Consider the following 115343-nt stretch of genomic DNA (forward strand, 5'->3'; position numbering starts at 1 on the left):
GTTTGCATTTTGGCCGCTTTCCGCGAATACGCCAGATACAAGCGCAAGTTTTCTGGAAACAGAATCATTCACAGTAACCGCAACAATCGGCGCCTGAGGACGGTATTTTGCGATCATGCGCGCTGTATGGCCGCTTTCAGTCGGTGTTACGATCGCAGCAGCGTTCAGGTTAATCGCAGTGTGCGCGACAGATTGTCCAATGGCGTCTGTAATCGTCATGCCTACTTGCCCTCTGCGTTTAGAAAGAATTTCTTTATGATTTAAAGCTTCTTCAGAACGGGACGCGATGTTGTGCATGGTTTGAACCGCCTCAACCGGATAACTTCCGGCAGCTGTTTCACCAGAAAGCATGATGGCGTCTGTGCCGTCGAAGATCGCGTTTGCAACGTCACTTGCTTCCGCACGAGTCGGACGCGGGTTGCGCTGCATGCTATCGAGCATTTGCGTCGCTGTAATAACAGGTTTTCCTAACGCGTTGCATTTTTTGATCAGTTCTTTTTGCACGAGCGGCACTTCTTCAGCTGGGATTTCCACGCCTAAGTCTCCACGTGCAACCATTAGGCCGTCAGACACTTCGAGAATAGCATCGATGTTGTCAACGCCCTCTTGGTTTTCGATTTTAGGGATGATTTGAATATCCTGTGCTTTGTGCTCTTCAAGAAGCTCACGGATTTCAAGCACGTCCGTGGAACGCCGTATGAAAGATGGGGCGATGAAGTCTACTCCCTGCTCAATACCGAAAACGATATCTCGTGCATCTTTTTCAGTGATACCCGGAAGATTGACGCTTACGCCTGGTACGTTAACACCTTTTTTGTTTTTGAGTGTTCCGTTGTTTAATACTTTTGTTTTGATTTCGCGTTTAGCGGCATCAACATCAAGCACTTCAAGGCCGATAAGTCCGTCATCTAACAGAATCGTTGAACCCTGTTCAACATCATCGACTAAACCTTCATAAGTCACTGAAATTTTATCTGTTGTTCCTACTACCTCGTCCATTGAAACGATAAGCTCTTTGCCTGTTTCAAGCTCAATGCCGCCGTTTTCCATTGTATGTGTGCGGATTTCAGGACCTTTTGTATCAAGCAGGATACCAACGTTTTTGCCTAGCTTTTTGCTTGCTTCACGGATATTTTTAATTCTTGCGCCATGCTCCTCAAAATCTCCGTGAGAAAAATTCAAACGAGCCACGTTCATTCCAGACTCCATTAATTTCGTAAGCATTTCAATGCTTTCACTTGCCGGACCAATGGTACATACAATTTTAGTTTTTCTCATTTGGTTCACTTCCTTCTGAAATCTTCAGCCTTCAGCTCCGCGTTAGATAGACAGTTCTTTTGAAAGCTTATACATGTTTTGCTCAACTGTGTGTTTTGTCTCCAATATTTCTATAATATCATGGTCTACAAGCTTATTGTTTTGTATACCTACACAGCGTCCGCCTTTTCCTTCAAGCAGCAGTTCAACCGCATAGGCCCCTAGACGGCTTGCCAGCACACGATCAGCAGCGCTTGGAGAACCTCCGCGCTGGATATAGCCCAATACAGATACCCTAGTTTCAAGATTTGTTTCTTCTTCAATGCGTTTCCCGAATTCAACTCCGCTGCCTACACCTTCGGCCACAATAATAATACTGTGCTTCTTGCCGCGATCGTGGCCGCGTTTTAAGCGGGCAATGATTTCGTGCATGTCATAGTCTGCCTCAGGGATGAGGATTGATTCCGCGCCCCCTGCAAGGCCGGCCCACAATGCGATGTCGCCCGCATGGCGGCCCATTACTTCGATCACATATGTACGTTCATGAGAAGTCGCTGTATCGCGGATCTTATCAATTGCGTCAATTACTGTATTTAAAGCCGTATCAAAACCGATTGTAAAATCAGTGCCCGGAATGTCATTATCAATTGTACCCGGTACACCCACACATGGAAACCCGTGTTCCGTTAATTTTTTCGCACCCATATAGGAGCCGTCTCCGCCGATGACAACAAGGCCTTCAATACCAAGCTTCTTCAAGTTTTCTATCCCTTTTTCACGGCCTTCAACCGTTTTGAATTCAGGACATCTTGCCGTATATAGCTTTGTTCCTCCGCGATGTATAATATCGCCTACAGATCCGAGTTCAAGCTTTTCAATCTTTCCGCTGATCAATCCTGCGTATCCGTTGTAAATGCCGTAAACTTCAACATCATGATAAATCGCTTTTCTGACTACTGCGCGAACTGCTGCGTTCATTCCCGGGGAATCCCCGCCGCTCGTTAATACCCCTATACGTTTCATTCTCCATTCACCTCAGCAACATATATGATTAAAGATAACATGATCATTGCCCTAAAAACAATGAAAAGGGATCTCCATCCTCCCTATGAAACCTTACCTATTATACAATTAAATAAATTGTTTTTAAATAAAATTTAAAGAATGTCACAAAAAAGAAACGTGAGCCAAAGGCTTCACGTTTATTTAGTTTACCCCGATAAATTGTTCTTCATTCGAGACTTTGCCAATTGCTTTATATTTTTCATACCGCTGCTGGACTAATTCTTCTTCGCCCAGCTTCAGCAACGTTTTTAGCGATTGCTTAAGGGTTTCGTCCATATAGCTTGCCTGCAGCTTAACATCGTGGTGCGCTCCGCCTTTTACTTCTTTTATCATATGATCTATAATACCTAATTCTTTTAAATCGGGCGCAGTGATTCTCATTGTTTCTGCTGCTTTTTTAGCAAGACTGGAGTCCTTCCATAACAGTGCCGCGGCACCTTCCGGAGAAATAACTGAATAAGTAGAGTTTTCCAGCATATGCAAGTGGTTTCCCACACCGAGACCAAGGGCTCCGCCGCTTCCGCCTTCACCGATGACGATGCAGATAACAGGCACTCGAAGGCCAGCCATCTCAAAGAGATTTTTGGCAATGGCTTCGCTTTGTCCTCTTTCTTCCGCTGCTCGTCCCGGGTATGCTCCCTTCGTATCGATAAAACAAATAATCGGCCTGTTGAATTTGTCAGCCTGCTTCATGAGACGAAGCGCTTTTCGATAGCCTTCAGGATGCGGCATTCCAAAATTGCGGACAAGGTTTTCCTTCGTATCTTTGCCGCGCTGATGCCCGATTACTGTTACAGGAAGGCCATGGAACTTCGCAATGCCGCCGACAATAGCTTCATCGTCACCGTATGCTCTATCTCCGTGACATTCAAAAAAGTCGGTAAACAGATGTTCAATATAATCAAGCGTTGTCGGACGGTCCGGCAGACGAGCGATTTGAACCCGGTCCCAAGGCTTCAGATTTTTGTAGATTTCATCCTGAAGCTTAGCGAGACGGTCTTCGAGCCGTTCAATTTCCGCACTCAGATCCATATCCGAGTCTTGGGTGAATTTTTTCAATTCGGCGATTTTCGTTTGCAGTTCAATTACCGGTTTTTCAAATTCTAATCTTGCAGCCACTCAATGTCACCTCCCGTTTGATGCATATCCAGCAGATTTTCTAATGTTTGTTTCATGTCTTCGCGATGGATAACCGCATCAAGCTGTCCATGTTTTAATAAAAACTCGGCCGTTTGGAAGTCCTCAGGCAATTTTTCACCTATTGTCTGTTCAATAATCCGTCTTCCTGCAAAACCGATCAGCGCTCCAGGCTCAGCAAAATTATAATCTCCGAGTGAAGCAAAGCTGGCCGATACGCCACCGGTTGTCGGATGCGTCATTACTGAGATGATGAGGCCCTGTTCTTCACTGAACAGTTTTAAGGCAGAGCTTGTCTTAGCCATTTGCATCAAGCTTAATATGCCTTCCTGCATTCTCGCGCCGCCTGAAGCTGTAAAAATAATAAACGGAACTTTATCAGCTTTTGCTTTTTCAATCGCAAGCGTGATTTTTTCACCGACGACTGAGCCCATGCTGCCCATTCTGAATGAAGAATCCATGACGGCGACCACAGCCGGGTGTCCGCCGATGGTGCCCTTGCCTGTCACAATAGCCTCGTTTAAGGATGTTTTCTCGCGATCTTTTTCAAGCTTTTCGATATATCCCGGGAAACCAAGCGGGTTTTCTGATAACATTCCTTGGTTAAATTCCTCAAAGGATTCATCGTCCATCAAACTTTCGATACGCTGTTTTGCGTTCATCGGGAAATGATAATTGCAGTTCATGCATACCCGCATATTTTTATCCAACTCTTTAGTGAGCATGATTTTTTTACACTTGGGACATTTTGTCATAATGCCTTCCGGAACATCGTGCTTCGCTTGCTCAGACGGTACGGAAGCATACTTTTTCTTTTTCGTGAATATATCCTTTAACACATGATTACCTCCCTTTTGTGAAGGGTTCTCTTCACCGCATGTCATCAACCGATAGACTTGCTAATAACTTTACCGAAACTATTGTACTTTTTTTGTCAAACGCTGTCATCCTCAATTCGACAACTTTTTATTCAATCACGCCGTCAAAAAAGCCCGTATGAGATTAGATAAGGTGTTGAACTAACAAGGTTGACAGCGCATTCAAACGTAACGTTAAACTCGGCTGAAATTTTTTTAAAGCCCAACCCCTAAAAAAATTTCAGCCGCCAGTTTAACTTGTAAACAGCGCGCCGGTTTCGGGCCAACGCGCTGCCATTTATGGAATGAATGAAAATTATTCACCAATAATCGTAAGTTTTCTCGTTTTTTCAGCAACTTCCTCAGGGTCAACAGTAATTCTTGCGACACCTGTTTCCATCGCCGCTTTTGCCACAGCTTTCGCAACAGCAGGCGCAACACGTTTATCAAACGGTGCAGGGATGACGTAGTCTGCGCTAAGCTCATCTTCTGAAACCAATGAAGCGATAGCTTCAACCGCTGCGATTTTCATTTCTTCGTTAATGTGAGTGGCGCGAACGTCAAGCGCTCCGCGGAAAATACCAGGGAATGCAAGAACATTGTTGACTTGGTTCGGGAAGTCAGAACGGCCCGTTCCAATTACGCTTGCGCCAGCTTCACGCGCATCTTCAGGCATAATTTCTGGATTTGGATTTGCCATCGCAAAGATAATCGGATCTTTCGCCATGCTTTGCACCATTTCTTTTGTTAACGCTCCTGCTACAGATACGCCGATAAATACGTCAGCGTCCACGATGACATCTTTCAGGGAACCGTCTTTGCGGTCTTGGTTTGTGAATTTCGCCACTTCGTTTTTGACATCGTTCATGCCTTCTGGACGCCCTTCATAAATCGCTCCTTTTGAATCGCACATCACGATGTCGCGTACGCCGTAATGGTGAAGAAGCTTGATAATCGCGATACCAGCCGCTCCCGCGCCATTTGCGACAACTTTAATGGACGACATGGATTTTCCTGACAGTTTCAGCGCGTTTACAAGGCCTGCTACCGTTACAATGGCAGTACCGTGCTGATCGTCATGGAAGACTGGAATGTTTGTTTCTTTTTTGAGGCGCTCTTCAATGATAAAGCAGTTTGGCGCAGCAATATCTTCAAGGTTGACGCCGCCAAATGTCGGTTCAAGCAATTTAACAGTTTCAACGATCTTATCAACATCGTTTGTGTTTAAAGCAATCGGGAACGCGTCTACGCCCGCAAAGCTTTTGAATAGAACAGCTTTCCCTTCCATAACAGGAAGCGCGGCTTCAGGGCCGATATTTCCAAGGCCAAGCACAGCTGTACCGTCAGTTACAACTGCTACCATGTTCCCCTTCATTGTATATTCATATACTTTGTTAATGTCTTCATGAATATCCTTACACGGTTCTGCAACACCAGGGGAATACGCTAGGCTTAAATCTTTCGCGTTTCTGACTTCTACTTTCGATTTAGATTCCAGTTTCCCCTGATTGACTTTATGCAGGTGTAATGCTTCTTCTCTTAATGACATTCTCCTAAACACTCCTTATGGATATTTTTGATTCGTATACTGGTGCGTTGATTGCTGCATTCTGCGGAGTTAATAATCTATCTGAATATTTAAACAGGATGACATAATTGCTCCAATTGTATAACAAAAAGTTCATCGTTACCACTGTTTTAAAACGACGTTTTTTTGACCCAACAGCTCTTTTAAGCGATATAACACCTGGTGATCTGCATTGATATGAAACGACTCAGGAAGCTTAATCGTCTGTTTTTGCTTTTCATAATAGAGATAAACGCCTGTTTCCCCCTTATGCTCCAGCAAAATGCGCTTTATCTTTGCCAGGATCTCCTGGCTGTGCTGACTGCTTTCTATTTTTATATAAACCGATGGCGCTTTTTCCGCATTCATATTTTCTAATAATTCTGCCCGGGACATGATGAACTGGACCTTATCCTGCCTTACTTCACATTTGCCTGCTGTGAACAATAGAGCCCCTTCTCTTAAAACGGGAGAAAGCTGTCTGAATTGTTCAGGGAAGACAACGGCCTCCATTTCGCCTGTTTCATCACTGAGCGTTAAAAACGCCATGTTTTGACCTGTTTTCGTCCGAATCGTTTTGATCTTCGACAGCAGGCCCCCGAGAGATAGCGGCCTTTTGACAGTCTGCTGGGCCTGCAGAATGGACGCTGCCCCATACGCAGCCAGCTGTTTTCGGAAGGCAGAAAGCGGATGATTTGAAAAATAAATGCCAAGTGTTTCTTTTTCAAACGCAAGTAAATCCACAAGCGGAAGTTCCTCCGTCTCCACATACTTCGGCTTAATCGAAAACGATTCATCTAAAAACAATCCCATTTGGTCATCGTCCGCCGCGAATAGCTCAGCATGTTCCAAAGCAACGTCAATGGATGCGAGCAGCGTCGCCCGGTTTTTGCCGAATTCGTCCATCGCACCAGAAAAAATAAGTGCTTCAAGCATTTTGCGATTGACGTTTTTTAACGGCACGCGAAAGCAGAAATCGAAAAGATCTTCAAATGGTTTTTCTTTTCTCGCTTTATATATATCTTTAACTGCTGAGACGCCTACGCTTTTTATCGCGCGGAGGCTGTATCTGACAGATCCGTCTTCAACTGTAAACGGAAAACTGCTTTTGTTCACTGACGGAGGAAGGATACGAATCCCGCTCCCCTTTGCTTCGTGAAGATATTGAGATATTTTATCCTCATTGCCAATGACGCTTGTCAGCAATCCGCACATAAAATATAACGGATAATGAGCTTTCAAATACGCAAGCTGGCAGCCGATCATGCTGTATGCCACCGCATGGCTTCGGTTAAAGCCATAGTTTGCGAATTTGACGATTAAATCGTAGACTTCATTTGCAGTGTCTACAGAATACTCCTTTTTTAAGCACCCTTCAACAAAATGGCTCCGCTCTCTATCTAGGATTTCTTTTTTCTTTTTGCTGACTGCCCGTCTCAGCAGGTCCGCTTCTCCTAGTGAAAACCCCGCCATACGGGAAGCTATCATCATAATCTGTTCCTGATACACAATGACGCCATATGTATCTTCCAAGATGTCTCTTACATCTTCATGTGGATAGTGAACAGGCGCCCGGCCGTGTTTACGGTCAATAAATAACGGAATATTTTCCATCGGACCAGGCCGGTACAGCGCATTAACCGCCACAATATCCTCCAGGCCTGAAGGTTTAAGCCGCTTCAGAACGCTTCTCATCCCTGTAGATTCAAGTTGAAAAATCCCTGTCGTATCCCCTTTTGACAGCAAGGAGAACGTTTTGTCATCCCTGTAGGAAATATTCGAGAGATCTAGTTTGATGTTTTCTTCTTTTTCAATCATTGAAGTGATGGACTCGATGAGCGTCAGGTTGCGCAAGCCTAAGAAATCCATTTTTAAAAGGCCTAAGTCTTCAAGATGGTCCATCGCGTATTGCGTCAAATAGATCCCTTCATGCCCTTCCTGAAGCGGAACAACATCGGTTAACGGTTCTTCACTCAGGACCACGCCGGCTGCATGGGTAGAGGTATGCCTTGGCAGCCCTTCTATTTTTCGGGCAATGGTGTAGACTTGCTGAAGCAGACTTGACTCCCGAAGCCGCTTATTCAGTTCAGGCGATTGCTGTCTTGCTTCATCCAGCGTCATGCCGGGCCTTGAAGGAATAAGTTTTGCAAGCTGATCTGCTTCCTTCGGGCTGACGCCGAATACTCTGCCGACGTCCCGAAGCGCCGCTTTTGCCGCCAGTGTTCCAAAGGTAATAATCTGCGCAACATGCATCGCACCGTATTTCTGCTGTACGTATTGAATGACTTCATCTCTTCTTGTATCCGGAAAGTCAATATCAATATCAGGCATACTGACACGTTCTGGGTTTAAAAACCGTTCAAACAGCAGGTGATGTTTCAGCGGGTCAACATCTGTGATATACAGCACATAAGCCACAAGAGAGCCTGCCGCAGAACCCCGTCCCGGTCCTGTAACGATTCCTTTCTCATGGGCGTGCTTCATAAAATCCCATACGATCAGAAAGTAATCGCTGAACTTCATCCGTTTGATGACATCAAGCTCATATTGAAGACGGCGAAGGTATCGTTCATCAGGCGTGCCAAAGCGGCTGCGGAGACCCGCCATACAGATGTCCGTTAAATAATCATCAGCTGATGTTCCGTCTGGGGTCGGAAAAGACGGAAGACGGGCCTGCCCGAGGCTGACGTCAACCTGGCATTGTTTCGCGATCTCAACAGAAGCTTGCAGTGCTTCAGGATGCTCTTGATAAATGTTTTGCATTTCTTCGAGCGGTTTCAAATCGAGATCAGGAAGGTCTTCGGCGGGTGCGTCCGCCAGTTTTTCGCCTGCTTTAATCGCTTTCAGACAGCGGTAGGCAGCCTTATCTTCTTTCCTTATGTAATGCACGTCTCCTGTCGCTGTAACAGGGATGCCTGTTTCTTCTGAAAGCTTCAGAATCTGCTCGGACAAGGCTTGATTCCCTTTATAAGGCTGGTAGGAGAAATAAAAAGCTCCCTTTCCGAAAATAGATTGAAATTCAAGAGCGGCTTGAGCGGCCTGTTCAAACAGCCCTCCTTCAAGCAGCATTTCAATATACCCTTTTTCACCGGGCGTCAGTGCGATAATGCCTTCCCGATAACTTTGAAGCCATTTCTGTTTTAGCCCGCCTTTTGATTTCGATTGCAGAACGCTGCTGATTTTCAGCAGGTTTTGATAGCCGCTATTTGATTTGGCCAGCAGGACAATCGGATAGGCTTCAAGCTCGCTGTCATCTGTGAAAACAGAAGCTGTCAAGCCGATTATCGGGTTGATCCCTCTCGCCTTGCATGCTTTATAAAATGGTATAGCTCCGTACATGACATGATCATCTGTCAGCGCCAAAGACGCATATCCGAGCCTGTCAGCTTCACTGACGAGCTCTTCCACCGCCGCGGCGCTGTTTAGCAGGCTGTACCCGCTATGCACTTGCAGGTGAACAAAAGACATGCTATCACCTCTTTCTCCTTACGATCCATTTCTTTCTTCATTATAAGTCCGGTATCCAAAAGAAACAAATGTTCTTTTTCGACTACTCATCATACTTGTCCTGAAAGCTCAATATGATATAAAAGGTGAGGTGATAAAGATGGATCAGGAAGCAGGATTTATGGTGAATTTTATCAATAGTTACTTCATTGCGTTAGGGGTGCTGATCGGAGGCGCGCTCATCGGAGGGCTGGGAGCATATTTGGCAGGCGAAGCGCCGCTTACGGCCATTACAAAGCTAGCAAACAGGTTGAAAATATGGGCGCTTGTCGCAGCAATCGGGGGCACCTTTGATGCGGTATACAGCTTTGAACGGGGCATTCTAGAAGGCAATACGAGAGATATTTTCAAACAGCTTCTTTTGATTATCTCGGCTATGGGCGGCGCGCAAAGCGGCTGGCTCATTATTTCATGGCTGACCCAGGAGCATCTTTCTTCATGAGAGTGCCCCAGCATTACAAAAAACCGGGGTGGCAGCGTTTTTTCGCGGGAATGATGTGCGGAGCCGTGATCAGCTGGTTCTTTTTCCTGTTTACTTACGGTACATTCCAAGAGGAGCAGGTCAGCCTCATCGAAAAACAAAAAGAGCATGTGAAAGATTTAAACAATCAAATTTCAATCTATCAGGAAGACCTCCATAAACTGAACGAAGACAATAAAAGAAAGCTCTTGATCCAAAACGTCAGCGTGAAATTACAAAATGGGGATAAATATAAAATATCACAGCCGGATAAAACGAAATTCGAGGAGCATGTAAAGGATAATATTTCAGAGGTGATTACAAAGGACATAGAGAGCGTCTATCAAACAAAGGATCTATTGATACGGACAATTGAAAATAAAGTCTATATGATCAACGAAAAAAAATACAAGGCAACCGTCAAAGAATTAATTATTTATACGAGACTGACAGTAGAACTTGACATATCATTTGCCGCGTAATTATGGATTTTTTTTTAATTCTCCAAACTTTTGTCGCTTTTTCCCATTCTTTTTTATAAACTATATGTGAGAGGCTTAATGGCGAAAGGAAGGAGGAAGGGAAATGGAGGTTTACAGTGACCGTCAGTTAGCAAAAGATCAAGCAGCCCGGCTCAGACAAGGTTTTTCTGCATATGCCGAAACAAACTCACTCGCTTCCCTCATTAAAAAAGAACTTCAATCTCACAATCTCCAAGTCTACGAGGACCTTACTGATTTCGGCTGCTGGTTCATCCCCGTCACAGATGAACACTAAGAGAGAGGGTCTCCCCTCTACTCGTGTTCTTTACATAATGCTTCCAGGTCAGCCAATATCCGATCAGCTTCATCCCAGCTGTAAATAGAGGCGCCTGAAGCTAGCGGATGCCCTCCGCCGTTATATTTACGGGCAAGTCCGTTAATGACAGGACCCTTCGAACGGAATCTGACTCTGATTTGATCATCTTCTTCTACGAAAAACACCCAAGCGCGAATACCCGAGATATTGCCAAGCGTCCCGACTAGCTGTGACGCTTCTGAAGCCGTGGTGCCGAACTTTTCAAGCGTATCCTTTTTGATGAAAACAGAAGCGGCGCCGTTTTCGGACAATGACACATTTTGGAAGATGAAGCCGTTAAGCTTCACCACATTCAGTTTTGTTTCATATAATTGATTAAACAACTCTGAGGAAGAGAAAGGATATTGAATGAGCTCGCCTGCATATTTTAATGTTTTTTCCGTTGTATTCGGAAATAAGAAGCGCCCGGTATCTCCGACAATGCCGGCATAGATCAGCTCTGCCGCTTTCGTATTCAGCTTCCAGCCGTGCTCTTTTCCTTCTAAATACAGCTCATAAATCATTTCACTTACTGAGCTGGCGTTTGTATCGACCCAGAGAAGGTCACCGTATGGATCTTCGTTCGGATGGTGGTCGATTTTTATCAGTTTTGCGCCTGAAGGATAACGCTGATCGTCGATTCTTTCCTGATTTGCCGTATCGCAGACAATGACAAGTGCGCCTTCATATGTTTCATTGTCCACCACATCAAGGGAATATAGGAAAGAGAGGGACGGTTCAGGCGTGCCGACCGCGAAAATATTTTTTTCTGGATACGTTTCACGCAGGATTTCCGTAAGTCCGCACTGGGATCCGTAGGCATCTGGATCAGGACGCACATGTCTATGTAAGATAATCGTGTCATATAATGATATGGTTCTGATTATTTCTGTTTTCATTTGATACTCCTTTATTGTTTTTATTCATTAAATCACATTCTTTGCCGACGGAAAAGAAAAATAACGTCAAAACCAAGCCCGTTTTTGTATAGAATGGGTTTGTAAACTTTTACGATGGAGGATTTCATTTATGCTGGTTCTTGTTTTTTTGATTGGGCTTTCAGCCTGCTTTTATGTGTACTATAAAGTAAAAGGCGTACGGGCAAAGCAAGCTTTGGAAAAAGAAATCTGTTCGGCAAAAGCAAGCATGGCCTTAGGGTCACTGGTTCTGTTCTACGGGCTCAACCAAATGATATTATTCCATTCAGTCTTAACGTTCGTAATCGGCGGTGTCTTTATCCTCATAGGAGCAGGAAGCGCTTGGGCAGGTTATAAAGCTTACAGGCATTACAATCCCCTTCACGCCAAAGAAGCTGAAAGAGACCACGCGTAAGGGGCGCCTGAACGTCCCTTAGCTTCTTTCCATCAGCTGAACCATCAACATCGCTTTAGACACGATATGGCCTTGGCTGTGCACTTCAACTTCCATTTTTCCGAACTTTCTCCCGGCCTCTAAAATACGGGGTTTGACTTCGATGACCGATTCCATCTGCACAGGCTTCAAAAAGAAAATGGTGATGCTTTCAATTACGAGCTCGCCGCGTTTTTTCGAGCGCAAAAACCGGTTTGCCGCTTGCGTCAAAATGGTCGTAAACACGCCATAAGAAATCGTTCCGAGCTGGTTGGTCATCTGCGGCGTGACTTCATACTCGTAAACCGTTTGCTCCTCTTTATCATCACCCTCATCTTTAAATCCCCTTGAAACGATATCATCAAGCTTCTCTCCGACCTGCGGCTGCTTTTGAATCATTTGGAGGGCTTTTAACACGTCTTGGCGGCTGATCATGCCGATCAGTTTTTGGTGGCCGTCAGTGACGGGAAGCACTTCGATTCCTTCCCATACCATCATTTGCGCCGCCGAGGCGACAGATGTTTTCCCAATAACTGTAACGGGATTTTTGGTCATGACCTTTTCGATGGAAGCGTTTCGGTCGTGGCCGGCAATATCTTTTGATGTCAGAATCCCATGGATCTTCATCTGATCGTCGACAACCGGGAACCGGCCGTGCCCCGTCTCAAAGTTTTTCTCATACCATTTTTCAAGTTTATCCTTAGGCGACAGATATACCGTACGGTTAGCGGGCGTTAGGATGTCCTCAACCAGGACGATTTCTTTTTTGATCAGCTGGTCATAAATCGCCCTGTTAATCATCGCGGCGACTGTGAAGGTGTCATAGCTCGTGGATAAAATCGGCAGCTCAAGCTCATCCGCAAGCTGTACAATGCTGTCATCCGTGTTAAATCCGCCTGTCACCAGTACAGCCGCACCCGCTTCAAGCGCCTGCCTGTGTGCGTTGATTCTGTTTCCGACAATCAGAAGATTTCCCGCTGCGGTGTAACGCATCATCGCGTCCAGCTCCATCGCGCCGATAACGAATTTATTTAAAGTTTTATGGAGACCGGCCCGGCCCCCGAGCACCTGTCCGTCTATGACATTTACAACCTCTGCATAGGTAAGCTTTTCAATATTCTCTTTTTTCTTTTGCTCAATCCGTATTGTGCCCACACGTTCAATCGTGCTGACAAATCCTTTATTCTCTGCTTCCTTGATCGCTCTGTACGCGGTCCCTTCGCTTACTTTCATTTCCTTTGCAATTCTTCGCACAGAAATTTTTTCACCGACAGGCAGTGAATCAATATACGTTAAAATTTGTTCATGCTTCGTTGCCAAGCCTTTCACCTCTAAGGACAGTCTTCTGCTTTTATTATAAGGGCTCGGAGGATTCGTGCGCAATGAGCGGGAAAAATAAAAAAACACCCCCTGGTGAACCAGGAGATGTGATCAGCCGGTTATAGCTCGATCGTCTCACCAACCGCCATGACTTTACCGACTCCGCCAGGCAGGCTGTCAGCAAATGCCTCAGGGTCTTGTTCGATAACCGGGAATGTATTGTAATGAACCGGCACGACCTGTTTTGCCCGGAGCCATTCAGCGGCAAGCTTGGCGTCTTCAGGCCCCATCGTAAAGTTATCGCCAATCGGCAGGAAGGCAAGATCAATATGATTCAATTCGCCAATCAGCTTCATATCGGAGAAAAGAGCCGTATCGCCTGCGTGGAAAATCGTTTTATCTTCTACCGTCAGCAAAATACCAGCTGGCATGCCTGTATAAGTGATCGTTTTGTTTTCTTCATCTGTGATCGCTGATCCGTGAAAGGCCTGTGTGAGCTTCACTTTACCAAAATCGAACTGGCGGGAGCCGCCGATGTGCATTGGATGAACATTCAAGCCTTTCCAGCCTAAGTACACAGCGAGCTCGTTCGGAGCTACAACCAGCGCGTTGTTTTGCTTGGCAATTTGTTCTGTGTCGCCGACATGGTCATTGTGGCCATGCGTCAATAAGATGACATCTGCTTTTACATCCTCCGGCTTTAGATCCGTTAACGAATTCCCTGTCAAAAACGGGTCAAATATTATATGATGGCCCTTTGTTTCCACTGTGATAACAGAATGTCCGTGATATGTCACTTTCATTTCCTTCACCTCGTCACATTATTTTGATATTTTCATTTTCCTTTTTTCAGAAACTGAAAAACTATGTGGATTGATTCTTATTAATGACATTGAGACCCCCTGTAGCTTCAATGACAGTCCCTGTCACTAGGTCTGAGTCCTCTTCACATAAGAAAGCGATAATCCGGGCGATATCCTCGCCTGTGCCAGATCTTCCTATCGGCGTTTTTTCTTTGCCGATTCGCTGTCTGGCTTCCTCTATTGACGCTTCCTTCATGTCGCCGACAATGTCTCCCGGGCAAACCATGTTGGCTGTTATGCCGAATTCAGCTTCTTCAATGGCAATGGTCTTCGTCAAAGAAGCCAACCCCACTTTCGCAGCGCCAAAAGCCGATCGGTGAAGCCAGCCGGGCGCGTGCGCCGCACCTTGAAATCCGTACGTGATAATGCGTCCGAACTGCTGTTGTCTCATGGCCGGAATAACCGCTTTGAATAAATGAAAGACGGCGCTTAAATTCCCTTCCAGCATCCCGTACCATTCATCATCAGTATAATCGGCTAACTTTTTACGTTCAAATATGTATGGGCCCGCGTTGTTAATCAAAAAGTCGATCCTTCCAAAGCGGTTTAAGGCAGCCTCTGCAATACGGAGCAGATCTTCTTTTTTGGTGACATCACCTTTTACAAATTGCAGCCGATCAAGACAATCAGGACAGGATTCCTCCAGGCGGCTGACAGCCTCCTCATCGTGCCTGTAATTGACTGTTACTGAATACCCCTTTGCAAGCAACGTCTCAGTCACTTTGCGGCCTAACCCCTTCGAACCGGCAGTAATTAAAGCATGTCGCACATGAATACCTCCCAAAGCAACGTCGCCGCTTTCAATAAAGTGTTTCTTCTTCTACTTTACTATAAAAGGCTTCCAATATCACTTTTTACACTTTGACATACAAAAAAAGCTGCCTGTACAGACAGCTTATTCCGCAGAAGATGGAGGCTCCTGATCAGGCATATCGACATAACCGCTTTGATAGGCTTCTGAAATGAGTCTTGTTGTCTCCTGGCTTTCTTGTTCATCATAAATATAGCGTTCCGGTTCTTTTTTCATTCTTCTGCCTCCCATCATTATAGAGATAGGTTGGCTATAATGACGGGATTTTATGAAGGAAATTTTAACAAACTCCGGCTGCCACGCAAGCTTTCGCTTTTTTTAGCGCCTGCTCCACCTGTTTGAACCCGGTGCCTCCGGCGCTCATTCTTTTTTCAACTGCGTGGTAAGGGTCTAACACAGTGTAAATATCTTCTTCGAAGAGCGGGCTCGCCTGCTGAAATTCAGCAAACGGCATATCGCTTAAATAGATCCCTTTTTCGATGCATGTGTACACAAGTTTTCCGACTACTTCATGCGCTTCTCTGAACGGCATTCCTTTTTTCGCTAAATAATCGGCCAGTTCCGTCGCATTTGAGAAGTCTTGTTTTGTCGCTTGCTTCATGACCTCTTTGTTTACAGTCATTGTTTGGATCATGCCTGTGAAGATTTGCAGGCTGCCCTCGACCGTTTTCACCGTGTCAAACATGCCTTCTTTGTCTTCTTGAAGGTCTTTGTTGTAAGCGAGCGGAAGGCCTTTCATGATCGTAAACAGCCCTATCATATCACCGTATACGCGTCCTGTTTTCCCGCGGATCAGTTCTGCCATATCAGGGTTTTTCTTTTGCGGCATCATGCTGCTTCCCGTTGCGTACGTATCGTCAAGCTCAATGAATTTAAACTCCTGAGAGCACCATAGAATGATCTCTTCAGAGAAACGGGATAGGTGCATCATCAGCATACTGCTGTTGCTTAAAAACTCTAAAATGAAATCTCTGTCGCTGACGCCGTCCAGGCTGTTTTCATAGATAGAATCAAAACCGAGCAGTTCTGCTGAATAGTCACGGTCGATAGGAAAGGTTGTTCCCGCGAGCGCTCCGCAGCCGAGCGGAGATTTGTTAATCCGTTTTATTGAATCCTGAAAGCGCTCCTTGTCGCGCTCCATCATCCAGAAATACGCAAGCAAATGGTGGGCGAATGAAATCGGCTGGGCGCGCTGCAGATGTGTGTAACCCGGCAGAATCGTTTCAACATTCGCTTCCGCCTTTTCAATCAATACGCTTTGGAACGCCTCAATCAGCTCAATAATGTGGCTGACATGATCTTTTAAGTATAAATGCATGTCAGTCGCCACCTGATCATTTCGGCTTCTTCCGGTATGCAGCTTGCCGCCGAGAGGGCCGATTTCGTCAATAAGCATTTTCTCAATGTTCAAATGAATATCCTCATAATCAACTGAGAATTCCAATGCCCCTTTCTCAGCTTTTTGCAGAAGGGTATTCAGTCCCTCACGGATTTTCAGCTCTTCTTCCGCTGTCAGGATACCGCATTTTTTCAGCATGGCAGCATGTGCGAGAGACCCTGTAATGTCTTCGGTCACTAAATTTCGGTCAAATGATATAGACGCGCCGAACTCGTCGACCCATTTTTCCGGCGTTTTTTGAAATCGGCCTCCCCAAAGCTTCTTCATGCTTTCATCTGCTCCTTCTTTTTCACGATGCTGTTCACTTTTGTAGGAAGTCCCCAAAGCTCGATAAACCCGATTGCCGCATGGTGATCAAACGCATCGTCTTTTGTATATGTTGCGAGTTTTTCGTCATATAGAGAGTATTCTGATTTGCGTCCCTCTACAATTGCATGGCCTTTAAACAGCTTCACGCGGACAATGCCTGTGACATGCTGTTGTGTTTCTTTTAAGAAAGCGTGCAGCGCGTCTTTTAACGGTGAGAACCATAAGCCGTTGTAAATGATTTCTGACATTTTTTGCTCGATGATCGGTTTAAAGTGGGCTACTTCTTTTACCAGTGTTAAATCTTCCAGTTCTTTATGCGCTTTGATGAGTGTCATCGCACCAGGGCATTCGTATACTTCCCGGGATTTGATGCCGACAAGGCGGTTTTCCACATGGTCGATACGTCCGACGCCGTGCGCGCCTGCCATTTCATTCAGCTTCAAAATCAATTCAGAAAGCGAGTAGGCTACGCCGTCAATGGATACAGGCACACCTTGCTCAAACGCAATTTCAATCACTTCCGGTGTGTCCGGGGTTTTTTCCAGCGGAGCTGTTAAATCGTATGCGCCTTCAGGCGGCGCCGCCCATGGATCTTCTAAAATGCCGCACTCATTCGCGCGGCCCCAGAGGTTTTGATCAATAGAATATGGGCTGTCAAGATTGATCGGAATCGGAATGCCGCGGCTTGCCGCATATTCAATTTCTTCTTCACGTGACCACTGCCATTCCCGAACCGGCGCGATCACTTCAAGATCAGGGTTTAATGACTTAATGGAGACTTCGAAACGAACCTGGTCATTTCCTTTCCCTGTGCATCCGTGCGCAATCGCCTGTGCATCTTCCTTTTCCGCGATTTCAACCAGTTTTTTTGCAATCAGCGGCCGAGATAATGCCGAAACGAGCGGATATTTCCCTTCATACATTGTATGGGCCTGCAAAGAGATAAGCGCGTAGTCCTGTGCGAATTCTTCTTTTGCATCGATCACGTAGGAATTTGTCGCGCCGACTTCCAGCGCTTTCTGTTGAACAAACGCCAAATCCTTGCCTTCACCGACGTCCAGACAGCAGGCAATCACATTATATCCTTGCTCTTGAAGCCATTTTATTGCGACGGAGGTATCAAGTCCTCCCGAGTATGCTAATACGACTTTTTTCTGTTCTGACATGATAAAAATCCCCTCTCAACCGTGTATCATTTTTGTATAAAAATAAATTATATTTAATAAAAATACATTTTGTATGTATACACTTTAACAAGTACGTTTCGTTTTTTCAAGCCTTTTATAAAAAAAACTTCACCTAATTTTCAGGTGAAGTTTCTTATTATTTATTCATTTACTTGTCTTTTCTGATTTCTCTGACGACATGTGCCAGTTCGGGAATAATCAGCTTATTCATGGCCAGCCTTACCGCGCCGCTTGAGCCCGGGGTTGAGAAAACAGCTGTATGCTGGATAACGCCAGCAGTGGCTCTCGACATGATCGCGGCAGAGCCGATATCCTCTGTATAACTCAGCATCCTGAATATTTCTCCAAAGCCAGGCAGCTCTTTTGAAAACAGCGGCGTAATGGCTTCAATTGTGACGTCCCGATTTGCTATGCCTGTCCCTCCGTTTAAGAGAACCGCGTCTATTTGTTCATCCATACAGCCCGCAAGCACAGCCCGCTGCAAAGCGTCCTTTTCGTCTTTCACAATTTCATATGCAGCAATGTGGTGACCGGCTTCTTCTAAAAACGAAATCATCGACTTGCCGCTTTTATCGGTTTCCTCCGTTCTCGTGTCACTGACTGTGATCACTTTGCACCGAACGATATCCGGAGCTTCTTGTTTATGCGTTTGAACACTCATTGGCCCACCTCTTTTATGTTTTTATGATTATGATGCATCAACAAAAAAGCACATTCAAGAGAATGTGCTTTCATGCGATTTATTTTGCTAAACGAACAACGTCGCGTGCAATCATGACTTCTTCATCAGTCGGAATGATCATGACTTTTACTGGAGAATGCGGATAGCTGATGAAAGCTTCCTCGCCGCGTACGTTATTAAGCGCAGTATCCCAGTATACACCCATGAATTCTAAGCCGCGAAGAACGCGTTCTCTGACTTCCACGCTGTTTTCACCGATGCCGGCAGTAAAGATGATCGCATCCACACCGCTCATTCTTGCAGCGTAAGAACCGATGTACTTGTGGATTCTGCTTGCGAAGACTTCAAGAGCCGTTTCCGCGCGCTCATTTCCTTCTTTTGTTGCTTCAACGATGTCACGAAGATCGCTTGAGAAACCGGAAATGCCGAGCAGGCCGCTTTTTTTGTTTAGTGTATTCAGTACTTCGTCAGCCGTTTGGCCTGTTTTCTCCATGATATATGGAATCAGGGCAGGGTCGATGTTTCCAGAGCGTGTACCCATTGCAACACCGGCAAGCGGCGTAAAGCCCATAGATGTATCAATTGATTTTCCGCCTTCAACAGCAGCGATACTTGCGCCGTTTCCAAGGTGGCAGGAAATCAGGCGTAAATCTTTTAACGGACGGCCGAGAAGCTCTGCCGCGCGCTCAGTCACATATTTATGTGAAGTGCCGTGGAAGCCGTATTTACGGATGCCGAATTTTTCATAGTAGTCATACGGCAGGCTGTACAGGTAAGACTGCTCAGGCATTGTTTGGTGGAATGCCGTATCAAAAACAGCAACCGCAGGAACATTTGGAAGCACTTCTTTGAACGCTTTAATTCCAACGATATTTGCCGGGTTGTGAAGCGGTGCCAATTCAGAAATATCTTCAATTTCCTGAATGGTTTCATCCGTTAATAAAACAGAATCGCTGAATTTTTCTCCGCCGTGAACGACACGGTGGCCAATTCCGTCAATTTCATTTAAATCTTTAATAATGCCGAATTCCGTTAGCTTACTCAGCAGCATTTTAACCGCTACAGCATGATCCGGAATATCAGTTACTTCTGTATTTTTTTCGCCGTTTACAGAAATCGTGAATACGCTATCGGCGATACCAATTCGTTCAACTAAACCCTTCGTTAAAACAGTTTCTGAAGGCATTTCGAAAAGCTGAAATTTCAAAGACGAGCTTCCTGCGTTAATTGCAATAATTTTGGACATGATTGACGCTCCTTTATACTCTGTATCAACAACTTCGTTTTCGTACTTTTTTCCCGGTGAATATCTTTATCTTCTCCGAAAAATATCTGACTTTTCCATTTAAACATTGTCATGTCGGCATTTCAAGTCAACTTGTATATTGATAGCGCTTACACTTAGAAGTCGTTATTTTCTGATATATTATCTGCAGATTTCGTATTGATGAACGCTTACATGTTGCGGTTTTTCCCTTCTGTATTTTGTGTTGTAAAGCTTGATTCAATTCGTCTGTTCGGTCATCAAGCGCCATAATAAAAACAGCTTAGGCATCCATCGTATGACGGCTGCCTAAGCTGCTACTTGACATCTATTTTTCTTTTGTAACCCACGCATCTATTTGAGCCATCATATCAAGCGTCGCCTTCTGATTGGAGAAAGACGGAAGATTCGCAAGCAGAATTTGCCCCGGCGCTTTTGTCTCCTCTCCTTTTTTCTGAAGCACAAGAATGCTTTTGGCATGAGCCTCGTCTTTAAATATCGATTTTGGGAGCTGCAAAAGGGCGTTGATATGAACCTTATCTTTGAAAAACTGTTTCAGCTTGTCGCTTTGAGAGCTCTCAAACAAATGATTCGGGATCATAAAAAATAAATATCCGCCCGGTTTGGTATGTTTGACGCTCTGTTCAATAAACAGATGATGTGCGAAGGAATGGCCTTCGTCCGCTTTGAGGTCAAACGCTTCTGCTCCTTCGTCATTCGGATAATAGCCGACCGGCAGATCGCATATGACCGTGTCAACAGGATCGATAAACAGCGGTTCAAGGCTGTCCTGATGGAAAAGCTCAATCTCTTTTTTCAAAAGGTTCGCTTGGGCATACGCGATCTTTAAGAGCACGTCATCAATCTCAATTCCATAGCTATTGGCCGTTTTTTCAGACAGCTGGTTCAGCACGGTGAACAGAAGATTCCCCGTTCCCACAGCAGGATCAAGGATTGACAGTTCCTTTTTGTCCGCCATAAACTTATTCACCAAATAACTGATGAATAGTCCAATCGTGTCAGGCGTCATCTGTCTGTTCGGATGGGAGATATCTTTCAGCCCTTTCAGGACGGATAGCTGAAAAGCTTTGCGCACCCATTCGTGCTCATAGGTGCCGAACTCCGCTTTCCCGAGCAAAGCCTGAAGCTGTTCGTTTTTCTTATCAGACAGTTTCAGCTGGTCGGTTTTTTCAAGAAAATACATTTCTCCCGCCTCAGCCAGCGCCTCTATATATGAAATTTGCCATTCATTCTTTATGATGATCGCGGCTTCGTCTAACAGCTCGTACACCGCGCCTACATTGTCTTTTTGCATATGTGTTCCTCCTTGCCATAAAAAAAGCTCCGGCGGCAGCCAGGAGCTTTTTCCCTGCTTACTTCACTAATGCCTTGGCAGCCTCAATAGGCTCCTCATAGTTCGGATGGTTTGTTGCTTCACTTACATATTCTGCGTAAACGACTTTTCCGCTCTCATCAAGGACGAATACGGAACGCGCAAGCAGACGAAGTTCTTTAATATACACACCGAACGCTTCGCCAAATGACATCTCTCTGTGGTCAGACAGCGTTTCCACTCTATCAATTCCGTTTGCGCCGCACCAGCGGGCTTGTGCAAATGGAAGGTCTGCACTGATTGTGTAGACGTTGACATCTCCAAGCTTAGCTGCTTCTTCGTTAAAACGGCGTGTTTGCGCATCACAAACACCTGTGTCAATTGAAGGGATAACAGAAATAATCGTTACCTTTCCTTTCATATCAGCTAACGATTTTTCTTCAAGGCTGTTAGTCAGCACTGTGAAGTCAGGAGCTTGCTCTCCTACTTTCACTTCTTGTCCGATAAGTGTAACCGGACCGCCTTTAAATGTAATTTCAGCCATTATAATTCCTCCCTTTTGTATGTATGTCTCTATCATAGTAAAGTTTCCTGTAAACTGCAAAGTTTATGCCAAAAAAAAGTTAACTGCGGCCGCCGCAGTTAACCTTCTTTAATAATTCATATTGTTCATTTGGTTTTGATTTTGGCCCTGGCCTTGGTTCTTGTTATTTTTCTTGAACATTTGCTGGATGCGTTCAAGGGTTTGAGGGGCTGCGTCTAAGATTTTCTCAATCAAATGGGTATTTTCATCTAAATGAAGCATTCTGATTCCTGTCGATCCGACAATTAAAAACGCGATCGGCGTAATGGACACACCGCCCCCGCTTCCGCCTCCGAAAGGAAGTTTTTGTTCCCTTGTCTCATCGTCTTCCGATTTCTTTTCAGCCGGCTTTCCGCCAAACTCGCTTCCGCCTGCGGCGAAGCCGAATCCAACTTTAGAAACGGTTAAAATCACGCTTCCATCCGGCGTTTCAACCGGATCTCCGATGATGGTGTTAACATCAATCATTTCCTTCAAGTTTTCCATTGCGGTTTTCATTAAACCTTGGATGGGATGGTCTGCCATATACGCTTCCTCCTTAAACTGATGAATCATTCTTTGAAGTCATTCGGGACGACGGATTCTTCTTAAATACGGATAGCTCCCTTCCGTATTTGACGAATTTGAAAGCTGCAAGCATAGCATGTCCAAAGCGAAAAAAGAATATACACTGAAAGTGGGTTCTGGAGACAGGGACTTGAAATGACGGAATCACTTCATAGACGGGCTTATTGACAAAGTTCAGATGGTCATACAGCATTGCAGCGATGCCGCCTTTCACACTCCAAACAGCACCTGTTAACACACCTGTCACTGCCGCGTCTTGAATTCCGACGATTGTAATCCATTCGAGTTTTGTAATATGTAAATGCGCCAGAAAAGACGCGCTGATTTTCCGCAAATTTTTGACCTGTTGCAAAATCATTTCGATTTTATGAATGCTTTGCTGCACATCATCAAACGTAATTTTTTTCTCGCTGCTGCTTTTTTTCACTTTGGATTTTGTTTTTTGTTTGATATCAACTGATCCGTCAGCTTTGTTCACCTTAATGGCTGGGATCGATTTTTTGATCCGGATCAGGCCAAACAGCGCTGTGATCTTCAAGGTCAGTTTGTCGTTATCATCAGCATGAAGATACTCAACAGCAACATACATTTTCATTCTGAGAAGCAGCACGATACCTATAAGAATAAGAATGGCTGTCAGCACATATACCATATTCTCTCACTTCCTCTAGGAGCATTATCGCCAATTCAGAAAAAAATAAACCCGGACGAGGTCCGGGTTTCAGGCTGTCGAGAAAATCTCGACAGCCTTTATTTTTCCTTAAAATAACCATTCTCGTGTAATAAAATAAAAGAAAGACTAAAAAGGATGGTGTCTTTCTCATGTTCCACACAAGAAATTCTTCTCAAAACGCAGCCGAATTTGTTCTGCTTGACCAACTCGTCGAAGAGGATCATTTGCTTCGAAAAATTGATAAACGCATAGACTTCTCTTTTATCATTGAAAAGGTTAAGCCTTACTATAGCGAAAACAAACCGGAGGGTTTCTTTTACTTAGATCACCGAACAACGGATATGAAACATAACATTATCACCGACGCCTATGTTACGCCTGGAAATGTCCATGATTCTGTGCCTTATCTTGACCGATTAGATCACCAAATTGCACGATTTCATTTTGAAGTAGAAGCCGTCGCTCTTGATTCTGGTTATTTAACGACTCCGATCTGTAAAGGGTTAGCCGACCGCCATATTTTTGGCGTTATTGCGCATAGACGATATCACCCTACTAGAGGTTTGTTTCCAAAATGGAAGTTTCATTATGACAGTGAACAAGACAGTTACATTTGCCCGAACCAGCAGGTACTTACATACTCAACAACTGACCGAAAAGGCTACCGGTCATATAAATCAAATCCTGAAACCTGTTCCGCATGCCCATTGCTTGCGCAATGCACAAGATCAAAGAACCGCCAGAAGGTCATCACCCGTCATGTATGGGAGGACCATAAAGAAAAGATCAGACAAAATCGTTTGTCTGTTTCAGGGAAAACCCTCTATAAAAAAAGAAAAGAAAAAATAGAGCGAAGCTTTGCAGATTCAAAACAGCTGCATGGGCTTCGCTATTGCAGGTTGAGGGGAAAACGGAATGTGAGTGAACAAGTTCTCCTCACAGCCGCATGCCAGAACATGAAGAAGATTGCCACATACCTAGCCAAGCAGGGCTAGGTATGTGGGAGCTCTTTTTCAGTTTTTGAAATCCGCTGAACAACTAAAGAAACAGTAGAAAACAAAAAAGGCTTGTAGAAAAAACGTCGTTTTCTCTACAAGCTGAAACCCGGACGAGGTCCGGGTTTATCGGTTATTTACGATATAGTTTTTCATGCACCACAGTCGTATCCGCAATGTAATCATGAATCCCCTGTTTTGTAGGCGAAAAAGCAACAACGATATATAAAATCCAAATCTTATCAATATACCGTCCGACTACTTCACGAAAAATCACTGTACTCCATGTCAGCTGATGATCATGCTTCACGGAAACCACTTTGAGGCCGAATACCATTTTTCCAAGCGTCTGCCCAAAGAACTTTGTCATCAGCGCAAAATAGGCAAGATACACAACAAGCGTAGTCACACTGTAGGCCGAGAAGGTAAACATGCCGGATGTTTTCGGCAGATCCAATACGGTAAAGAGGGGAGAAACAAGTAAATGGTTTAATCCCCATACAACGAGCCAATCAAGCAGAAAAGCCCAGAAACGAACCCAAAAGCCCGCATAAGCATGTGTAAGCTGTTCCGCTTCTAGCGGGCCTTTGAGGTCATTGCGCTCTAACTCTTCATATGTCACATCCATTATAGACCCCTCCTACTTCGCATAGAGATACATCATTCTCGGCGAACCGGATTGTGAAAGTACTTCTCTCATATTCAGAAAATCGATTTCACTCTTAAACATTTTGTTGGCGCCCATGGAAAACAGCGAGCCTAACCCGAAACTTTCCTCGTAAGAAATGACAGAGGCGTTTTTCAAATCTTTATGATCCTTTTTCATCGCTGAAATGGTATCGTCATAAAAACCAAGCTTATCAACAAGATTCAGTTTTTTCGCCTGCCGACCGTCATAGACGCGTCCGTCCGCAATTTTCTTTACCTCTGCTTTCGGCATGCCGCGGCCTTCAGAAATGACATCAACAAAACCTTCATAAGAATTATCAACCATTGATTGCATGATGTTCTTTTCTTCTTTCGTCATCTCACGGGAAGGAGACATAATATCCTTATGGGCCCCGCTCTTAATTGTTTCAAAAGAAATACCGAGCTTATCAGCGAGCTTTGCATAATTGACGCTTTCCATAATGACGCCGAGTGACCCGGTCAAGGTTTCCGGGGTGGCAAAAATCTTATCAGCCGCCGTTGAGATGTAATAGCCGCCGGATGCTGCCATCGATCCCATCGACACGTAAATCGGTTTTTTTGTTTCTTTCTTAATTTCTTCCAGCTTCTTATGTATTTCAGCACTTTCATAGACTCCGCCGCCCGGAGAATTCACCTTCAGAACGATTCCTTTAACTGCCTTGTCATCTTTTGCACGCTCAAGGTTTTTCAAAAACGTTCTGTGGTTATATCCCCCTGAACCGAGCAGACTGCTTGAATCCCCATTATCCTGAATGGTGCCGCTGACTTCCAATACAGCAATTTTACTTGTGAGACTGCCGTTTTCCAGGGTCTTTTCCTGCGATTCATCCGTCAGTGATGTGAGATCCGTTTGAGCGCCTTTGACGCTTTCAAAGAAACTCATTGAGATGCTGACGATGATGGAGACGCCGAAAATCCCCAAGGCAATCACTAATGCAATCCATCTTTTTGCATTCATTTTTTTCTCCTCCTTTTTCCCAGACTCTCTCATTATACGGTTCAATATGAAAAATGTTTCATGTGATGAGAAAGCTCCTGCTTAACTGACTGCCGGCAAACATGGTACACTTATGGCCAAAGGTATTTTATCACAAATACTGGATGACAGAAAAACTTAAATATGACAGCTAAAGGGGAAATGGGATATGACCGATCAACGCCGTAATGTTTATTTTTTTCACAAACAAGACCAGAAAACAAACGAACAAGCCAGCTCGTTAACACAATTGGCTGAGGAGCATAGATTTACAGTTGTGAATCAGCCCTCAGACGCCAATATTATCGCAAGTATTGGCGGGGACGGCACATTTTTGCAAGCAGTCAGAAAGACGAATTTCCGTGACGATTGCTTGTACGTCGGCATTACCAAAAAAAGGAAAGCTCATTTATATTGTGACTTTCATAGTGATGATCACGGAAAAATGGTCGATGCAATGACGTTTGAACAAATAGAAGTCAGAAAGTATCCGCTGATTGAAGTGACAGTGGATAACGCCAGCCCTTTTCACTGCTTAAACGAGGTTTCCATCCGTTCAAGCATTATTAAGACCTTTGTGATGGATGTGCTGATTGATGATCTGCACTTCGAAACGTTTAGAGGAGACGGCATGATTATCTCAACACCGACAGGCAGCACCGCATATAACAAGTCCGTTGCAGGAGCAGTTGTTGATCCGCTGCTTCCATGCATTCAGGTGTCTGAGCTTGCATCTCTTAACAATAACACCTATCGGACACTCGGCTCGCCATTTGTCCTCAGTTCTGACCGAAAGCTGACCCTTCGCGTGATGCAAGACGGCAATGAACACCCAATCATCGGCTTGGACAATGAAGCACTCAGCACGAGAAACGTGAAAACGATCGAAATCAAACTGTCTGACAAAAAAATCAAAACAGTCAAACTAAAAGACAATTCATTTTGGGAGAAAGTGAAGCGCACTTTTTTATAGAAAATGAAAAGGACAGGCTGCCGCCTGTCCTTTCAGATTGTTGACAAAGTCATAAAACGGTTTTTGTTTTATGACTTTGTCATCTATTCAGCGTGATTGAAAACCCTTGAAGTCTAGGAAGGACGAGCATCGGAGCACAGCGAATGTAGGAATTCGTGAGCACCGACGCGCAGGCCAGACAACGAATGCGAGGGTTTGTCGATACGCTGAAAGGACAGGCTGCCGCCTGTCCTTTTATGATTTCTCATATACAATTTGGCCGTTGATTACCGTCTTGTTAATGTCCAAAAGATGAAGCTGTGCAGGGTCAATTGTTAATGGGTCATCGCTGAGAACCGTAAAATCCGCATCATAGCCCTCTGCAATTTTCCCTCGTGACTTCTCTTTATAAATGATCCCGGCGCTTCCTTTTGTGTAGAGCTCAATCGCTTCATACACCGTTAAACATTCGCTTTCATGATAGCTCGGCCCGTTCTTCTCATGGCTGCTTTTCCGGAGTACCGCCGATTGAATGCCAAGAAGCGGGTCAACAGGCTCAATCGGGGCGTCTGAGCCTCCCGCGCATAACATGCCTTTAGACAGCAGCGTTTTCCACGCAAAGGCTGTGTTCATTCGGTCTTTTCCAAGACGGTCAATGACCCACGGAAAATCACTGGCGACGAAATGGGGCTGAAGGTCAAGCGCGATCGGCATGCGTGCCGCTTTTTCGATTAATTCATCATTGAGCACCTGAGCGTGAATGAGCCGATCATGCCGGCCGCTTTTGGGCGGATGCTTTTCAATTGCGTTCAGCACTTTTTCAAACGCAAGATCGCCGATTACATGAACGGCAACCTCCATGCCTTTTTCTCTCGCTTTTCGAATGAGCCGGCCAAGGGTTTCGTCATCATGAACTTGAACACCATTAGTGGATGGATCGTCGTGATATGGTTCTTTCAATAAAGCCGTTCTTCCGCCAAGCGCCCCGTCAGCAAAAATTTTCATCGCACCGAATTCCACATACGGGCCCGACGGCTGCTCCAGACGCTCCCAGCGATCGACCGCTTCATGATGAACGAGCAAATGACAGCGAAACGGATACCTTCCGCTTGCGGCAGCTTTCTCATAAGCTTTTATCGGCACCGACACATCACCATAATAGGACAAGTCTTCCGAATGTCCCCCCGTCAGGCCTTTTGTCCAGCAGTCTTTTATTGCAGCTGTAAGCGCCTCATCAACATATTGCTGGGAGACTGGCGGGACAGCCTTCAGAATGAGATCCTGCGCCTTGTCAAACAGAAGCCCGGTCGGCACACCATTTGCATCTTTTACGATGACCCCTCCGTCAGGGTCAGGAGTGTGTCTTGTAATCCCTGCCGCTTGAAGAGCCGCAGAATTAACAGTCAGCGCATGCCGGCATATTCGCTTAAGCAAGACGGGCCTCTCTGGAAATAAACGGTCAAGATCATGCTTTGTCAAATAGTCCGGTGTCTCAAATTGATTTTCATTCCATCCTTCTCCAATGAGCCAATCGCCTTCAGGACACTGCCGTTCTCTTTCCTTCACTGCCTGTACAATAGCTTCTTTAGACGTCAGCGCAGACAGATCAAGCTGAAGCTGTTTCTCACCGTGACCGATTAAATGTAAATGGCTGTCGACAAACCCGGGAAACATCACTGCCCCGTTCAGACTGATTTCTTCTGTTTCCGGAGACCCGTACTTTTTCTTCAGATGCTCATAGCTCCCAGTGCCTTTTATGACACCATCCTCAACATAAACCGCCTCTGTACGATCGCCTTCTTCGAGCATCGTATAAATGAAACCGCCGTGCCATATCGCCTTCACTTCACGTTCACTCTCTTTCTTCTACGCCTTTTTATTGGCTTTGAGCTGTTCTTCACGTTTTCTTAATTCCACGCGTCTGATTTTTGCAGAAGCCGTTTTCGGCAGGCTCTCCACAAATTCAATTTCTCTAGGATATTTGTATGGAGCGGTGATGGTCTTCACATGGTTTTGCAGCTTTTTGACAAGCTCATCACTGCGTTTTTCATGATCTTGCAGGACAACGTACGCCTTAACGATCGAGCCTCTGATTTCGTCAGGGCTTGCAACAACAGCACATTCTTTTACTTCAGGGTGCTTAACGAGCGCGTCTTCCACTTCGAATGGCCCGATCGTGTAGCCGGAGCTGATGATGATATCGTCATTTCGGCTTTCAAACCAGAAATAACCTTCCTCGTCTTTTTTTGCTCTGTCTCCTGTTAGGAAATAATCACCGCGAATTTGTGTCTTCATTCTGTCCGGATCTTTGTAATATTCTTTAAAGAGTGCCGGCGTGCTAAGGTGGACAGCGATATCGCCAACTTCGCCAGTTTTACAGATTTCACCGTCTCCATCAATGATCTCCACCTGATTTCCCGGTGTCGGTTTTCCCATGCTTCCCGGTTTAATATCCATGTCTTTTAAGACACCGACTAAAAGCGTGCTTTCTGTTTGGCCGTATCCGTCCCGAACTTTAATGCCGAAGTGCTTTTGGAACACATCAATGACTTCACGGTTGAGCGGCTCGCCTGCAGAAACGGCGCTGTGCAGGGCAGAAAGGTCATAGCGGTCCAAGCCTTCGACCTTCGCCATTAAGCGGTATTCCGTCGGCGTACAGCAGAAGACATTGACTTTGTAGCGGTTTAGAAGTTCTAAATATTTTTCTGCTTTGAATCTGCCTTGGTACACAAAACCCGTTGCTCCGCTGCCGAGCACCGCTAAAAATGGGCTCCACACCCACTTTTGCCAGCCTGGGGCAGCAGTCGCCCAGACGATATCCTTTTCAGAAATATCAAGCCAAGCGCCGGCAGATGTTTTTAAATGAGCAAATGCCCAACCGTGCGTATGTACAACACCTTTAGGCTGACCTGTTGTTCCGGAGGTGTAAGATAAGAATGCCATATCTTCTCTAGTTGTGTCAGCCGTTTGAAATTGGCTTCCGTCCGCTTCAATCGATAAGAGATTTTTCCAGCCGGCCTCGTTTTCGCCAATAGACAGCTTAATCAGTTTGTCAGCCGTACTGACATCACGGAAAGCGCCAATAAACGCAGAATAGACAATAGCGCCTTTCACTTCCGCGTGTTCTATCCGGTATTCAAGATCTTTCGCACGAAGCATTTCAGAGCACGGGATGACAACCATTCCTGATTTCAGGATAGCCAGATAAACAGCATAGGCTTCGAGCACCCGCGGAACCATTACAATCACCTTGTCGCCCTTTTTAAATCCAAGGTCAGCCAAAGCCGCTCCGATTTTATTTGTTTCTTCCATCAGCTTTTCATATGACCAGGATTCTTGCTTGCCAGTCTCATCCTCCCATAGAAGAGCGGTTTTTTGTCCAGCCGCACTGAACTTTTCCATTTCATTGACTAAATTATATTGCATAGGGGCAATTAAATCTTCTCGTTTTAACACGAACAACTCCTCACTTTCTCCACCCATTATACATAAATACAGGCTCTTTCCGTAAGGATTTGCCTAAAAACAAGCTCGATAAACATGTGTTTTTATAGGTCGCTGGTCCTTTTATGTATATAAAAACAAAAAAGAGTGGGGAAAAACCCCACTCCTAAGCCATTATGTGAAATTGTAAATTAGAATTGTCCTCCGCCCATGTTTTGTTGAGCAAAAGATACAAGACGTTTTGTGATCTCTCCTCCAACAGAACCGTTAGCGCGAGAAGTTGTGTCCGCTCCAAGGTTTACACCGAATTCAGAAGCGATTTCTAATTTCATTTGGTCGATCGCTTGAGCAGCTCCTGGTACTAGAAGTTGGTTACTGCTGTTACCGTTTTGACTGTTTTGTGCCATGTGTCTCACCTCCTTGTGAGTATAGATTGTGTTAAAACACATGGCTTCATTCAGAAAAACTTTGGTAATTGTAGACAGGAGCTGGGCTGACCTAAAAGAGTTCCGCGAATTTATCGTTTGCTTCTTGTTCGCTGTACAGCGTCATGGTCTCAATGTTTTCAACCGCTTCTTGGATATACGGTTCAAAATCAACAAAGCTTTCATAGTGTTCGATTTTTTCTTTTTTAGGACGTGTTTTCGGGCTTGGCGGCGTAAAGATCGTGCAGCAGTCTTCAAACGGCTGAATGCTTGTCTCGTATGTGCCGATTTCCCGTGACTTTTCGATGATGTCTGTTTTATCCATGCCGATTAACGGACGCAAAATCGGGGTTGACGTCACCGCATTTATCGCATACATGCTTTCAAGCGTTTGGCTCGCTACCTGGCCGAGGCTCTCTCCTGTAATGATGGCAAGCCCGTTTCTCTTTTCTCGGATTCTGTCAGCAATTTGAAGCATAAGGCGGCGGGTTGCCGTCATTGTGTAGTTCTCAGGGATTTGTTTTTGGATGAGCTCCTGCGTTTTTGTAAACGGAACGATATGAAGCGTCATGCTTCCCCCAAAGCGGGACAAACATTTTGCCAGATCCATTACCTTTTGCTTTGCGCGCTCGCTTGTGTATGGCGGGCTGAAGAAATGTACAGCTTCTACCGACAGTCCCCGTTTCATCGCATAAAAACCTGCCACAGGGCTGTCAAAACCGCCGGAAAGCATGAGCATCGCTTTGCCTGCTGAACCAACTGGCAGTCCGCCTGCACCTTTTTCATCGCGAATCGTCAAAAAGGTCGCTTCCTCCCTGATTTCGATTCTGAGCGGAATGTCAGGGTTGCGGACATCGACTGTCAGTCCTTCTGTATGTCTCAAAATGTGGCCGCCGATTTCAGCGTTCATTTCGTTTGTATCTAATTCAAATTGTTTATACGCTCTCTTTGTCGCCACTTTAAACGTATCACCGGGCTGATACTGATCCTCAATAGCCTGCAGAGCAGTTGCCTTAATCTCATCTAAACGGCTGTCACATTTAATCGCCAGGCTGAAGCTTTGAATGCCAAACACCTGCTTTAAATGAGGAAAAAGAGCCTCCGGATCTTCTCCATTTAATGTAATCGTCATCCGGTCCCGATTGGAAAAGTATTTTAAGTTCGGATAGTCTTTCAAAACGAGTCTGACGTTTTGCTTTAAGCGCTCAATAAAGCTTTTTCTGTTTTTGCCTTTGGTTGAAATTTCCCCAAAACGAATTAATATATGATCGTAATTCATGTTCTACCTCATCATTTTCTTTAATTTTTTGATGCCAGGACGGAGCGCGCTCATAAACGGTTCTGCCACATCGCTTGTCTGGCTGTAGTTTAAGCTGATTCTGATGCTGCTTCCGGCAATTTGCTCTCCCTTGCCCATCTGCAGGAGAACCTTGCTGGGCTTATGCTCTTTTGCCGAGCAGGCCGAAGTGGTTGAGACGAATATATCCTGTTCTTCAAGCATGTGCAAAAGCACCTCTGCTTTAATCCCCGGAACAGAGAAATTAATAATGTGCGGCGCACTATTTATTTGTGGCGTGTTGACCACAACGCCTTCGGTTTCACTCAGCTTTATCATAAACAATTCCTTTGCGGCTGCCATCGTGTCAAGGCGTGTTTCAAAATCAGCAGCGGCAAGATTAATGGCTTTGGCAAGCGAAACCGCGCCCGCAATATGCTCCGTTCCGGCCCGTATGCCTTTTTGCTGGGAGCCCCCTGTGATCAACGGAATCAAGCGTGTTCCTTCTTTTACGATAAGCGCGCCTGTCCCTTTTAGGCCGTGAAATTTATGCCCGGAAATCGAACAAAGATCAATGCCGGCCTTTTCAATGGCCAATGGCACTTTATAAATGCCCTGCACAAAATCGACGTGAAACAAAATGTTCGGGTGCTCTTTCAGCACTTCACCCGCTTCTTCAATCGGCTGTACGGAACCGACTTCATTGTTCACATGCATCATGCTGACAAGCACTGTATCGGGGCGTATGGCTTGTTTCAGTTCTTCAATTGAGACAAATCCGTCTTCGTTCACTGAAAGATAAGTGACGTCAAATCCGAATAACTCTGTCAGCTGTTCTAATGATTCCGTAACAGATGGATGCTCGATCGAAGTGGCAATGATATGCTTGCCTGCTTTTATTTTTGACAAAGCGGCTCCTTTTAAAGCCAAGTTATTAGCTTCTGTAGCGCCTGACGCAAAGACAATATCATAATTCTTTAGGCCTAAGGCTCTTTTTATCTGATGTTTAGCTGCCTGAAGCAGCTGTTCCGTTTCAGCTCCATACCGGTGCAAAGATGAAGGATTCCCAAAGTATCGTCTGCTTGTTTGTTCATATGTGTCCAAGACTTCATCGTAAGGTTTAGTCGTTGAACTATTGTCTAAATATAACATCTTTTTACTCCTTTAATATGAAAGCGATACAAAACTAATTTTATATGTTACCATAACAAATTAGTGCTGAAAAAGTAAATAAAATTACTATTGACTTCTTCATACATTCACCTATAATTAGATTTGTTACTTTCGTCATATTATCTGACAATTAATTGACAGAATATTCTACCATAGGGAAATTAGGAGGATTTATACGTTATGAAATCATCACTCTCAGCCAAGGAAACGATCGCCATCGGGCTTATGCTTTTCGCTTTGTTCTTTGGCGCAGGAAATATGATATTTCCGCCGGAACTTGGACAAGCGGCCGGTGAACATGTTTGGAAAGCGATGACAGGGTTTCTCGTGACGGGTGTCGGCCTGCCGCTTTTAGGCGTTGTGGCTGTAGCATTAACAGGTACGGATGCCAAGGGCCTTGCTGATAAAGCACACCCCGTCTTTGGAACTATTTTTACAGTCGTTCTTTATTTAACAATCGGACCGCTGTTTGCGATTCCGCGAACAGGCACTGTCTCTTATGAAATTGCGGCTGTACCTTTTGTAGACGGCATGCCGGCATGGCTCACACTTCTGCTGTTTACGCTCGCTTTCTTTGCTGTTACGTACTACCTGGCTTTAAATCCTACAAAGCTTGTTGACCGGATCGGTAAGGTGTTAACACCTATTTTGCTTGCTGTTATTGCTATTTTAGTCATTAAAAGCATCGTGACACCAATGGGAGACATTCAGTCGCCTCATGAAGCGTATGCTTCCGGATCAGTGTTTAAAGGATTTTTAGAAGGCTATAAAACAATGGATGCACTTGCTTCTATTGTGTTCGGAATTGTCGTTGTCAATGCCGTTAAGGACAGAGGCATCACCAATCGCAAATCAGTTGCTTCCGTATGTATTAAAGCGGGACTTGTTGCAGCAGCAGGACTCGGCCTTGTTTACGTTTCACTCGCCTATTTAGGAGCAACAAGCACAGAATCTATCGGACTGCTTGGTGCGGGCAGCAAAATTTTATCCGCATCATCACAGCATCTGTTCGGGTCTTTGGGAAATATCATTTTAGGTGTCGCAATCCTATTCGCGTGTTTGACAACAAGTATCGGCCTTGTCTCTTCATGCGGAAATTACTTCTCAAAGCTGGTTCCTTCTTTATCTTATAAAGCTGTTGTAACGATTGTCACTGTGTTCAGTTTTATTATTTCTAACTTTGGGCTGTCAAATATCATTTTATTCTCAGTTCCTATTTTATCAGCTATTTATCCATTAGCAATTGTTATCATTTTGCTTTCGTTTATTGAAAAATCATTTAATGGCAGACGTGAAGTATATATTCTTTGCTTAATCGCCACTGGTATTTTTAGTATTATCGACGGCCTGAATGCCGCGAGCATTCCGCTCGGTTCTCTAAATAAAGTTCTCGGTAAATCGCTGCCGCTTTACAGTCTAGGATTCGGCTGGGTCCTTCCTGCTATCATTGGAGGCATTGCCGGTTATCTGATTTCACTTATTGGTTCAAATAAAAAACCAGCCGATAACAACTAGTAAAGAAAAGCCTTTTTGGATGCACATCCAAAAAGGCTTTTTTTATATTGTATACATATCAAAGGCCGAGCACTTCTGCTTCGGCCTTTGATATACACTTTATTGATATTGATGCTCTTTTTTCTTTTGTGATTCTATTTTTTGAACAGCACCGGGAGAAGCTTTTTCAACTGCGGCTGCTGCAATTTCATACGCTTCATTGTAATCAAATTCATAAAAACGTCTTTCCGCTTCTTTCAGCTGTTCAGATAAAATATGATTCTGGCTTCTGAACCGGTTTCCGAACTGAATGATCTTTTCAATGAGGATCACCTGCTCGACAAGTTCCTCCGATTCCCGGCTTGCCCTGTTGACCATATCTTCCGCTTGCTTCAAATGGGCTCCGGCTTCTTCCATATTTAATGGAAGTTCGTTTAGTTGGCTGACTGTTTCTTGAATGTGATGATACGCGTTTTCCAGCATCTCTTGAAGATGACTCGGAATGCCTGGAATATTGCTTGTCTTCAGCAATCTTGCTGTCTCAGAAATTGTTTTCTTCAAATTGCTGAGCGTCTCTCTCGCCTGAAGCTCCTCTTTTCTCAGCGCTTGCAGCTTTTCACGGTATTCAGCATGCTCTTTTTTCACTTCTTCAATCTGCTTCTCTATTGAAGCAACTTCTTCTACTATAAGCGAGTAGGCGACATGCTCTGCATCGAGCTTATCTTTAACGGATGAGAGCAGCTTGCCAATTTCCTCAAGGCGTTTTTCAAAAGCCTGCTGTTTGCCGAGCTCGCCAGCTGTCAGTCTGTAGCTTTCCTTCACCAGCTCAGTTTCCGCCTTGGTCTGCCCTTCCTCTTCTTTCAGCTTGTCATAAGCAATGATCAATTCAGGCATTTTGCTTAGCACAGATTGGCCGGCTTCAACTTCACCCTCCAGCTGCTGATAAACAGATTGAATATTTTCGTCAATGAGCTGCAGAATTGCGGACGCTTCATCAATATCCAGCTCAGTCAACAAGACATGTTCCGCCCGTTTCAACTGATTTGACAGACTTTCTAACTCCTTATCAAGCTGGATATGCTCAAGCTTATAGCCTTTCTCCTTCATTTCGCGATAACCGTCCTTGAGCTTTGCAATCTGGCCGGGCACCGTCTGCTTGCAGTCAGCCAGCAGCTTAGGCACGTCATCTATATATGACTGAAGCCGTTCAAGATTGCGGTCCTGCTCAAGCAGAACTTTTCGTGCAGTAATATAGTTTCCGCCTTCTGTTTCTTCTTCATATTGTTTGATTCCGCTCCAAATCTCGTCAAGATCCTTTTCAAGGCTGTCATAAAGCTCCCCGTAAAGATGGCTGTATGCCAGCAGGTTTTTCCGCGATTTTGAATAACGCTCTCTCACCTGTTCAATCTCTTCGCGGCTCTTTTCCTCACTTGTGACAAGGTCGCTGATTTCCCGCAGAATCTTTTCAATATTCGATTCCGCCGCCGTCAGCAAGTCGTCGATATGAACGAGCACTTGATTGGCCTTTTTAAACCGGTATTTGTCTGCATTTTCCTCGGCATCATAAAGGAGCTCTTCCACTTTCGGCATGTGGGCTGTGACAATCTCATCCCATTCTTCACGCCACTTTTCAAAGAACTCTTCTGTCTGACCCGTCATTTTTAAATGTTTAATTTTGGACATTTCTTCCACAATCGACCGGTTTAGAATTTCAATCTTCCACGATTCCAGCCGGTCGATTTCGGCGTAGATTTTTTTCCTGAAAAAGTAGCCCGCCGCAAACAGGGCAAGCAGTACAATTAATAATCCAATGACAAACTCCATAATGAGCCCCCTTGCTGTTAACCTTAATCTGTCAGGGTGTTTTATTTATTCAGAAAGATTTCAGGATATGTATTGAGAAAAACTGTCGTTTTCATTGTTATTATGATACCATGTAACCAACATTTTTTGACCAGAAATCAAAAACTTTTTATGCGAAATCGGCAGGATTTGACTATTTTTTCACGGGGGTGACGCCAATGCAAAAGCGAGACGGGCATATTCACACACCATTTTGCCCTCACGGCTCAAACGACACACTCAGACAATATGCAGAAGAAGCCTTAAAAAAAGGCTTTCAATCGATTACTTTTACAGAACACGCCCCATTGCCGCCCTCTTTTGCTGATCCGACGCCGCTGAAAGACAGCGCGATGGCGCACGCTTCTTTGGAACGCTATATCGAGGACATTTCTTTATTAAAAAAAGAATATCGCGGACAGATTCATATACAGACGGGGCTTGAGGTCGATTATATTGCCGCATTTGAAGATGAAATCACATTATTACTGGACACATACGGTCCATATTTAGATGACAGCATTTTATCCGTTCATTTTTTGCGCGCAGGTTCTTCCTATCTGTGCCTTGATTATGATGAACATACCTTTAAAGAGCTGATTTCAGCCTGCGGAAGCATTGAAGCTGTATACGAGAAGTATTACCGCAGCATCTATTCTTCCATTGTAGCATCTCTTGGCAGCTATAAGCCAAAAAGAGTCGGTCACATCACACTCGTCCAAAAATTCATCAAGCTGTTTCCATACAGCATGTCTAAACAGATTCGCGGACTCGTTTCTCAGTGCCTGAATGCCATTGGAGAAAACGGAATGGAGCTCGACTTCAATACTTCCGGCTTACGAAAAACGTATGCAGGCGGCATTTATATCGAGGATTGGATGATAAATGAAGCGAAGCAAAAAAAGATCCCGCTTGTGTTCGGGTCTGATGCCCATCAAGCGGGAGATGTCGGATACGCTTATGAGACGTTTGTGAAGCAGGCTAATTGATAAGCGCCACGTCTCCTGTCCGGAAGACGCTTCTGATCCAAATCTTGATTTCTTCAAAATACATTTTATAAAAGTACGGCTCGTGCGGCTGCATGTAGAGCACTTCTGAAATATATTGAGGCTGGAGATAAGGCATCATCAAGAGAGATTTTAATTGGAGAATAAAATGAGGCAGCGGCAGGGTTAAATGTTCACTCTGTTTTTCTCCTTCCTCAATAATCAGCTGGAAGATATACTTTTCCTTCATTAAATATGTCGACATAATTTCCCTGATTAACGTGGAATCAATTGTGACTTCCCGGTAGACAAAACGAGTTAATTGACGATGAGTATGCTGATAGGATAAAATATCGAAAACCAATTGAAGAAGCTGTTCTTGCGTGCTTTGAGAAGAGATATTTCCCGCCGCTGTTTCAAGCGTTTGGCTGTAGCCTTCGTAAAACTCTGAAACTAGGTGTTCCATCAAACCTCCTTTGCCTTTAAAATAGTAGGAGATGTGCGCAACATTTACATCAGCTGACTTGGCGATTTCACGTACAGACGTGCCAGAAAATCCTTTTTGGTTAAAGAGCTTGACAGCAGATTCAATAATTTTGTCTTTGGTGCTTACTTTCATTCGGCTCACTCCTTCCTCTTGATACAATTCAAGCAGAAGGGCGCTGTTCCTGTAAGAACTTATCGACAAATGCCGGCAGAAAAGCCGGAACTTTGTTTTATATTATAGAAAAAGTGAGGGTTTTCCATGTTTCATGTCGAAAAACAATCTGGAGATAAAGAAAAAGACTATCAGCTTCTGCTCAAACAGCTCGAAGCCATGACCGAAGACGAAACAGATCCAATTGCAAACTATGCAAATGCCTCAGCGCTTCTTTATCATTCGCTGCCTGAAGTCAACTGGGCAGGCTTCTATTTTGCCAAAGAAGAGGATGGACAGCTTGTATTAGGACCGTTCCAAGGTCTGCCGGCATGTGTTCGGATTCCTTTCGGCAGAGGCGTTTGCGGCACAGCATATGCAAACGGAAAAGTGGAGCGTGTTGAGGATGTAAACGCGTTTCCGGGACATATCGCATGCGATGCGGCGTCTCAATCAGAAATCGTGCTTCCCATTCATGTAGGCGGAAAAGTTGTCGGCGTCTTAGACATCGACAGCCCAGTAAAAAACCGTTTCGACGAAATTGATGAAATGTATTTATCAAAATTTGCCGAAACGCTTGAAAAAGCGTTAGCGCAGTAATATAAAAAGCCCAAAACTGCTATTGTTTTGGGCTTTTTATTATTTGATTGATTCGTGTATCATCAAACGGTTTTTCCCGTTTCGTTTCGCGCTGTAGAGCGCTTCATCAGCCTCATGCACAAGCTCTTTCAGGGACTTTCTCGTTTCTGCCGTCCAGCAGGAAATCCCGCATGAAATGGTCACCTCGGGTTTCGTGTTTTTTCTGACCGCATAAACCAGCCTCTCCGTAATCCGTTTTCCCGTCGCAACGGTCACATTCGGCAAGTAAATCGCCAGCTCCTCGCCTCCCCAGCGGGCGCCGACATCATGCTTTCGGATGTTGTTTTTCATCACCGAAGCAACTTGAATTAAAATCTCGTCTCCCGTCTGATGACCATACGTATCATTTACATTCTTGAAATTATCGATATCAACAAGGATAAAAACACCCTTTTGGTGGATTTTCATGCTGTATTGAATCTTTTCATCTAAATACACCCTTGAATACAGCTCAGTCAGCTGATCTGTTTTGACAAGATGCTCAAGACGGTCGCGAAGCATGGAGTTGGTTACAGCCAATGTTGCGTGACGAATCAACGCTTGAAACAGCTTGTACATTTCAAATGTAAAAGCGTACAGTTCCTCTTTCAATAAAACCGCAAAGCCTAAAAGCCTGTCATTCTCAATCATCGGAACAGCCATCAGTGAGCCATAGCCGGCCTTTCCGAAAACAGACTGGCCATTTCCGATGAAAACCCCTTTTTCCCCTTCATATAGTTTTTCTTTCACTTCATGATAAAAATCAGATGGCTTGGCTTCTTTAAAAAACGCTGTGCTGCCGGGCAGCAATGTCAGGTTTTCAAAATGGTCTATATGAAAGAAACCCACTTCCTCCGCCTGAAACGATTCTGCCATTCTCACAGCCAGATCATTCATCGTATCGGTCAGTGTCAGCCGCTGATTCAGGCGCCGTGACGTTTCATTAATCAATTCCAAATTTGCGATGCTTGCTTTGGATTGCTCATAGAGCTGGGCGTTTTCAAACGCTTTTCCCGCCGCATTTGCGATTAGCGACATTTCATCAAGATAGGCGTCATTAAGAAAAGTGCCGCACGCCCCTTCAGCCCTCAACACCCCGTACGTTCCCTGCTGTCCTTTGATCGGAATGTAAGCGGAATATTCATTTTTACGCAAAATATCCCCGGATAAATACACTTTTAGCGCAAAGGAATCGGATTTTTCCCCTTCCATATACAATTCTTTTGCAGGAACACCTAAACATTGATCTTGATCGTGCGATATATAAAGAGAAAACTCAAAAAAATAAAACGTGCGCGTTAAGCTTTCTAAAAGCTGCTTCAGCACTTCTGTCTGGTCAAGCAGTGAATGGAACAGCTCTGTCATTTTGTATATCTTTTTTTGATAGATCGTTTTGATATAAAGCCTTTCCTGTTTCATTGACTGGTGTAAAAATGATGAAACCAGGTCGGGAAGCCCTTCAGGCATCTCTGCATCCTGCCTGCATGTCAGATGATAGCGCCTGCCATCGTTGTCCTCAATCAGATAAAATGAGGCGTTTATCTTCGAAGCGGAAAACCGCACTTCATCAACGGCCTGTGTTGAAGCAGAGCCGCCGGATGGCGCCGGCGTAAGCGAAACACATAGAGACGAAAAATACGTTTGAATAGCCGATGTCAGCCATATGAAAGAGTCTGTATAAGTGACTTTTTCGGATTTTGTTAATAAAAAATCCAGCATATGATAATGAAAGGCGGATAATTGTTCTTTTGTTTGTTCTACCATGTTTTTATCACCTAAAAGTTTACTACTCATTTTTGTTTATTATATCATAAACGGCGAAGCAATAATGGAGGAATGGTTGACTTCAAATCAAATAAATTATATAATGACCTTTGTGTGAAATATTGCAGCCTTTTTGTTCAGCTTCTATGTTTTCATTTTGTTCCTTATCCATAAGGTGTATCGTGTAACTCTCTGCTGCTGGAGCGAGGATACATGAAAACAAAATGTACATGGTCGAATAGAGCAGACGGTTTTTATTTTCCACAAAAATAAAACCAAAGGAGGAGTCACATTATGGCTCGCTATACAGGTCCATCTTGGAAACTGTCCCGCCGTCTAGGAATCTCTCTTAGCGGTACAGGAAAAGAATTAGAAAAACGCCCTTACGCTCCAGGCCCACACGGCCCAGGACAACGTAAAAAATTATCAGAATACGGCTTGCAATTGCAAGAAAAGCAAAAGCTTCGTCACATGTACGGTGTAAACGAACGCCAATTCCGCACTTTATTTGACAAAGCTGGCAAATTAGCTGGTAAACACGGCGAAAACTTCATGATTCTTTTAGATTCTCGTCTTGATAACGTTGTGTACAAGCTAGGTTTAGCACGTACTCGCCGTCAAGCTCGCCAATTGGTTAACCACGGTCACATTCTTGTTGATGGAAGCCGCGTTGACATTCCGTCTTACCAAGTTAAAGCTGGTCAAACAATCGGTGTTCGCGAAAAATCAAGAAACCTTTCTATCATCAAAGAATCTGTTGAAGTGAACAACTTCGTTCCTGAATACCTTACTTTCGATGCTGAAAAGCTTGAAGGTACATTCACTCGTCTTCCTGAGCGTTCTGAACTTGCTCCGGAAATTAACGAAGCGCTTATCGTTGAGTTCTACTCTCGTTAATCGTTTTAAAAACCCCTTCCGCTATGCGGTCGGGGTTTTTTTATCGTCTGTTTCCTCTATTGCCTCTGGTTCGCCAACACTATCTCGCGTCTGCTGCTCCCAATAATCCCGCTGAAGCCTCTCTTTTGCAATGGTACACATGAGATTCATGGTCAGCGCTCCTTTCTAAAAGGTGGTGATTGGTCGTGTTTGCCCTATCTAATATACTCTTTTCCTTTCATTCCTATGCGATAAACCAAAAAAAGATCCTTTCCCCATATTGGCAAAGGATCTTATTTTCTTTATTTATATGTCACAAGGAAATACTTTTTCTTTCCGCGGCGCAGAACCGTAAATTGATCTTCGATACGGTCAGCAGCCGATAAGAGATAATTGATTTCCGTCTGGCGTTCGCCGTTAATGTAAACAGCCCCGTTTTGAATGTCTTCACGGGCTTGGCGTTTAGAAGGAGATAATGTAGATTGCACCAATACATCTACAAGAGAAAGCTGTTGGCTGCTGTCAGCTTCCATGGAAGGGACATCCTTAAAGCCGACTTTTACATCTTGGGCAGAAAGCTCTTTAATATTTCCGCTGAACAATGCTTGGGAGATGTTGATGGCTTGCTCCAGCGCCTCACGTCCGTGAACGAGTGCTGTCACTTCTTCCGCGAGACGTTTTTGCGCTTCACGCTTTTCAGGCGCCGTTTCTGTTTTCTCAGCATATGCTTCAATTTCCTCTTTTGATAGGAACGTGAAGTATTTTAAGTATTTGACAACGTCACGGTCATCTGTGTTGATCCAGAATTGATAGAATTCATACGGCGATGTTTTTTCCTTATCAAGCCAAATCGCGCCGCCTTCCGTTTTCCCAAACTTCGTGCCGTCTGCTTTTGTGACAAGCGGAATGGTAAGGCCAAACGCTTTTGCCCCTTCTTCCTCTGATTTTCTGATCAGTTCAAGGCCCGCTGTGATATTGCCCCACTGATCGCTCCCGCCGATTTGCAGCTTACAGTTTTTCTCTCTGTACAGATTTAAGAAATCATACGATTGAAGAATCATGTAGCTGAATTCCGTGTATGAAATGCCGGATTCAATTCTCGAGCTGACCGTGTCTTTTGCCAGCATGTAATTGATGCCGAAGTTTTTGCCGACGTCACGCAGGAAGTCGATCACATTCATTTTGCCGATCCAGTCAAAGTTGTTCGCAATGACAGCAGGGTTTTCTGTTGCGTCAAAATCCAGAAATCTGGACAGCTGGTTTTTGATGCTTTGTGACCATTCGGATACGATGTCAGCAGTGTTTAATGTACGCTCCGCTTTTTTTCCGCTCGGATCGCCGATGAGACCCGTCGCCCCGCCCACAAGCGCAATCGGATGATGACCCGCAAGCTGGAAACGGCGCAGTGTTAGTATAGGCAGCAAGTGTCCGATGTGCAAGCTGTCTGCTGTCGGATCAAAGCCTGAGTACAGGCGGATTTTTTCTTCATTCAGCTGTTTATTTAACCCTTCTTCATCCGTCATTTGCTGAATCAATCCACGGAAGGATAAGTCTTCAAGTAAGTTTGTCATAGATTAAAGCTCCTTTTTTAATAAAATAAAAAACGCCCCTTCGTTTACACGAAGGGACGATTGATTATCGCGGTACCACCCTACTAATAAGAGAACGCCAAACATTCGTCTTATCACTTTGCCTGATAACGGATCAGATCCGTTCTTTCACTACTGAAAGCCTCGACGGCTTTGTTTGCAAAAGCGGTTCATGAGTGTATTCGATATATCCGTCTGTGCTGATTTTCACCGGCCATCAGCTCTCTGCAACGTGAGGATATTCTACTTGTCTCAATCTTTACCTTTTCATATGAAGCTATATCATTTTTAACATAAATAAAATCCCGTGTCAACGCCGCCTTTTAATCCTCCATCGTTGACAGATCTCCGGCCGGAAGGTTAAGCTCCCATGCCTTCAGCACCCGTCTCATGATCTTTCCGCTTCGGGTTTTCGGCAGCTTATCTTTAAATTCAATTTCACGCGGAGCCGCATGGGCAGCAAGACCCTGCTTTACAAATTGGCGGATCTCTTCTTTCAGTTTATCGGACGGCTCATAGCCTTCTCTGAGTGCGATAAAGGCTTTAATGATTTCTCCCCGCACCGGATCAGGCTTCCCGATTACGCCTGCTTCTGCAATGGCCTGATGTTCGACAAGCTTGCTTTCCACTTCAAATGGGCCGACACGTTCACCGGAGGTCATAATGACGTCATCAACTCTTCCTTGGAACCAGAAATACCCCTCATCATCCATGTAAGCAGAATCCCCAGATACATACCAGCCGCCAGGCATGAAATACGATTCATACTTTTCAGGGTTATTCCAAATGGTATGCATCATGGAAGGCCAGCCCTTTTTAATGGCGAGATTGCCCATTCGGTACGGTGGAAGCTCATTGCCCTGATTGTCAACGATCGCCGCCTCTACACCAGGAATCGGCTTACCCATTGAACCCGGTTTGATATCCATGCAAGGATAGTTGCAGATGAGCTGGCTGCCCGTTTCTGTCATCCACCACGTATCATGAATTCGTTTGTTAAAGACTTTATGCCCCCATCTGATCACTTCCGGATTTAACGGCTCACCGACACTGAGCACGTGCCGAAGTGAGGTTAAATCATATTTCGCAGCCATCTCATCTCCCGCTCCCATCAGCATTCGAAAAGCGGTCGGCGCGCTGTACCAAACGTTGACGCCAAGCTGCTCAATCGTTCCGTACCAGCTTTCCGGGCTGAAACGTCCGCCGACGATGACATTTGTCGCTCCGTTCAGCCATGGCGCGAAAATGCCGTATACTGTACCCGTCACCCAGCCCGGATCAGCTGTGCACCAGTAAATGTCTTCTTCCTTTAAATCAAGGACCCACTTCCCTGTCTGATATTGCTGAACCATCGCTTCATGGACATGCAGCACACCCTTTGGCGTTCCGGTAGAACCCGATGTATAGTGAAGCAGGTAGCCGTCTTTTTTGTCCATCCATTCGATATCAAGTCTTGGGCTCTCCTGCTTTGCTGCTTCATCGTAATTGATGACGTTTGCGCCGCTTTCAGCCTCTCCGCCGACTACGAATATATGCTGTAAGTGAGGCAGTTTGTCAGCCGGTATTCTTTCCAGCAGCTCAGGCGTCGTGACAACCACCTTCGCCTCGCTGTTTTCAAGCCGGTCCTTCACCGCCCCCTCCATAAATGCTTCAAAGAGCGGCCCTGCGATGGCACCAATCTTGATAGCGCCAAGCATAATAAAATAAAGCTCGGGTGATCTCGGCATAAAAATAAAAACGCGGTCCCCTTTTTCCACATTTCCATACCGTTTCAGCACATTCCCGGCTCTGTTTGATTCTTCCTTCATTTCTTTAAATGTGTATTTTTCATCCCGATTTGCGTCTTTATAATAAAGCGCTACTTTGTTTTTTCGAAACGATTCGGCATGCCGGTCAATCGCTTCATACGCCGCATTCAGTTTCCCTGTCTCATGCCAGGAGAAATGTTTCTCTGCCTCGGCCCAATCAAAATGCCGGTACGTTTCTTCATAATTTTTTAAATGATGATCCCCCTCTGTTGCTGGTAACGCTTTCAAATTCATGCCCAAACATCCCCCTTTGCTGAAGTTGTCACATTTATTATAGTATATATTCATATTGTTCTCAATTTTTAAAATATAAACCATATTGAAAACGCTTTATAATTTGTTATTCTTAAAGAAGGCACATATTTTGATAAGAATTGATGGGACGGTGGATCAGTGGAACATCATAAAACATACCATTCAGCAAACATCAAAACAGCAACCGGCTCCTTACTGATAGAAGGGCCTGTCTCTCCAGAAGATCTGGCAGGTTACGAGTTTCATAACGATTTAACCGCATTTCGCCCGCCCCGCGAGCAGCATGAAGCGTTAGTTGACATTGCGGGCCTACCCGAAGGACGCATTATCATCGCCAGAGACGGCCGAACCATTATCGGTTATGTGACGTATTTATATCCCGACCCGCTCGAAAGATGGTCTGAAGGAAATATGGAGGATTTGCTAGAGCTTGGGGCCATCGAGGTGGCGCCGGCCTATCGGGGATGTTCTGTCGGAAAGACGCTTCTGACTGTCAGCATGATGGATGAACAAATGGAAAACTATATCGTGATGACGACGGAATATTACTGGCATTGGGATTTAAAAGGGATGAAAAAAGATGTGTGGGAATACAGAAAGCTCATGGAGAAGATGATGAATGCGGGAGGATTGGTCTGGTTTGCCACGGATGAGCCGGAGATCAGCTCCCACCCCGCAAACTGCCTGATGGCACGCATCGGAAAAAACGTCAGCCAAGAATCAATTGAACAATTCGATAGGCTCCGTTTTTATCATCGCTTTATGTATTAACTGACAAAGGGGAAAAAATAATGATTGTTGAGCAGATCATGAAAAGGGATGTCATTACGTTAACGAAGACCGATACACTTGAAACCGCAATATGCAAACTGAAGGAATTCCATATCAGGCACCTGCCTGTTATAGATGCCGACCGCCATGTGATCGGCATGATGACAGACAGAGACTTGAAACAGGCCAGCCCGAGTATATTTGAAGAAAGCAAACGAAGCCGATTTCTCACGCGAAGCGTAGATTCAATTATGAAAACAGATGTCGTTTGCGCCCACCCGTTAGATTTTGTCGAAGAAATATCTGCTGTGTTCTATGAACATGGCATCGGCTGTCTGCCAGTGGTGCAGCATCAAAAATTAGTAGGCATTTTGACAAAGACCGATTTGCTGCGGACGTTTGTCAAATTGACAGGCGCTGACCAGCCGGGATCGCAAATCGAAATAAAAGTAAACGACATCACCAAAAGCCTCACGGAGATCAGCAGCCTTTGCCAAGACCTGCAAGTGAAAATATTAAGTGTGCTTGTCTATCCGCATGATGATCCCGGTGTAAAAGTGCTTGTCTTCCGTGTAAAAATGATGAATCCGCTGCCGTTTTTGCAGGTATTACAAAGAAATCGGCACCACGTCATATGGCCGTCAGAGCAAAGGGATTTGCTATGAGAGACAGTGTATTTATCTATTCTCCATCGTATCAAACCTATATGTTTCATCAGGAACATCCATTTAATCAGCAGCGGGTTCTGTTAACATACGATTTGCTTAAGACGATCAATGCCTTTGACGAAGGTGACATTATCAGTCCCAGACTCGCGTCAGAAGACGAGCTTGCCCTTGTCCACACAGACGATTACATTCAGGCGGTCAAGCTTGCGGGCGCTGGCAAGCTTCCCGCAGAAGAAGGAGAAAACTATGGGCTCGGCACAGAAGATACACCTGTCTTTGCCGGCATGCACGAAGCGGCATCACTCTTAGTCGGCGGCACCTTAACGGCCGCAGACTGGGTGATGTCAGGACAAGCCCTGCATGCCGCCAACCTTGGAGGAGGCCTTCATCACGGTTTTCGGGGTAGAGCTTCAGGATTTTGCATTTATAACGACAGTGCTGTGGCCATCCAATATATCCAGAAAAAATACAAAGCCAGGGTGCTTTATATTGATACCGATGCCCACCACGGGGACGGTGTGCAATTTGCGTTTTACGATAACCCGGGCGTATGCACGCTGTCCATCCATGAAACAGGAAGGTATTTATTCCCCGGAACCGGCCAGATCCAGGAAAAAGGCAGCGGAAAAGGATATGGCTATTCCTTTAATATCCCGCTTGACGCTTTTACAGAGGATGATTCTTTTCTTGAAGCGTATCGGACAGCAGCTTCTGAAGTGGCCGCATATTTTCAGCCAGATGTGATTATCAGCCAAAACGGTGCCGATGCCCATTACTATGACCCGCTAACGCATTTATCCGCAACCATCAGCATCTATGAAGAAATTCCCCGGCTTGCTCACACGTTAGCGCATCAATATTGCGGAGGGAAATGGATTGCAGTCGGAGGCGGCGGATATGATATATGGCGAGTCGTCCCCCGTGCCTGGGCCAGAATATGGCTTGAAATGAAGGGAATTGAGCCAGGGCGAGAGATTCCGACTGAATGGATCGCGAAATGGCAAAAACAATGCCCTGTCACCCTTCCGTCCAGCTGGAGCGATCCGCGCGATTTATATCCTCCGATTCCCCGCAAGCCTGAAATCACAGAAAAAAATGCTCAAACCGTCAGCAAAACTTTATATGCAATACGATCTGAGCAACAGCAAAGAATGAAGTAAAAAACGACCTTCACGAAGAGGTCGTTTTTGTTTTTTTGATGACAATTTCCACACGCCGGTTTTCCTTCATGTGTTCGTTTGTCTTGTTATCCTTTACAGGTTTTGTATCCGCATAACCAACAGCGATAAAGCGCGTTGAGGGAAGTGTCTCCTTTGATGTGAAGTATTGAATGACTCCGCTCGCGCGTGCTGCTGAGAGTTCCCAGTTCGACGGATAACGGTAGGTCGAAATATTTCGGCTGTCTGTATGCCCCTCCACCTGAATGTCATTTGGAATGGTTTTCAGAAAAGTGGCAATATGGTGAAGAAGTGCTTCAGCGTTTTTCAGCACCTTGGCCTCACCTGATTCAAACAGCACAGACTCCTGCAGAACGAGCACGACACCGCGTTCATCCCGTTTGGCTGTCATTTGGGCCTTCAGATGGTGGTCTTCTATATATGTATTTACTTTCTTAAGAAGCTGGTCCTGCTGATTTTTTTGTTTCTTTGCATCGGCCGGGTCTGTGTCCTTTTTTACTATGGACGCTTGGTCTGGCTGGATCCCGCCGCCTTCCTTTTGGATCGATTGGACGGCCGCTTTAAATTTTTGCAGATCGATTTGGGACATGGAAAAAAGTAAAATAAAGAACACAAGGATCAAAGTGATGAGGTCCGAAAAAGTGACAATCCAGCTGGATGAAGGTTGTCTTTTTTTTCCGCTGCCATTCCTTTTTTCAAAACGTTCCCTTCTAAGCTTCATGTACAGATCCCTTTTTTGCTTTTGCTTGATTTGGCTGCTTCCGCCATTCTTCCCGGGAGCTGAAAACGACAAGCTGGCTTTCAAGGTTGCGAGGGTTTTTTCCGGATTGGATTCCGATTATGCCTTCAACCATGACCTGCTTGATGAAGATTTCACTTTCTGTTTTTTCTTCGAGCTTGGCCGCAATCGGGTTGAACACCATGTTTGCCAGCAGTGAACCGTATAAGGTTGTCAGAAGCGCAACGGCCATATTCGGTCCAAGCATGTGCGGGTCATTTAAGTTTTTAAGCATCAGCACGAGCCCGACGAGTGTTCCGATCATTCCCCATGCCGGAGCGAATTCCCCCGCTTTTTCAAACACACGCCGTCCTTTGCGATGCCGCTCCTCCATTGCCGCGATCTCTGAATCCATGACGAGCCGAATCGTTTCTTCATCCCAGCCGTCAATTGCTAAAAGCAGCCCTTTTTTCAGGAATGGATCCTTGATTTCCCGGGCCTGATCATCCAATGATAAAAGCCCCTGTTTTCGGGCGTGATCTGAAAGAGAGACAAAGGTTTTTACGAGATCTTTCACATTGTCTTCCTGGCGGATAAATGCCTGCTTTAGCACAGAGGGCGCTTTTCTCAGCTCTCTCGGCGGAAAGCTGATAAAGACAGCGGCGCAGAGCCCTCCTGTAACGATGAAGAAAGAGGTCAGATCAAGAAATGAGCGGAAACCGCTTATTCCTGATCCCGAAATAATTCCGATCACAATTATAATCGTTCCTAACACAAAACCAACAGGTGTAAGATAATCAAAACGTTTCATCATTTCTCCCCATGAAAAAAGCAAGAATTCACCTTAGAGGTGAAGCTTGCTCTCTAGTTTTTCTTATGACTTGGTTGACTGTCTTAGCTCTATGCGGTGCGGCAGTTCGACAATATGCTCGTCAACCGGCTCTTTATTCATGAGCTTCGTCAGCAGTCTCATCGCAACAGCGCCAATATCGTATGTTGGCTGAACAACTGTTGAAAGCTGCGGGCGAACCATGAGGCTTAATCTCGTATTATCAAAGCCGATAATGTCGAGATCCTCAGGAATGGATAAGCCTTGATCCTGAGCCGCATGGATAATGCCGAGTGCCATTTCATCAGTTGCGGAAAGAATGGCTGTCGGTTTGTTGTCCAGACTCATCAAATGCTGCAGCGCTTCAAGCCCGGAATCGTATGTGTAATCCCCTTCAGCGACAAATTGTTCATGAAACGGAAGGTTCGATTCTTGAAGCGCACGTTTGTAGCCCTGGAGTTTTTTCGAGCGGTTGATTGGTTCTGTCATTGGTCCGGAAACGAATGCGATGTCTGTATGTCCTTTATCAACCAAAAGCTTCACTGCATCATAAATCGCCTGTTCGTAATCGATCGCGACTGACGGTGTTTCCTCCTGCTCTTCAACAGAAGCCGCAAGTACGATCGGCACTGGTGAACGCTTAAATTCCGCAACATGCTCGTCCGTAATGTTCCCGCCCATAAACACGATGCCGTCCACTTGTTTGCCGAGCATAGTGTTTAACAGGTGCAGCTCTTTCTCCATGTTTTGGTCGGAGTTGCTCAAAATAATGTTGTATTTATACATTGTCGCGATATCTTCAATTCCGCGCGCAAGCTCTGAATAGAAAATGCTTGAGATATCGGGAATGATGACACCCACAGTTGTTGTTTTTTTGCTTGCCAGCCCTCTTGCCACCGCGTTTGGACGGTAGCCGAGACGCTCAATGGCTTCCAAGACTTTTTTCCGCGTTGTCGGTTTTACATTCGGGTTGCCGTTCACGACACGGGAAACGGTTGCCATGCTTACATTCGCTTCTCTCGCTACGTCGTAGATCGTAATATTGCTCATCCTAAAACCACTCCTTTTACTGGATACACTTATCCTTATCTATAGCATAAACACTTTATGTAGAGAAATGTCACAATGTCCAAATTTATGTCGTTTATGTTTTGTAAGCGTAAGTCAGTAGTTTACATTATTTTTCATTATTCATCAAATTTAAATACTTCTCATGAAATTATACACGTTTTTATAGTTGATGAAAACGTATACTTGGATTTTATAACTAAATAAACGAGAAAACATAAAAAAAGGCCGCGTCCGCGGCCTTTTGTATTGTAATTATGCGTTGACTTTCACCATTGGTTTCAGTTCATTCAGCCAGTTTTCGAATTCAGGAATCGCCATTTGCTGCGCAGAGTCAGAAAGTGCGACTGACGGATCAGGGTGAACCTCAGCCATTACGCCGTCTGCACCGATCGCTAAAGCGGCTTTAGCTGTCGGAAGCAAGAGGTCGCGGCGGCCAGTTGAATGCGTAACATCAACAAAAACAGGCAAATGCGTTTCTTGTTTCAAAATCGGTACAGCGGAAATATCCAGTGTGTTTCTCGTTGCTGTTTCGTATGTTCTGATCCCGCGCTCACAAAGGATGATTTGGTCGTTTCCTTGTGACATGATGTATTCAGCGGCATTGATGAATTCAGAAATCGTTGCAGCAAGCCCCCGCTTCAGAAGCACCGGTTTTTTCACTGCGCCGGCCGCTTTCAGCAATTCGAAGTTTTGCATGTTGCGCGCTCCGATTTGAATGACATCAATGTAGTCCAGCGCTTCTTCGATATGAGCCGGAGTTACGATTTCACTGATCACAGCCAGATCAAATTCGTCCGCTACACGTTTTAAAATTTGCAGGCCTTCAACACCAAGGCCTTGGAAATCGTAAGGGCTCGTACGAGGCTTAAAGGCTCCTCCGCGTAAAATCTTAATTCCTTGTTTTTTCGCAGCCGCAGCCACTTCAGCCACCTGCTCGTAGCTCTCTACCGCACATGGCCCGACAATGAATCTTTGCTGGCCGTCTCCGACTTTTTCACCTTTAATATCTACAATTGTATCTTCAGGTTTTTTCTTGCGGGAGACAAGGAGGGCTTTGCTGTGGTCTTCTTCCTGAAGCTCTAGACCGGCTTTGAATATCTCTTTAAAAATGTGCTGGATGGTGGAATTTTCAAACGGGCCGTCATTGTTTTCAATGATGTTGTTTAGCATTGTGCGTTCTCTGACAGGGTCAAATCGATTGACACCCTGTGCTTCCTTCGCTTTACCAATCTCTTTTACAACATTTCCGCGTTCGTTGATTAACTTTAAAATTTGCAGATTTAATTCGTCTGCTTTCTGCCTTAAAAGCTCTAACTCTGTGTTGCTCATTTTTTTCATCCTTTCCCTGCACATTCATTTTTTATTTTGTAGTTATCATGCATCTTACTATAAGTAATTCCAAATGGAAATACTGAAATACAAAAAATTTTATAAAAACTCCTCTTTATCACCCAAACGCTTTTAAGTGATAAAGTAATCTATGTTGCTATCCTACATGATGTAAGGGCAATGTTCAAGGGTTTTTTCAAAAAAAAAAGCGCCAGATTAAATCTGGACGCTTTTTTCTATGACAAATGCTGCTTGATAGCCGCTTCTGTAATTTGTGAATGTGAGGTATGCCATTTTACTTCACCGTTTTGGATGACGAAAACCTGAGGGCTTTCGTGCCTTATGCCGTATGTTTCTGCGATGAAATTTGACAGCGGGCGAGCTGCTTGTACTTGAAGATAGTAAGCCGGCACATCCTCATGCTGACTTGCAAAGGCATCAAACTCATGGAATGCTGCCTGGCTGATCGGGCATGTGGTACTGTGTTTAAAGAAGACGAAAGTGTCTTCCTGTTCTGCAATCCGTTTAAATTCTTCTTCAGATTGAATAAGCTGTTTTGCCATGACTCAAGATCTTCCTTCCCTGCTTAGCGGTTGATATGCTCAGCCTGTTTTTGTGCATCTTTCAGTTCGTCTTTTACATCTTCTTTCGTTTGACGGACTTGGTCTTTTGTTTCGCCGGCCGCTTGCATCGCTTCTTCTCTCATTTCTTGCATTTCAGTTGATGAATCGCTTGTTGCAGATTTGGAACGGTCTCTTAAATCTTTCACCTTGTTCATGATTTGCCCTGACTGATCCGCCACAAGCTGCGTGATGTTCGATGTTTTGTCTTTTGCGATGCTGACATATTGCGTGCCTTTTTCTTTCGCATCCGCCGTCATTTTGTCCGTTTTGTCACGCAAAGCAACAGCTTGGTTGCCTAGATCGTCACGAAGTTCTTTTCCTGATTTTGGCGCTAGAAAAAGAGCGGTAGTGGCACCGATGATTCCCCCGATTAAAGTTCCGATTAAAAAATCTTTACTATTAATTCCATCTTTGCTCATCATTATTCCTCCTCATAGTGTTTTTTCTCTTAGAGAGTTGATTTTTTTCTTAGCTTCCATTTCTCCCACATTTCCATCGCTGCTTGGCTCCATGTGACAACTTGATTGATCTTATCTTGATTTTCTCTTACTGATGCCGATACAGACCCCGCCGCCTGTTTCATGGATGTATTGAACTGCTGTACAGAAGTTCCCACTCCTTGAACAGCATGGACGACCGTGTTCAGCTTTTCTGATTTTTCCTGAATATCTTCAGCCAGGCGGTTGGTCTTATGTAAAAGCTCGGCTGTTTCAGTTGTGATGCCCTTCATTTGTCCCTCCAGCCCTTCGAGAGTGGATGCGACATGTTTTAGGGTGAGCTGCAGTGACTTCAATGTCTTGGACAAGTAGATCACTAATACGAGAAATGCGATTGCGATGAGGGCAACGCTTAAATAAAGAATAATAATCATCTTAAACCTCCTTGCTGCAGGATATACTGCTGTTTACCCGTTTTCTAAAATCATAAACATGTATACTGGGCTGTATACATAGTATTCTCTATTATGTAAGAAAATCCTTTAACAAGCTTATCCATCAGATAAAGAAAAAGCAGTGAGAACACTGCTTTTTATTATGCCATGACGTTTTCGTAGGCTCTCATATATTTTTGGATATCTCCAGCTCCCATAAAGATGAGAACGGCTTTTTCATGAGCTTTTAAAACAGATGTATCATCTTCTTCAATGAGTTTTGCATTATGAATTTTTCCCTGCAGGTCGCCGATTGTCAGCTTTCCTGCATTCTCCCGGGCTGAGCCGAAAATATCGCATAAATACACGCAATCAGCCCCGCTCAGGCTTTCTGCGAATTGGTCAAGAAATTGCTGCGTCCGCGTAAATGTATGAGGCTGGAATACCGCGACGATTTCACGATCAGGATATTTCTGTCTTGCCGCCTCAATCGTCACTTTTATTTCTGTCGGGTGATGAGCGTAATCATCAATCAGCACTTGATCCCCGAGCTGCTTTTCATTGAATCTGCGTTTGACGCCGCCGAATGATTTGAGGGCGTGCTTAATGATGCTGGAATCAATTTCTTCATAATGGCATAACGCAATGACCGCCAATGAGTTTAATACATTGTGGTGGCCGTACGCAGGAATATAAAACGTATCATAAAATGTATTGCGGACAAATACATCGAAAGTTGTCCCTTCCGTGCTTTTTACGATGTTTCTGGCTTGAAAATCATTTTCTTCCCCAGTGCCGTAATACACAACCGGGACGTTTGCATGGATTTTCGGCAGATGCTCATCGTCGCCGCAGGCAATAATCCCTTTGTTGACTTGAAGAGCCATCTCTTGAAAAGCGTCAAACACATCGTCAATGCTTGAGAAATAATCCGGGTGGTCAAAATCAATGTTCGTCATGATCGCGTAGTCAGGCTGATAGCTTAAGAAATGGCGGCGGTATTCACACGCTTCAAACACAAAGTATTCACTGTTTTCATTTCCCTGGCCTGTTCCGTCCCCGATTAAGAAAGAGGTCGGTTTTGCGTTTCGGATCACGTGAGCCAGCAGACCCGTAGTCGACGTTTTTCCGTGTGCGCCTGTAACGGCAACACTGGTGAATTTTTTCATATAGTCGCCTAAAAACTTATGATAACGTATCACCGGAATTCCTTCAGACATGGCTTTTTCAATCTCTGGATGCGTGTCTGGGAATGCGTTTCCGGCGATGACTGTCATGTCCGGTTTGATATTATCCGCGCTAAAAGGAAGAACGGTAATATTTCTTTTTTCAAGCGCTGTTTGCGTAAAAATAAATTTTTCGATATCCGATCCTTGGACAGTATATCCATTATCATGAAGTATTTGGGCAAGCGGACTCATACCGGTCCCTTTGATTCCAACAAAATGATAAACAGTCATAATTGTACCTCCAACAAACGTCTATCTGTTCCCCAGTATATGACGCTCATTTCAATTTGCGACCGCGGCGGCTGAAAAGCCACCCTTTGCGGCGTATTTTTATATGTTTTGTTATGTTCAGTATCCGGTTATTTCTATCTGATTAAACCTAGATATCAAGATTTGTCTATGCCCATCTGCTGTAAAGCGGCATAGCTGTTAAATGCTCTAAACACTATCATACCATGTTTGGTGTGAAAATGAACCTATATTATTCGTTTATTAAATCACTTGCTGTGATCAGCACCTCACGAGGCTTGCTTCCTTTTGCCTCTGAGATCATGCCTTCCGCTTCCATCATATCAATCAGCCTTGCCGCGCGATTATATCCGATTCTGAATCTTCTTTGCAGGCTTGAAGTGCTCGCGCTGTTTTGCTCAACCACAAACTCACACGCTTCGTCAAACAGTTCATCCTCTTCTTTCAGGGCTGATCCTTGTCTTACCAGCTCTTCTTGTTCAAATAAATAGGTTGGCGGCATTTGACTTCTGACATGGGAAACGACGCGGTCGATTTCGCGGTCCGATACAAAGTTTCCTTGCAAGCGGACAGGTTTTCCCGAGCCGTTTTCCAAAAAGAGCATATCGCCTTTTCCAAGAAGCTTTTCCGCTCCGGCTATGTCAATGATCGTACGGGAATCAACCTGGCTTGAGACAGAGAATGCGATTCTCGTCGGGATATTCGCCTTAATCAGACCGGTAATGACATCGACTGACGGCCGCTGAGTCGCGACGAGCAGATGGATTCCGCACGCTCTGGCTTTTTGGGCGATCCGCGCAATGCTCTCTTCGACATCATTTGGAGCCACCATCATCAAATCGGCAAGCTCATCAATAACGACCACTAAATACGGCAGCTTTTCGCCCGTGTGGTGTTCCGCCGTTAATTGATTAAAGCGGTCAATGTCGCGGACACCGGAATGGGCAAATAATTCATAGCGCCGCTCCATTTCCTCAACAACCCATTTTAATGCAGCCGTAGCCGCTTTGGCATCCGTAATGACCGGGCTGACGAGGTGAGGAATTTTATTGTAAGGAGCCAGCTCTACCATTTTCGGATCAATCAGCAGCACCTTTACCTCGCTCGGGTCAGCTTTATAAAGCAGGCTGACTAAAATAGTATTGATGCATACGCTTTTTCCCGAGCCCGTAGCACCGGCAATCAAGCCATGCGGCATTTTCTTTAAGTCGATGACGACGGGATTTCCTGAGATATCCAATCCCAGTGCTGCCGTAAGCGGTGACTTGCTTGTCCTGAAAGCTGAGCTTCGAATCATCTGGCGCAGATCAACCACCTTGCTCATGCGGTTCGGAACTTCAATTCCGATCGTGTTTTTCCCCGGAATCGGCGCTTCAATCCGTATGTCTTTTGCGGACAGGCTGAGCTTAATATCATCAGACAAGTTGGTGATTTTATTCACTTTTACGCCTGGCTCAGGGTGCACTTCGAATCTTGTCACAGACGGCCCCTGGGTCACATGGACGACATTGGCGCGGACATTGAAATTTTTCAGGGTCAAATCAAGAAGCTGGCGCTGTTCTTCTATCCACGCAGTATCATCTTGAACTTGCGCTGGCGGGACATCAAGCAGTGCGACATTCGGAAACACGTAGCTGCCGCGGCGCTCCTCTGCTTTTTGCTGTTTGTGTGTATCTCTTTTCAGCATCATGACATTAAAAGGAACGGACGGACCTTTTTGAGGAGATGCGCTTCGCTCAGTACGTTTCTCCTGCATGACAGGCTTCTTTTGCGGCTCTTCTACTGCTCTATGTGTTTCGTCTGCGTGACTTTCCCGCTGGTTTTCATGGGCTGCAGCAAACGGGCTGGAACCTTGCTCCAGGCTGTCCTTCTGCACCAGTTCTGCATCGCTGTCTGGCTGAACATCTACCTTCGTGTTCTCAGCTTCTCCCGGGATGTCGTACTGATCATCTATAATGCTGTCTGATGGCTCTTGCGATTCTTTAGCAACGGTTTCTGCTTGCGTCGGAGACTCCGATGCTGTTTCCCTTTCCTCGAAGCCGGCATGCAAGAAAAGCTCTTCCTGTTGAATATCTATTTGTTCTTCTTGAACAGCGGAGGTCTCAGCAGCACCTCGCGTGATTTCGCGTTGATTATTTACTTCGCTGTCTGACGGTTCTTCCCATACTTCACTTTCAGATACTGCCACTGTCAACTCAGGTGCTGTTTGTTCTTCATCCTGTTCAGCGCGGAAGATAAGTTCTTCTAATTTCTCAGGGTGTTTTACTGCTCGTTCTTCTTGAATCTGAACCGTCTCAGTGTCTTCAAAGCTTACTCCGCTGTTTGACGGGCTTTCCTTTCTCTCAGTCACGGTATTTGTCAGTGTCTCAGGTGCCGTTTGCTCTTTATCAGGTTCAGCATCGAATAAAGACACCTCTTTTTCCGGCTGCTGAATGCCCGATTCAGACGGCCCTTTGTTATTTGACGGCTCGGCTGGGCGCTGCGCCAGCGCTTCATCACGCTCTGCAGACGTTCCGCTTAAGACACCAGAAGGCTGTTCTCCAAATTGTGCATCCGGAAAGAAAGGCCCTTCTTTTACGTGCTGTTTCTGTCTGTCTGGAGCTGGATCTGGATAGGAGCGTTCACGTTTTATTTCTTCTGACAGCAGTGTTACCTTCTCTTTTACAGATTTGTCCGATGCCTTCAATGCGTCAGAAGGCTGCTTTGGCACATCCTTTTTGACAGATGGTTTTTGATTGAATCCATATATAGGCGAAGGGATATTTGTTGGTTTAAATGGTTTCTTCACCGGCTCTGATGTTTGATATGTATGCTGCTCGTTTTCATTTTTTTGACGGTCGTTCTGTGGGGCGGCGCTTGGACGGGGCGCGGATTGCGGTTTGTCCGATGGTGCGCGGCGCCTTCTCAGGTCATGATTGTTGTATCCGTCAGGCACGACTGGAAAACGGAACTTGCCGTTTGGGTATTCATAATATATTTTAGGATCTTCCAATCTTTTTAATTGTCCTTCGGAATGATCTACTTCTACTTCTTGTTGCTGCGGAATGTGAGCGGTTTTTGTTTCCCGTTCATCATCCTCTTTGCTCTCGCCTAAAAACAAATCAAAAAATTTATGAAGCCAACTCATAATTTATCTCTAACTCCCTTATAGTTTTCTGGGACGTTTTTTAGTATACCATTGCTTGTCTGCCCAGAAAAGATTAAGCTTTCAGCAAAACAAAGCCGCTAAACAAGGGCTTAGCGGCTTTTCACATGATTCGTTTTTTTGGGCGGATTTATGGGAGTCTAAAACTGAAATGCGTCTCCCGCCTCATGGTCTCCTTCTAACACAAGGATTCCTTTTTCAGCCGGGGCATCCGGCAAAGCGAGCTCTTTCGCTGAACAGATCATTCCGCTTGACGGAACGCCGCGAAGCTCAGCATCCTTAATGACAAGTCCGCTCGGCATCACAGCACCGACTTTGGCAACGACCACTTTTTGCCCTTGGTCAACATTTGGTGCGCCGCAGACGATCTGAAGCGTTTCTTCTCCTACATTTACTTTACATACGCTTAATTTATCCGCATTTGGATGCTTTTCTTTTGATTCCACATATCCCACAACAAACTTCGGAGATACATCAACGACCAATGTTTCTTCAACGCCGTTTCGGTTCAGAATCTCATTCACATCTTGCACAAACGTTTCTGAGAGCGCAACAGGACCTTTTTCATCAATGGTCAAATAGGAAGACGCGTTGAAAATGTTGAAGCCTGTTGTTTCCTTTGTTTCGTTATGAAAAATTCTGACGACATCGCCATGTTTTTCATAGCTTATTTGTTCGCGTGTTACATCTTGAAGAGAGATCAGAAGCGTGTCTCCCACACCTTCATTATTATAAAATGCGTTCATAAGTAAAAATCCTTTCTAATCCTTTTTCGGACGGCTTTTCGCCAGGATAAACACCGGCTCCAGCTTTCCTTCATTGTATAAAAATGAAAGGGCTGTAATCGGAACGGTGCCGCTTGCAAAGAAGCTCATCGACATTTGCCCTAGAATATCATACCCCGATTCATTCCGGATGTCAGCAAGAATCAGAACGTCTTGATGGGGAACAGAGATCGCCAGCTCGCCTTCTGCACGCTGCTTGTATTCATTTAAAATCGCTTCGTTCAGAATCCGGCTGGCATCGTAACCGTCGTTTGCTCTGAAGAAATAAAAGTGATTGCCGGCAACTGTATCCTCTTTGACAACCGGAGGCAAGGAACGGAGATTAAATGCAGCCGTCTCTCTGATCCGCTCTTTTGTCCAGTTCTCTTTTTCAAGCATGCGCTGATCGATTAAACGATAGGTTTTCCCGAGGTCAAGCGCGTAATAAATTCTTGTCTCTGCGGTATGATCGTCATAAATAAGCGGAATATCTTCGCTGGACTTGTCCGGGAAAGAAGTCGAGCGGATCACCGGGTAAATGCGGCTTTCTTTTCCGGCCATTTCCTGAGCCTTACCTTCCATTGCCGTCATTGCTTCTGAAACGTAGTACACAATTTCATCAATGGCTTCGTCTTTTTTCAGTTCCCATTTTGCAATAATCGGCGGCAGGTCGAGCGTAATTCCTTTTTTGGTCGTTTGATCCTCAACACGGAGAGTGTCTTTTTCTCTGTCAAACAGAAAGGAGCGATTCTCGTGCTGGAGGCGCTGTTTCAGGATATCTGACAGCTTCCTTGAGGTCATTTTCAAACCGGTGTCCTCCTTTACGCTTTAGCGAGAGAGTCTGTTAAAAACTGTTCTATTTCTTCTTTTGTTTTGCGGTCTTTGCTCACAAAACGATTCACTTCTTTCCCTTCATTAAACACGACAAAGCTTGGGATTCCGTAAATTTCCCACTCTGCACACGTATCAATGAATTTGTCGCGGTCTACGTAGTAGTATGTGAATTCAGGGAAATCCGCTTCGAGTTCAGGCAGAAAAGGCTCTACAAAACGGCAATCAGGGCACCAGTCGGCTGAAAACATAAAGACCGCCCAATCATCCTTTACCGCTTTTTCGAGCTCTTGAGTTGATTCAATTTTTTTCATTTCATATCCCTCCAGTTGTTGATGTTCTTACATGTTGGTTTATCGATACTCGTCCATTTGGATCATACCAAACTGCTTGCGGCAACACCACTTATATGCAATAAATGAATATGTAAGATTGGCTTTCCCATTATCATTATCATATTTTATTTGCATTATCAAGCTCGTTTCGTTTAACATCGTGTTCATAAGGGTAACATTTACAGATGGACATACATAAGGAGTGATTTTAGTATGGAGTTTATCGTCTACTTAGCTGGAGAAATCCACAGCAATTGGCGGGAGGAAATCAAAGAGAAAACAAAATCACTGAAGCTGCCGATTACGTTTGTCGGCCCAATGGAGAATCATGACCGCTCAGACAATATCGGAGAGGAAATTGTAGGCGTTCAGCCAAATGCCGTATTGAAGGATGACAAAGCTTCTGACATGAACAACTTCAGAACCGCTGTCCTGATGAATAAAGCAGACTTTGTGATCGCCCTGTTCGGCGAAAAATACAAACAGTGGAACACGGCAATGGATGCCTCGTATGCGATTGCAAAAGGAAAACCCCTGATTATCATCCGGCCGGAGTCGCTCCATCATCCTTTAAAAGAGCTTTCCAACAAAGCAAATATAACGGTTGAAACCGTGAACCAAGCTATCAAAGCCCTCTCCTATCTATTTGAAACAGAATAAGAAAAAAGCTTGTCGAATCCGGGCTTACGGCCCCGTTCAACAAGCTTTCACAATATCTACATATTTTCTTTAATCGCATCCACCGTCTGCTTATCACAGGCTGTCACAAGTTTGATGAGCATTTCTTTCGCAGCCGCATAGTCATCTATATGAATGATCGAAGCGTTCGTATGAATGTAGCGGGAACAAATTCCGATAACCGCTGACGGAACGCCGCTGTTCGAAATATGGACTCTGCCCGCATCCGTTCCCCCGCCGGATACAAAATATTGATACGGAATGTCATGCGTTTCCGCCATATCAAGAACAAATTCTCTCATACCGCGGTGCATGACTGTCGTTCTGTCAAGAATGCGGAGTAAAAAGCCTTTTCCAAGCTGGCCAAATTCGTTTTTGTCACCGCTCATATCGTTTGCCGGGCTGGCGTCAAGGGCGAAAAACAAGTCCGGTTTAATCATATGGGAAGCCGTCTGCGCGCCCCTCAGCCCCACTTCTTCTTGAACGGTCGCACCCGCATAGAGCGTGTTCGGAAGTTCTTTCCCGTGCAATTCCTTCAGAAGTTCAATGCTCAAGCCGCAGCCATATCGGTTATCCCATGCCTTTGATAAAAGTTTCTTTTCATTCGCCATCGTCGTAAACGGACAGACAGGCACAATTTGCTGTCCCGGTTTGATGCCGATTTTAATAGCGTCTTCCTTATCATCCGCGCCAATATCGATCATCATGTTTTTGACATCCATCGGGCGGTTTCGTTGGGCGTCTGTCAGCAGATGCGGCGGTATGCTTGAAATCACACCCGGAACGGGCCCATTATCTGTCTGAATTTCAACTCGCTGTGCAAGCAGCACCTGGCTCCACCAGCCCCCGAGCGTCTGGAACCTGAGCAGCCCGTTGTCTGTAATTGACGTGACCATGAAGCCGACTTCGTCCATATGCCCGGCAACCATAATTCTCGGTGCGCCCTCTTGACCATGTCTGACTCCGAAAACACTTCCCAGTCTGTCCTGAACGATGTCATCGGCATATTTAGCCAGCTCTTGCTTCATAAAAGCACGAACCTGATGCTCATTGCCCGGCGCGCCGGGAAGCTGCGTCAGTGTTTGGAAAAGCGCTTTCGTTTCTTGATTCATGTTTTCCCCTCATTTCTATGTAGTCCTTTTATTTTATTCGAAAAATTCTAGTTTTCCAAGCACCGTGACTGAATCTGCTCCAACAGCCGCGTATTGCTTAACAGGATTTGGCGGTTTCTGTATAATGAAAAGTACGACCAACCAGGAGGTGCTTTATTATGAAATTGCGTCATCTTCTTTTAGGAGCAGGACTTGGCATTTGTACGGCCGTCGTTGTGAAACAGTATGTGATGAAGCCTTATATTTCTTCAGAAAAAGCGCTTCGAATCGTAAAATCCGCTTTTAAGCAACGGGGGCCGATTGACGGATCATGGATTTACACCCAGCCGGAGCCTTACAATGTGAACGGAGAAACGGTACAGGTATACAAAACCGGCATTACACGATCCGCTTTCGGAGAATTAGAGCAGTATGAAGTCATGGTGGATGCGAAAACGGGGGAAATTGTAGATGTCATTGATACAATTGCCTCCTAACACCGGACAAGCATAAAATAGAAGCCGCTGCCCACGCAGCGGCTCTTTTTATGAAATCGCGTGTATCGGTTTGTATACCGGATACCACATGGCGTCCTGCACAGCCTGTATGATGTCTTCAGGCTCTTCCGTCGCAACGCCTTCCTTAATCGCTGTTTTAGCCACTTCCACCGCAACGGTTGCCGATACAGTCCGCAAATCCTCTATCTTCGGCAGCATCGGCGCGCCAGGCACACCGACATTGACCATACTTGCGATAGCCCGGGCACATGCTTCGAACATGCCATCAGTTATTAACTTTGATTTGGTGACAATCGTTCCAAGCCCGAGACCAGGAAAAACAAGCGCGTTGTTTGCCTGGCCGATATGGTACGTGACGCCGTCATATTCCACAGGCGCAAACGGGCTTCCTGTCGTGACAAGTGCGCGGCCTTCCGTCCATTTGATCAAATCCTGAGGTTTCGCTTCGGAAAGAGCGGTCGGATTCGACATTGGCAAAATGGCCGGCCGTTTCACATGTGAAGCCATTTCTTTAACAATTTCTTCAGTAAATGCGCCCGAAACAGTTGATGTGCCGATCAGGATCGTCGGTTTCGCCTGCCGGACCACTTCAAGGAGACCGATGCCTCCTCCTTCTCCGTTCCGCTGATAATCCTTGACCTCATCAGCCGGACGTGCGTAAGGCTTTTGGAAATCAAGAAGCTGCTCCATATCATCTGTTAACAGTCCGTTTCGGTCTATGCACCAGAAGCGGTTGAAAGATTCTTCCTCACTCAATCCTTCACGCACCAAAGCCTCGCGCAGCTGTTCAGCAATCCCGATTCCTGCCGTCCCCGCTCCGAATATGACGACTCTGTGATCTCTCAGCGGCACTTTAGACGCTTTTGCACAAGATAAAACGGCCGCCAGTGAAACCGCGCCTGTTCCTTGGATATCATCATTAAATGTACATATTTTGTCTTTATAACGTTTCAAAATGCTGCGCGCGTTTTTCGCTCCAAAATCCTCCCAGTGCAGCAACGCATTCGGGAATGATTCTCTCGCGAGCGCAACATACTCGTCAATAAATTGGTCATAGCGTTCACCGCGCACTCTGGAATGCTGGTTGCCGACATAAAGCGGGTCGTTCAAGAGGCTCTCCTGGTTTGTCCCCGCATCTAAAACAACAGCCAGCACTCTGCTTGGATCTATGCCGGCAGCCGCCGTATAAACCGCCAGCTTGCCAATAGAAATCGCGATTCCGCCGACACCCCAGTCTCCGATTCCTAAAATTCCTTCCGCATCCGTTGCAACGATTAAATCGATTGTATCGCGTTGATCTTTATACTGTTTGAATGCTTCTCTCATACCGTCTGGGTCATCGATTGATAGGTAAAGCCCTCTTGGCTTTCTGTATTCATGGCTGTATCTCTGGATCGCCGTTCCAACTGTGGGTGTATAGACAATCGGTAGCATTTCCCCTAAGTGATCATTTAACAGGCGGTAAAACAGCGTTTCATTCCGATCATGCAGCGCGGTTAAATACACATTTTTGCTCAAATCATCAGGCTGAGCGGAATATTGTTCATACGCCCTTTTCGCCTGATCTTCAATCGTTAATACCTTTGGCGGGAGAAAGCCTTTTAACCCCAGTTCTTTTCTTTCTTCCTCAGTAAAAGCAACACCTTTGTTCAAAAAAGGAACAGAGAGTATTTCAAGGCCTCTTAATGTTGTTTGAATGTCTCCTTCGTTTGTTACTTTGAATTGTTTCACCCTGCCTCTTCCTTTCTGAGCATAATTGGTACTAGGTTTGCATTATTATCCGGAAAACATGCAGGGTAAACATGAAAATATGCTATTGCTTTATGCGCTTGACTGCATCTTTGATACTTCCATTCTCATCCCATTTCAGCGCGCGGTATTGGGCATCGTGATAAAAAATAAACCAAGCGTCTTTTTCCGCCGCGAATGCCTGCCATTTCTGCTTTTGCGGGATGGAGGTCATCGGATAATCATCATAAGCCAGCACCCATAGGGGATTTTGGTGGGCGTGTGTCGGCATCAGATCAGCCATATGTACGGCGGTTTCACTCGCATCCTCGCATATAAGTACACTGTGGCCGTTGCTATGGCCCCCGGTGTGATGCAGCGTAATCCCCTCTGTGATCGTGAAGGTGTCTTCAAAGGTTTTGACTTGGCCGGCAACAGCCTCCCAGTTTTCTTTCCAGTACGTATTTTTTGACCTGATATTAGGATGGCGCATTTCATTCCACTCAACAGCTGATGCATAAATCACTGCATTCGGAAAAACTGACACGAGTTGCTCTCCTTCATATTCCGTCAAACCGCAGGCATGGTCGAAATGGAGGTGTGTCATAGCGACAGCGTCAATATCATTCACCGTTAATCCGAGTGCCGCTAATGAGGTTTTCACATTCGACTCCTGTGTCACACCATAGTTTCGTTTTTGTTTATCAGTCAGCTTGCCGGACCCAATCCCGGCGTCGACGATAATATTGAGCCCGTCCTTTTGAATGAGAATCGGATCTGTCCTTAGTTCAATCTGGTTTTTTTCATTAACTGGATATTTTTTAGACCATAGCGGCTTTGGAACAACGCCGAACATGGCGCCTCCGTCCATATGTGTCACGCCTCCGTCAAGCCAGGTCAACGTGATGTTTCCCATTTTCATTTGTTCCATTTTCATCCCTCCTGTCATCATGGTAGCAAACGGCCCATAAAAAAAACAGACTCCTGTATCAGAGTCTGTTTATGTTCTCCATTCAACCTCAGCCCGATAGATCGGCTGGCCGAGCGCTGAGAATTTTTCTTCATATTCTGTCATAATATTGCCTTCCAGATGGCTGTTATGCAGGTCGAGACTGACATATGTCAGCAGCAGGCCGTACTCAGAGAAGCTCTTCAAAGAGTACTCAAACAAGCCGCGGTTGTCCGTTTTAAAATGAATCGCTCCGCCTTTCCCCATTACTTCTTCATATTTTTTGAGGAAGTGGGAATACGTCAGACGGCGTTTTTCATGGCGTTTCTTCGGCCAAGGATCAGAAAAGTTTAAGTAAACCCGTTTGACCTCACCTGGCTCAAATACATCCGTCAACGTGTCCGCATCTATATTCAGAAGTTTTACATTTGGCACTTCACTATCTTTTACTTTTTGCACGGCTGTCACGATAACGCTTTTAAATAACTCAATTCCAATATAATTGATGTCTGGATTTTGTTTGCCCATTCCAGAAATAAATTGCCCTTTTCCTGTCCCCACCTCGATATGAATGGGATTGTCGTTGCCAAACACTGTGTTCCATTTTCCTTTATAATCAGCAGGGTTGCTGATGGCAATATTTGCGTTTTCAGCCAAAAAGTCATCAGCCCAAGGCTTGTGGCGCATTCTCATATGATTGACACCTCTATCTATTATTTCGACTAACAACATACCATGAATTAAAAAGACCCGCAAGCTCGTTTTTTTAAAGCGTGCCTGCTAAAGCTGAGTATATAAAAAAAGAGGTTCCCGTCTGTCGGAACACTCCTTTCACATGTATAAAAACGCTCTGTTTTGAACAATTTAACCCGTATGATACTGAAGGGATGTGTACCGTTATGGGTTTACATTATGAGCATCAAGTTCATTTATTAAAGGATATATTGACTGACCATCAATTGGACTGCTGCGGAACCGTTGCAGAGTACGAGCAGCTTGAACGCGTGATTAAATCGCTCATGGCAAACACCGAGCTTGATTCAAACTTCAAAAACGTGCTTGAAGATGTTTACCGCTACAGCCAATCAGGAATATCGTCCAAATCCATCGACTCACACATACAAGAGCATCAGACCAGCCTGTCTCAATGGGTAGAGCAAATGGATTCATATTCCTGATTATTCAGCGATACGTTTCATGAGTATATGCAGTTCTTCCATCGCATCATGAAATCTCTTATCATTGCCTTTTGCATGATGCCAGGCGATGAAAGTGATTGTTTCAGCTAACACATACCAAGCCATTCGTAGGCGCAGGCCCTCTGTTAGCTCAATGCCGTACATGCTCAGCCAGCTCTCCCAAGCTGGCTTTTCGACGTAGTGGTACAGCAAAGGGCCGAGATCCATCGCCGGATCAGCGATCATGGCGCCGTCCCAGTCAATTAAATACAGCTGGTTGTCTTCAGACAATAGCCAGTTATTATGATTGACATCACAATGGCAAACGACTTTCTCACCGAAATGCACTTCATGCAGATGTTCTTCTAAATACTTGATCCCTTCTTGAATCAGCGGCGAAGATTGCTGCACAGCAAATACAGCCTGCTTAAGCTGAGACAAAAGAGCCCCCGGGTTCAGCGGTTCTTTTCCAAGTCTCTTCAGCATGTCCAGCAAGGCTTTTGATGTGTGTATTTTACGAAGCAATTCAGCAACGGGCCGTTCGCTCATATCTTTTGGCTTCAGCTCTCTGCCGGTCATCCAGTGCTGGGCCGTTATCACGTCCCCATTTTCCATCCGTTTTGTCCAAACCAGCTTCGGAACAATGCCTTCGGCGGATAAAACAGCTAAAAAAGGTGAGCTATTACGTTTTAAAAAAAGCTGCTGCCCGTTATGTTTCGCATAATATGCATCTCCTGTAGCTCCTCCGGCGGGGAAGATCTCCCAATCGCTACCTAGTAATTGTCCCAACCAGTTCATATCAATGTTCAACCCATCATTTCTTAAAATATTTTAGAATAAAGGCTAATCGTCTCTAGTCTATCAGCGAGTGCCTTTTTTGTACGAATCGCATGAAAATAAAAAAGACAGCTATTGAGAGTCTCATATGCTAATCAATAGCCGTCCTTTAAATTTTAGCGCTATAGCACAAACTTCGTCAAGCAAAACTCTTAAGATCTGATGCTAAATATAAGATAACCGTTCCGAGGCCGTTTACCGCAACCGCTTTCTTGATTTCTTTCAGGTCTTGCCGAAAACCCGATGTATCACATATAAGCCGGTACGTTTTGTCGTTTGGCAACTTCCACTCCACAGATTCCGGACTCGCGTGGTGGATCACGATGATGTCTTCCCATTCATCAACCTCGCCGAGATCAAAAAGCCTGTATGCGATGAGGAGTTCGTTGAGCGTCAAACATTCCAAATGGCGCTTGATGTCTGCAGCCGATCTGAGACGGAACGCCGGGTGCGCTTTTCTTAGCGAGATCAGTCTGCGGATGTAGTCAACATCTTCTTTGAATATTTCACGCCGACCCCAATCCAGCTGGTTGATGCTGTCACTGGATTGATAGCTGTTTTCCACACCCTGCTTCGTTCGGAAAAATTCCTGTCCGCTGTGAATAAACGGCACTCCCTGGGCAAGCAAGATAATCGCGGCTGCCAGCCTTTGTCTGCTTCTCTTTCGGCTGTCAGTTTCTTGAGGAAGCGCAAAGGACATTTTATCCCAAAAAGTGTGATTGTCGTGTGACTCAACATAATTGATGGACTGGCTCGGTTCAGGAACGATTGGTGCTAATGCCTTCCATCCCGAAGACCCGGCAATTCCGTGCATAACGGTTTCCGCTGCTTCACCGCAGCCGAGCGCAAAGCCCGCTGCCATGAGATGAAAGGTGTTCCCTTTCACAGCATCACGAAACATATCATTAAAAAAGCCGATGCCCGGCATTTTTGAAGCATTCGCCAAAGTGGCTTTCTGTTCATGAGGCAGCGGTGTCGCCAAATCCCATCCTTCTCCAAAAAGCAGAATTCCGGGCTTTACCGCTGTTGCTTTTTCTTTCATGTAAAGCACGGTGTCCATATCTAAAATACCGAGCAGATCAAAGCGGAAGCCGTCGGCATCGTATTCCTCTATCCAATAGATGACGCAATCCGCGATGAATTTTCTCGCCATCCGTCTTTCTGACGCGATGTCATTGCCAACGCCTGTGCCGTTTGACGGCATCCCAAATTCGTCATGCCGGAAAAAATAGCCTGGCACTGTCTTTTCAAAAGGGGAATTCTCCCTTTCGTACACGTGGTTAAAGACAACATCCAAAATGACGCGCAGGCCATGCTGATGAAGGGTTTTGATCATTTGTTTTAACTCTGTTTTTCTTGTTTGAGGATCATGAGGAGTTGAGGCGTAACTTCCCTCCGGGGCAAAAAAGTGAAGCGGGTTATATCCCCAATTGTAAGCATCAAGCGGCTTCTCTTCATCAACTCCGGCAAAATCATTTACCGGCAGAAGCTCTACATGTGTAACGCCGAGCTCTTTTACATACGCCAGTCCGGAAGAACAGCCATTTGCGGTTTGCGTATCAGTTTCCGTCAGCGCTAAGTATTTCCCCTTGTTTTTCATGCCGCTGTTTTCATCGATGGAGAAGTCGCGGATGTGCATCTCGTAAATGACAGCATCCACAGGATTGGAGAATGGTGCGAGAGGGTCGCCCTCTTTCATTTGATCCGGACGCAGGACGACACCCTTCTCCCCATTTACCGTCACGGCCTTTGCATACGGGTCAACGGTTTCCGTCCATTCTGAATTGTTGCAAATGCAGAACACATATTCATACCTGTGAAGATCACCGGCGACAGTTACGGTGTAGACGCCTTTTTCCATCCGAACCATTTGGAATGTGCGCCCGCTTTTATTCGGATGTGAAAGCCTGACAGCAGCCGAGGCCGCGGCAGGCGCCCATACTTTAAATTCAGTATAATCCGCAGTATAAACAGCCCCCAGCTCTCCGTCATAATAAAATTCATCATCAAACGCGCCCGTCCGGATGACCGCGCCTATTTGGAGATCCGTTTTGTCGCCGCTGGACGCACTCACCGCATGTGTTGTCCCGAGAGTCACTGCACGGTCCGCTACGCAGACGTACTTATATTTTTCTTCAAGCGGATATTCCTCCCTGACAATCAAAGGGACATCTGTTGTTTCTGTCTCCAGCCGAAAAGGCGGTTTCATGATGCCTTTTTGTTCAGCCGGAATTAGAACCGTAATGATATTCACGTCATCGACATACGCTTCAAAGCTGCGGCGGATACTGACCATCGGAAGCTCTCCTCCTAACGGCGTTTATGTTTTGATCTTTAGGGGTGAAGGACTGGATGCCAAACGAAACGGGGTGGTTCCCATGATTTCACCGTCAGCATGAAACGGAATTTTGTCCTTCGTGTAAAACGTAATGTCTTTTGCTTTAAACATCGTAACGCCGGCCATCTTTGTATGTTTACCAAAAGCCATCAGACATAATAGCCAATATTTTTTCAAAAACGGCTGATTTTCAACGATCACGATATCAAATGCCTTCTCGCGCGGATTTGCAAGCGGCGCCGCCTTCATGCCGCCCCCATAAAATGGATGGTTGGATACAATCGCAAACCACACATCATGAAATTCATGCGTCTCGCCTTCCGTTGTACAAGCTAATGAAAACGGCTTAAAGGTCGCCGAGGCGTGCAAATGGGAAAGCGGGTACACAAGAAATCGCAGGCGCAGAAACAGTAAAACCCGTCTTAACGGAAATTCCATCGCCTTTTTATTGACATATGCGTCAAACCCGATCCCGATATGATTCATAAAAAAAAGGATCTGTGATTTATCCTGAAGGAATTGAACGCTCCCTAAATGAAAGGTTCTGGTTAACGGACGCTTTTGCTTCCTGATTTCCTGTATCAGATCCATTTTTTTAATAGAAAATCCTCTCGAAAAATCATTATACGCACCCGCTGGCACAAAACTTAGTTCGATATCGTCAACATCTTTCAGTCCGTTGACAACTTCATGCATGGTTCCGTCTCCGCCAATGACAATCAGGCGCTTCAGCTTGTATTCCTGTATCGTTGAAATCTGCCTGGCGAGCACCTCTGCGTGTCCCGGGTGTTCAGTTAAAAATGAGCGGTGCTCGACTTTTCGTTTGACCAATTCCTTTTGAATAGACTTCCAAACACGCAGGCCGTTTCGATGCCCCGCTGTCGGATTAATAATAAAAAACCAATGGCTCATCTTTCTCACCTGCTTATGTTATGAGAAAACCGCTCAAATCGTTCTCTTTTACTCCAGCCATTCTCGTCTGCGATAGGAATCAGACATGCAGTAAGACAATAGAGCCTTTGCAGCCTTTACCTGATGATGTTTAACCGGGGCGGTGTTTTTCTTCTGCCGCTCCATCCACTCTTCGGCGCTCCGCTTATCCACTATTTCCAATCCATATGGCGCCTCCGGATAATCGATATACGATGTTCTGCTCAGAAGCAATTTGCGAACCGGTATATCGGCCTGCTTTTCCTTTATGATCTTTGACACAACGGATTCCGTTCGAAACAGGCTAAGCCCCGGATTTAACACTGATGCAGTTTGAGAGGCTGTTTTCTTCTCCCAAAAACGATTTTTAGACCCTATGTACACACTGTCTTCTTCCGCCTCTAAGAACGTAACGCAATAAATGTCTAGAGGGGAAATAATCACAATGCTTAATTCAACCGCCGCCTGCTGAATTTTCAGCACAGGCTTATACATAATGAAATAAGAATCAGGCAGCTGCTGGGTCAGATAACGCAAAATGCGGTCCTGCTTCACCTGGTTTGAGAGATGAGACATTTCTGCAAGAGTAGAGCTTGCCCATTTGAGCTGAAATTCATATAAATGTCTTTTATAAAAAGAAGCAAGCGCCATTCTGCTCGTCGGCAGCCTTACATGGAAATTGTCCTCTTCCTCAAACCATTGGTGTCTCTCTTCTTGTATATCGGCGTTTATCTCTTCTTTTCTTCTTTTCAATGAAAATTTTTTTCGTTTCTGCACCGGTTCCGGCTCTTCGGCCCTGGCTTGTCTTTCTTCATGCTGGCGCTCCGCTGCTTCTAATAGTGAAAGCCAGCGCTCTTTTTTCAGCCGTACAAACTGATTGATGTAATGGTACGGATCAAGCTCATATCTCGATATATAATCATGAATTTTGATGATTTGTGCCATATTGGTTTCTCCACTCCGCAATGAATTATGATAAATGAAATTTAAATATTTCTTCGTATTTTGGTGATTGGTTTAAGTGTATTTGAAAGAGCGAAAACCGTTCAGCCCGCATCGAAACCTCGCCGCTTTCAAATGGAACATGTGACGGAAATCCTTCTTCGCCTGTCCATTTTCTGGCCAGCGTCATATGCGGGTGATACGGCCTTTTTTCCACTTGAAAGCCGGCTTGGAGAACAGCCTGTTTTGTTTGTTCCCGAAGGGTTTCAAGTGCCTTGTTTTTCTTTGGCTCGAGGTGTAAAACACGCGGCCTTCTCCGGTCGCCGAATACATCAATTTTGCCAAACTCAATCGGAAACGGATCGGTATCTGAAGCAAGCGCAGCCAGCGAGCCTTCAAGCTGCTGGATTTGTGTATCATCCGCCGCTCCTAGAAAAATTAACGTAATATGATAGTCAAGCGGGTGCACCCATTTTTGAAACGTCAAAACCGGCTCGTTTTTCGCAGCCCGGTAAATCGGATTCGCAATTCCCTCAGGAATGGGAACTCCGATGAAATAATGAGGCCGTATATCTGGCATCCGTCTGACACTCCCTTCTGCAACTGCTATTATTTTATCAATAAAGAGGCTGTGCGAATAGAGGAGCAGTGTATGAAAACACTCTCGCACAAACGTTTATTATGTTAGGATATTATATGACACTTGTTTTATTCAGAAAGGAATGACAATGTTGAAAATCGTTGAAAATACAGCTGATCTGATTGGAGATACACCGCTTGTGAGATTGTATCGGCTTCAGCCGGAAAACGCGGCACAAGTCTATTTAAAGCTTGAATTTTTCAATCCGAGCGGCAGTGTAAAAGACAGAGCCGCTTATCATATGATAATAGAAGCAGAACAAAACGGTTTGCTCAAACCGGGATCAGTGATTATAGAGCCGACTAGCGGAAATACCGGCATCGGGCTCGCCATGAATGCGGCGGCACGCGGCTACAAGGCAATCTTAGTCATGCCTGATACGATGACAAAGGAACGAATCAACCTTCTAAAAGCTTACGGCGCAGAGGTTGTGTTAACACCCGGAGCGGAAAGAATGCCGGGCAGCATCAAAAAAGCAAAAGAGCTTGCTGAACAAATTCCGAACAGCTATATTCCTATGCAGTTTGATAACACCGCAAATCCTGACGCGCACCGAAAAACAACGGCGCCTGAAATTGCCCGGGCAATAGAGGAAATCGGCAAACCGCTCGGTGCTTTTGTCGCCTCTTCCGGAACAGGAGGAACCATTACCGGAACAGGCGAAGCGCTCAAAGAGCTTTTCCCGGATATCACGGTTCATGTTGTTGAGCCCGCGGGTTCGCCTGTATTATCCGGAGGAAAGCCCGGCGCACATAAGCTTGTAGGGACAAGCCCGGGCTTTATTCCTCCCATTTTAAATCAAGACGTCTATAACGAAATTATTAAAATCTCTGATGAAGACGCCTATACGACGACTAGGCGCCTTGCTGCCGAAGAAGGAATACTTGTCGGCCCTTCATCAGGCGCTGCCTGCTATGCGGCAATCGAAACAGCGAAACGCCTCTCTCCTGACCAAGTCGTGGTCTGCATGACAGCCGATACGGGAGAACGGTATTTATCAACTGATTTATGGTCATTTATTTAAAAAAGGACGGGCTTCAGAAGAAGCCCGTCTCAGATTGTTGACAAAGTCATAAAACGGTTTTCGTTTTATGACTTAGTATCTTTTCAGCGTGATTGAAAACCCTTGAAGTCTAGGAAGGACGAGCATTGGAGCACAGCGAATGTAGCAATTCGTGAGCACCAACGCGCAGGATTAACAACGAATGCGAGGGTTTATCGACACGCTGGGACGGGCTTCAGAAGAAGCCCGTCTTTTATTTTGCAAGCTCGTAGATCGCCTGCGCATATAACGCTGTCGATCTCAGCAAATCATCGATTTCAATATATTCATCCTTTTGGTGTGCGCTGTCAGGGCGTCCGGGGAAGAGCGGGCCGAACGCGACACCGGCTTTTAAAGATCTGGCATAAGTCCCCCCGCCGATTGAGATTAAATCAGCTTTTTTGCCCAGCTGGCCTTCATAAACCTTTTGCAGGGTTTTGACTAACGGATGGTCTGCTGACACGTGATGCGGCTTGCTGTCTTTGAATTCTCCCAGCTCAAATTCAGAGGCGCTTTCGAATGCATCACGGATCACTTTGCTTTCTGCAGTCACAGGATAGCGGATATTGATGCCAAGCTCGCCTCCTTGCCCTTTCGTATAGCGCAGCGTCCCGACATTTAATGTCAGCTCTCCGCTAATGTCATCCTCGCAGTCAATATTCAGGTTCTTTCCTCTCGTATCGCCTGAAAACTTATCTGTCACAACTTGCACAAATCGCTGTCCTGCTTCGTCAAGCTCAGCCTGCTGCAGCAGAAATTCACACAATAAAATGCCGGCATTGATTCCATTGTTCGGTTCCATCGCATGGCAGGAAAGCCCGTACATACGCAAAATGAGCTGTCCGTTCTTTATGTCAGCTTCCCCTTTTTGATCCGTTGTGCGAAGCATGTCTTTAAACGAAGCAAGAATCTCTTCTTGTTTCGGTCCTTCAATGACAGCTTCCGCAGCGTCAGGCACCATGTTCAGGCGAAGGCCTGACTGAAACGAGACAAGCAATGCCTCAGAATCAGCTTGCTTTGAGCGATGCGGGATGAGCAATGAAGCATCAATGATCCCTTTTTCCGCGTTAATAATCGGAAAATCGGCGTCAGGCGCAAAACCCAGCGTTGGCATTTCTTCATGCTTGAAATAATGCTCCACGCATCTCCAATCGCTTTCTTCATCTGTTCCGATAATGATTCTGACACGCTTGGACAGCGGCAGGTTCATGTCTTTCACGATTTTCAGCGCGTAGAACGCAGCCATTGTCGGACCTTTGTCATCAATGGCGCCCCTTGCATAAATCCGTCCGTTACGAATATCAGCTGAAAACGGATCACTTGTCCACCCGTCTCCCGGCGGTACGACGTCAACATGACAAAGTACGCCGACAATGTCATCCCCCTGGCCCCATTCAATATGGCCTGCGAAGCCGTCAAGATTTTTTGTTGTAAAGCCTTCTTTTTCTCCAAGCTCCAGCAAGGAAGTCAGGCTGGCGTTTACTCCTTTTCCAAACGGTTTGCCGGGTCCGGCGGTTGTTTCATCCATCACACTGTTGATTCTCAAAAATGCCTGTGTATCACGAATTAAATCCTCTTTTTTTCTGATGACTTCAACTTCCCAGTTCATCATGATCCCCTTTCCGCAAGAAATCACTTGCAAAAACCAAATAAAACGAATAATATTAATGGTGTTTTGTTAAAACGTTCGTAATTGGAGGATACTATGTTTCATCTAAAAGAGCAGCAAACGTCCATAAAGCAAGAAATCATAGCAGGGCTGACGACCTTTTTCACCATGGTCTATATCGTTGTGGTTAATCCGGTCATTCTGGCTAACGCCGGGGTTCCTTTCGACCAGGTTTTCACCGCAACGATTATTGCCTCCATTGTCGGAACGCTGTGGATGGCCCTGGCAGCAAATTATCCGATTGCTATTGCGCCCGGCATGGGCTTGAACGCTTATTTAGCCTTTCATGTCGTAAGCGCAAGCGAAGGCGGCATCACATACGCAACAGCTTTCAGCGCCGTATTTACAGCAGGGGTTCTCTTCATTATTCTATCGTTAACGCCTTTAAGAAAACAACTGATAGAAGCGATTCCAAACAATTTAAAATACGGGATCACAACCGGGATCGGGCTGTTTATCGCTTTTATCGGCTTACGGCAGGCGGGAATTGTGGCGGCTGATGAATCAAACTTGGTTACTCTCGGCAATTTGCATTCACCGGGTGTGATTTTAACGCTGATCGGGCTTTTGATCAGTGTGGTCTTGATGGTTTTGAACGTAAGCGGCGCCTTATTTATCGGAATGACAGCGACTGCTTTGATCGCCTTTTTTACCGGCCAGCTGCATTTGCCTAAGGGGTTTATGTCGCTTCCTCATTTGCCGGACGGCCTGATCATTTCAAATCCGTTTTCCGCTTTTGGCGATGTCGTTCATCACGGCCTGTACGCTGTTGTCTTTTCTTTTCTTCTGGTCACGATATTTGACACGACAGGCACGATGATCGGCGTAGCAGAGCAAGCCGGGCTGATGAAAAATAACAAGCTGCCAAACGTGCGAAAAGCGCTGCTTGCTGATTCAACGGCGACAACAGTAGGGGCTGTTTTCGGCACAAGTCCAACGACCGCATTTGTTGAATCTTCCGCAGGTGTCGCAGCCGGGGGAAGAACAGGGCTTACCGCTTTGACTGTTGCGGTGCTGTTTGGGGTTTCAATGTTTTTTAGTCCGCTTGTCAGCGCCTTATCCGGCATAGCCGCCATCACCTCCCCTGCTTTAATTATCGTCGGCAGCCTGATGATGCGCTCGGTTTCCAATATGAACTGGAAAGAGATGGACGAAGCATTTCCTGCGTTTCTCGTCATTCTGTCGATGCCTTTGACATCCAGCATTTCTACAGGCATCGCGCTTGGCTTTATTTCGTACCCGATTGTAAAAGCAGCACGCGGAAAATGGAGAGAGATTCATCCGCTCGTGATCGTTTTCGCCATTCTGTTTTTCATCCAGCTGTTTATCTTATAGCATATACAGAAAACCCAAACGGCAGCGTTTGGGTTTTTTATGTAAACAATAAAGAAACAGCGGCCGCTAAAAAGCAGCAGGCGACAAATGCATAGTGCAGGGTATTCATACAGCTTTTTCTAGATCGGTAATACTCATCACTTTCTTTATCGGCGCCAATTAAAATAGGCGCATCCATCACTTTGTCAAAGATAAGCGCAAGGATATAACGGCAAACACCTGTATACACCAGAATCGCAATCAGCTTCAACCAGATCGGGGAGACAAAGATGAGAATGATGAATGCTGACAACAGCATGCACATCCGCCTTATATACTCGCCATTTCTCAAAAAAACTTTCAAAAACAATTCCTTATAGCCTGTCTCAATTGTCCTTCTTTTAAATATCCTTCTTGAATGCCGGTATACTAACGGCTTCCTTCTCATCCTGTCTTTCACTTTCGGCACTTCCGACTCCTGGATCATCATCATCACAAGCCCGGCAAGCGCAAGCCGGCTTTTTTTCTCTTCAGTCACCTCTGCTTCAAAAGCTGAGAACGATGCTGCCTTTTTCAAACCGCGGACCAGGGAGACAATCAAAAACAAAGTGCCGATGAGCGCAAGCAATCCCCACTCAGCGAAAACGATCAGGACCGCAGAACCAGAGAAAAGAACGGCTCTGACAAAAACGTCGGCAATCCGGCTAGACATGGAGCGCGGCTTTCTGATCCTATCTTGCTTTAAGGATAAGAAGAACATATGAAGGCCAAACAGATAGCAAAATAAAGCCGCGCTTTCTGCCCATGTGATGTGAACAGAATAACTAATGAAGGGAAGAGCAATGAAAAAGAGCAGCATCCATTTGGCCAGCGTGACCAAAAAAGAATACACCAGCGCGTACCGTTTGAGCTGATAAATTATCTCTTTCTTTTGCAGCAAAAACACGTTGTCCGCTTCCATTAAAAACGTATGGACCGAGCCCGTGCACACGATCAGCACACACACAGCATACAGCCATCTCCATTCCATCATCTCAGACCACTCATAAATAAGGCCTCTTCCGTTCATCAAATCGATATATTGATAGATGACAAAAGCAAGCGCCGGTAAAACAATATAGAGAGCGACTGTCCAGTCAATGACCGCATGCAATACCTTAATTTGATACCTATAGTAGTCAAGCAGCCTTCGAAAAAAGAACGATCGCCCGTTCATGACTGATCACCTTGGACCGCCTTATAAAAGCAGTCTAGCAACGACTGCCCCACTAGTCCGGCCTGTTCCTGAATATCTTGTAATGTACCTTGGAGAAACAAAGAGCCCTTCTCAATCATGTAAAACCGGTCACAGATTTTTTCTGCAGTATCGAGTACATGTGTACACATAAGAATGCCGGCTCCCCTTTGTTTTTCATCTATAAGCATGTCCACAAAACGTTTCGTTGAAATCGGATCAAGGCCGATAAATGGTTCATCAATCACATACATATCCGGCTTAGAAAGAAAAGCTTGAATGAGCATCAGTTTTTGCTGCATGCCTTTTGAAAAGGTGACAGGCAGCTCGTGCATGACATGATCAAGCGAAAACGCCTGCAGCAAGCTTTCGGCCCGCGGCGCAAATTCACTCTCCTCCATACCGCGGAGCGTGCTGACCAAATCCAAATGCTCCCACAGCGTCAGTTCTTCGTAAAAAGAGGGGTGCTCCGGAATATAGGCAAATGAACAGTCATTCCAGTCAATATGCCCTTTAAAGTCTTCTGAAAGGCCGAGTATCGCTTTGATAGCGGTGCTTTTTCCAGCTCCGTTTGCTCCGATCAGCCCGACAAGCTCCCCTTTTCCGACTTCCAGAAAAACATCGTTGAGCACTTTTTTTCGGCTTGTATATCCTGCCTGTTCTATTGAAGCCTCAAGCAATTTTGTCAATTTTCACTCCTCCTCCAGAATTTACTACGGAACAGAATAAAAAAAGTTTCTTTAACCATAATAATATTGTGCCGAAATACATAGTAATCCAACAAGGATGGCCGCCCAGCTCAAATTGGAAAAAATTAATAGGAGTTATCCCTAGATTCATCGCTGCGATATCGTGTATAATGAGGGCGAATTATCTAAAAACGAAAAAATGTCTGCCTTTGTTGCTATTCGTACGCAGTTGATAGTCGTGAGTTGTGGTTAGTCAAGTCCATCCGATCTTATGATAGGGAGTGGTTTTTTGAAACCTTCAACAAACCGTATGCTAACTCGAATTAAATCAGTTTACATGTTTATCCAAGAAAAAGGCCTTGTGACAACACAGGAACTGGTTGACGAATTCGGCATTACACCTAGAACAATTCAAAGAGACTTAAATGTGTTGGCATATAATGATCTTGTTCATAGTCCAAGCCGTGGCAAGTGGGAGACAACGAGAAAGAAAGTAAAGATTACATCATAAACATTGCATATTACATAGGGCCGCCTGATAGCGGCCTGATCGATACAAGGCGAAGAACCGTCTGAGCCTTGTTTTTGTGTGCTTATAGATAAAAAATCCCGCATATCGAAAATGCGGGATTTTTTTATGCCTGCGGCTCATTCAGCCAATGAAGTTCTTCTTCTGTAAGCTCACGGTATTCTCCCGGCGCCAAGGCAGGATCCAAAGAAACACGCCCCATTGATAGCCGTTTCAAATACATCACTTCATTGCCGACCGCCTTTGCCATCTGCTTGACCTGATGGTATTTCCCTTCAGTAATCGTCAGGTAAATCACGGTATTGCCGTTGTCGTTTGTCTTGACTTCCGCTTTTGCCGGCTTTGTTTTATAGCCGCCTTCTATGTAGACACCCGCTTCCAGATCCGCGATAGCTTCCGGTGAAATCTGTGATTGCAAATGGACTTCATACGTTTTTGGAACATGCTTTTTAGGCGATAGAAGCCGATGTGCCAGCTGGCCGTCATTTGTGAGCAGCAAAAAGCCCTCTGTATCCTTATCAAGCCTGCCGGCGGGAAAGGGCTCAAATCTCATCTCTTCCGGCGTCAGCAGATCGACCACTGTCCGCTGGCGGCTGTCCTCGGTCGCAGACAACACTCCCTGCGGCTTATTCATCATGAGATAAATGAATTCCCGGTAATCAACCGGTTCCCCGTATACAGTAACCTCTTGCGCATCAGGATCAACGTGCGCCTTTACATCTTTGGCCGGTTTGCCGTCGACCATGACGGCCCCCGCCTTCACAACAGCTTTGACTTCTTTTCTGGAGCCATATCCGCTGTTGGCAAGCAGCTTATCAAGTCTCATTCCCAAATCTCTCCTTTATAAAAGAAAGCCCGCAGCATGCGAGCCCTCTGTTTCTTGATGATCTTGTTCATTAGCCGGCATGTCTGCCTTTCTTTAAAAACCCGGGCAAACGGCGGCCTAATATTTTCTGCAAAAAACCTATCCGGTAGCCGCAATACAGGTAGACAGCGCCGCCAACACCAGCCGCAATCATGACAACGATCGCAGCTTGCACTTGACCATCTTGGTAGGAAATAAAAAAGCTTAGCACCCACTGTACGATTTTCACGGCTATACCCATAATGGCTGACAAGACGAGCATCAGCACAGTCCGTTTGACTAGAATCTTATACGAATAGCCCGCATGGCGTTTGATCATGATAAATCCGTACAAAAGCGACGCGCTATATCCAAGCGCCGTTGCTAAAATCGCGCCGTCAGCCTGCATCAGCTTAATCAGCGGAATATTCAGCACAAGCTTGATCACGACGCCGATCACAAGGCTGACAACCGCAAATTTTTGTTTATTGATGCCCTGCAGAATGGCTGCGTTGACCGTAAATAAAGAGAACAAAACCGCGACTGGCGAATACCAAAACAGAATATTTGCCCCCAGATCAGGAAGAAGGCTCTCTGATCCGTAAAAGAACGTATATGTCGGTCCCGCCAATACTGAAATCCCGACAACTGCCGGAATAATTAAAAACAGGATCGTCTGCATCGTTTGATTAATCTGCTGATTCAACAGCTTATAGTTTCTGCTTGTAAACGATTCAGTAATCGTTGGAATTAATGTCAATCCGAAAGCTGTTGCAAGAGAAACCGGAATCATCACGAGCTTCTGCACATACAAGGTAAGAATCGCCATCATGTCCTGGCTGATGGCTTGATGTCCGGCTTCGATCATCGCTTTGTTAAACGTATTTGTATCAATATAGTTATACAAAGGGATGGCTAGTCCGACAAAAACGTACGGAGCGGCATAGCTGAACAGTTCGAAAAACATTTGCTTGTAGCTTAAGTTTGCTGTCGGCCCTGTATTCGGCATCATCGCCAGCAGGCTGCCCTTCCGTTTATTCCAATAAATATACAGCACGATCAGTCCACCGAAGGCGCCGATCAGCGCTGCGAAGGTCGCATAACCTACAGCGATCACAAGGCCGCCGTTCAAAACCTTCAAGATCAAGAATGTCGCACTCAATAAAAAGATGATGCGGACAATCTGTTCAACGACTTGAGAAACAGCCGTAGGCCCCATCATTTGGTGCCCTTGAAAGAATCCGCGGACAAGGCTCATAATCGGCACGACCAAAAGCGCTAAGCTGACCATGCGGATGACATAAACGACATGGTCAATTGTCAGGCCGTTATTATCTTTGCCTCCCAGCGATATTTCCGCAAAAAACGGCGCGGATAAATACAAAATGAAAAAGGCAATCATTCCGGTGACAAGCATAATCGACATGCCCGCCTTAAGCATTTTTCTGCTTGTTTCATAGTCCCCTTTGGAATTATATTTAGAAACAAATTTAGAAACGGCGGCCGGAAAGCCCATCGTGGCAATATTCAAAAATAATGTGTATTGGTTGTATCCGTATTGAAATAATGCACCGCCTGTCGCCCCGACCATAATGCTGAAAGGAATTAAATAGACCATTCCAAGAATCCGCGATATATATGTACCGAGCGTTAACACAAACGTGCCTCTTAACAGTTTGCTTGACATGTTTCTTCATCACCATTTTCTACGAAGATTCAACTTTTCTATTTTACCACAACTAGGCATTTAGACGGTAATAAATACAAAAGCAATCTTGTGAATGATTCAGGTTCCCGGCAAAAGACGTTTAAGGAGAGGCTTTCTTTCGCTATAATAGTATTGAGGACGGGGTGTCCGCAGACGAAATGGAAAAAGAAAGTTGATGATAAAGATGAAACAGTTTGACGTAATCGTAATCGGCGGAGGCCCTTCAGGATTGATGGCCGCAATTGCTGCAGGAGAACAGGGCGCTGATGTGTTGCTGATAGATAAAGGAAATAAGCTAGGGCGGAAACTCGCGATTTCCGGAGGCGGCCGCTGCAATGTGACGAACCGCCTTCCTGTCGAAGAAATCATTAAGCATATCCCAGGCAACGGCCGTTTTTTGTACAGCGCGTTTTCTGAATTTAATAATGAAGACATTATCAAGTTTTTTGAACAGCTCGGCATTCAATTGAAGGAAGAGGATCACGGCCGGATGTTTCCTGTGACAGACAAAGCGCAAAGTGTTGTCGACGCGTTGTTAAGCAGGCTGAAACAGCTCCGCGTAACCATCCGAACGAATGAGAAAATTAAATCTGTTATCTATGAAGATGGACAAACAGCAGGGATTGTGACGAATAACGGCGAAATGATCCATAGCCAGGCAGTCATTATCGCTGTCGGCGGGAAAAGTGTTCCTCATACTGGAAGCACGGGAGACGGATATGAATGGGCTGAAGCTGCGGGCCATACCATTACAGAGCTGTTCCCGACAGAAGTTCCCGTCACATCTGCCGAGCCGTTCATTAAGCAAAAAACACTTCAGGGCTTATCACTAAGAAATGTTGCCGTCAGTGTGTTAAATAAAAAAGGAAAACCGGTTATCACCCATAAAATGGACATGCTGTTTACCCATTTCGGCCTCTCAGGACCGGCCATTCTCAGATGCAGCCAATTTGTCGTGAAAGAGCTGAAAAAACAGCCGCAAGTGCCGATCAAAATTGATTTGTATCCGGATATCAATGAAGAAACGTTATTCCAAAAGATGTATAAAGAACTGAAGGAAGCACCGAAAAAAAACATTAAAAACGTACTGAAGCCCTGGATGCAGGAGCGCTATCTTCTATTCTTGCTCGAAAAAAACGGCATCTCTCCGGACGTATCGTTTTCTGAGCTGCCGAAGGAGCCTTTCAGACAATTTGTCAAGGACTGCAAACAGTTTACCGTACTCGCAAACGGCACACTGTCACTCGACAAGGCATTTGTCACAGGCGGCGGGGTATCTGTAAAAGAAATTGACCCGAAAAAGATGGCTTCTAAAAAAATGGCGGGGCTGTATTTTTGCGGTGAAATTCTCGATATCCACGGGTACACAGGAGGCTACAATATTACCTCCGCCCTTGTAACAGGAAGGCTTGCGGGGCTCAATGCCGGTCACTTTGCCCGCTCTTGACCAGCCTTTTCAAATTTTTACAAAACGCTGAACATTTGAAAATTCTCCGCATTCATGGTACTGTGAGACTTGTTTTGTTTCACCTGATTGCGGGGTAATTTTAAGAGAGGAATGATCTGCCATCGTACGACCATACTAAGCCTGCGAGCAAGATATAGGCGTACACAAAAAATTTAGAGGGTGAGAATATTTGAAAAATATATCTAGTGTATTTTGGATTGTGATTGTGATCACAGCTGCTGCTGTATTGTGGGGCGTTGTGTCTCCTGACAGCCTGCAAAACGTATCCCAATCCGCGCAAGCTTTTATCACCAATTCGTTTGGCTGGTATTATCTTTTAGTTGTTTCGTTATTTGTCGGGTTCTGTCTGTTTTTGATTTTCAGCCCGATCGGAAAAATTAAACTCGGTAGGCCCGATGAAAAACCGGAATTCGGGTTATTATCATGGTTTGCCATGCTGTTCAGCGCAGGCATGGGAATCGGCTTAGTATTCTATGGTGCGGCTGAACCGATCAGCCATTACGCAATTAGCTCTCCATCAGGTGAAACAGAAACCCCCCAAGCCTTCAGAGATGCGCTCCGTTATACGTTTTTCCACTGGGGTCTGCACGCTTGGGCCATTTATGCCGTTGTGGCATTATGCATTGCCTATTTCCAATTCCGAAAAGGCGCTCCTGGATTAATCAGCAGCACGCTGTCACCGATTCTCGGTGATAAAGTGAACGGCCCGATCGGAAAACTGATTGACTGTATCGCTGTTTTTGCCACAGTCGCCGGGGTAGCGACAAGCCTTGGTATCGGGGCAACTCAAATCAATGGCGGATTGAATTACTTATTTGGGATACCAAATAACTTTCTCGTTCAATTTATTTTGATAACTGTTGTTACGATCCTTTTCTTGGCTTCTTCATGGACCGGACTCGGAAAAGGCATTAAGTATTTAAGCAACACCAATATGGTATTGGCTGGACTGTTAATGCTGTTTGTGCTGTTTGCAGGTCCTACCGTATTGATTATGAACTCTTTTACAGATTCTATCGGACAGTATATTCAAAACATCGTGCAAATGAGCTTCAGACTGACGCCGTACGAACTTGAGAAACGTGAATGGATTAACGGCTGGACGATTTTCTATTGGGCATGGTGGATTTCCTGGTCTCCATTTGTGGGCATTTTCATTGCCCGGGTATCCCGTGGGCGGACGATTCGTGAATTTTTGATCGGCGTCTTGGTAACACCATGTATTCTTGCGTTCCTATGGTTCTCTATCTTTGGCGTATCGGCTATGGATATTCAGCAAAAAGGCATATTCGATGTCGCGAAGTTATCAAGTGAAACGATGCTGTTTGGAACACTCGACCACTATCCGCTGACGATGCTGACATCTATTTTGTCATTGATCCTGATTGCTGTGTTCTTTATCACGTCTGCCGACTCCGCAACATTTGTGCTCGGCATGCAGACGACATACGGTTCATTGAACCCGGCCACTTCAGTAAAATTCAGCTGGGGCGTCATTCAATCTGCCGTAGCTGCTGTCCTCCTTTATTCCGGCGGACTTTCCGCATTGCAAAACACGGCGATACTCGCGGCGCTGCCGTTTTCGATCGTCATCCTGCTGATGATTGTCGCTCTTTATAAATCTTTGGCAAAAGAAAGAAAAGAGATCAGACAAGCAGAGAAGCTTCAGAAACCGAGAAGTCCGAGAGTGAAAAAGGCTTAATCACCAAAAAGATCTTCCCGCTTGTGCGGGAAGATCTTTTTTATTTCCGATATAAAATAAGGGCGGAAAAACAGTAAAGCTGTTCTCCGTCTGGGTCGCATGCCGCCGAAACGGTATATTTGATATCAATCAGCTGCTCCTCCGATATCCCTTTTAAAAATGAATTGATTTCCGTCTGCAAATCTTTTTCATGCTCTTCATCAAATACCGCCACCTTCAGCATCTTATCCGCTCTCCTTTCTCTATCAATCTATTCCGCTTGGAACAGCGTTATGATAGAGAAATCTTGATTACCTCGCCTTCGGATAAAAAGCTTCCCTTGTTTGGCGTTTCTTTTGCGGCTCATCGTCTTGCCGCTCCACTTTGAGCAAGACGGCATAAACGATTCGCATATGGCAGTAGCTGACCAGGCTGACGCTGAAAAAAGGGACAATGCCGGGCAGGTACGCAAGCAAGAAAAAAAGAGCGGCAGTCAGCGCAAGCATCACGAGTGTATATTGCAAATACGCCACACTGAGCAAGAGCGAATATGTCACATACAAACGTTTTTTCCAGTCAAAATGAACAAGCAGCGGAAACACATAAAACAGCATGGATACGTACAAAAATCCAAATATCATAATGGCAAAACGGAGGACATGCAGAAGGAAATGGCTCGGATAAATAAATACCAAATCGATATAAATAATCAAACCGATGAGCGCCAACACAGCGCCGATCAGATTGGAACGGAGAAATTCAGCCTTGTATTCCCGCCAAAACGTTTGTAAGACAGGAACGTTATCCTGCCCCTGAACCCATTTCCGCATGACAGCGAATAAAGCTGCGGTCGCGGGCATGATGCCGAACAGCCCGAGACCCATCAGCGTAAAAAACAGCCAAAGCAAGTTTGTATACGCAAATCTCATCATCCACTCGCAAAAGCGCAGCACCCGCCCCATTGAGCCATCATGCTCCACGGCGCACCCTCCTTTTCGGATTACACATTTTGTATGTGAAACAACTTCTGAATGTCGATCGGCTTCTTTTCGGCAACCGAGCGCCACATCCCCTCACCAACCGCGATAGAGTAAGCTCCTGCTTCGGCACCGGCTAAAATATCATAGGGGCGAAGCGGGTCTTTTCCTAAAAAAAGATCCTCAAGCAATAGCGGATCTCCCCCGCCGTGTCCGCCCTCGTTTTTGACAACTTGTATTGTCTGCTTTGATTCAAAAAGCGGATAATATTCAATTGTTTGCTCAGGAAATGCAAATGGAATTCTGGAAGGCTCGTGAAATTCATTAGATTCGATACGCCCTTTTGTCCCGTTGATTGTCAGCCGGTAGCCTTCATACGGAGCGGAAAATATGATCGAGTAGCTCAAAAGCGCGCCGCCGTCGTATTTGACAGTCGCGACGTACGTGTCCTCGATGTCAATCTCCTTGTCAAAAATACACGCGTCAGGCCTGTATGCTGTATACAAGCTGGACTGATCTCCCGCTTGGAGATGATCATCTTTTACAGAAGCAGCGGACGAGCGGGGATGCCATCTTGAATAGTAATGGCATTTTTCTTTGACCCGGCATGTTCCGCAAAAACGCCCGTCTTCTTCCGGCAGCGGATTCCACTCACTGTCTGGGCCATAGTAATTCAAGGCGCCATAAGCAAATACCTCCGCCGGATTTTGCCTAAGCCACCAATTGACGAGATCGAAGTGATGTGTTGATTTATGAACAGAAAGGCCGCCGGAAAATAGCCTCGACCGGTTCCAGCGTTTAAAATAGCTGGCGCCATGATACGTATCAATATACCAATTCAAATCAACAGAGGTTACCCTGCCTATTTTTCCTTTCAGTATCATTTCTTTTATTTTCCGATGAAACGGGCTGTAGCGGTAATTAAACGCGACGGTGACTTTTCCTTTGCTCTTCGCCTCTGCCTCAAGCACCCGGTTCGCATCCCGCACCGTCGTCACCATTGGTTTTTCTGTAATCACATCCCTATCCCACTGAAGGCTTCTTAAGATGTAAGTGACATGTGTGTCATCCCTGCCAGTCACAATGACGATATCAGGCTTTGAAACACGCATCATCTCATCAAAAGCGTCTTCGTTGTACTCCGGCACGTGGACAAGCTCCGGAAACCTCTTCTTACAAACGGCAAAACGTTTTGGATCGGCATCCAGCAATCCCGTAATCTCATATTGTGTTGAAAACCGATCCGTCAGCGGTTTGATAAACATACTGAGAGCTCTGCTGCTCAATCCGCAAATGACAATGTTCTTCAATGTCCTCACCTCTATCGCGCTTCAGTTAGTTGGGAAATCAGCTGCAGCGCTTCCTCTGTTTTTTTAGCGTACACAGGGATAAACGCCGCCATATTGCGATTCAATCGAAAAGAATAGCCGTTCAGCTGTTTTTCCCCTTTTTCGATCTGAACGGCATAGACTGTTTTTTCTCCCGTTTTTTGATCAACAGTTGTATAGGGAGATGTTTTGTCAGGTGGCAATCCGTCTAACGGCTGAAAATTGTCCGGATCATCATACGCTTGAAACATGTCTTCAGGCACGATGAAAACATCTCCCTCATGAGCGGTGATTTCCGTCAGCAGTTTTTCCGGAATCACCGGAAAGATATCAACCTTCCCGGCCTTCTGCTCAGCGGCCTCTTTTATGTGTTCCTGTACGTCTTCCTGCATATCGGAAAAGAGGATGACATGCATTCCGTCCGGCCTGCTTGAGCATGATGCCAAAAAGAGCACTGAGACGATCACACACAAAGCCGTACGTAGAGTCGTTGTCATTTCCCCTCCGACCTAAAAAGAGTCTCCAGCTCTGTCATGGCCAAAATAAACGCGCCTGCCCCGTGCAGGTCGTTTGTACTTCTTTCGCGGCTGACATAATAGTCATAGAAACCGGCCGATGTTCCGACACATATATCTTTGACGAGAAACGCACCGTCTTCTGTTGTTTCGGTTTTCTGCTGAATCAAACCTTGATACGCTTTGAACAGTGTTGTTTCGTAAGCTCTGTCTAGATAGCCTTTATTGATTCCTTTCGCGATTGCGTACATATACAGGCAGGACCCTGAGCTTTCCAGCCAGTTGTCGGACCTGTCACCCTTGTCAACGATCTGGTACCATAATCCTGTCTCCTTGTCTTGATAGCGGCAAATGCTTTCTATCATGTCCTGCAGCGTTTTTTCCCACACGTGACGGTTTGGATGCTTTTTCGGCAGCTCTTCAATCATGTCGGCGAGAGACATTACATACCAGCCGATGGAACGCGCCCAAAATTCCGGTGAACAGCCTGTCTCTTCATTGGCCCAAGGCATTTTTTTCGCTTCGTCCCAAGCGTGATAATAGAGTCCGGTTTTGGAATCTTTCGTATGCTTTCTCATCAGCGACTCCTGAAGCACGACCTGATCAAACAGCTCCCGTTCCTGCTTCAGATTGGCGTATTTCAGCGCGAACGGCCCGCCCATGTATAAACCGTCAAGCCACATTTGGTAAGGATAGCCGTCCTTGTGCCAAAAGCCGTCCTCTGACGTCCGGTTCAGCGTTCCATACAAGCCGCGCAGCCTTTTTGCCGCTTTGACATACCGCTCATCCTTCGTCGTTTCGTATAATGGAAAAAGAATAAGACCCGCTTGAATGGCGTCCAGCTCGTCTCTTCTAAATAATAGATTGCCATAATCATCGATTAAAAGATCTGCATAAGCCTTCACATACTCAAAGTACTGTTTTTGCCCGGTTGCTTCCCACAGCCGCAATACACCGCATAAGAAAACACCCTGATGGTAGTGCCAGCGGTTTGCTGGCGGCAGCTCCTCCACTGTGTACGTATCCATAATGGTTTTTGCCAATGCCTCCGCATACGTAAGAGGCGATTTTACAGCGATTGATTGATCCATGGTCCCATCCCTTTCTTAATAGATTCCTTCCTCGCCAAACTTCTTCGCCAAACGATTTGCAAGCATGACCAAAATCAGCCCGACTGCCGCTTTAAATACGCCGACTGCTGTACTGTAGCTGAATTGGCCCTGTTTCAGCCCCGCAGTATAAACGTACGTGTCAAAAATTTCCGCCACTTCCCTGTTTGTCGCGTTTAACAGTAAATACACATGCTCGAAGCCAAGCTCCAAAGTGTCTCCGATTTTTAAAATCAGCAAAACGACGATGACGCTTTTAATGGCGGGCAGTGTAATATGCCACATTTGCCGCAGCCGTCCCGCTCCATCCATTTTCGCCGCTTCATACAGCTGTGGGTCGACCGCTGTAATGGCCGCCAGATAAATGATCGTCGACCACCCCGCTTCTCTCCAAATGACCTGCAGAATATACAAGGGCCGGAACCATTCTTCATTCAGCAGAAAATTGATTTTTTCGCCGCCAAAAAACACAATCAGTTCATTAATCAAACCTCCGTCTACCGTCAAAAGCACAAACGAAAGCGATACAACGATAACCCAAGACATAAAATGCGGGATATAAATCAGTGTCTGAACAAATTTTTTAAAGAGAGCGATCCGCACTTCGTTTAATAGAAGCGCCAGCAGAATCGGCACCGGGAAAAATATAGCAAGGTTCAAAGCAAATAGCACGAGCGTGTTTTTTAACAGGAGAAAAAATGTAGGCTCTGTAAACAGCCTGATAAAATGCTTCAGCCCGACCCATTCACTCCCCAAAATGCCGAGAAACGGCTGATAATCCTGAAACGCAATCACAATTCCCCACATCGGGGCATATTTGAAAAGCAAAAAATAAATACAACCCGGCAAAATCATCAAATACAAATATTTCTGCTGGACCAGCTTATTTAGTAAGCGCTTTCTTTTTTCTTTTTTTAAAATGACTGCATCAACAGCCGGCACTTGCGCTTCTGCTGTTTTCATCTTTTCCAAGCCTCCTTTCACGGGTTCTTGCGTTCACTGTAGCGCAGCAGGCAAAAGTCCGTCTACAATCATATGATCACATCCTGCCTAATCCCTTTGTAATCAAGGGTTCAGCCGTTCTACCTGAAAAAAAGACACCGATATTAGAAAATGATTATTGACAATATCTATCAATCTTTGGATTAATTGTATTAAGGTGAAAGTGGATGTTCTGAAATGGGGGATTTTATGAAAAGAAGCCAATACAAGTTTTATAACAAACTCATCACGTTTTTCTGTCTGCTCAGCACCATTCCTGTCATTCTAGTTGGATTGTTTTCGTACGAGCATTCTCAGAAGACGGCTATCTCCAATGTATCGGAGGAAAAATTCGACACACTCCAGCAGACCCAGCAAAGCATCGAGCATATATTAAAAACCGTCGATCACTCTTTAACCCACTATGTGAGTTCGCCGCCTCTCCTTCGCACACTGTCCGAGCCTTTGCACTCTGACCAATTTCAAATCTATAACCAAGTGAACCAAGAGCTCAACTACCTACAAAGCTTCGATACCGACCTGTCCAACATGACGCTAGTCAGCTATATGAAAAAATGGTACATGAACAATTCCGGCTTATACCGTTTGAATACAAACTCTCTTCACGAAGCAGCCGCAGCATATACAACACACAAAGCAAGCCGCTCGTATTGGACGCTTGAAGAAAACAATCATTTGATTTCGACAAAAGAAGGGACATCAGACAACTGCCGCTACAATATTAATTTGATTAAACAGCTTCCTCTAAACAGCACGATTACGAAGGGATTGGCCGCCGCAAGCATCCCGAGCTGTTCGCTTGTCAAAAACATGCCTGATTATTCAAACGCCAACAACCTGTTTATCATTAATGAAAAAGGCCGCATCATCCTGCATAACAACATGTCTGACATCGGCGAATCTCTTCAAAACGACGACTTTGTCCAAAAAATGCTGGCGCAGACCGCCAATAGCGGTCAGTTTGAAACCGTTATTGACCGGGTTCATTATAAAGTCACCTATCAAAAATCCGACTATAACACATGGACTTATTTCTCTCTCGTTTCCTTGCCTGAATTAAAAAAAGAAGCCAAATCAATCGGCTGGATCACGGTTACGGTATGCTTCATTTTGTTAGCGCTTTCATTATTATTCTCTTGGCTTGGCTCCCGCCATTTTTACAAACCGATCCGGCTGCTTTACGAATCTTTCGCAAAACATGGTGCCATACAAGAGAAACAGCCGCCTCAAAATGAATTTGAGTTAATCGAGCAGAGCTTTAAGCAGCTAAAGGACAGAAATGATGATCTTGAAGAAACGATGAAACAGCAGGCAACTCATCTGCAGCACTATTTTATGGTCAGGCTCATGCTTGGAAAACTGACGGATGAGGAGGTCTATAATCGTTTTGAAAGCCTCGGTTTAAAGCAAAATTGGCGGCATCTCTCCCTGCTCGTGCTCCAAATTGATACGCTGAATCATACGCCTTATGAGAAAAAGGATATGGATCTGCTTTTGTTTGCCGTCAACAGCCTGATCGAGCGCAACATCCCGGCAGACAAACACCTTGCCCCCGCCGTCGTGGATAAACAGCAGGCAACCATTTTGATCAATCAGAGTGGAACAAAAGAAGCATTCATGGCTGAGCTGAATGAGACTGCCAGGATGATTCAAGAAAAGGCGGAAATGGAGCTGCAGCTGTCTGTCAGCATCGGCATCAGCAAGCCGTTTGATGCGCTGGCAAAGGCGAAAACAGCCTATGTGGAAGGTTCCGAGGCATTGAAATACCGGCTCAAAGCGGAAAACAAATCAATCATCTTTTATGAAGACCTCGACCAGAAAAAAACCTTCAAAACCCATTTTCCAAAACAGCTTCAGCATGAGCTGTTTGATGCCGTAAAAGCGGGGGACAAGGAGAAAGCGGACAAATGCCTGCACGCGATTTTAAAAGCGATCTTCACCCAAAACACCAATCCATACCAATTCCAAATCGCCATCGCCCGCTTTTTGAACCATGTGATTGAACTGATGCACGTACTTGGGATCGAATTGTTTGAGCTTGAAGAAAACAAAATGCTGTATGACCAAATTTTCGAGCTGAAAACGTTTGAGGATACCGAAAACTGGCTCAAGAATGAGTTCATTCATCCAATGACAGACAAAGTGAACGCCCGCGCGGATGCCCAGTACAAAAATATTTCCGACAACATCATTCATATCGTCCACCATGAGTTTGAATCTGATTTGACATTGGACGAAATCGCCCGCAGGCTTCATTACAATCCAAATTATTTAAGCAGCATTTTCAAAAAAGAGATGGGCATTTCATTCAGCGAATATGTCTCCGGCTACCGCCATCATATGGCGAAAAGCTGGCTTGCTGAAACCGATATGGCGGTGAAAGACATTGCCGAAAAGCTGAAATATAAAAACTCGCAAAATTTTATCAGATCATTTAAGAAGTTGGAAGGGATAACACCGGGAACCTACCGCCAGCAAAAAAGAAGCATGTAAAAAACCCAAAACGCGCAAGCGGTTTTGGGTTTTTCCAGTGTTATTTTGCTTGTTTAAACGCTTCTTCGTATTCCTGAATAATTTGCTTTCCGCCGCTTGACTTCCATTTTTCCACTTCTTTATCAAACTGGGCTTCTGTGATGTCTCCAATCATATATTTATAGGTCGCGTCATCGATGATTTTCTTCAGTTCATCTCCCCGTTCCGACTCCGCAGCGGAATACAGGCTTTCAGCAGGGTTTGAGACGATGATCTTTTCATTGTCTTCGGTCAGTTCCTCGTACGCCGTCCGAAGCGGGTCCCCCGTGTTTTTTAAGTAGGCTTTATCAATGGCGATTAAGCCGGACAGCGGCTGAATATCAGTCTGCCAGTCTTTCACTTGGCTTTCTTCGCGTGTGAACGTTTTGCCCTCTCCTTTCTTGTAATGAACACCGTCAATGCCGTAGGTCATCAGACTATAGACGTCTTCCTCGGCAATTCGGTCAAAAAACGCCAAAATCCGTTTAAGCTCCGCTTCTGTTTTCACACTTGTTTTCGGAAAAGCAAATAAGCCGTTATGCCCTCCCGATGCCCATACCCGCTCTTTCCCATCCGGGCCTTTTATGCGGTTGATGATTTCAAGCTCCATCGATTTATCGGAGGCATGGTCGCGCAGATTAACCGCATCTACCATATTCCCAATGTAGATGCCGGCTTTTCCTTGAGAAAACAGCTCCTGCTGCTGGGTTTTGCTTGTGACGGGAAAATCCTTATTCATATAGCCATTGTCACGCAGTTTTTTCATGTAGTTCATCGTGTCTTTGTATTCCTGCGTCATGAAATCAGGCGTGAATTTGCCGCCTGATTCCTTCCAATCTGTCGGCATGCCTCCATACGAGCCAAGCGTTTTAAACGCGCCGTAAATTAAGTCATTGCGGTCTGTCAGCCCAAATGTATCGTCTTTCCCATTCTTATCCGGATCGTCCTCCGTAAACGCTTTGGCGACTTCATAAAGCTCATCCAGCGTTTTTGGCGTTTTCAAATTCAAATTGTCCAGCCAGTCCTTCCGAATGACGATCCCCTGTCTGGAAAGCGGACGTTGTCTGTATATCCCGTAGAGCTTGCCATCGATTGTAACGTTTTTATTAATGAGTTTGTTCATTTTGCTTAAGTTCGGGTAATCTTTGATATAATCGCCAATTTCCCAGAACATTCCTGATCTGAAAGCATTCATGACTGACGAATTTTTAATATCCTGGATGGTCACGATTTGCGGAAGATTGCCGGCTGCAAGCGCCGCATTCAGCCTGTCTTCTTTCACAGCGTCTGGCACCCAGGTGATGTCCAGTTCTGTATTTGTCAGCTTTTCAATTTCTTTAATCGCCCTGTCTTTCGGCGGCTGCTGGTGATACAAAATCGCCATCCAAGACAGCTTCACCTTTGCATCAGAGTCAGCTTTCCCTTCAGCAGAAGACTGATCAGCCCCTTTACAGCCCGCCAGCACACCGCCAAGTGCAAGTACAAGCACAATCAAAAGCACCCTCCATTTGTTTCCCATCGTACCCCTCCGTTTCATATTCTTTATCCTTTGACAGATCCCAGCAAAGCTCCTTTTGCAAAATGCTTTTGTATAAATGGATAGACAAGCAGAACCGGGATGGTTGCCACCACTATGACCGCCATTTTGATGGTTTGCTCAGGCGGCGGGCTGCCAGATCCCATTTCGGACATATCCCCCTGCATCCCGCTTGATACAATCACGATTTGGCGCAAAAGCACCTGAATCGGCCATTTTGCCGAGTCATTGAGGTACAAAATCGCCGTCATATACGTGTTCCAATACGTGACCGCATAAAATAGTGAAATCGTTGCGATCGCAGGAAGAGACAGCGGGAGCACAATTTTAAAGAAAATGCCCAGGTCATTGCACCCGTCGATTTTCGCAGACTCTTCCAAGCTTGACGGGATATTTTGAAAGAAGTTTTTGAGAATGATCAGGTTAAAGGCATTAATGGCTGTCGGCAAAATGAGCGCCCAGTATGAATCGAGCAATCCAAGCGATTTGACGACAAGGAAAGTCGGAATCATGCCGCCGCTGAAGAGCATCGTAAATACGACGAGAAACATGAGCGGCTGCCGGCCGATTAACTCACGGCGGGATAACCCGTAAGCCATCAAGGAAGAAAGAAACATGCTGACCGCAGTGCCTATCACTGTCACAAACACAGAAACAAACAAACTCTTATAAATAATGTCTGTTGAAAAAATGTAACGATAAGCATCCAGCGAAAAAGTAGACGGTATTAAAATGAATGTTTTCGACACGACTTCCTCTACTGTGGCGAAGGATGCCGCGATCACATGAATAAACGGAAGTACGCATATTAAAGCGAATATCAGCAAAAACCCGTAAATCAACATGTCAAACAAGCGATTTTTTAGTGAATGTGCGATAGCTCCCACCTCTCTTTTGTAAGCGTTATCATTCTTTGTTAAACGAGCTGCAGCATGTGACGATATCGTGTCTAAAATGTAGCAAATCTGTGATGGCCGCGTCTATAATCATTTGAACAGAGTCCCCGGCCTGGCGGGGACTCTCGTAAATGAAAGCCGATGATAAAAGAAAAAGAGCATCATCTTAGAAAATGATTATGCTCCGTTCTCTTCCTCTTCCAGAAGTTCGGCTGTATTGGTTTGAGGCGAAAAACCGAGTTCGTTGACAGCGGATTCAATCGACCATGGCCGGCCCGGGTTGTCAGAAACGGCGTAATACGTGCCGTACCGGATATTGGTTTCAATAGCGGCTTTGAAAATCGACAGCAGGTCAGGATGAGAAAGCAGTGTCTTTTTCGTCCGTTCTTTTTCATGCAGCGTATCCATTTCATTTGTGACGACTGTCCCGATTCGAAGGTTGATTACTGAAAGTTTATTTTCCAAATAAAATAAATGGCCGATCTGTTCCGAGGTCAGCTTTAATACACCGTACAAGTTTTTTGACAGCGGATAATCGCTTGTTGTAATCTCACGTCCTAAGAGCGAACGCCCGTCTTTCTCATACACATCTGTAACATGATTGCTGCTGGCGAACACGAGCTTTGGAATGCCGAGCTCCGCAGCTGCGCGGCACAAGTAATAGCTTGCCCGATAGAAAACATCCGTCATTTTCTTAAATTCATTGATGTCCATGATATCGTATTTGATATTGACAGCCAATAAATTCAAGATCACATCTGTATCTTTCGGAATCTTCTTCAACAGCTCCCCATAATTTGCCGCGTCAGCCTGAATGGAAGAGGCTGTGCCATCAAAATGATCTTTATCAAGCACTGTCACTTCATAATCTGCTCTCAGCCCTTCGACCAGCAGTCTCCCAATTACACCATTTCCGCCGGCGATCAGCACTTTTTTCACAGTGTTCACTCCCCTTTTTTATAGATTGCCCATTTTCGGCGGAGCTGACACTTTTTTTGGCACTCACATTTCTGGTTTAGTCAAAAGTCACCGACAGCTCCTCAAGCGCCCGAAAGCCAAAAAGCGGCCGGTATTGAAATTCCGAACCAGCAAGCTTGAGGCCGGACATCCGCTGCAGGAGGATAGTCATCGCAATTTGGGCCTCTAATCGTGCCAACGAAGACCCTATGCAAACATGATGTCCCTGACCGAATGAAAGATGCCGATTAGGGCTTCTCGTTATATCGAAAACATCGGCGTTCGTAAATATGTTTGGGTCTCGATTGGCAGCCCCTAACAGAAGATAAACTTGTTCTCCTTGACGGATCGTCACCCCGCTGATGTCAATATCTTCTGAGGCAACTCTGGCTGTCATTTGCGTGGGGCTCTCATAGCGTAAACATTCCTCAATTGCGTTACCGATCAGATCAGGATTTTCTTTCAGCATCATAAGCTGTTTTGGATGCTGCAGCAGACAAAGAACTGAATTGCTAATGAGATTCACCGTTGTCTCATGTCCGGCGACCGCCAGCAATATGCACGCAGATGCCGCTTCCTCTTCCGTCAGCTTATGATTTTCGGTCCCCTTCAAAAGCATGCTGATCATATCCTGTTTAGGATGCCGTTTTCGCTTTTGAATCAACTCTCTAAAATATGCCGTAGCCTGTACAGCGGTATGATTGCCCTCTGTTAACGCCTTCCTTGACCGGGTAAAATCAATCGTTTGGACGAGACTTGAAGCCCATTCTTTTAATTGCTCCCTATCTTCCGCCGGCACACCTATCATGTTGGCGATGACGTAGCTCGCCAAAGGAAAAGCAAAGTCTGAAATGACCTCCATCTTTTTTTCACCTTGCACTTGATCTAGCAAATGATGGACCGTTTCATCGATATACGGGCGATAACTCTCTGTCATTCTCGGGGTAAACGCTCCGCTGGCCAGCGTCCGCAATCGCCTATGATCAGGCTGATTCTGAAACAGCATCATCTGCCTTTGCACACATTGAAGATCCTGATATTTGACTGACGTCTCAGGGAGCGGGGGCCGGACTTTGAACCTGGCATCTTTCAGGATGGCTGCCGTTTCTTCATATCCTGTGACATACCAGCCCGGATATTTCAAGAAACTCCCTTTATATATAGGATGGACAGCGCGCAATGTTTCGTAAAAAGGATATGGGTTTTTCAAAAACGCAGAAGATGCAATTGTCATGTGTACCTTTCCTCTCTCTTTCAAAATAAAAAGCAATCGACATCACACCGATTGCTTGTATTGATTCTTTCAGCTTTTCGCGGTTAAACTGGCCTTCATTTCTTCGACAGACTCCACTTCAAAGCCTAGATCACTCAGCATTTTATGATCCTCCGTCTCCTCTTGGCCGGCAGTTGTTAAGTAATCTCCGACAAAAATGGAGTTAGCGGCGTAAAGCCCTAATGGCTGCAATGAGCGGAGATTGACCTCTCTACCTCCGGAAATGCGGATTTCTTTAGACGGGTTGATAAAACGGAACAGCGCCAGCACTTTTAAACAATACAGCGGGTTTAATTCGTTGACGCTTTCTAACGGTGTGCCATCAATCGCATGCAAAAAATTCACTGGAATGGAATCAGCGTCAAGGGCCTTCAAGCTTTTTGCGATATCGATGACGTCCTGTTTCGTCTCTTTCATTCCGATAATAGCGCCTGAACACGGAGACAGCCCTGATTCTTTCGCCATTTCAACCGTATTGACCCTGTCATCGTATGTATGCGAAGTCGTGATGTTTGAATGGTTTCTCTGTGACGTATTCAAATTATGATTATAGCGGTCTACTCCAGCTTCTTTCAGGCGTTTCGCCTGCTCTGGCTTTAACAGCCCGAGACACGCACAAACCTTCAGTCCATATGTCTCTTTAATTTCCTGCACCGCGTCTACGACCTGATCCACCTCTCTGTTGGATGGCCCTCTGCCGCTTGCCACGATGCAATATGTGCCGATATTCAGATCGTGCGCCCGTTTTGCGCCTTCTAGAAGCGTTTCCTTATTCACCATCCGGTAAGACTGAATCGGGGCTTTTGAAATTGAAGACTGTGAACAATAGCCGCAATTTTCCGGACAGAGTCCTGATTTCGCATTCATAATCATATTGAGCTTTACTTTTTTTCCATAAAAGTGTTTTCTGATTTGAAAAGCCCCGTGCATCAAAAGCAAGATGTCTTCATCTGGACAGTTTAATATCGAAAGCGCCTCTTCGTCGGTCACTTCCGCTCCAGCAAGCACCCGGTTTGCGAGTTCCATCCATTGATTCATTCTCATACCCCCACTTGATTCATCAATAATGATAGATTGATATGGTCTTTTACCATCTGTAGAACCGTTTCTTTCGTCACGTTGACAAGCTTTGGCGTAATCCCTAAAATCGGCACACCACATAAGCGCTCAATCATCTCAGGATTGGTTTTTTCATCATCATGAAGAGAATCACTGATTCCATTGATGACAATGCCGGCGATTGGGAGCCCCATGCTTTTTGCATATTGGACCGTTAAAAAAGTATGGTTAATGGTTCCGAGATGAGGACGTGCCACAATGATCATGGGAAGCTGCAGCGCTTTTATGACATGGCTGACTAAAAAACCCTCTCCCAGTGGCACAGAAATACCGCCCGCACCTTCTGCGATGAAGCATTCATGTGTTTCTCTTATCCGCTCCCAATGGCTTAAGACCTCTTCCATAATGACAGCCTTTCCCTCCAGCTTCCCTGCGACATATGGCGCAAGCGGCGCTTTGAAGGCAAAAGGCGTAATATCTTCATGAGAAAGACTCGTCTGTGACGTTTCTTTCAGGATACTAGTGTCACTTTCCGGATGATGCCGAGAAATACCGCTTAAAAATGGTTTAAACACCCCGACATCTCTGTTATGTTCTCGCATTAAAGCGGCGAGACCGCTGGATATAACGGTTTTCCCCACTTCTGTATCTGTTCCTGTCACAAAAAAACCCCTCAAATGATATGCAGCTCCTTTCCAATTGAATGAAATGATGTCAGCAAATGATCAATATCACTCATCCTGTGGTCAGCAGTGACGGTTAATCGGATCCGGCTTTCACCAGGCGCAACGGTCGGCGGCCGAATGGCAGGGGCATAAATCCCCTTGTCCTCCAGCTTTTCTGCAAATGTGACCGTTTTTCGGGCATCGCCGATGATCACAGGAATGATCGGCGTGTGCGCCCCTTTCACCAGGTAGCCCATGTTCGTCAAACCCGTTCTGACCATGTTGATATAAGAAAATAAACGCTTCCGTTTTTCTCTGCCGGCTTCAATGATGTTAAAAGCCTCATAAGCGGCTGCACAGCTGGCTGGCGGAATAGCGGTTTGAAAAATAAATGTTCTGGCATGGTTCAGCAAGAAGTCGATGGAGACAGCTGAACCTGCGGCAAACCCTCCCTCTGTGCCAACAGCTTTGCTTAAGGTGCCAACCACAATGTCAGGACAAACGCCAAAGTATTCACTCGTTCCCCTCCCCGAATCACCTAAAACACCTGTAGCGTGGGCATCATCAACGATTACGAAGGCATGATAGCGTTTCGCAAGCGAGATGATCTGATCAAGAGGGGCAATCGCGCCATCCATGCTGAAGACTCCGTCTGTCACAATAAAACGCCGCTGATAGCGCTGTGTTTCTCTCAGCTTATTTTCAAGATCGTCCATATCAATATGCGGATAAACCATTGTATCGGCCTTAGACAGACGGCAGCCATCGATGATACTTGCATGATTGAGTTCATCACTTAAAATGACATCTTCCTTCTCCGGCAATGATGAAAGGATACCGACATTGGCTAAATAACCGCTCGAGAACAGTAAAGCCGCTTCCGTCCGTTTAAAGGCGGCGATCTTTTTTTCAAGCTTTTCGTGCCAAACCGAATTGCCTGTCGTTAAACGGGAGCCGCTGCTTCCTGCCCCGAATTGCCGCAGTGCTTCTTGGGCTGCAGAGATCAAGCGGCTATGGCTTGCCAGTCCTAAATAATTGTTTGAAGACCAGACCGTTTGATTCTCTCCGTCAATGTTCCTTTCCGGAATCGGAGCCCCATCCATTGTCCGCAGGTTGCGGTATATGCCGGCTTCCTTTACTCTGTCTAACCGCTCGTTTAACCAGGCGTCAATCTTCAAGACTGGTAACCTCTTCGATCGCTTGTTTCATAATGGCAACCATTTCCGCGAGCTCTTCTGCTGTGCTGGCGAGAGGGGGCAGCAATGCAATCACGTCGCCCAGCGGCCTTGTCAGCATGCCCAATTCCCGCATTTTAAGCGAAACTTTGTAACCAACACGCCGATCAGCAGGGTAAGGCTTTTTGGTCTCCTTTGACTGAACAAGCTCTGCGCCGCACATAAAGCCCAGCTGCCGAATGTCGCCGACGTGGGGAAGAGCGTGAAGATGTTGAAGAAGGGAATGAAGCTTTTCACTTTTTTCCGCAACTTGTTCCACAATGTTTTCAGATTCAAATAACCGCAGATTTTCAAGGGCAACCGCACAGCCGAGCTGATTCCCCGTATAGGAATGACCGTGAAAAAAGGTTTTTTGGTTATCATAATCATCATAGAATGCCTTATAGATGTCTTCTGTGGCAAACGTAACGGCGATTGGCAAATAACCTCCTGTAATGCCTTTGCCGGCAGCCATCAGATCAGGCTGGACATTCTCGTGCTCGCACGCAAACATTTTCCCAGTACGGCCAAAGCCTGTTGCGACTTCATCGACGATCATTAAGACATCGTATGTTGTACATAGCTCGCGCACGCCCGCCAAATATCCTTCCGGCATCACGATCATACCAGACGCTCCTTGAATCATTGATTCAATGGAAAGCGCGGCAATCTCCTCATGATGTTCCTCGAGCAGCTGTTCAAGCTCTCGCAGGCACTCATCACGGCACTCGTCAGGATCGCCGCTTTCAGAGCGATACACGTAAGGAATCGGCGCTTTGTAACTATCAAACATTAACGGCCCGTATACGTGGTGGAACAGTTCAATTGAACCGACACTGACGGCGCCAATCGTATCACCGTGATACCCATTTTTCATGGCGATAAATGTTTGTTTCTCAGGCCTTCCGATGTTCTTCCAATATTGAAACGCCATTTTCAGGGCGATTTCCATCGCTTCTGCACCGCTGTCTGAATAAAACACTCGCGTGAGGTTTTTTGGGCTGATGTTGACTAATGTTTCGGCAAGCTGGGTTGCAGGAACGTTGGTCATGCCCAATAACGTGGAGTGCGCGATTTTTCCGAGCTGTTTTTTTATGGCGCCATCTAATTCCTTTTTGCGGTGCCCATGGACATTAAGCCAAACAGAAGAAAAACCGTCATAGTATTCCTTGCCGTTTATGTCTTTGACTTTGATTCCATTGCCGCTTTCAATGATTAAGGGATTTTCATCGTAATCTTTCATTTGGGTGAACGGCAGCCAGAGGTGTTTTTTACTGCTTTCTATCAAATCATGAATCATGGTCTTCCTCCCACTCTATCAAAATAGGCTGTTTCTCCAGTTCATGTATGTACGTGTTGACATCTTCAGAGCCGTCAATAAAAAAGATGCGGCAGCCCTCTTCATTTCCGTATTCTTTCATTGCTGTAATACGCTGATAGCCCATTTTCTTGCCTGCAACGTAGCCTGTTATGTAATCGGGGTCATCTGACCAGCATAATTCTGCGACGGCTGCCGGATGCGCGCCAACCTTAGAAGCAAGTACAAGGGCCTCTTTTATTCTTGAATGTGCCGGCACGTGATAGCGAAGCGCCCATTTTTGAAAATTAGCGTCCGGCCAATCCATTCTTGAGACCCGCACCCCTTTTCCTTTTGTTTTGTCCATCCGCTCGCCTGAGTGAATATCAAACAAAACCGCTCCACTGACACCCGACCATTCAGGGATTTGTTCATATGCTTTATCAATCACTTCTCGTGAAACACCTTCTCTTTCCAATAACAATCGGGCAAGCTTTTGTCCCTCTTGGGGGGAATTCACTTCGTTTGTTTGCACTGGCAATGGCTGAATGATTTTTATCGATTCATGAACCTCTTCAAATTGAATTTGCATAAAATCGGGCTTTCCTCTTGAATGTGATAACCCTTTTTCTAATAAGGCATTGACTGTACGCTTCATCTCATGGAAAGGAATAAGCCGCTCTCCGCCAGATATATGCTTTCCGCCGGCTTCATGAGATCCATTCATAGAAGCCCTCATTCTGACACTATAAAATATTTCTTCTTGCATCTCTTCTCGCCCTTTCACTGAAAACTGAAGAACGTCTCTCACATCCCATTCTAATTGTTAACCTAATATAAAAAAAGTTAACAATTAGAATATTATTATTCCCATATGATTCTGTCAATATAGGAAATCTTCATTTTGTTTGGGGCTGGTCCTTGAAACGAGCAAAAAAACCGTTTTACAGGAAAACGGTCCTAGCCTTAGATGTCTATTCCTCTGCGTTTTTTTCGATTTCTACACTTGATAAACAAGCCGATCCCATTTATCATCAACAGCCCAAAAACCGTATTGCCTAACGGCGCCCAGCCATTCTCACCTGTGAAAAATAAGGACAAAGCCACCTTCCCAACAAGTGTCACATTCAATAGGATGAAACCATATACAAGCGACCGCTTCCAGAAAGCAGCCAAAATCAAACCGAGAAAAACCATCATGAAAGCAATTGTTAAAACAGCCGAGATCGGGCTGCCTAACAGCTTTTGCTCGAATTCCAGCACTTTTTGCATGTGCAGATCGATCTTCTTAGGTTCCGGAAACCAGACCATACTGCTCATCATCAATACAAAAATGATGATGATGCCTTTCCAGCTGCGCTGATACGCAGCATAAACCAATACGAGTAAAAAGAGGGGACGAATATACCAGCTTAATGGATTGAGATGCCGCCGGAAAGCCCAATCCAAAATGTCTTGCAATTCCATCGGTTCCACTTCCTTCGCTCATATCTGCGTCTTTCTGCCAATTCCACTAAACGTCACAGCCACTTTTGCAAAAACTGCACAGCTTCATGCCTCATCACTGCCGTTTCGAAATGCCCAGAAGCGGAACGGACCACCCGATAGCAATCAGAAGCGCCCTGTCCAGCATACACAGCTGCCAATTCTTTTTCTATTTTGTTCACACCCTCAGCCGGCGTTAAACGATCGTGTACACCCACAAGGCTAAGGTGCGGGCGCGGCGCGATCAAGCTTTGGATCTCCGAGGCAGAAAAATGCTTTGCAAGCGACGGGACGTAATAATAAAAACCATGCCGGTCAAGATTCTGCGTTTTCATCAACACGTGATGATCTACCTGGCTGCACAAATCCACACACACCTTAATCCGGTCATCAAGCGCCGCTGTCCACCACGCCATCAACCCTCCCATAGACATGCCGATGGTCCCGATTCTGTCAGGCTGAACATCAGGGCGAGACTGCATATAATCTAACGCTCTTACACTGTCATAAATCATCATGCCCCACATCACTCTTCCGGTAAGAAGCATTTCTTTAAACATCTCTCTTTCCGTTTTTCCCCGCCGATCTCCAAAACCCCAATGATCAATCGCAAGTACGCCGTATCCGAGAGAAGTCAGTTCACGAGCGAAAGAAGGCGCTTTCAAATAATCCGCTCCTTCCATCAATTCACTTTTTCCTCTGTCATACTGGCCTCCGTGCGAATGCTGAAACAATACGGCAGGGCACGGCCCTTCTGCGGACTTCGGTTTCACAAAATAAGCGGGCACTTTTTCATGTCCGTTTAGATCGAGCAGGAGCGTTTCAATGATGTTTCCTTCTCTTTCTTCAGTACGCAATGTCTCCGTTCTGATTTCGCTCCTGTCAGGCAAATCTCCAAGCAATCGAAACAGCTGCTTTCTTCTTTCCATACTCATTCTCTCACCCTTCCTTATTCGCTTACTTCACATTTACGAGATGAATCTGGTTTCCCCTTTATTTTTCCAAAACAAATTGAATCATTTACTAAATATTTAGTAAATATAATTAAATATTCTGAAAATAACTGTTGTAACCGCTTACTTTCATGTGATAGCATCAATTTATCAAAACAGATGGGTTAACATTTTACTAAAATAGATGTGAGGGATACCTATGGTTCGGATTAAAGATATCGCTATGAAAGCTAATGTTTCCAGCGCAACTGTTTCCAGAATTTTGAACGAAGATGAGTCGCTTTCTGTGGCAGGCGAAACAAGGCAAAGGGTCATCGCTATCGCAGAAGAGCTCGGCTATCAAACGGTTGCTAAACGCCGAAAAACCCGCGGGCAAAAACAGCGGGCCCATCCGCTGATCGGCGTGCTGAGCTGTCTGCCCCTTGATCAAGAAAGGCAGGACCCTTATTTTTCCTCGATTCGCAAAGGCATTGAAAAGGAATGCTTCGAACAGGAAATTTTCATTACGAATTGGATTCATCTCGGTTCCTTTCAGGAGCATATCTTTCGGGAACTGGATGGTGTCATTGTCATCGGCCGTGTTCATGATGAAGCGGTTAAGCATATCAGCGGAAGGCTGGAGCATGCCGTATTTATCAATCATTCACCCGATCCGCAAGCATATGATTCTATCAGTATTGATTTTGAATTCGCTTCACACCAAGCGATTGATCACCTTTTCGGCCTAGGTTACAAACGGTTAGGCTACATTGGCGGACAGGAAAAAGAGCATACGCTGAAGGACGGCCAAAGCATTCGCAGAGTCATTGAAGATAAACGCCTGACCGCCTTTTTAGCGTCCGCCGCCCCCCAGCCCGAGCATGTGCTGGTCGGAGAATACAGCATGCGCGAGGGTTATCGCCTGATGAAGCAAGCAATCGCTTCAGGCAATCTGCCGGACGCATTCTTTATCGCCAGTGATTCGATGGCGATCGGCGCGTTAAAAGCGCTTCAGGAAGCCGGATTGCAAGTGCCGCGCGATACAGCGATCGTCAGTTTTAACGGCATTGAAGAAGCTGAATTTGCCAGCACGCCTTTAACGACGGTGAAGGTATACACAGAGGAAATGGGCCGAACAGGCGTAAAACTGCTGCTTGACCGCCTCAATGGCCGGACGCTTCCTCACCGCGTTACCTTGCCCACAACATTAATCGTGAGACAAAGCTGCGGATCTTCAGCTAAGGAGGTGACATAAGAACATATTCATCATGATCATAAGGAGGAACAGATGAAACACACTTTTGTTTTATTTCTCTCTCTCATTCTGCTCGTTCTGCCCGGCTGCTCAGCAGAAAAAAGCTCAGCAAATCCCGCAAAAAAGACGTTAACCATTTATTCTACAATGTCAACGGACAGCGAAAGAGCTACGTTCAGAAAACTGGCGGAAGCGTTTGAAAAGGAACACAGAGACATCCGTGTCAGCCTTCATTTCCCAGGCAATGACTATGAAAATATGATGCGTGTCAGAATGGCAGCCAATGATTTGCCTGATCTATTCGATACACATGGCTGGGGAAAAATCAGGTACGGAGAATATACAGCGGATCTCCGGGATATGGAATGGACTCAAAACCTCGATCCAAATTTAAACAGCATCCTCAAAAGTAAAAGCGGCAAGGTGTATGCTTATCCGATCAATCAGGCAAAAGACGGACTGGCGTATAACCGCAATATGTTAGACCGTTACGGCATTAACCCGCCGGAAACCATGGATGACTTTATCAAAGCGCTGAGAACGATCAAAGAAAAGAGCAAGGGCAGCATTGTGCCCTTCTGGTTTGCCGGCTATGACAAAAGCTCATTCGCCCAATATTACGACCAATTCGCTACACCTCTTCTCATCACAGATCCTGCCCATAATGAAAAAAAACAGCTCATCAACGGCACGTTTCAATGGAGCAAATTCACTCATTTATCAGACATCCTTAAACTAATGCAGAAAGAAAAATTAATCAATATTGACGCTGTAACCGCAAAAAAATCACAGCTCATTGAATTAATGGCCCAAAACAAAATCGCCTTTACAATGCAAGGCGGCACACTTGGCCAAGACGTTGCCCAGATTAATCCGAACGTCAAGGTTGGCATTATCCCGACACCTGCCATACATGCCGGAGATGATCCGATATGGATTGGCGGTGAACGCTACACGCTTGCAGCCTGGAAAGACTCCCCTCACGTAAAGGAAGCAAAAGAATTCATCGCATTTATGGCCCGTCCCGCCAATGCCAAACAAATGGCTGAAGCCACATCGCTTCCAGCAGGGCTGACCAATGTGAAAGCTGATATTTTCTACGCCAACGACTACGAGCATTATCAAGACGTCAAAGTCGAGCCTTACTTCGACCGTTTATACTTGCCAAACGGAATGTGGGATGTCCTAGGCACGGTCGGACAGGAGCTTGTGGCTGACATTTTGACGCCACAAGAGATTTCGAAAAAGCTGGGAAGAGAATATAAACGACTCCGGGAGCAATCGCAAACACAGGGAGCTGAAGAGCAATGAGTGAGATCGCAAGAGACGTTCATGTGAAACAGGTTAAGCCGAAAAAGCAGTCCTCCCTTTGGTGGATGTATATTCCTGCTTTGCTCTCCGTTCTGATCTTTATGATTTATCCGTTTGTGAAAGGGACATTGATCACCTTTACAAACTGGAACGGCTTTTCACAAGTCTACCAATGGGTGGGATTCGCGCAATATGAAAGGCTGTTTTCTGATCCCGACACTTGGCACATCTTAAAAAACACGCTACTTTACGGGCTCGGCAGCACTTTTTTTCAAAATGTGGTTGGGCTCTTGTACGCCCTGCTTTTGAATCAAAGCATCAAAATGAAAGCGGTAACGAGAACAATTGTCTATTTGCCGGTGATGATCAGCCCGCTCATTATGGGCTATATTTGGTACTTTTTCTTCTCCTATGACGGAGGCGCGCTTAACGATTTGCTCGGTGTATTCGGCATCAGCCCGATCAATGCGCTCGCCAGTCCATCGCTCAACCCGTGGCTCATTGTCATGATTAACACGTATCAATATGTCGGGATTGCTATGGTTGTCTACTTAGCCGGCCTGCAAAGCATTCCGAAAGACTACTATGAAGCTGCACAAATGGATGGCGCGAAACAAAGCCAGCAGTTTTTCAGCATTACGCTGCCGCTGTTAATGCCCTCGATCACAATTAATATGGTCATCAACATTATCGGAGGCTTAAAGCTGTTTGATGTCATTATCGCTCTTACCGCAGGCGGCCCCGGAAATGCGTCGCAATCCATGTCCACGTTTATGTATGATTTGTACTTCAAACGGCAGGATGCCGGCTATGCCGCAACACAAGGCATATTTATGGCATTTGTTATTTTGATCATCAGTTTCTGCGCGCTTGCGTACTTTAAAAGAAAGGAGACGGAAATGTCATGAATGCAGTCCGTTCAAAAAAATTGCGGATGATTACGATTCTTGCCGCCATAGTGGCCTGTGCGCATTTTATTCCTTTTTACATCCTTCTGACTACTTCATTAAAAGCAAAAGGAGACTACAGTTCAAAATGGCTGTTTCCAGCTGACATCTCCTTTCACAATTTTTCAGAAGCGTGGGAGCGCGCTTCGTTAGCAAACTCTTTTATGAACACCATCATCATCACAGGTTTTTCTGCCTTGCTGTTAATAATATTCGGCTCTCTTGCCGCCTACCCGCTTGCCCGGCGGGAAACGAAGCTGAATAGAGCCGTTTTCGTCTTGCTGATTTCCATCATGATCATCCCTCCATTAACATCGATGGTACCTCTGTACCGAATGGTGGTGGATGCCGGAATGGTCAATACCCACGCCATCGCCATTTTGATCAATACAGCGGCTTATATGCCATTAACGGTATTCTTGTATTCTGGCTTCATCCGTTCGACCATTCCGAAAGAGCTTGAAGAAGCCGCAAGAATAGATGGCGCAGGCATGCTGAAAATCTTTTTTACGATTGTGTTTCCTCTGCTGAAACCCATCACCGCAACCATCTGTATTATTTCCTGTGTCTTCATATGGAACGACTATCAATTTGCGATTTTCTTTTTACAAGATCAAAAGGTTCAAACATTAACAGTAGCCATGGCAGGGTTTTTCGGAGAAAACGCCAACAATCTGCATTTAGTTGCCGCAGCCGCGCTAATGGCGATGCTCCCTATGGTTATTCTGTTTTTGGCGCTGCAAAAATACTTTATTGCCGGCCTGTCATCCGGAGCAGTAAAAGGATAACACTTGAGGAGGAATCAGTATGAAAAAGATTACATTTATCGGTGCAGGGAGCACTATTTTTGCCAAAAATGTCTTGGGAGACTGCTTGTTAACAGAAGCGCTGAATGGATTTGAATTCGCCCTTTACGACATTGATCCGAGACGCCTGCAGGAATCACAGCTCATGCTCGAAAATCTGAGAGACCGCTATAACCCAAGCGTGGCGATCAATAGCTACGATGACAGAAAACTCGCCTTGCAGAACGCAAGCTATGTCATCAATGCGATCCAGGTTGGAGGATATAAACCGAGCACAGTCATAGATTTCGATATTCCTAAACGATACGGGCTGCGACAGACAATCGCCGACACAGTCGGCATCGGCGGAATCTTCAGGTCACTCAGAACCATTCCGGTCTTATTTGATATCGCAAAAGATATGGAGGACATGTGCCCGGATGCGTGGTTTTTAAATTATACAAATCCAATGGCCTCACTTACAGGCGCTATGCTCCGCTATACGAATATCAAAACCATCGGGCTCTGCCACAGTGTTCAAGTGTGTACGAAGGATTTGTTCAAATCACTCGGAATGGAGCATGACGGAATCGAGGAGCGCATCGCAGGCATCAATCATATGGCTTGGCTTCTAGAGGTCAAAAAAGACGGCGCAGATCTCTACCCGGAAATCAAAAGGAGAGCGAAGGAAAAACAAAAAACAAAGCATCGTGATATGGTGCGGTTTGAATTGATGGATAAGTTCGGCTATTATGTGACGGAATCGTCCGAACACAACGCAGAGTACCATCCATACTTTATTAAGCGGAACTATCCCGAGCTGATCAGCGAGCTGCAAATCCCGCTCGACGAATATCCGAGAAGGTGCGTCAAACAGATTCAACATTGGGAGAAAATGCGGGATGATATCGTCAATAATAAAAACCTTACGCACGAACGCTCAAAGGAATATGGTTCAAGAATAATAGAAGCAATGGAAACGAACGAGCCGTTCACTTTCGGAGGAAACGTTTTGAATACGGGACTCATCACCAATCTTTCTTCCAAAGCGGTTGTGGAAGTGACATGCGTCGCCGACAGAAAAAAAATCACCCCATGCTTCGCCGGAGAACTGCCTGAGCAGCTTGCAGCCTTAAACCGGACGAATATTAATACACAGCTGATGACAATTGAAGCCGCTGTCACACGTAAAAAAGAAGCGGTTTACCAAGCCGCAATGCTTGATCCGCATACAAGCGCGGAGCTTTCCATGAATGACATCATCACCATGTGTGACGATTTATTCGCGGCACACGGCGATTGGATTCCGAAATATAAATAAAAAACTAGGGGACCGTTCTCCCCTAGTTTTTTGGTTTTGTTTCGCCTTCCCAGGCCATCATGCCGCCTTCAACGTTGACGGTTTTAAAGCCCTGCTCATCCAAGTACCTGCAGACATTCATGCTGCGCATTCCTGAGCGGCAGATAAACACGTACTCTTTGTCTTTATCTAGGGTGTCCATTTTTTCAGGAATATCCCCCATGCGAATATGAACGGCTTGCGGGATCATGCCTTCCGCCACCTCTTCATCTTCTCTGACATCAATCAAATATAATTCTTCGTCCGCCTCAATTTTTTCTTTTAAAGCGGCTGTGCTGATTTCTTTTATTTCCAAAGAAAACACTCCTATTCACAATGGTCATGTTCAGTATAGCAAAGTCAGCCGGGCGATTGCTATTTAGAGACTGATGAAAAAACCCCTTTTGGCAAAGGGGATTTTTTCTCAGGCTTAGTTTGCCACAATATTGACTAGCTTGCCAGGCACCGCGATGATTTTTCGAACCGTTTTGCCTTCAAGCTGCTCTTGGACCTTTTCATCTGCTTGAGCAAGCTGTTCCAGCTGTTCTTTCGTCGCATCGGCAGGAACCTGTAATTTCGCTTTTACTTTTCCGTTCAGCTGAACAACGATTTCAACTTCATCATCCACAAGTTTTGTTTCATCATATACAGGCCAAGCTTCGTACGCAATCGTACCGGAATGGCCAAGCTTCTCCCAAAGCTCTTCCGCTAAGTGAGGCGCGATTGGCGAAAGAAGCTTTACGAAGCCTTCCATATATTCTTTTGGCAGCGCTGACGCTTTATAGGCTTCGTTAATAAAGACCATCAGCTGGGAAATACCCGTATTGAAACGAAGGCCTTCGTAATGATCTGTAACTTTCATGACCGTTTCATGATATACGCGCTCTAATGTTTCACCTGCGCCTTCAACGATCTTGCCATTAAGCTCACCGCTTTCTTCAACAAACAGGCGCCATACACGATCAAGGAAGCGGCGCGCGCCGTCTAATCCTGATTCAGACCAGGCGATTGAAGCATCAAGCGGTCCCATGAACATTTCGTACAATCTTAGTGTATCAGCGCCGTGAGAAGCAACGATTTCGTCAGGATTGACAACGTTCCCTTTAGATTTACTCATTTTTTCGTTGTTTTCGCCGAGAATCATTCCTTGGTTGTACAGCTTTTGGAACGGTTCTTTCGTCGGCACTACACCGATATCATAAAGGAACTTATGCCAGAAGCGGGCATACAGAAGGTGAAGCACGGCATGCTCTGCACCGCCTATATACATATCAACCGGAAGCCATTTTTCCAATTTCTCTGGTGATGCCAGCTGATCCGGGTTGTGCGGATCAATATAGCGCAAGAAATACCAGCAGCTTCCCGCCCATTGCGGCATTGTGTTCGTTTCTCTTCTACCTTTTTTTCCTGTCTCAGGGTCTGTGACTTCCACCCACTCTTTTATGTTCGCAAGCGGTGATTCGCCTGTTCCACTCGGTTTGATTTCATCCGTCTTCGGCAAAATCAGCGGCAGCTCCTCTTCCGGCACAGCCGTTGATGTTCCGTCTTCCCAATGAATGACCGGAATCGGCTCGCCCCAATAACGCTGGCGGCTGAAGAGCCAGTCGCGCAGACGGTACGTCACTTTCTTCTCGCCGTTTTTCGTTTCTTCCAGCCAAGCGATTATTTTTTCAATCGCTTCCTGCTTGTTAAGGCCGTTCAGAAAATCAGAGTTCACATGCTCGCCGTCGCCAGTGTACGCTGCTTCCTCAACATTTCCGCCTTTCACAACTTCCTTCACTGGAAGGCCGAACGTTTTGGCGAATTCAAAATCACGCTCATCGTGCCCAGGAACTGCCATAACAGCACCTGTTCCGTAAGACGCAAGAACGTAATCGGCAATCCAGACCGGCAATTTTTCTCCGTTTACAGGATTGATCGCATAAGCTCCCGTGAAAACGCCTGTCTTTGTTTTCGCAAGATCAGTTCTCTCCAAATCACTTTTTGATTGAATGTCTTTGACATATGCTTCGACAGCTTCTTTTTGATCAGCCGTTGTGATGGTTTCCACCAACGCGTGTTCCGGGGCAAGCACAGTGTATGTAGCACCAAACAGCGTATCTGGTCTAGTCGTAAACACCGTAAAGGACTCATCATGTCCATCTACAGCAAAATGAACGTGCGCGCCTTCTGAACGGCCGATCCAGTTGCGCTGCATATCTTTGATGCTTTCCGGCCAATCAAGCTCTTCCAAGTCTTCAAGAAGCCTGTCCGCATAAGCGGTAATTTTCAGCATCCACTGCTTCATCGGGCGTCTCTCTACCGGGTGGCCTCCCCGCTCGCTCTTGCCGTCAATGACTTCTTCGTTGGCAAGAACCGTACCGAGGGCAGGACACCAGTTAACAGGCACTTCGTCAACGTAAGCAAGGCCTTTTTCGTACAGCTTTAAGAAAATCCATTGTGTCCATTTATAGTATTCAGGATCAGTCGTATTGATTTCACGATCCCAGTCATATGAGAAACCAAGCGACTGAATTTGGCGGCGGAAATTATCGATATTCTGCTTCGTAAATACAGCGGGATCGTTCCCTGTGTCGAGCGCGTACTGTTCAGCCGGCAAGCCGAATGCGTCCCAGCCCATTGGATGAAGGACATCATAGCCCTGCATGCGCTTCAGACGAGACAGGATATCCGTGGCTGTATAACCTTCAGGATGGCCGACGTGCAAACCCGCTCCAGACGGATAAGGAAACATGTCCAGCGCGTAAAATTTTTGTTTTTCATTATGATCAAGAGTGGCAAATGTTTTGTTTTCAAGCCAGTATGTCTGCCATTTCTTTTCTATCTCTTTGTGCTGAAAACTCAAAGTAAAAACCTCCTTCTGATTGAATACGGCGTTTATGGTTCAAGTATTGACGGGAAGGAGAGAATTATATTCAGAATATTCCCAAACTAAAAAAAACTCCCTCATCCCTAAAAGGGACGAGAGACTTTCGTTTTCCCGCGGTACCACCCTCGTTAGCGCGGCATGCGCCGCACTCACTTGATACTTTTAACGCAGTTATGCGTCAGCGGCTTTTCACCGCTGCAACTCTGAGGTGAGTTCGGAAACAAATTTGATTGACTTTCACCAGCCGTCAACTCTCTGCAACAATATCTGCTTCTTACTGCTCCTCTTCATTGTTCTTATCGCAACCGTAATCTTAACTGTATTTTATAGAATTCTGTTCATAAGTGCAAGCAGGTTTGTATACAATGGGAATGTACCCTGAACGGGCGAAGATTGAGGACAATTATTCGGGTGGAGTTTTGGTTTGACGTTTGGACTCGGCCGATTCGCCGCCGCTGTTCAGTTCTCTCACAAAGTCAAAACTTCTGAGAACAGCTTCACCGCCGTAGCCTGAGATAATGGATAAGATGACAAGTTGAATTCCTGAATCGGGGTCAGCGGATAATACAAGTAAAATGGAAGCCGTCATTCCGATAAACCAATCTTCCAAAAATCCAAGATAGATAAACCGCTTCGTCATTCTGGGCTTCTCCAGCCTGCCTCTCTTTTTCACATGACCGAGAATCCCCATGATTCCTCCAATTACACAAGCAATGAGTACCTGATGCAGCATCTTCATCATCACCTTCCTAAAGCCCTTATTTCGTAAAGCGACTTCAGGCCATCCAGCCCCCTTAAACGATTCCGATGATTTTCGATATCTACATACTGGCAAATCTGAAAAAAGCTTGTTTCTTCCATTATATGTGAACACATGATCGGTAAGCTTGATGCATTAGATTCATTTTTCACCCAGTGACATTGACCTAGTCACTCATTTAGCTACTTCCGTTCATATGTTCAATTTCTGTTCTTATTTTTAGTGTATACGAGGACAAGCCTTAATGACAAACAACAAACTGCGCTTGCTTGAATCAGAACATGTGTTGTGCTACGGTTACTGTAGAATTCATTAAAAAAAGGGGAATATCAGGCTTTTGCACAGTTAGCTGGCAGCCTAAGGGGGAATTATATGGCTAGTTTTCAATCATTTGGAATACAAGGACAGCTGGAAGTCATCAAAAAAGCGCTTGATCACGCGCGAGTCGGTGTGGTCATTACAGATCCCGCACTTGAAGATAATCCGATTGTCTACGTAAACCAAGGCTTTGTTCAAATGACCGGCTATGAGGCCGAGGAGATTTTAGGAAAGAACTGCCGCTTCTTACAGGGGAAACATACCGACCCCGCTGAAGTAAAAAACATTAAAACCGCTTTACAAAATAAAGAGCCGGTTACCGTCCAAATCCAAAACTATAAAAAAGACGGGACGATGTTCTGGAATGAATTGAATATTGACCCGCTAGAGATTGAAGGCAAGACCTATTTTGTCGGCATTCAAAAAGACATCACCCGGCAAAAAGAGTATGAGAAGCTTCTCGAGGATTCCCTCACAGAAATCACTGCACTTTCAACGCCTATTGTCCCGATTCGCAACGGCATTTCAGCTCTTCCGCTAGTCGGCAACTTGACGGAGGAACGATTTAATTCTATCGTTTACACATTGACGAATATCTTATCAACATCCAAAGATGATTATTTGATCATTGATTTATCAGGGCTGGCCCAAGTAAATGAACAAACCGCCGATCAGATTTTCAAGCTGAGCCATTTGCTGAAATTGACCGGAACCGAATTAATCATTACAGGCATTAAACCCGAATTGGCCATGAAGATGAATAAACTGGATGCCAATTTTTCATCACTGCAAACATACTCAAATGTAAAGGATGCCGTTAGCGTGCTTCCGATTATGTAAAAAGATCCCGCTCATCCAGCGGGATCTTTTATTATGAAGAGACTGATGCTTGCTTATTTGTTTCTTTAGCCGATTTTATTCGTTTGTCATACAAAAGCGTGGTGGCAATACTGATCAACAGCAAAACCAAAAGAGATAACACAAGAGCTTGAATGCCGAAGTGATCGACAAGCAAACCGCCGAACAACGGACCAATCATTCTGCCGCCTGTCGCCGCGCTGTTGACAAAGCCTTGATAAAATCCTTCCTTCCCTTTAGGGGCAAGCTGGTTGGCAATCGTCGGCACCGCAGGCCAGACAAGCATTTCCCCGATGGTCAGGATCACCATTGCCGCCAGAAACATCGGGAAGTGTTTTGCCGTCAGCAGCATACTGAAGGATACAATAAAAATGATAAATCCGATGACCATTTGCGTTTTCAGCGACTCCGCCCATTTTTTCACCACAAAGCTGACAAGCGGCTGGCCAAACACAATTAACATTCCGTTAACCGTCCACAGCACACTGTATAAGGAAAGAGAAATTCCAATGCTTTGCGTATACGAAGCAATGGTGGTTGACCACTGAGAATAAGCCAGCCATCCGAGTACATAGCCGCTGCTTAATATGATGAGCGCCGCAAATTTCGCTTTGCTGTTCACAGCATCATAATCAAGCACAGACGTTTGGGACGCATCCTTCGTCTGAATGTTTCGAAATCCGAAATATACGATAAAGAAAAAGGCCAGATACAATGCAGCATTCGCCAAAAATACATATGAAAACGAGAAAGAAGCCACGACACCGCCAAGCGCTGAGCCGACAGCCACACCCGCGTTTTGCGCGACATAAATCGCATTAAACGCCTTTCTTCCCCCTTCAGGCCACACCGATCCAGCCATTGCGTAACTGGCCGGAAAAACAACACCGGAACCAAAACCCACAATCGTCAGCAGCACAATATAAGCCGGCCACTCATGAAAAAAGACAAGGCCAAGCAGGCTTGCTAACGTAATCGCAATTCCAAGCATAATCGATTTAAAGCCGCCGATTTTATCAAACAAAAAACCGCCGCTTAAATTCCCAGCCACACTGGCGCCTGAATTCAGCATCAAAACAAGCCCGGCTACTGTTAATGACTTTCCTAAATGATTATGGATATAAATCGTATTAAGCGGCCATAAAAAAGAAGCACCCGTCACATTAATAAACATTCCAATGACTAAAATTTTAAGAGCACGCGGCATACTCATCCCCCTTTCTCGCCTAAAAAAGCTCATGAAAAAAACGAAACCTAAAACGGCTCCGTACAAATCGAGTGATCATAGCACATTTATTCTATCTGTCTATCTCATTTTTTTCAACTGATGAGCGTGAAAAAATCTAACAAATATGGTTTGAAAAATGTACAATAAATAGAAAAAGGGGGAATATGATGGAAGTGGCTTTAGTGTTATTAGGATTTCTTGCATGTCTCATTGCACTTGGCTATGGATTGTATCATCTCATCGGATATGTGCTGAAAAAGGATCAACGTTTCTTAAAGAAACTCTTTTGGCCGCTTTTGATTGGAGGCCTGGCGCTGATCTTCACCGGAGCAGCATTGACAGAACCTGACGCTGCCGCAGCAAAAGCCGAGAAAAAATATTCAGCGCTCAACACCGAGTATCAAAGCCTTACGAAAGAGCATAAAGCACTTGAGAAAAAATATGAAGAAGCAAGCTCTGAAGCAAAGACATTGAAGGACCACAAAAAAGACCAAGACAAACTCCAGCAGCTTGAAAAAGAAAATAGTGAACGAAAAGAGAATCAAAAAACATTAAAAGCAGAGATAAAAGAGCTTCAAGAAAATCAAAAACAGCTCAAAGAAGATACAAAAACGGTAAAAGCTGAAAATGAAACACTGCGGCAAGATAAAACACAGCTTGAAAAGCAATTAAAAGAGGCCAAAAGCCATACTGCAAGTTCACAAGAAACCGCTGGAAGTTCTTCCGGCAATACAAAGAATGAAACCAAAACACCTGACACAGCAGAAGGCTGCAATATAAAAGGAAGCAAAAGCGGCATCTATCACACACCGGGCAGTACATACTATGACCGGACAACTGACCCGGCTGAAATGTTTTGCTCAGTGGAAGAAGCTGAAGCTGCCGGTTACAGGCCGCCAAAACGATAACGAAAAGCTCCAGAACCTCTGGAGCTTTTCCTGTTTCACAACGACGATTTAATCACTTTCTTATAATAAAGAACGGACAGAAAACCAAAAATGGAGTAGAGCGCGGTGTATAACACCATCACCAGAATCATCGGCGCCCACACCTCTGATCCGAATAAGAACCAGCCGGATTGGACGGCAAAGTAGCTGTGGAAGAGGCCGACAACAAGCGGAATGCCGAAGTTGTACATTTGTTTGATGCGTATCCCCTTCATCAGATCACCTTGCGTAAACCCGAGTTTTCTCAAAATCGTATAATTTGGTTTTTCATCTTCACTCTCACCCATTTGTTTAAAATAAAGGATACAGCCAGATGTAATCAGAAACGTTAATCCTAAGAAGCCAACGATGAACATCACGATACCAAATAGTGATTTTTGTGCGATGCTTGCATCCAGCCTTGATAAATGCTGGTCTTTTTTGTTCACCTTTTGAAATAGCTCATTCGCTTTTTCCAGCTGGTCTTCATGCTTGACATTGATGGCAATACATTCAGATTGCGCCAGCTGAATACGGGGGTCTT

Annotated in this window: 109 protein-coding genes, 1 pseudogene and 2 other annotated features (2 of these 112 running past the window's edge); of the genes and pseudogenes, 29 read left to right on the forward strand and 81 right to left on the reverse strand. The window is 45.3% G+C overall.

Going from position 1 to position 115343, the window contains the following annotated elements; all coding sequences use genetic code 11:
* The 6 genes from pyk to dnaE all read right to left on the reverse strand — a co-directional run.
* On the reverse strand, window positions 1-1278 hold the 5' portion of the coding sequence (gene pyk, locus M1D98_RS13825) for a pyruvate kinase (protein WP_121643068.1). It extends 480 nt beyond the left edge of the window; the window shows 1278 of its 1758 coding nt (coding positions 1-1278); its start codon is at window positions 1276-1278; the stop codon falls past the left edge of the window.
* 42 nt (window positions 1279-1320) lie between these two features.
* Window positions 1321-2280, reverse strand: a complete 960-nt coding sequence (pfkA, locus tag M1D98_RS13830) for a 6-phosphofructokinase (RefSeq protein WP_010329683.1) — start codon at window positions 2278-2280, stop codon at window positions 1321-1323.
* A 183-nt stretch (window positions 2281-2463) separates the two neighbouring features.
* Entirely contained in the window at window positions 2464-3441 is a 978-nt protein-coding gene (gene accA / locus M1D98_RS13835) for an acetyl-CoA carboxylase carboxyl transferase subunit alpha (protein WP_010329682.1), read from the reverse strand.
* Window positions 3426-4298 (reverse strand): acetyl-CoA carboxylase, carboxyltransferase subunit beta, encoded by an 873-nt coding sequence (gene accD, locus M1D98_RS13840; RefSeq protein ID WP_456279650.1) that lies wholly within the window; start codon window positions 4296-4298, stop codon window positions 3426-3428. The genes accA and accD overlap by 16 nt, the downstream gene beginning before the upstream one ends.
* Window positions 4299-4632: 334 nt before the next feature.
* Window positions 4633-5865 carry an NADP-dependent malic enzyme gene (gene maeB / locus M1D98_RS13845; protein WP_010329679.1) on the reverse strand — a complete coding sequence of 411 codons (1233 nt, stop codon included), beginning with the start codon at window positions 5863-5865 and terminating at the stop codon, window positions 4633-4635.
* Between the two features lie 138 nt (window positions 5866-6003).
* Window positions 6004-9351 (reverse strand): DNA polymerase III subunit alpha, encoded by a 3348-nt coding sequence (gene dnaE / locus M1D98_RS13850; protein ID WP_121643069.1) that lies wholly within the window; start codon window positions 9349-9351, stop codon window positions 6004-6006.
* A 139-nt stretch (window positions 9352-9490) separates the two neighbouring features.
* Here dnaE and ytrH point away from each other — a divergent pair, with 139 nt between their 5' ends.
* The 3 genes from ytrH to M1D98_RS13865 all read left to right on the forward strand — a co-directional run bounded on the left by ytrH (window position 9491) and on the right by M1D98_RS13865 (window position 10627).
* Window positions 9491-9832, forward strand: a complete 342-nt coding sequence (gene ytrH, locus M1D98_RS13855; RefSeq protein WP_003223537.1) for a sporulation membrane protein YtrH — start codon at window positions 9491-9493, stop codon at window positions 9830-9832.
* Complete coding sequence (gene ytrI / locus M1D98_RS13860; protein ID WP_010329677.1) at window positions 9829-10332, forward strand: sporulation membrane protein YtrI; 504 nt, start codon at window positions 9829-9831, stop codon at window positions 10330-10332. The genes ytrH and ytrI overlap by 4 nt, the downstream gene beginning before the upstream one ends.
* A gap of 103 nt (window positions 10333-10435) precedes the next feature.
* The gene (locus tag M1D98_RS13865; RefSeq protein ID WP_003229407.1) at window positions 10436-10627 is read left to right on the forward strand and encodes a hypothetical protein; all 192 of its coding nucleotides are present in this window, start codon (window positions 10436-10438) and stop codon (window positions 10625-10627) included.
* A gap of 17 nt (window positions 10628-10644) precedes the next feature.
* On the opposite strand, the gene nrnA is transcribed toward M1D98_RS13865, so the two are convergent.
* Complete coding sequence (nrnA, locus tag M1D98_RS13870) at window positions 10645-11586, reverse strand: bifunctional oligoribonuclease/PAP phosphatase NrnA (RefSeq protein WP_010329676.1); 942 nt, start codon at window positions 11584-11586, stop codon at window positions 10645-10647.
* A gap of 130 nt (window positions 11587-11716) precedes the next feature.
* On the opposite strand from nrnA, the gene M1D98_RS13875 reads away from it, so the two are divergent.
* The gene (locus M1D98_RS13875) at window positions 11717-12019 is read left to right on the forward strand and encodes a YtpI family protein (protein WP_010329674.1); all 303 of its coding nucleotides are present in this window, start codon (window positions 11717-11719) and stop codon (window positions 12017-12019) included.
* Between the two features lie 18 nt (window positions 12020-12037).
* Here M1D98_RS13875 and M1D98_RS13880 read toward each other — a convergent pair whose 3' ends face one another.
* The 12 genes from M1D98_RS13880 to M1D98_RS13935 all read right to left on the reverse strand — a co-directional run bounded on the left by M1D98_RS13880 (window position 12038) and on the right by M1D98_RS13935 (window position 23007).
* Window positions 12038-13357, reverse strand: a complete 1320-nt coding sequence (locus tag M1D98_RS13880; protein WP_121643764.1) for a CBS domain-containing protein — start codon at window positions 13355-13357, stop codon at window positions 12038-12040.
* 119 nt (window positions 13358-13476) lie between these two features.
* On the reverse strand, window positions 13477-14160 hold the full coding sequence (locus M1D98_RS13885; RefSeq protein WP_010329672.1) for a metal-dependent hydrolase: 684 nt from the start codon (window positions 14158-14160) through the stop codon (window positions 13477-13479).
* A 61-nt stretch (window positions 14161-14221) separates the two neighbouring features.
* Complete coding sequence (locus M1D98_RS13890; protein ID WP_456279651.1) at window positions 14222-14989, reverse strand: SDR family oxidoreductase; 768 nt, start codon at window positions 14987-14989, stop codon at window positions 14222-14224.
* A 126-nt stretch (window positions 14990-15115) separates the two neighbouring features.
* Window positions 15116-15247 carry a hypothetical protein gene (locus M1D98_RS13895; protein WP_268522177.1) on the reverse strand — a complete coding sequence of 44 codons (132 nt, stop codon included), beginning with the start codon at window positions 15245-15247 and terminating at the stop codon, window positions 15116-15118.
* Window positions 15248-15311: 64 nt separating this feature from the next.
* Complete coding sequence (gene argH, locus M1D98_RS13900) at window positions 15312-16697, reverse strand: argininosuccinate lyase (protein WP_456279652.1); 1386 nt, start codon at window positions 16695-16697, stop codon at window positions 15312-15314.
* The gene (locus M1D98_RS13905) at window positions 16694-17905 is read right to left on the reverse strand and encodes an argininosuccinate synthase (RefSeq protein ID WP_148962333.1); all 1212 of its coding nucleotides are present in this window, start codon (window positions 17903-17905) and stop codon (window positions 16694-16696) included. The genes argH and M1D98_RS13905 overlap by 4 nt, the downstream gene beginning before the upstream one ends.
* Before the next feature lie 169 nt (window positions 17906-18074).
* On the reverse strand, window positions 18075-18587 hold the full coding sequence (locus tag M1D98_RS13910) for a MogA/MoaB family molybdenum cofactor biosynthesis protein (protein ID WP_010329667.1): 513 nt from the start codon (window positions 18585-18587) through the stop codon (window positions 18075-18077).
* Window positions 18588-18666: 79 nt separating this feature from the next.
* Window positions 18667-19854, reverse strand: a complete 1188-nt coding sequence (locus M1D98_RS13915; protein WP_010329666.1) for an acetate kinase — start codon at window positions 19852-19854, stop codon at window positions 18667-18669.
* Between the two features lie 346 nt (window positions 19855-20200).
* On the reverse strand, window positions 20201-21187 hold the full coding sequence (locus tag M1D98_RS13920; protein ID WP_010329665.1) for a class I SAM-dependent methyltransferase: 987 nt from the start codon (window positions 21185-21187) through the stop codon (window positions 20201-20203).
* A 58-nt stretch (window positions 21188-21245) separates the two neighbouring features.
* Complete coding sequence (tpx, locus tag M1D98_RS13925) at window positions 21246-21749, reverse strand: thiol peroxidase (RefSeq protein WP_010329664.1); 504 nt, start codon at window positions 21747-21749, stop codon at window positions 21246-21248.
* A gap of 108 nt (window positions 21750-21857) precedes the next feature.
* A complete protein-coding gene (gene ytfJ, locus M1D98_RS13930; RefSeq protein ID WP_003223504.1) occupies window positions 21858-22313 on the reverse strand; it encodes a GerW family sporulation protein in 456 nt (151 codons plus the stop codon).
* Between the two features lie 13 nt (window positions 22314-22326).
* Window positions 22327-23007, reverse strand: coding sequence for a DUF2953 domain-containing protein (locus M1D98_RS13935; protein WP_129550679.1), 681 nt, complete (start codon window positions 23005-23007; stop codon window positions 22327-22329).
* A gap of 314 nt (window positions 23008-23321) precedes the next feature.
* Here M1D98_RS13935 and M1D98_RS13940 point away from each other — a divergent pair.
* Window positions 23322-24023: pseudogene (locus tag M1D98_RS13940) on the forward strand (transposase); the annotation flags it as partial.
* A 133-nt stretch (window positions 24024-24156) separates the two neighbouring features.
* Here the strand turns inward: M1D98_RS13940 and M1D98_RS13945 are convergent.
* Complete coding sequence (locus M1D98_RS13945; RefSeq protein ID WP_010329663.1) at window positions 24157-24651, reverse strand: RDD family protein; 495 nt, start codon at window positions 24649-24651, stop codon at window positions 24157-24159.
* 12 nt (window positions 24652-24663) lie between these two features.
* Window positions 24664-25671: a signal peptide peptidase SppA gene (gene sppA, locus M1D98_RS13950; RefSeq protein WP_010329662.1), complete on the reverse strand. Its 1008-nt coding sequence runs from the start codon at window positions 25669-25671 to the stop codon at window positions 24664-24666.
* A 187-nt stretch (window positions 25672-25858) separates the two neighbouring features.
* Between sppA and M1D98_RS13955 the strand changes: the two genes are divergently transcribed.
* Complete coding sequence (locus tag M1D98_RS13955) at window positions 25859-26662, forward strand: NAD kinase (protein WP_456279653.1); 804 nt, start codon at window positions 25859-25861, stop codon at window positions 26660-26662.
* Between the two features lie 234 nt (window positions 26663-26896).
* On the opposite strand, the gene M1D98_RS13960 is transcribed toward M1D98_RS13955, so the two are convergent.
* From M1D98_RS13960 to M1D98_RS13980, 5 genes are all read right to left on the reverse strand, one after another.
* Window positions 26897-28486, reverse strand: coding sequence for an amidohydrolase (locus M1D98_RS13960; protein ID WP_456279654.1), 1590 nt, complete (start codon window positions 28484-28486; stop codon window positions 26897-26899).
* 21 nt (window positions 28487-28507) lie between these two features.
* On the reverse strand, window positions 28508-30097 hold the full coding sequence (gene mbcS, locus M1D98_RS13965) for an acyl-CoA synthetase MbcS (RefSeq protein ID WP_010329659.1): 1590 nt from the start codon (window positions 30095-30097) through the stop codon (window positions 28508-28510).
* 179 nt (window positions 30098-30276) lie between these two features.
* Complete coding sequence (locus tag M1D98_RS13970; protein ID WP_010329658.1) at window positions 30277-30492, reverse strand: alpha/beta-type small acid-soluble spore protein; 216 nt, start codon at window positions 30490-30492, stop codon at window positions 30277-30279.
* Window positions 30493-30583: 91 nt separating this feature from the next.
* Window positions 30584-31789 carry a tRNA uracil 4-sulfurtransferase ThiI gene (thiI, locus tag M1D98_RS13975; protein WP_456279655.1) on the reverse strand — a complete coding sequence of 402 codons (1206 nt, stop codon included), beginning with the start codon at window positions 31787-31789 and terminating at the stop codon, window positions 30584-30586.
* A gap of 3 nt (window positions 31790-31792) precedes the next feature.
* Complete coding sequence (locus tag M1D98_RS13980; RefSeq protein ID WP_456279656.1) at window positions 31793-32938, reverse strand: cysteine desulfurase family protein; 1146 nt, start codon at window positions 32936-32938, stop codon at window positions 31793-31795.
* A gap of 201 nt (window positions 32939-33139) precedes the next feature.
* Between M1D98_RS13980 and brnQ the strand changes: the two genes are divergently transcribed.
* Window positions 33140-34474: a branched-chain amino acid transport system II carrier protein gene (brnQ, locus tag M1D98_RS13985; RefSeq protein WP_456279657.1), complete on the forward strand. Its 1335-nt coding sequence runs from the start codon at window positions 33140-33142 to the stop codon at window positions 34472-34474.
* A 99-nt stretch (window positions 34475-34573) separates the two neighbouring features.
* Here brnQ and ezrA read toward each other — a convergent pair whose 3' ends face one another.
* Window positions 34574-36277: a septation ring formation regulator EzrA gene (ezrA, locus tag M1D98_RS13990; RefSeq protein WP_121643083.1), complete on the reverse strand. Its 1704-nt coding sequence runs from the start codon at window positions 36275-36277 to the stop codon at window positions 34574-34576.
* A 197-nt stretch (window positions 36278-36474) separates the two neighbouring features.
* Between ezrA and hisJ the strand changes: the two genes are divergently transcribed.
* Window positions 36475-37284, forward strand: coding sequence for a histidinol-phosphatase HisJ (gene hisJ, locus M1D98_RS13995; protein ID WP_010329653.1), 810 nt, complete (start codon window positions 36475-36477; stop codon window positions 37282-37284).
* Here the strand turns inward: hisJ and refZ are convergent.
* On the reverse strand, window positions 37277-37900 hold the full coding sequence (gene refZ / locus M1D98_RS14000; protein ID WP_010329652.1) for a transcriptional regulator RefZ: 624 nt from the start codon (window positions 37898-37900) through the stop codon (window positions 37277-37279). The genes hisJ and refZ overlap by 8 nt on opposite strands.
* A gap of 126 nt (window positions 37901-38026) precedes the next feature.
* On the opposite strand from refZ, the gene M1D98_RS14005 reads away from it, so the two are divergent.
* Complete coding sequence (locus tag M1D98_RS14005; RefSeq protein ID WP_010329651.1) at window positions 38027-38518, forward strand: GAF domain-containing protein; 492 nt, start codon at window positions 38027-38029, stop codon at window positions 38516-38518.
* A 39-nt stretch (window positions 38519-38557) separates the two neighbouring features.
* Here the strand turns inward: M1D98_RS14005 and M1D98_RS14010 are convergent, their stop codons facing one another.
* Window positions 38558-40300, reverse strand: a complete 1743-nt coding sequence (locus M1D98_RS14010; protein ID WP_456279658.1) for a diguanylate cyclase domain-containing protein — start codon at window positions 40298-40300, stop codon at window positions 38558-38560.
* Window positions 40301-40594: 294 nt separating this feature from the next.
* Between M1D98_RS14010 and rpsD the strand changes: the two genes are divergently transcribed.
* Window positions 40595-41197: a 30S ribosomal protein S4 gene (gene rpsD / locus M1D98_RS14015; RefSeq protein WP_010329649.1), complete on the forward strand. Its 603-nt coding sequence runs from the start codon at window positions 40595-40597 to the stop codon at window positions 41195-41197.
* Between the two features lie 21 nt (window positions 41198-41218).
* Here the strand turns inward: rpsD and sr7p are convergent, their stop codons facing one another.
* The 3 genes from sr7p to acsA all read right to left on the reverse strand — a co-directional run bounded on the left by sr7p (window position 41219) and on the right by acsA (window position 44807).
* Window positions 41219-41347: a small protein SR7P gene (sr7p, locus tag M1D98_RS14020; protein WP_010329599.1), complete on the reverse strand. Its 129-nt coding sequence runs from the start codon at window positions 41345-41347 to the stop codon at window positions 41219-41221.
* 131 nt (window positions 41348-41478) lie between these two features.
* The gene (gene tyrS, locus M1D98_RS14025) at window positions 41479-42747 is read right to left on the reverse strand and encodes a tyrosine--tRNA ligase (RefSeq protein ID WP_010329598.1); all 1269 of its coding nucleotides are present in this window, start codon (window positions 42745-42747) and stop codon (window positions 41479-41481) included.
* 49 nt (window positions 42748-42796) lie between these two features.
* Window positions 42797-43034 (reverse strand) — a binding site (T-box leader).
* 54 nt (window positions 43035-43088) lie between these two features.
* Window positions 43089-44807, reverse strand: a complete 1719-nt coding sequence (acsA, locus tag M1D98_RS14030) for an acetate--CoA ligase (protein WP_010329597.1) — start codon at window positions 44805-44807, stop codon at window positions 43089-43091.
* Between the two features lie 159 nt (window positions 44808-44966).
* Here acsA and acuA point away from each other — a divergent pair, with 159 nt between their 5' ends.
* The 3 genes from acuA to M1D98_RS14045 are packed head-to-tail and all read left to right on the forward strand — an operon-like array spanning window position 44967 to window position 47427.
* Window positions 44967-45599: an acetoin utilization protein acetyltransferase AcuA gene (gene acuA, locus M1D98_RS14035; RefSeq protein ID WP_064816660.1), complete on the forward strand. Its 633-nt coding sequence runs from the start codon at window positions 44967-44969 to the stop codon at window positions 45597-45599.
* Between the two features lie 20 nt (window positions 45600-45619).
* Window positions 45620-46264 (forward strand): acetoin utilization AcuB family protein, encoded by a 645-nt coding sequence (locus M1D98_RS14040; protein WP_268559192.1) that lies wholly within the window; start codon window positions 45620-45622, stop codon window positions 46262-46264.
* Window positions 46261-47427, forward strand: a complete 1167-nt coding sequence (locus M1D98_RS14045; protein ID WP_121643086.1) for an acetoin utilization protein AcuC — start codon at window positions 46261-46263, stop codon at window positions 47425-47427. The genes M1D98_RS14040 and M1D98_RS14045 overlap by 4 nt, the downstream gene beginning before the upstream one ends.
* A gap of 10 nt (window positions 47428-47437) precedes the next feature.
* Here M1D98_RS14045 and motS read toward each other — a convergent pair whose 3' ends face one another.
* The 13 genes from motS to M1D98_RS14110 all read right to left on the reverse strand — a co-directional run bounded on the left by motS (window position 47438) and on the right by M1D98_RS14110 (window position 59574).
* Window positions 47438-48166 carry a flagellar motor protein MotS gene (gene motS, locus M1D98_RS14050; protein ID WP_456279659.1) on the reverse strand — a complete coding sequence of 243 codons (729 nt, stop codon included), beginning with the start codon at window positions 48164-48166 and terminating at the stop codon, window positions 47438-47440.
* Window positions 48156-48974 (reverse strand): flagellar motor protein MotP, encoded by an 819-nt coding sequence (gene motP, locus M1D98_RS14055; protein ID WP_010329592.1) that lies wholly within the window; start codon window positions 48972-48974, stop codon window positions 48156-48158. Before motP ends, motS begins: the two co-directional genes overlap by 11 nt.
* A 63-nt stretch (window positions 48975-49037) precedes the next feature.
* Window positions 49038-50042 carry a catabolite control protein A gene (gene ccpA, locus M1D98_RS14060; protein WP_010329591.1) on the reverse strand — a complete coding sequence of 335 codons (1005 nt, stop codon included), beginning with the start codon at window positions 50040-50042 and terminating at the stop codon, window positions 49038-49040.
* Window positions 50043-50315: 273 nt separating this feature from the next.
* Window positions 50316-51392: a bifunctional 3-deoxy-7-phosphoheptulonate synthase/chorismate mutase gene (locus M1D98_RS14065; RefSeq protein WP_010329590.1), complete on the reverse strand. Its 1077-nt coding sequence runs from the start codon at window positions 51390-51392 to the stop codon at window positions 50316-50318.
* A 236-nt stretch (window positions 51393-51628) separates the two neighbouring features.
* Window positions 51629-51955, reverse strand: a complete 327-nt coding sequence (ytxJ, locus tag M1D98_RS14070; protein WP_039074775.1) for a bacillithiol system redox-active protein YtxJ — start codon at window positions 51953-51955, stop codon at window positions 51629-51631.
* Between the two features lie 23 nt (window positions 51956-51978).
* Window positions 51979-52434: a YtxH domain-containing protein gene (locus M1D98_RS14075; protein WP_010329587.1), complete on the reverse strand. Its 456-nt coding sequence runs from the start codon at window positions 52432-52434 to the stop codon at window positions 51979-51981.
* 29 nt (window positions 52435-52463) lie between these two features.
* Window positions 52464-52886, reverse strand: a complete 423-nt coding sequence (locus M1D98_RS14080) for a DUF948 domain-containing protein (protein WP_010329586.1) — start codon at window positions 52884-52886, stop codon at window positions 52464-52466.
* Between the two features lie 161 nt (window positions 52887-53047).
* Window positions 53048-54346, reverse strand: coding sequence for a UDP-N-acetylmuramate--L-alanine ligase (gene murC / locus M1D98_RS14085; protein ID WP_010329585.1), 1299 nt, complete (start codon window positions 54344-54346; stop codon window positions 53048-53050).
* 250 nt (window positions 54347-54596) lie between these two features.
* Entirely contained in the window at window positions 54597-57491 is a 2895-nt protein-coding gene (locus M1D98_RS14090) for a DNA translocase FtsK (protein ID WP_456279660.1), read from the reverse strand.
* 158 nt (window positions 57492-57649) lie between these two features.
* Window positions 57650-58255, reverse strand: coding sequence for a YtpR family tRNA-binding protein (ytpR, locus tag M1D98_RS14095; protein WP_010329583.1), 606 nt, complete (start codon window positions 58253-58255; stop codon window positions 57650-57652).
* 15 nt (window positions 58256-58270) lie between these two features.
* Window positions 58271-59080, reverse strand: coding sequence for a DUF1444 domain-containing protein (locus M1D98_RS14100; protein ID WP_026014490.1), 810 nt, complete (start codon window positions 59078-59080; stop codon window positions 58271-58273).
* A 14-nt stretch (window positions 59081-59094) separates the two neighbouring features.
* Window positions 59095-59418 (reverse strand): thioredoxin family protein, encoded by a 324-nt coding sequence (locus M1D98_RS14105; protein WP_010329581.1) that lies wholly within the window; start codon window positions 59416-59418, stop codon window positions 59095-59097.
* A 39-nt stretch (window positions 59419-59457) separates the two neighbouring features.
* Window positions 59458-59574, reverse strand: coding sequence for a hypothetical protein (locus M1D98_RS14110; protein ID WP_121643765.1), 117 nt, complete (start codon window positions 59572-59574; stop codon window positions 59458-59460).
* Window positions 59575-59652: 78 nt separating this feature from the next.
* On the opposite strand from M1D98_RS14110, the gene M1D98_RS14115 reads away from it, so the two are divergent.
* Window positions 59653-60099, forward strand: coding sequence for a YtoQ family protein (locus M1D98_RS14115; protein ID WP_121643089.1), 447 nt, complete (start codon window positions 59653-59655; stop codon window positions 60097-60099).
* A gap of 56 nt (window positions 60100-60155) precedes the next feature.
* On the opposite strand, the gene M1D98_RS14120 is transcribed toward M1D98_RS14115, so the two are convergent.
* A complete protein-coding gene (locus M1D98_RS14120) occupies window positions 60156-61229 on the reverse strand; it encodes a M42 family metallopeptidase (RefSeq protein WP_039074780.1) in 1074 nt (357 codons plus the stop codon).
* A gap of 158 nt (window positions 61230-61387) precedes the next feature.
* Between M1D98_RS14120 and M1D98_RS14125 the strand changes: the two genes are divergently transcribed.
* Window positions 61388-61705 carry a PepSY domain-containing protein gene (locus M1D98_RS14125; protein ID WP_003223432.1) on the forward strand — a complete coding sequence of 106 codons (318 nt, stop codon included), beginning with the start codon at window positions 61388-61390 and terminating at the stop codon, window positions 61703-61705.
* Window positions 61706-61753: 48 nt separating this feature from the next.
* Here the strand turns inward: M1D98_RS14125 and M1D98_RS14130 are convergent, their stop codons facing one another.
* The 3 genes from M1D98_RS14130 to trmB form a co-directional block, all read right to left on the reverse strand.
* Entirely contained in the window at window positions 61754-63457 is a 1704-nt protein-coding gene (locus M1D98_RS14130) for an NAD-dependent malic enzyme (protein WP_456279661.1), read from the reverse strand.
* Between the two features lie 82 nt (window positions 63458-63539).
* On the reverse strand, window positions 63540-64385 hold the full coding sequence (locus tag M1D98_RS14135; protein WP_456279662.1) for a YtnP family quorum-quenching lactonase: 846 nt from the start codon (window positions 64383-64385) through the stop codon (window positions 63540-63542).
* 69 nt (window positions 64386-64454) lie between these two features.
* Entirely contained in the window at window positions 64455-65096 is a 642-nt protein-coding gene (gene trmB, locus M1D98_RS14140) for a tRNA (guanosine(46)-N7)-methyltransferase TrmB (RefSeq protein WP_010329576.1), read from the reverse strand.
* Window positions 65097-65302: 206 nt separating this feature from the next.
* Here trmB and M1D98_RS14145 point away from each other — a divergent pair, with 206 nt between their 5' ends.
* On the forward strand, window positions 65303-65581 hold the full coding sequence (locus M1D98_RS14145; RefSeq protein WP_010329575.1) for a YtzH-like family protein: 279 nt from the start codon (window positions 65303-65305) through the stop codon (window positions 65579-65581).
* Here the strand turns inward: M1D98_RS14145 and M1D98_RS14150 are convergent, their stop codons facing one another.
* The 5 genes from M1D98_RS14150 to thpR all read right to left on the reverse strand — a co-directional run bounded on the left by M1D98_RS14150 (window position 65582) and on the right by thpR (window position 71208).
* Window positions 65582-66379: a phosphotransferase family protein gene (locus tag M1D98_RS14150; protein WP_010329574.1), complete on the reverse strand. Its 798-nt coding sequence runs from the start codon at window positions 66377-66379 to the stop codon at window positions 65582-65584.
* A gap of 178 nt (window positions 66380-66557) precedes the next feature.
* Complete coding sequence (gene pulA, locus M1D98_RS14155; protein ID WP_268559191.1) at window positions 66558-68714, reverse strand: type I pullulanase; 2157 nt, start codon at window positions 68712-68714, stop codon at window positions 66558-66560.
* Window positions 68715-68738: 24 nt separating this feature from the next.
* Complete coding sequence (locus tag M1D98_RS14160) at window positions 68739-69668, reverse strand: YegS/Rv2252/BmrU family lipid kinase (RefSeq protein ID WP_010329572.1); 930 nt, start codon at window positions 69666-69668, stop codon at window positions 68739-68741.
* Between the two features lie 48 nt (window positions 69669-69716).
* A complete protein-coding gene (locus M1D98_RS14165; RefSeq protein ID WP_121643093.1) occupies window positions 69717-70631 on the reverse strand; it encodes a hypothetical protein in 915 nt (304 codons plus the stop codon).
* A gap of 25 nt (window positions 70632-70656) precedes the next feature.
* Window positions 70657-71208, reverse strand: a complete 552-nt coding sequence (gene thpR, locus M1D98_RS14170; RefSeq protein WP_010329570.1) for an RNA 2',3'-cyclic phosphodiesterase — start codon at window positions 71206-71208, stop codon at window positions 70657-70659.
* A gap of 148 nt (window positions 71209-71356) precedes the next feature.
* Between thpR and cysK the strand changes: the two genes are divergently transcribed.
* Window positions 71357-72292, forward strand: a complete 936-nt coding sequence (gene cysK / locus M1D98_RS14175) for a cysteine synthase A (protein WP_456279663.1) — start codon at window positions 71357-71359, stop codon at window positions 72290-72292.
* 232 nt (window positions 72293-72524) lie between these two features.
* Here the strand turns inward: cysK and pepV are convergent, their stop codons facing one another.
* On the reverse strand, window positions 72525-73919 hold the full coding sequence (gene pepV / locus M1D98_RS14180; protein ID WP_121643095.1) for a dipeptidase PepV: 1395 nt from the start codon (window positions 73917-73919) through the stop codon (window positions 72525-72527).
* 96 nt (window positions 73920-74015) lie between these two features.
* Between pepV and pbuO the strand changes: the two genes are divergently transcribed.
* Window positions 74016-75314, forward strand: coding sequence for a hypoxanthine/guanine permease PbuO (gene pbuO / locus M1D98_RS14185; RefSeq protein WP_121643096.1), 1299 nt, complete (start codon window positions 74016-74018; stop codon window positions 75312-75314).
* A 37-nt stretch (window positions 75315-75351) separates the two neighbouring features.
* Here the strand turns inward: pbuO and M1D98_RS14190 are convergent, their stop codons facing one another.
* Window positions 75352-76509, reverse strand: a complete 1158-nt coding sequence (locus M1D98_RS14190; protein WP_456279664.1) for an ABC transporter permease — start codon at window positions 76507-76509, stop codon at window positions 75352-75354.
* On the reverse strand, window positions 76506-77216 hold the full coding sequence (locus M1D98_RS14195; RefSeq protein WP_456279665.1) for an ABC transporter ATP-binding protein: 711 nt from the start codon (window positions 77214-77216) through the stop codon (window positions 76506-76508). Before M1D98_RS14195 ends, M1D98_RS14190 begins: the two co-directional genes overlap by 4 nt.
* Before the next feature lie 289 nt (window positions 77217-77505).
* On the opposite strand from M1D98_RS14195, the gene M1D98_RS14200 reads away from it, so the two are divergent.
* Window positions 77506-77727: a DeoR family transcriptional regulator gene (locus M1D98_RS14200; protein WP_003152337.1), complete on the forward strand. Its 222-nt coding sequence runs from the start codon at window positions 77506-77508 to the stop codon at window positions 77725-77727.
* Between the two features lie 124 nt (window positions 77728-77851).
* Here M1D98_RS14200 and M1D98_RS14205 read toward each other — a convergent pair whose 3' ends face one another.
* Together M1D98_RS14205 and murJ are read right to left on the reverse strand one after the other, a co-directional pair.
* Window positions 77852-78571: a pseudouridine synthase gene (locus M1D98_RS14205; RefSeq protein WP_010329564.1), complete on the reverse strand. Its 720-nt coding sequence runs from the start codon at window positions 78569-78571 to the stop codon at window positions 77852-77854.
* Window positions 78572-78641: 70 nt separating this feature from the next.
* Window positions 78642-80276, reverse strand: a complete 1635-nt coding sequence (murJ, locus tag M1D98_RS14210; protein WP_010329563.1) for a lipid II flippase MurJ — start codon at window positions 80274-80276, stop codon at window positions 78642-78644.
* A 205-nt stretch (window positions 80277-80481) separates the two neighbouring features.
* On the opposite strand from murJ, the gene M1D98_RS14215 reads away from it, so the two are divergent.
* Both M1D98_RS14215 and opuD read left to right on the forward strand, forming a co-directional pair.
* Window positions 80482-81744 (forward strand): NAD(P)/FAD-dependent oxidoreductase, encoded by a 1263-nt coding sequence (locus tag M1D98_RS14215; protein WP_456280227.1) that lies wholly within the window; start codon window positions 80482-80484, stop codon window positions 81742-81744.
* A 190-nt stretch (window positions 81745-81934) separates the two neighbouring features.
* On the forward strand, window positions 81935-83467 hold the full coding sequence (gene opuD, locus M1D98_RS14220) for a glycine betaine transporter OpuD (protein WP_121643099.1): 1533 nt from the start codon (window positions 81935-81937) through the stop codon (window positions 83465-83467).
* Between the two features lie 40 nt (window positions 83468-83507).
* On the opposite strand, the gene M1D98_RS14225 is transcribed toward opuD, so the two are convergent.
* The 6 genes from M1D98_RS14225 to rmgP form a co-directional block, all read right to left on the reverse strand.
* Complete coding sequence (locus M1D98_RS14225; protein ID WP_003223398.1) at window positions 83508-83690, reverse strand: sporulation protein Cse60; 183 nt, start codon at window positions 83688-83690, stop codon at window positions 83508-83510.
* A 67-nt stretch (window positions 83691-83757) separates the two neighbouring features.
* A complete protein-coding gene (locus tag M1D98_RS14230; RefSeq protein WP_121643100.1) occupies window positions 83758-84426 on the reverse strand; it encodes a YesL family protein in 669 nt (222 codons plus the stop codon).
* A 20-nt stretch (window positions 84427-84446) separates the two neighbouring features.
* A complete protein-coding gene (locus M1D98_RS14235; RefSeq protein WP_456279666.1) occupies window positions 84447-85733 on the reverse strand; it encodes a Gfo/Idh/MocA family protein in 1287 nt (428 codons plus the stop codon).
* Between the two features lie 11 nt (window positions 85734-85744).
* Complete coding sequence (locus M1D98_RS14240) at window positions 85745-86248, reverse strand: type 2 periplasmic-binding domain-containing protein (RefSeq protein ID WP_010329558.1); 504 nt, start codon at window positions 86246-86248, stop codon at window positions 85745-85747.
* The gene (gene rmgQ, locus M1D98_RS14245; RefSeq protein WP_268523627.1) at window positions 86245-87357 is read right to left on the reverse strand and encodes an unsaturated rhamnogalacturonyl hydrolase; all 1113 of its coding nucleotides are present in this window, start codon (window positions 87355-87357) and stop codon (window positions 86245-86247) included. Before rmgQ ends, M1D98_RS14240 begins: the two co-directional genes overlap by 4 nt.
* A gap of 15 nt (window positions 87358-87372) precedes the next feature.
* Window positions 87373-88338, reverse strand: coding sequence for a polygalacturonan/rhamnogalacturonan ABC transporter permease (rmgP, locus tag M1D98_RS14250; protein ID WP_010329556.1), 966 nt, complete (start codon window positions 88336-88338; stop codon window positions 87373-87375).
* Window positions 88339-88554: 216 nt separating this feature from the next.
* On the opposite strand from rmgP, the gene M1D98_RS14255 reads away from it, so the two are divergent.
* The gene (locus M1D98_RS14255) at window positions 88555-90870 is read left to right on the forward strand and encodes a helix-turn-helix domain-containing protein (RefSeq protein ID WP_268559653.1); all 2316 of its coding nucleotides are present in this window, start codon (window positions 88555-88557) and stop codon (window positions 90868-90870) included.
* Between the two features lie 40 nt (window positions 90871-90910).
* Here M1D98_RS14255 and M1D98_RS14260 read toward each other — a convergent pair whose 3' ends face one another.
* From M1D98_RS14260 to M1D98_RS14310, 11 genes are all read right to left on the reverse strand, one after another.
* Window positions 90911-92407 (reverse strand): extracellular solute-binding protein, encoded by a 1497-nt coding sequence (locus tag M1D98_RS14260; protein ID WP_121643104.1) that lies wholly within the window; start codon window positions 92405-92407, stop codon window positions 90911-90913.
* A gap of 23 nt (window positions 92408-92430) precedes the next feature.
* Window positions 92431-93270 (reverse strand): carbohydrate ABC transporter permease, encoded by an 840-nt coding sequence (locus M1D98_RS14265; RefSeq protein ID WP_121643766.1) that lies wholly within the window; start codon window positions 93268-93270, stop codon window positions 92431-92433.
* Window positions 93271-93498: 228 nt separating this feature from the next.
* Window positions 93499-94260, reverse strand: a complete 762-nt coding sequence (locus M1D98_RS14270; RefSeq protein ID WP_121643105.1) for an NAD-dependent epimerase/dehydratase family protein — start codon at window positions 94258-94260, stop codon at window positions 93499-93501.
* Between the two features lie 76 nt (window positions 94261-94336).
* Window positions 94337-95512: a cytochrome P450 gene (locus M1D98_RS14275; RefSeq protein WP_121643106.1), complete on the reverse strand. Its 1176-nt coding sequence runs from the start codon at window positions 95510-95512 to the stop codon at window positions 94337-94339.
* A 69-nt stretch (window positions 95513-95581) separates the two neighbouring features.
* Window positions 95582-96589 (reverse strand): biotin synthase BioB, encoded by a 1008-nt coding sequence (gene bioB, locus M1D98_RS14280; protein WP_268523632.1) that lies wholly within the window; start codon window positions 96587-96589, stop codon window positions 95582-95584.
* Window positions 96590-96591: 2 nt separating this feature from the next.
* Window positions 96592-97287, reverse strand: coding sequence for a dethiobiotin synthase (gene bioD / locus M1D98_RS14285; protein WP_010329549.1), 696 nt, complete (start codon window positions 97285-97287; stop codon window positions 96592-96594).
* Window positions 97284-98453, reverse strand: coding sequence for an 8-amino-7-oxononanoate synthase (gene bioF / locus M1D98_RS14290; protein ID WP_121643107.1), 1170 nt, complete (start codon window positions 98451-98453; stop codon window positions 97284-97286). The genes bioD and bioF overlap by 4 nt, the downstream gene beginning before the upstream one ends.
* On the reverse strand, window positions 98443-99789 hold the full coding sequence (gene bioA, locus M1D98_RS14295) for an adenosylmethionine--8-amino-7-oxononanoate transaminase (RefSeq protein ID WP_268559655.1): 1347 nt from the start codon (window positions 99787-99789) through the stop codon (window positions 98443-98445). Before bioA ends, bioF begins: the two co-directional genes overlap by 11 nt.
* Complete coding sequence (gene bioW, locus M1D98_RS14300) at window positions 99779-100555, reverse strand: 6-carboxyhexanoate--CoA ligase (protein ID WP_456279667.1); 777 nt, start codon at window positions 100553-100555, stop codon at window positions 99779-99781. Before bioW ends, bioA begins: the two co-directional genes overlap by 11 nt.
* Before the next feature lie 197 nt (window positions 100556-100752).
* Window positions 100753-101253: a hypothetical protein gene (locus tag M1D98_RS14305; protein WP_435577140.1), complete on the reverse strand. Its 501-nt coding sequence runs from the start codon at window positions 101251-101253 to the stop codon at window positions 100753-100755.
* A gap of 53 nt (window positions 101254-101306) precedes the next feature.
* On the reverse strand, window positions 101307-102206 hold the full coding sequence (locus M1D98_RS14310; RefSeq protein WP_456279668.1) for a dienelactone hydrolase family protein: 900 nt from the start codon (window positions 102204-102206) through the stop codon (window positions 101307-101309).
* A 217-nt stretch (window positions 102207-102423) separates the two neighbouring features.
* On the opposite strand from M1D98_RS14310, the gene M1D98_RS14315 reads away from it, so the two are divergent.
* From M1D98_RS14315 to melA, 5 genes are read left to right on the forward strand one after another with little or no spacing between them, the layout of a single operon-like run.
* Window positions 102424-103458 carry a LacI family DNA-binding transcriptional regulator gene (locus tag M1D98_RS14315; protein ID WP_121643112.1) on the forward strand — a complete coding sequence of 345 codons (1035 nt, stop codon included), beginning with the start codon at window positions 102424-102426 and terminating at the stop codon, window positions 103456-103458.
* A gap of 33 nt (window positions 103459-103491) precedes the next feature.
* Entirely contained in the window at window positions 103492-104769 is a 1278-nt protein-coding gene (locus M1D98_RS14320) for an ABC transporter substrate-binding protein (protein WP_456279669.1), read from the forward strand.
* Window positions 104766-105677, forward strand: coding sequence for an ABC transporter permease subunit (locus tag M1D98_RS14325; RefSeq protein WP_435577141.1), 912 nt, complete (start codon window positions 104766-104768; stop codon window positions 105675-105677). Before M1D98_RS14320 ends, M1D98_RS14325 begins: the two co-directional genes overlap by 4 nt.
* Window positions 105674-106504, forward strand: a complete 831-nt coding sequence (locus M1D98_RS14330) for a carbohydrate ABC transporter permease (RefSeq protein WP_010329541.1) — start codon at window positions 105674-105676, stop codon at window positions 106502-106504. The genes M1D98_RS14325 and M1D98_RS14330 overlap by 4 nt, the downstream gene beginning before the upstream one ends.
* Window positions 106505-106523: 19 nt before the next feature.
* The gene (gene melA / locus M1D98_RS14335) at window positions 106524-107822 is read left to right on the forward strand and encodes an alpha-galactosidase MelA (protein ID WP_456279670.1); all 1299 of its coding nucleotides are present in this window, start codon (window positions 106524-106526) and stop codon (window positions 107820-107822) included.
* Window positions 107823-107844: 22 nt separating this feature from the next.
* Here the strand turns inward: melA and M1D98_RS14340 are convergent, their stop codons facing one another.
* From M1D98_RS14340 to M1D98_RS14350, 3 genes are all read right to left on the reverse strand, one after another.
* Window positions 107845-108156, reverse strand: coding sequence for a rhodanese-like domain-containing protein (locus tag M1D98_RS14340; protein WP_003237998.1), 312 nt, complete (start codon window positions 108154-108156; stop codon window positions 107845-107847).
* A gap of 114 nt (window positions 108157-108270) precedes the next feature.
* The gene (leuS, locus tag M1D98_RS14345; protein WP_435577143.1) at window positions 108271-110685 is read right to left on the reverse strand and encodes a leucine--tRNA ligase; all 2415 of its coding nucleotides are present in this window, start codon (window positions 110683-110685) and stop codon (window positions 108271-108273) included.
* Window positions 110686-110794: 109 nt separating this feature from the next.
* Window positions 110795-111009 (reverse strand) — a binding site (T-box leader).
* Between the two features lie 103 nt (window positions 111010-111112).
* Window positions 111113-111448 (reverse strand): DUF4257 domain-containing protein, encoded by a 336-nt coding sequence (locus tag M1D98_RS14350; protein ID WP_026014487.1) that lies wholly within the window; start codon window positions 111446-111448, stop codon window positions 111113-111115.
* Window positions 111449-111841: 393 nt separating this feature from the next.
* Here M1D98_RS14350 and M1D98_RS14355 point away from each other — a divergent pair, with 393 nt between their 5' ends.
* Window positions 111842-112627 carry a blue-light photoreceptor gene (locus M1D98_RS14355; protein WP_435577144.1) on the forward strand — a complete coding sequence of 262 codons (786 nt, stop codon included), beginning with the start codon at window positions 111842-111844 and terminating at the stop codon, window positions 112625-112627.
* 31 nt (window positions 112628-112658) lie between these two features.
* Here the strand turns inward: M1D98_RS14355 and M1D98_RS14360 are convergent, their stop codons facing one another.
* The gene (locus tag M1D98_RS14360) at window positions 112659-113852 is read right to left on the reverse strand and encodes an MDR family MFS transporter (protein ID WP_121643118.1); all 1194 of its coding nucleotides are present in this window, start codon (window positions 113850-113852) and stop codon (window positions 112659-112661) included.
* A 188-nt stretch (window positions 113853-114040) separates the two neighbouring features.
* On the opposite strand from M1D98_RS14360, the gene M1D98_RS14365 reads away from it, so the two are divergent.
* Window positions 114041-114781 carry a sunset domain-containing protein gene (locus M1D98_RS14365; protein ID WP_121643119.1) on the forward strand — a complete coding sequence of 247 codons (741 nt, stop codon included), beginning with the start codon at window positions 114041-114043 and terminating at the stop codon, window positions 114779-114781.
* 35 nt (window positions 114782-114816) lie between these two features.
* On the opposite strand, the gene M1D98_RS14370 is transcribed toward M1D98_RS14365, so the two are convergent.
* Window positions 114817-115343: the end of an ABC transporter permease gene (locus M1D98_RS14370; RefSeq protein ID WP_268559660.1), read on the reverse strand. 1414 nt of this gene lie beyond the right edge of the window; only the last 527 of its 1941 coding nucleotides appear in the window; its start codon lies off the right edge, out of view — the gene reads right to left on this strand; it ends in the stop codon at window positions 114817-114819.

Source organism: Bacillus sp. K7, assembly GCF_053903245.1.

Bases quoted from the DNA above. Each gene is read 5' to 3' on its own strand.
- pfkA (WP_010329683.1), bottom strand. From the start codon at position 2,280: ATGAAACGTATAGGGGTATTAACGAGCGGCGGGGATTCCCCGGGAATG.
- maeB (WP_010329679.1), bottom strand. From the start codon at position 5,865: ATGTCATTAAGAGAAGAAGCATTACACCTGCATAAAGTCAATCAGGGG.
- dnaE (WP_121643069.1), bottom strand. From the start codon at position 9,351: ATGTCTTTTGTTCACCTGCAAGTGCATAGCGGGTACAGCCTGCTAAAC.
- ytrH (WP_003223537.1), top strand. From the start codon at position 9,491: ATGGATCAGGAAGCAGGATTTATGGTGAATTTTATCAATAGTTACTTC.
- ytrI (WP_010329677.1), top strand. From the start codon at position 9,829: ATGAGAGTGCCCCAGCATTACAAAAAACCGGGGTGGCAGCGTTTTTTC.
- M1D98_RS13865 (WP_003229407.1), top strand. From the start codon at position 10,436: ATGGAGGTTTACAGTGACCGTCAGTTAGCAAAAGATCAAGCAGCCCGG.
- nrnA (WP_010329676.1), bottom strand. From the start codon at position 11,586: ATGAAAACAGAAATAATCAGAACCATATCATTATATGACACGATTATC.
- M1D98_RS13875 (WP_010329674.1), top strand. From the start codon at position 11,717: ATGCTGGTTCTTGTTTTTTTGATTGGGCTTTCAGCCTGCTTTTATGTG.
- M1D98_RS13885 (WP_010329672.1), bottom strand. From the start codon at position 14,160: ATGAAAGTGACATATCACGGACATTCTGTTATCACAGTGGAAACAAAG.
- M1D98_RS13895 (WP_268522177.1), bottom strand. From the start codon at position 15,247: ATGAAAAAAGAACCGGAACGCTATATTTATGATGAACAAGAAAGCCAG.
- argH (WP_456279652.1), bottom strand. From the start codon at position 16,697: ATGAAGAAGCTTTGGGGAGGCCGATTTCAAAAAACGCCGGAAAAATGG.
- M1D98_RS13905 (WP_148962333.1), bottom strand. From the start codon at position 17,905: ATGTCAGAACAGAAAAAAGTCGTATTAGCATACTCGGGAGGACTTGAT.
- M1D98_RS13910 (WP_010329667.1), bottom strand. From the start codon at position 18,587: ATGAGTGTTCAAACGCATAAACAAGAAGCTCCGGATATCGTTCGGTGC.
- M1D98_RS13915 (WP_010329666.1), bottom strand. From the start codon at position 19,854: ATGTCCAAAATTATTGCAATTAACGCAGGAAGCTCGTCTTTGAAATTT.
- M1D98_RS13920 (WP_010329665.1), bottom strand. From the start codon at position 21,187: ATGCAAAAAGACAATGTAGGCGCGGTGTACGAGCTGTTAGACGAAGCC.
- tpx (WP_010329664.1), bottom strand. From the start codon at position 21,749: ATGGCTGAAATTACATTTAAAGGCGGTCCGGTTACACTTATCGGACAA.
- ytfJ (WP_003223504.1), bottom strand. From the start codon at position 22,313: ATGGCAGACCATCCCATCCAAGGTTTAATGAAAACCGCAATGGAAAAC.
- M1D98_RS13935 (WP_129550679.1), bottom strand. From the start codon at position 23,007: ATGGTATATGTGCTGACAGCCATTCTTATTCTTATAGGTATCGTGCTG.
- M1D98_RS13945 (WP_010329663.1), bottom strand. From the start codon at position 24,651: ATGGATGTGACATATGAAGAGTTAGAGCGCAATGACCTCAAAGGCCCG.
- sppA (WP_010329662.1), bottom strand. From the start codon at position 25,671: ATGAATGCAAAAAGATGGATTGCATTAGTGATTGCCTTGGGGATTTTC.
- M1D98_RS13955 (WP_456279653.1), top strand. From the start codon at position 25,859: ATGACCGATCAACGCCGTAATGTTTATTTTTTTCACAAACAAGACCAG.
- M1D98_RS13970 (WP_010329658.1), bottom strand. From the start codon at position 30,492: ATGGCACAAAACAGTCAAAACGGTAACAGCAGTAACCAACTTCTAGTA.
- thiI (WP_456279655.1), bottom strand. From the start codon at position 31,789: ATGAATTACGATCATATATTAATTCGTTTTGGGGAAATTTCAACCAAA.
- M1D98_RS13980 (WP_456279656.1), bottom strand. From the start codon at position 32,938: ATGTTATATTTAGACAATAGTTCAACGACTAAACCTTACGATGAAGTC.
- brnQ (WP_456279657.1), top strand. From the start codon at position 33,140: ATGAAATCATCACTCTCAGCCAAGGAAACGATCGCCATCGGGCTTATG.
- ezrA (WP_121643083.1), bottom strand. From the start codon at position 36,277: ATGGAGTTTGTCATTGGATTATTAATTGTACTGCTTGCCCTGTTTGCG.
- hisJ (WP_010329653.1), top strand. From the start codon at position 36,475: ATGCAAAAGCGAGACGGGCATATTCACACACCATTTTGCCCTCACGGC.
- refZ (WP_010329652.1), bottom strand. From the start codon at position 37,900: ATGAAAGTAAGCACCAAAGACAAAATTATTGAATCTGCTGTCAAGCTC.
- M1D98_RS14005 (WP_010329651.1), top strand. From the start codon at position 38,027: ATGTTTCATGTCGAAAAACAATCTGGAGATAAAGAAAAAGACTATCAG.
- M1D98_RS14010 (WP_456279658.1), bottom strand. From the start codon at position 40,300: ATGGTAGAACAAACAAAAGAACAATTATCCGCCTTTCATTATCATATG.
- rpsD (WP_010329649.1), top strand. From the start codon at position 40,595: ATGGCTCGCTATACAGGTCCATCTTGGAAACTGTCCCGCCGTCTAGGA.
- sr7p (WP_010329599.1), bottom strand. From the start codon at position 41,347: ATGAATCTCATGTGTACCATTGCAAAAGAGAGGCTTCAGCGGGATTAT.
- tyrS (WP_010329598.1), bottom strand. From the start codon at position 42,747: ATGACAAACTTACTTGAAGACTTATCCTTCCGTGGATTGATTCAGCAA.
- acsA (WP_010329597.1), bottom strand. From the start codon at position 44,807: ATGAATTTGAAAGCGTTACCAGCAACAGAGGGGGATCATCATTTAAAA.
- M1D98_RS14040 (WP_268559192.1), top strand. From the start codon at position 45,620: ATGATTGTTGAGCAGATCATGAAAAGGGATGTCATTACGTTAACGAAG.
- M1D98_RS14045 (WP_121643086.1), top strand. From the start codon at position 46,261: ATGAGAGACAGTGTATTTATCTATTCTCCATCGTATCAAACCTATATG.
- motS (WP_456279659.1), bottom strand. From the start codon at position 48,166: ATGAAGCTTAGAAGGGAACGTTTTGAAAAAAGGAATGGCAGCGGAAAA.
- motP (WP_010329592.1), bottom strand. From the start codon at position 48,974: ATGAAACGTTTTGATTATCTTACACCTGTTGGTTTTGTGTTAGGAACG.
- ccpA (WP_010329591.1), bottom strand. From the start codon at position 50,042: ATGAGCAATATTACGATCTACGACGTAGCGAGAGAAGCGAATGTAAGC.
- M1D98_RS14065 (WP_010329590.1), bottom strand. From the start codon at position 51,392: ATGAGCAACACAGAGTTAGAGCTTTTAAGGCAGAAAGCAGACGAATTA.
- ytxJ (WP_039074775.1), bottom strand. From the start codon at position 51,955: ATGGCAAAACAGCTTATTCAATCTGAAGAAGAATTTAAACGGATTGCA.
- M1D98_RS14075 (WP_010329587.1), bottom strand. From the start codon at position 52,434: ATGAGCAAAGATGGAATTAATAGTAAAGATTTTTTAATCGGAACTTTA.
- M1D98_RS14080 (WP_010329586.1), bottom strand. From the start codon at position 52,886: ATGATTATTATTCTTTATTTAAGCGTTGCCCTCATCGCAATCGCATTT.
- murC (WP_010329585.1), bottom strand. From the start codon at position 54,346: ATGACTGTTTATCATTTTGTTGGAATCAAAGGGACCGGTATGAGTCCG.
- M1D98_RS14090 (WP_456279660.1), bottom strand. From the start codon at position 57,491: ATGAGTTGGCTTCATAAATTTTTTGATTTGTTTTTAGGCGAGAGCAAA.
- ytpR (WP_010329583.1), bottom strand. From the start codon at position 58,255: ATGAACGCATTTTATAATAATGAAGGTGTGGGAGACACGCTTCTGATC.
- M1D98_RS14105 (WP_010329581.1), bottom strand. From the start codon at position 59,418: ATGAAAAAAATTGAATCAACTCAAGAGCTCGAAAAAGCGGTAAAGGAT.
- M1D98_RS14110 (WP_121643765.1), bottom strand. From the start codon at position 59,574: ATGCAAATAAAATATGATAATGATAATGGGAAAGCCAATCTTACATAT.
- M1D98_RS14115 (WP_121643089.1), top strand. From the start codon at position 59,653: ATGGAGTTTATCGTCTACTTAGCTGGAGAAATCCACAGCAATTGGCGG.
- M1D98_RS14120 (WP_039074780.1), bottom strand. From the start codon at position 61,229: ATGAATCAAGAAACGAAAGCGCTTTTCCAAACACTGACGCAGCTTCCC.
- M1D98_RS14125 (WP_003223432.1), top strand. From the start codon at position 61,388: ATGAAATTGCGTCATCTTCTTTTAGGAGCAGGACTTGGCATTTGTACG.
- M1D98_RS14135 (WP_456279662.1), bottom strand. From the start codon at position 64,385: ATGGAACAAATGAAAATGGGAAACATCACGTTGACCTGGCTTGACGGA.
- trmB (WP_010329576.1), bottom strand. From the start codon at position 65,096: ATGAGAATGCGCCACAAGCCTTGGGCTGATGACTTTTTGGCTGAAAAC.
- M1D98_RS14145 (WP_010329575.1), top strand. From the start codon at position 65,303: ATGGGTTTACATTATGAGCATCAAGTTCATTTATTAAAGGATATATTG.
- M1D98_RS14150 (WP_010329574.1), bottom strand. From the start codon at position 66,379: ATGAACTGGTTGGGACAATTACTAGGTAGCGATTGGGAGATCTTCCCC.
- pulA (WP_268559191.1), bottom strand. From the start codon at position 68,714: ATGGTCAGTATCCGCCGCAGCTTTGAAGCGTATGTCGATGACGTGAAT.
- M1D98_RS14160 (WP_010329572.1), bottom strand. From the start codon at position 69,668: ATGAGCCATTGGTTTTTTATTATTAATCCGACAGCGGGGCATCGAAAC.
- M1D98_RS14165 (WP_121643093.1), bottom strand. From the start codon at position 70,631: ATGGCACAAATCATCAAAATTCATGATTATATATCGAGATATGAGCTT.
- thpR (WP_010329570.1), bottom strand. From the start codon at position 71,208: ATGCCAGATATACGGCCTCATTATTTCATCGGAGTTCCCATTCCTGAG.
- cysK (WP_456279663.1), top strand. From the start codon at position 71,357: ATGTTGAAAATCGTTGAAAATACAGCTGATCTGATTGGAGATACACCG.
- pepV (WP_121643095.1), bottom strand. From the start codon at position 73,919: ATGAACTGGGAAGTTGAAGTCATCAGAAAAAAAGAGGATTTAATTCGT.
- pbuO (WP_121643096.1), top strand. From the start codon at position 74,016: ATGTTTCATCTAAAAGAGCAGCAAACGTCCATAAAGCAAGAAATCATA.
- M1D98_RS14190 (WP_456279664.1), bottom strand. From the start codon at position 76,509: ATGAACGGGCGATCGTTCTTTTTTCGAAGGCTGCTTGACTACTATAGG.
- M1D98_RS14205 (WP_010329564.1), bottom strand. From the start codon at position 78,571: ATGAGACTTGATAAGCTGCTTGCCAACAGCGGATATGGCTCCAGAAAA.
- murJ (WP_010329563.1), bottom strand. From the start codon at position 80,276: ATGTCAAGCAAACTGTTAAGAGGCACGTTTGTGTTAACGCTCGGTACA.
- M1D98_RS14215 (WP_456280227.1), top strand. From the start codon at position 80,482: ATGAAACAGTTTGACGTAATCGTAATCGGCGGAGGCCCTTCAGGATTG.
- M1D98_RS14225 (WP_003223398.1), bottom strand. From the start codon at position 83,690: ATGCTGAAGGTGGCGGTATTTGATGAAGAGCATGAAAAAGATTTGCAG.
- M1D98_RS14240 (WP_010329558.1), bottom strand. From the start codon at position 86,248: ATGACAACGACTCTACGTACGGCTTTGTGTGTGATCGTCTCAGTGCTC.
- rmgQ (WP_268523627.1), bottom strand. From the start codon at position 87,357: ATGGATCAATCAATCGCTGTAAAATCGCCTCTTACGTATGCGGAGGCA.
- rmgP (WP_010329556.1), bottom strand. From the start codon at position 88,338: ATGAAAACAGCAGAAGCGCAAGTGCCGGCTGTTGATGCAGTCATTTTA.
- M1D98_RS14255 (WP_268559653.1), top strand. From the start codon at position 88,555: ATGGGGGATTTTATGAAAAGAAGCCAATACAAGTTTTATAACAAACTC.
- M1D98_RS14260 (WP_121643104.1), bottom strand. From the start codon at position 92,407: ATGGGAAACAAATGGAGGGTGCTTTTGATTGTGCTTGTACTTGCACTT.
- M1D98_RS14265 (WP_121643766.1), bottom strand. From the start codon at position 93,270: ATGTTGATTTACGGGTTTTTGCTGATATTCGCTTTAATATGCGTACTT.
- M1D98_RS14275 (WP_121643106.1), bottom strand. From the start codon at position 95,512: ATGACAATTGCATCTTCTGCGTTTTTGAAAAACCCATATCCTTTTTAC.
- bioB (WP_268523632.1), bottom strand. From the start codon at position 96,589: ATGAATCAATGGATGGAACTCGCAAACCGGGTGCTTGCTGGAGCGGAA.
- bioA (WP_268559655.1), bottom strand. From the start codon at position 99,789: ATGATTCATGATTTGATAGAAAGCAGTAAAAAACACCTCTGGCTGCCG.
- bioW (WP_456279667.1), bottom strand. From the start codon at position 100,555: ATGCAAGAAGAAATATTTTATAGTGTCAGAATGAGGGCTTCTATGAAT.
- M1D98_RS14305 (WP_435577140.1), bottom strand. From the start codon at position 101,253: ATGGAATTGCAAGACATTTTGGATTGGGCTTTCCGGCGGCATCTCAAT.
- M1D98_RS14310 (WP_456279668.1), bottom strand. From the start codon at position 102,206: ATGAGTATGGAAAGAAGAAAGCAGCTGTTTCGATTGCTTGGAGATTTG.
- M1D98_RS14315 (WP_121643112.1), top strand. From the start codon at position 102,424: ATGGTTCGGATTAAAGATATCGCTATGAAAGCTAATGTTTCCAGCGCA.
- M1D98_RS14320 (WP_456279669.1), top strand. From the start codon at position 103,492: ATGAAACACACTTTTGTTTTATTTCTCTCTCTCATTCTGCTCGTTCTG.
- M1D98_RS14325 (WP_435577141.1), top strand. From the start codon at position 104,766: ATGAGTGAGATCGCAAGAGACGTTCATGTGAAACAGGTTAAGCCGAAA.
- M1D98_RS14330 (WP_010329541.1), top strand. From the start codon at position 105,674: ATGAATGCAGTCCGTTCAAAAAAATTGCGGATGATTACGATTCTTGCC.
- melA (WP_456279670.1), top strand. From the start codon at position 106,524: ATGAAAAAGATTACATTTATCGGTGCAGGGAGCACTATTTTTGCCAAA.
- M1D98_RS14350 (WP_026014487.1), bottom strand. From the start codon at position 111,448: ATGAAGATGCTGCATCAGGTACTCATTGCTTGTGTAATTGGAGGAATC.
- M1D98_RS14355 (WP_435577144.1), top strand. From the start codon at position 111,842: ATGGCTAGTTTTCAATCATTTGGAATACAAGGACAGCTGGAAGTCATC.
- M1D98_RS14360 (WP_121643118.1), bottom strand. From the start codon at position 113,852: ATGCCGCGTGCTCTTAAAATTTTAGTCATTGGAATGTTTATTAATGTG.
- M1D98_RS14365 (WP_121643119.1), top strand. From the start codon at position 114,041: ATGGAAGTGGCTTTAGTGTTATTAGGATTTCTTGCATGTCTCATTGCA.